The organism is Thioclava sp. F1Mire-8 (assembly GCF_002213165.1).
Taxonomy (GTDB): Bacteria; Pseudomonadota; Alphaproteobacteria; order Rhodobacterales; family Rhodobacteraceae; genus Thioclava; species Thioclava nitratireducens.
Genome location: NZ_NBNY01000004.1, coordinates 110,294 through 221,214, shown reverse-complemented (window position 1 = coordinate 221,214; position 110,921 = coordinate 110,294). Strand labels below are relative to the sequence as shown.

Genomic DNA, 110,921 nt, shown 5'->3' with positions numbered 1-110,921 from the left:
AATCAAGACCTGCCACTAGATGTAGTCAGGGCCGGAATCGGCAATTTGGAGGGATGGTCGGGGCGGCGAGATTCGAACTCACGACCTTCTGTACCCAAAACAGACGCGCTACCAGGCTGCGCTACGCCCCGACGCCCTCTCCTTACAAAGAGGTTCGGCACAAGGAAAGGGTCATTCGCAGGGAAATGCGGCTTGTGCCGGATCGACGCTGGGATGCGCAAGCTCCGCACCCGGCGCGATCCCGTAGCGCGCGGCCATCCCGGCATTGATCTCGAGCACGTAGCGTACCGGCGCGCCGGAGGGAATCGGCGTGTCGTCATTGGGAGTGGTGTTCGCCGCGACCTTCACCACGCGCCCTGCCGGATCGATGAAAACCATATCGAGCGGCAGCGGCGTGTCGTGCATCCAGAAGGCGACCTCGCGCGGGCGCTCATAGATGAAGAGCATCCCTGCCCCCGCGTCCATCTCGCGCCGACCCATCAGGCCCTGCGCACGCTCTGCACTGTCATCGGCAATCTCGATGGTGAAATTCACCAACTGGCCATCCGTGCGCAGAATCGCGACATCGTCCCGGCATTGCGCTCCGTCCGCCGCGGCGATGCCCGGCGCCAAACTCAGAAGAAGGGCGGCGCTCAGCGCCCGGATTTCAAACCAGCATCCCATGCGAGCACCTGTGCCGCCATCCGCCCCCTCTTGCCTTCGATCACCCGAAGGCACACCGCTTCGCCGGGGCTGAGATCGGCGAAGCCCGACCGACGCAGAACTTCCATGTGAATGAAAATATCCTCTTCGTTTTCGAAGATGTTGGCAAAGCCGAATCCCTTGGCCTTTTCAAACCACTTCACCCTAGCCGGCTCCAGCGGCAGGGCCGCGATATCGTCGAAACTGTTGTCACCCAAATCTTCGATCGGCGCGACGGGCTCGCCTTCCGGGGGTAAAATCTCCAAGACCTCGACCGCCTGCGCGCCGCGCGGGGTCAGCTGCATCTGGACACGAATCCGTGCGCGGTCAGCAATCGAGCCCTGGCCGAAATTGCGAAGCACATTCGCGTGTAGAAGGATATCCGGCCCCCCTTCGCCATCGACGATGAAGCCGAACCCTTTGACTGGGTCAAACCATTTAACGGTGCCGGTGACTTCGCGAGGCTCGGCCTCCGACTCCCCCAGCATCTTCCATCCCGTTTGCATACTTCGGGCTTTCCTGTTCGCATTTCCGCCCGCACCTCACTCAGGAGATGCGGTATTCACGCGACACTTCAAGAGAATTCTCAAAGTTTCAAGACCCTATGCAATTCACGAAGCGCGAGTTTCAGGGGTTTAGGCGGGTCACTTCCCACGCATCGGCAAGGGTTTGCCGGCTCCAACGGAAACGATCGTGAAGGCGAAATGCGCCGTCCGCCCAAAATTCCAACTCCAAGGGCTTGATTCTGAACCCTCCCCAGAAAGGCGGTCGTTCCGGATTTGTGCCATGACCCGCCGTCACCTTCGCGACCTCCGCCATCAGCGCGCTGCGCGAGCTCAGCGGCTCACTTTGTCGCGAGGCCCAGGCCCCGAGACGCGATTTCAAGGAGCGTGACTTGTAATAGACATCGGCCTGCGGCCCTTCCTCGCGTTCAACCATACCGCGAACCCGAATCTGGCGGCGCAATGACTTCCAATGCATCACGAAAGCAGCTTTTCCGGCGCTCTCGATCTCCTGCGCCTTCACCGATCCGTAGTTGGTGTAGAAGACGAACGCCCCGCCCGAGGGCATGTCGCGCCCCTCTATTTCCTTGAGGAGAACCATGCGCGCATTGGGCATCCCGTCCGGATCGACCGTCGCCAGCGCTATCGCATTGGGATCGTTGATCTCGGTCTCTTCGGCTTCGCTCAGCCAAGCCTGCGCGATCGCGAAAGGATCGTCGCCCGCGAAAATTCCGGTTCTGTCACTCATACTCGCCTCCAGTCTGGCCCGTCGCATGGCACAGCGTGCCCAACGCTCCGATCGGCAACACGATCCACACGATCATGCTTGACCGGAGGTCAGTAGCCTTGATGCGTCTTCACCTTTCGCCTAAAGCATTCGGACTTACCAGAGCGAAGCGGGGGACAACCTGACATGTCGAACAACCTGATGGCGGGCAAACGCGGGCTGATCATGGGCCTTGCGAATGACAAATCCATCGCCTGGGGCATCGCCAAGGCCCTCGCGGATGCGGGAGCGGAACTCGCCTTCTCGTTCCAGGGCGAGGCGCTCAAGAAGCGCGTGGGACCGCTGGCCGAACAGCTCGGCTCCGAGATCCTCGTCGAATGCGACGTCGCCAACGGCGACTCGATCAAGAGCCTTTTCGAGACGCTGCGCACGCATTGGGACAGCATCGATTTCGTCGTCCACGCGATCGGTTTCTCCGACAAGTCGGAGCTGCGCGGGCGCTATGTCGACACATCGCGCGACAACTTCAAAACCACGATGGACATCTCGGTCTATTCCTTCACCGCAGTGTGCAAGGAAGCTGCTGCGATGATGAACGAGGGCGGCTCGCTGCTCACGCTGACCTATTACGGTGCCGAGCAGGTCATGCCGCATTACAACGTGATGGGCGTGGCGAAAGCGGCGCTGGAAGCCAGCGTGATGTATATCGCAGAGGACCTCGGCAAGGACGGAATCCGCTGCAACGCGATCTCCGCCGGTCCGATCAAGACGCTCGCGGCTTCGGGCATCGGCGATTTCCGCTACATCATGAAGTGGAACGAGCTGAACTCGCCGCTGCGCCGCAACGTGACGCAGGAAGAGGTCGGCAAGGCCGCGCTCTACCTGCTCTCCGATCTCGGCTCCGGCACCACCGGCGAGACGTTGCATGTCGACGCGGGCTATCACGTCGTGGGCATGAAAGCGGTCGACGCGCCCGATATCGACGTGGTCACCAAGCGGAAGGAATGAGATGACCCTCGCGGCCCTCACCGCGATCTATTTCGTGCATCTGGCCGCGGCGATGTCGCCGGGGCCAGCTGTGCTGCTGGCCGCGCGCACGGGACTGCGCGACGGGTTCCAGCGCGGCATCTGGCTCGCACTCGGGATCGGCTTGGGCGCGGTTATCTGGGCGGCGGCGGCGCTGTTCGGTCTCGCCCTCGTCTTCAAGATCGCCCCTGCCCTGCTGACCACGCTGAAAATCGCCGGCGCGGCCTATCTGCTGTGGCTCGCATACAAGATGTGGCGCCACGCGGACGATCCGATGGACGATGAGATTCCCGACCTGCCCCGCACCCGCTCGGCTCCGCGTCTGATCTGGCTCGGCATCTCGACCCAGCTCGCCAACCCGAAACCCGCCGTATTCTTCGGCACCGTCTTCCTGACCTTCATCCCGCCCTCGGCGCCCGCATGGGCCTATGCCGCGATCCTCGGCATCGTGATGTTCAATGATGCGGGATGGAACGTCATCGTCGCGCGGATATTCTCGCTCGAGAAGACGCGCGCGGCCTATCTGAACCTGAAAACCGTGATCGAGCGCTGCTTCGGCGGCCTGCTGGCGCTGCTCGGTCTGAAACTCGCTCTGAGCTGAGGAGACCCCGATGTCCGATCGTCTGCCGCATGAAAAAGGCTTCCACGTCAGCTGGGACCAAATCCACCGGGACGCCCGTGCGCTGGCATGGCGTCTCGACGGCAAGGGGCCGGGCGACGGCAGCTGGCGCGCCGTGGTAGGCATCACCCGTGGCGGCCTCGTTCCGGCGGCGATCGTCGCGCGCGAACTGGACATCCGCACGGTCGATACGATCTCGGTCAAAAGCTACAACCATCAGGAACAACGCGAAGCGCAGGTCATCAAGCCCACGCAGGAGAGCCTGATGGAAAACGGCGGCGAAGGCGTGCTGATCGTCGACGACCTCGTCGATACCGGCAACACGCTGAAGCTGGTGCGCGACCTCTTCCCGAAGGCGCAATTCGCGACCGTCTACGCCAAGCCGATGGGCGCACCGCTGGTCGACACCTTCATCACCGAAGTCAGCCAGGACACTTGGATCTTCTTCCCCTGGGACATGGCGCTGCAATATGTGCAACCCTATCGCGGCACGGACTGATCAGTGCGGTTCGGCGCACCCGGAACCCCTCTCGGGCGGTTCCTGCACTGGCTTTTCGAGGTCAGCCTGATCATCAAGGCGATCTTCGAGATTGCGGAAACGCTGTCCGGCCTCGCGCTTCTCGGGCTGCCGAAGAATGCGGTCTTCGACGCCGCGCATTGGCTGACCGCGCGAGAGCTGCGCGAGGATCCCAATGACCGCATCGCCAATGCGTTCCTCAACGCGGCCCATCACTTCTCGATCCAGACTCAGGATTTCTACGGCTTCTACTTCACCAGCCACGGCTTGCTGAAGCTGGTCGTGGTGATCCTGCTGATCCGCGGACTGATCTGGGCCTACCCGATGGCGATCGTGATGATGACCGGCTTCGTGGCCTACCAGATGTATCTCTACAGTCTGAACCATGGCGCAGGCATGCTGGCGCTGACGGTGCTGGATCTCGTGGTCATCGCGCTGACCCTACGCGAGTGGTATGTGCGGCACAGCTTCGCATGGCGCAACCACCATGAGGGACGCAGCTAGGGCGCGCTGCCCCCTTCTCTGCCTCCGTTTGCGCCTCACCCCCGAGATATTCCCGACAAGAGGAAGCGCAGCCCCCTTCTTCTCGATCCAAATATCCCTGCCGGAGGCTCCCGCCTCTTGCCAAGCGCGCGGCGCTCTGCTGATCTCGCGCCGATCAGCCAAGAGGACCTTCATGCCCCATCCGCTCAACCCCGCCCTCGCCGCCACCTTCTCGCCCCCGGTCATGGAGGCGCGGCGCTGGCTCGACGGGGTCGAGTTCACCGCCGATCGCCCGCTGATCAATGTCTCGCAGGCAGCCCCCGTCGATCCGCCGCCCGAGGCGCTGCGCCAAGCCATCGCCGAAGCCGCGCTGAACGATCCGCAGGCGCATCTCTACGGCCCCGTTCTGGGCCTTCCCGATCTGCGCGCGGAACTCGCGCATCAATGGTCGCTGGCCTATGGCGGCGAGGTCGCCGCGCGTCAGGTCGCGATCACCCAAGGCTGCAATCAGGCGTTCTGCGCGACGCTGGCCACGCTCGCAGGCCCGGGCGACGAGGTGATCCTGCCGACGCCTTGGTATTTCAATCACAAGATGTGGCTCGACATGGCGGGCGTGCACACGGTGCCGCTCGCCCCCGGCGCGGGGCTACTGCCCGATCCCGAGGAGGCCGCCGCGAAGATCACCGGCAAGACCCGGGCGATCGTGCTCGTCTCGCCCAACAACCCGGGCGGGGCGGAATATCCGGCCGAGCTGCTGCGCGCCTTCGCCGATCTGGCCAAGCGTCACAAGCTCGCGCTGATCGTGGACGAGACCTATCGCGACTTCGACTCGCGCAATGGAGCTCCGCATGACCTGTTCTCCGATCCCGACTGGCCGGACTATTTCATCCATCTCTATTCCTTCTCGAAAGCCTATCGCCTGACGGGGCATCGCGTCGGCGCCATCGTCGCAGGCGAGGCGCGCCTCGCAGAAGTGGAGAAATTTCTCGACACGGTGGCCATCTGCCCCTCGCAGCTTGGTCAGATGGCAGCGCTGTGGGGGATGGTCCACCTGTCGCAATGGGTCGCGGGCGAGCGCGAGGAAATCCTGCGCCGCCGCACCGCGATGGAGGCGGCCTTCGCCGATCTGGAAGGCTGGAAGATGCTGGGCTGCGGCGCCTATTTCGCCTATGTCACCCATCCCGATCCGCGCCCCTCTCCTGATTTCGCGCAGGCTCTGGTGCGCGAGGCGGGCGTGTTGATGCTGCCCGGCACGATGTTCATGCCGCAGGGCGCAAACGGAGCCGCGCAGCAGATGCGGATCGCCTTCGCCAATGTCGACAGTGACGGGATCGCGGCGCTGCGCGACCGGCTGGCGAGCCTCGCGCGCAGCTAGCCTTGCAGGCCAGTAATCAAAGCCCTAAACAGCGCCAAAAGACAATTCCCGAGGAGGACCCCCGATGAAGATGCGCAGCCACGGCAAGAGTGTCGTCGTCTGGATCTTGCTGGCCATGCTGATCCTTGGTCTCGGCGGTTTCGGGCTACGCAGCTTCTCCGGTTCGGCCAAGTCGGTCGGCGCTGTCGGCGAGACCAAGATCACCGTGGACGATTACGCTCGCGCGCTGCGTCAGGAAATGCAGCAGCGCTCGCAGCAGCTTGGCCAGGCGGTGACGATGGCGCAGATGAAGGCGTCGGGCGCGGACCAGCGGGTGCTGGGCAAGCTGATCGGTCAGGCCGCGATCGGTGAGGGCGCGCGGCGTCTTGGCGTCTCGGTCGGTGACAAGCAGCTGCAACAGAAGATCTACGACATCCCGGCCTTCCAGAACGCCTCGGGCAAGTTCGACCGCGAGACCTACAAGTTCGCGCTGCGCCAGCAAGGCTATTCCGAGCAGCAATTCGAAGCGCAGCTGCGCGACGATCTCGCCCGCTCGATCATTCAGGGCGCAGTCGCGGGCGGCGTGGATGCCCCCAAGCCCGTCGTGGATGCCTATACGCAATATGTCGGCGAGAAGCGCGGCTTCACTTGGGCGGAAGTGACGGAGAGCGATCTGACCAAGGCGATCCCGGATCCGACGGACGAGCAGCTCAAAACCTATTACAACGATCATATCGATCAGTTCACCGCGCCCGAGACGCGTGACATCACCTATGCCTGGCTGACGCCTGAGATGCTGGCCGACAAGGTGAAGATCGACGACGCCACGCTGAAGGCGGAATACGAGCGTCGGATCGACGAGTTCAAGCAGCCCGAGAAGCGCCTCGTCGAGCGTCTCGTCTATTCCGACATGGATGCCGCGAAAGCCGCTAAAGCGAAGCTGGACGGCGGCGCGACCTTTGCCGATCTTGCGAAGGATCGCGGCCTGACGCTGGACGATGCCGATCTGGGCGACGTGACTCGCGACGATCTGGGCAAGGCCGCCGACGCGGTCTTCTCGGCCGAAAACAACACCGTGGTCGGCCCCGTCGAGACCGATCTGGGCCCGGCGCTGTTCAAGGTGAACGGCATCATCGATGCACAGGAGACCTCGTTCGCCGACGCGCGCGACGAACTGGCGGGCGATGCCGAGGCCGAGAAGGCGCGTAACGAGATCGGCAAGATGAGTGAAAACCTGCAGGACCGTCTGGCCGGAGGCGCGACTCTGGAGGAGATGGCCAAGGAAACCGACATGGAGCTTGGCCAGATCGGTTTCACCGCCGACAGCACCGACGGCATCGCGGGCTATGACGAATTCCGCAAGGCGGCGAACGAGGCGACGACCGATGCCTATCCCGAGCTGCAGACCCTGTCGGATGGCGGCGTCTTCGCGTTGCGCCTGAACAAGATCGTGCCGCCCCAGCCCAAGCCCTTCGACGAGGTGAAGAGCGACGTGGCCGATGCGTGGCGCGCCGATCAGGTCGTGCAGGCGGAAGAGGCCCGCGCCAAGGAGATCGTCTCTGCGGTCGAGGGCGGCAAGTCGCTGGGCGAGACCGGCGTGCTGACCACCAAGGTGGCGAGCATCGGGCGCGGCGGCTATTCCGACGAACTGCCGCCGCCCGTGGTCTCGAAGGTCTTCAAGACCGAACCGGGCAAGCCGGCGCAGATCACCGCCAGCGGCAAGGTCTATGTCTTCGTCACCGACAAGGTCATCCCGGCGGATATGGAAGATGCTGACACCAAGCTGATCTCGGGTCAGATCGGCAAACAGCTGTCGAACTCGCTGGCCAATGACCTGCTCAATTTCTACGCGACCGCCGTGGAGTCGGAGGCCGGGCTCGATCTCGACAGCCAGACCGTGACCGCGGTGCAGTCGCAGATGCAGTAAGGAGGCCCGTCGTGGTCGCTCTCTCCCCCTCTTTCGAGGCGTTCGAGGAACGCTGGGCCAAGGGTGAAAATCAGTTGGTCTACGCCCGGCTCGCGGCCGATCTGGACACGCCCGTCTCGCTGATGCTCAAGCTCGCCGAGGCGCAGCCGAATTCCTTCATGCTGGAATCGGTGACCGGTGGCGAGGTGCGCGGACGCTACTCGATCGTCGGCATGAAGCCTGACGTGATCTGGGAGTGCCGGGGCGAACAGGCGCGGATCAATCGCTCGGCGCGCTTCGACGAGGCATGGGAAGATCTTCCGGGCCACCCGTTCGATAGCCTGCGGGCGCTGATCGCGGAGAGTCGCATCGACATGCCCGACGATCTGCCTGCTGCGGCGGCGGGTCTGTTCGGCTATCTCGGCTATGACACGATCCGGCTGGTGGAGAAGCTGCCGAACGTGAACCCCGATCCGTTGGGCGTACCCGACGCGATGCTGCTGCGCCCGTCGGTCGTGGCCGTACTCGACGGGGTGAAGGGCGACGTGATCATCTGCGCGCCGGCCTTCCAGTCGGCCGGTCTGTCGGCGCGCGCCGCGTATGCGCAGGCCGCCGAGCGCGTCTCGGATGCGCTGCGCGATCTCGACCGCACGCCGGTCGAGAGCCGGGATCTGGGCGAGAGCCTGCAGGTCGGCGAGATGCGCTCGAACTTCACCAAGGAGGGCTACATGTCCGCCGTGGAGACCGCGAAGGATTACATCCGCGCGGGAGACATCTTCCAGGTGGTTCCGGCGCAGCGCTGGTCGGCGCATTTTCCGCTGCCGCCCTTCGCGCTTTACCGCAGCTTGCGACGCACGAACCCCTCCCCCTTCATGTTCTTCCTGAACTTCGGAGGCTTCCAGATCGTGGGCGCGTCGCCTGAAATCCTCGTGCGGGTCCGCGAGGGCGAGGTGACGATCCGCCCGATCGCGGGCACCCGCCCGCGCGGGGCCACCCCTGCCGAGGACAAGGCGCTGGAAGAGGATCTGCTGGCCGACAAGAAGGAGCTGGCCGAGCACCTGATGCTGCTCGATCTCGGTCGCAACGATGTCGGCCGCGTCTCGAAGATCGGCTCCGTGCACCCGACCGAGAAGTTCATCATCGAGCGATACAGCCACGTCATGCATATCGTCTCGAACGTGGTGGGCGAGCTCAGCGACGATCAGGACGCGCTCTCGGCGCTGCTGGCCGGTCTGCCCGCGGGCACTGTCTCGGGCGCGCCCAAGGTTCGCGCAATGGAAATCATCGACGAGCTGGAGCCCGAGAAGCGCGGCATTTATGGCGGTGGCGTGGGCTATTTCGCGGCCAATGGCGAGATGGACATGTGCATCGCGCTGCGCACGGCGGTGGTGAAGGACAAGACGCTCTACATTCAGGCGGGCGGCGGCGTGGTCTATGACAGCGACCCCGAGGCGGAATGGCAGGAGACGGTCAATAAGTCCAAAGCGCTGCGCAAGGCCGCCGAGGATGCGGGGCTGTTCGTGGCGACACGCGGCAACGGCTGAGCACCGTCACCACAGGCGAAAAGAGAGAAACGCGGGCTTACTGGCCCGCGTTTTCCATTTTCGGCTCGGTCTCCGGGGCGGGCGCAGCTTGCGTCACGGTATCAAGTGCGAGCGCCGAGACCGGGGTGAGCGTCACCTTGTCCTGCGCGTCAACATACCAATCCTCGATCCCCTGGAACGACTCCGGCCAAGCGGACAGCATTACCACTACCGAGCCATTGCGCTCTGCTTCGAAATCGGCGCGCGCCAGCATCCGCGAGATCACGGCAGCCTTCTCGCGCCCGTCATCGATCACGCGCCAGACCTGCGCGCGCGGCAGATCGGCGGAGATCGCGATCTGATTGGCGCTGTCGAACCCCTTCTTCTGCGTGACCACGCCCAGCCCGCTGCGCCCGAGCGCCGAGATCATCTGGCGCGCGAGCGGACGGTTGTTCTGGAACTGCGGCTCCGGCGGCTCCACGACGGCGACGGCCTCGGGGATCACGTGACGCCACGCCTCGAGCGCCACCTCGACATCCTCGGGGGCGGCATTGGCGGGCAGACCGGACGCAAGGATCGCGACCTCGAACCCCGCCGCGCGGAAGGCTTTGGCATCTTCGGCAGCGCCGTCCCGGGTTGGATCGATTGCGATGGTCATCGGCAGATCGCTCGCCGTGATCGTCGCCGGATCGAGCCCGCCCTTCGCCACGCCCGGATCGATCAGAACCAGCGAAATCTCCGGCTTGTCGCCGGCTGGCGCGGGGGCTGCGAATTTCTCGATCGGGCTCAGGTCAGCCGCATCGACCTGCGCGGTCCCCGGCGCATCCTGCGCGCCGCCGCCGTCAGGTCCGTCCCCGAGGGAGGGCGGCGCCGAAGGCGTCACCTGCGGCAAGCGATCCACCACGACGCCGGGCGCTGACTTGAACCCGCTCGCGGGCCTGCCCGGCATCGAGGGCGCATCCTGCAACGAGAAGATGCGCGGCTTGGTCGGCACCGCATCCCCGCCTTGCGGGAGGGCGCGCCCGGCGGGCAGGTCCGGGCTTGCCGATGGGTCGGTCGAAATCTCGGGTTTATCCGCCTGCGCGGTGTCGATCCCCTCCCCTTCGGACGGCAACCGATCAGGTGCGGGCATGTCCGCCAAGGACGGAGCCGTTTGGGGCTCCGCTTTGGGGGGCGTCAGTTTGGCCCCGGGCAGTGCGGGCATATCGGTCGCGACGACAGCCGTATTACCCTCATCGACGGGCGGCGCTGCTTTCTCGGGCGCTTCCGGCGGCTGCAAGCTCACCTCCGGCAAGGCGGGCATCTCGGCTGCGGGCGCATTTTCTGCAGTCATATCCGGCTGCGCCTCGCGGGCGGCGGGCGTCGTCGCAGGTGTGTCCACTGTCGGCGCGCTCATCGCCGACGCGACATTCGGGGCTTCCGGCGATGTCTCGCGCGCAGGCGCGGGCTCGATCACCGGCGCAACCTCGGGTGCGGTGTCGGGCGCAGGCGCACCTTGCAGAGCGGAAGGCGGGGCGCTGTCCGGTTGCCTGCCCGCCTCCTGCGCGACCGGCGCGGCGAGCGCGACCGTCTCGCCTTGCGCTTCGGGACGCGGCTCGGCCATGTCGGTCGACATCTCGGGGCGCGCGGCGCTTTGGATTTCGTCGGCACTGGGCGGCGCGAGGCTTGGCTGCGGCTCTGACACGCGGGGCGCCCGGGTCGGCGCCGACAGCGGCGCCCCGTCCGGGGTCGGCATCGCGGGCGTTCGATCGGTCGCCGGGCGCGAGAAATCGGAGCCCGCGGGCAAGTCCACATTCGCGGGTTCTTCGGGCGTCGGGCTTCCGGCGAGCTTGATCTCCGCGCCGGGCTCTTTCGGGGCCGGGAAGATCAACGACATCACCGCCGTGCCGAAAACCGCGACCAGCAGACCGGCCAGCCCGCCCTTCATCACAGATCGCATCATTGCCTGCCTCCATCTTCACCGCTCTTGATACGCGGCTTTTCCCGGGGACTGCCCTTGACCCCGGCCCTTCGCTGATAGCATCTATAGCCCGACCCGATCCCCGGTTCACCCCCCTTGATAGGCGCATCCGCGCCTGACCGCATCGGGGACGCCGGGGGCCAACAAACGAAAGGGCCCGGCCATGCTGCTGCTCATCGATAATTATGACAGCTTCACCTACAATTTGGTGCACTATTTTGGCGAGCTGGGCGCCGATGTGAAGGTCTGGCGTAACGACGCGCTGAACGTTCAGGACGCGATGGGCATGGGTGCCGAGGCGATCGTACTCTCGCCCGGCCCTTGCGATCCCGATCAAGCCGGCATCTGCCTGCCGCTGGTGATGGCCGCGGCCGAGGCCAAGCTACCGCTGTTCGGCGTCTGTCTGGGGCATCAGACCATCGGTCAGGCCTTCGGCGGGAAAGTCGTGCGCGCCTCCGAGATCGTGCATGGCAAGATGGGCGAGATCCGCCACGAGGGCAAAGGCTGCTTCAAGGGCCTGCCCTCTCCGCTGAAAGCCACGCGCTACCACTCGCTGATCGTGGAGCGCGAGAGCCTGCCCGACTGCCTCGAGATCACCGCCGAGCTGGATGACGGCACGATCATGGGGCTGCGCCATCGCGAGTTGCCGATCGAGGGCGTGCAGTTCCACCCGGAATCTATCGCCTCCGAGCATGGCCACGCGATGCTGAAGAATTTCCTGACAGAGGCAGGCGTCAGCCTGAAGGTGCCCGCATGAGCCAGCCCATGAGCGAAGCGATGAAGCCGCTGATCTACTCGGCCTCCGAAGGTCCGCTGAGCCGCGCACAGGCAGAGATGGCCTTCGAAATCCTGTTCAACGGCGAAGCCTCTCCCGCGCAGGTCGGCGGCTTGTTGATGGCGCTGAGGGCGCGCGGGGAATCCGTGTCGGAATATGCCGCTGCCGCCGCCGCGATGCGCGCGAAATGCGTGCCGGTCAAAGCCCCCGAAGGCGCAATCGACATCGTCGGGACCGGCGGCGACGGGATGCACACGCTCAACATCTCGACGGCTGCGGCCTTCGTCGTGGCGGGCGCGGGCGTTCCGGTCGCAAAGCATGGCAATCGCGCGGCCTCGTCGAAATCGGGCACGGCGGATGTGCAGTCCGAGCTCGGCATTGACGTGATGGCGGGGCCGGAGGCGACAGAGCGCGGTCTGGCCGAGGCGAATATCGGCTTCATGATGGCGCAGATCCACCACCCCGCGATGCGTCATGTCGGGTCGGTGCGTCAGGAGTTGGGCTGCAAGACGATCTTCAACATCCTCGGCCCGCTGACCAACCCCGCAGGCGTGAAGCGACAGCTGACCGGGGCCTTCGCGCCCGACCTGATCTTCCCGATGGCCGAGACGTTGCAGATGCTCGGCTCCGAGAAGGCATGGCTTGTCCATGGCTCGGACGGCACCGACGAGATCACCATCTGCGGCACGACCGAAGTCGCCGCGCTGGAAAACGGCCGGATCGAGTCGATCCAGATCCACCCCGAGGATGCAGGGTTGCCCGTCCATCGCTTCCGCGATCTGATCGGCGGCACCGCAGCCGAGAACGCCGCCGCCCTGCGCGCACTGCTCGAGGGTGAGCCCTCGGCCTATCGCGACGCGGTGATCTTCAACGCCGCCGCCGCGCTCGTCGTGGCCGACAAGGTCTCGGACCTGAAATCCGGGGCGGAAATGGCGGCCGAGAGCATCGACAGCGGAAAGGCCAAGACCGCTCTGGAAACGCTGGCCCGCATCACGCAGGAGGTCGCCGGATGAGCACGATCCTCGACAAGATCAAGGCCTACAAGCTTGAAGAGATCAAAGCGGCCAAAGCCGCCCGCCCGCTGAGCGAGGTTGAAGCTCAGGCCATGGCGCAGGCGCCCACGCGCGGTTTTGCCAACGCCCTGACCGCGAAGGCGGAAACGGGGTACGGGCTGATCGCCGAGATCAAGAAGGCCTCGCCGTCCAAAGGACTGATCCGCCCCGATTTCGACCCGCCCGCGCTGGCCAAAGCCTATGAGGCAGGCGGCGCGGCCTGCCTGTCGGTGCTGACCGACACGCCGTCTTTTCAGGGCGCGCCGGAATTCCTGTCGGCGGCGCGTGCGGCCTGCTCGCTGCCCGCGCTGCGCAAGGATTTCCTCTATGACACCTATCAGGTCGCGGAGGCCCGCGCCTGGGGCGCCGATTGCATCCTGATCATCATGGCTTCGGTCGAGGATGATCTGGCGGCTGAGCTGGAAGACGCAGCCTTTGTTTGGGGCATGGATGTGCTGGTCGAAGTGCATGACATGGAAGAGACCGAACGCGCGCTCAAACACCTGAAGTCGCCGCTTCTGGGCGTGAACAACCGCAACCTGAAGACCTTCGAGGTCACGCTCGACGTGACCCGCGAACTTGCACCGAGCATCCTCGCCGAGGGCCGCGATCTGGTCTGCGAAAGCGGCATCTTCACCCGCGACGACATGGCCGCGATGGCCGAGGTCGGCGCGCGCCGCTTCCTGATCGGTGAAAGCCTGATGCGGCAGGACGATGTCGCGGGCGCCACCCGGACGCTTCTGGAGGTCGCATGAGCCTGTCGCATTTCGACAAGGACGGTCAGGCCCATATGGTCGACGTCTCGGATAAGGACGTGACCGACCGCATCGCCGTGGCCGAGGGGCGCGTGGTAATGCTGCCCGAGACGCTGGATTATGTCCTGAAGGGCACCGCGAAGAAGGGCGACGTTCTGGGCATCGCGCGGATCGCGGGCATCATGGCCGCGAAGAAGACCTCCGATCTGATCCCGCTCTGTCACCCGCTGCCGATCACCAAGGTCACGCTCGATCTGGAACCCGACGAGGCGCTGCCTGGTGTACGCATTCGCGCCACCGTGAAAACCTCGGGGCAGACCGGCGTCGAGATGGAGGCGCTGACCGCCGTGTCGGCGGCTGCGCTGACGGTCTATGACATGCTCAAGGCAGTCGAGAAATCCATGCAGATCGAGGGTATCCGCGTCGTGCTGAAAGACGGCGGGAAATCCGGCAAATACGAGGCTGAAGGGAGCGCAACATGAGCCTGTTGCCCGTCGAAGAAGCGCTTGAAAAGGTTCTGACGCTGGTCGAACCGCTGGGTACCGAACGCGTGAGCCTGCGTCATGCGCTCGGTCGTGTGATGGCGGAGCCCGCGACCGCGCAATTGACCCAGCCGCCCTTCTCGGGCTCGGCGATGGATGGCTATTGGCTCGACAAGGCCGACCACCTGCCCGGCGCGACGCTGACCGTCGAGGGCGAAGCCGCCGCGGGTCGCGGCTATGAGGGTCAGCCCAAGCCCGGCCAGGCGGTACGCATTTTCACCGGCGCGCCAGTGCCGGGGCCGAATGGCGTGGTCGTGCTGCAGGAGAACGTGACGCGCGAAGGCGAAACGATCACGCTGCCGCAAGAGATTGATAGCAATACCAATATCCGGCCGAAGGGCCAGGATTTCGCGCAAGGCGAGAGCTTCTGCCCCGACCGCCCGCTGACCGCGCGCGACCTCGGGCTGCTGGCGGCGATGAACGTGCCCGCCCTCACCGTGCGCCGCCGCCCCATCGTCGCGATCATCGCGACTGGCGACGAGTTGGTGATGCCGGGCGAAGAGCCGGGGCCGGACCAGATCATCTGCTCCAACAGCTTCATCGTCGCGGCATTGGCCGAGCGCATGGGCGCAGAAGCGCGCATGCTGCCGATCGCTCGCGACGACCGCGACAGTCTGCGCACCGTGTTCGACCTCGCGAAAGGCGCCGATATGGTGGTGACCTCCGGTGGCGCCTCGGTCGGCGCGCATGATCTTGTGGGCGACGTGGCCGAGGAACTGGGGCTCGAACGCAGCTTCTGGAAGATCGCGATGCGCCCGGGCAAGCCCTTGATGGCGGGCCGGATGGGCGAGGCCGCGATGCTGGGCCTTCCGGGCAACCCGGTCTCGGCAACGGTCTGTGCCGAACTGTTCCTGCGCCCGATGCTGCGCAAGCTTTCGGGCCTGCCGCCCGAAACGCGCGTGAAACAGGCAATCCTCGCGACCGATACCGGCCCCACCGGTCCGCGCACGCATTACATGCGCGCCACGCTCGTGCCCGGCGATCCCCTGCCCCGCGTCACGCCCTTCGACAACCAGGACTCCGCGATGCTGAGCCTCCTGTCGCAGGCCGATTGCCTGCTGATCCGCCCCATCGGCGACGGGCCGCGCAAGGCGGGCGAGACGGTCGAGATCCTGCCGCTCGACTGAGCCGCGCCCGCCTCGGCCGTTGACAGCCCCCGTGAACAAGGGTAGAACAATCCTTGAACATGTGCCTTGACCGGGGAACGGAGGGTCGCGGATGCTGACGCGCAAGCAACTGGAATTGCTGGAATTCATTCAGAAACGGATGATGAAGGACGGTGTTCCGCCCTCTTTCGACGAGATGAAGGACGCGCTGGACCTGCGCTCCAAGTCCGGTATCCACCGGCTGATCACCGCATTGGAAGAACGCGGCTTCATCCGCCGCCTCGCCCACCGGGCCCGCGCGATCGAGATCGTGAAACTGCCCGAGGCTCTCGAGAAGAAATTCGGCGCGCCAGCGACCGAGGATACAGGAAGCTTCGCGCCCAAAGTGATCGAGGGGGACAAGGCCGATCCGCCGCGCGGCGCGATGCCGGTTGACGTGATCCACGCGCTGGAACTGCCGGTGATGGGCCGGATCGCCGCCGGTGTCCCGATAGAGGCGATTTCGGAAGTTTCGCATCACGTCGCCGTTCCGGGCTCGATGCTGAGCGGACGCGGGGAGCATTACGCGCTCGAGGTCAAAGGCGACTCGATGATCGAGGCCGGGATCAACGATGGCGACGTCGTGGTGATCCGCGAACAGGGCACGGCGGATAACGGCGATATCGTGGTTGCCTTGGTCGAAGGCCATGAGGCCACGCTGAAGCGTTTCTACCGTCGCAGCGGAATGATCGCGCTGGAGGCCGCCAACCCGGCCTATGAGACGCGGCTGCTGCGCGACGATCAGGTGAAGGTGCAGGGTCGGCTCGTCGGGCTGATCCGCAGCTACTGACATCCATTGAGTTTCTGGAAAAGGGCGTCCTGCGGGGCGCTCTTTTTCATTTGCTGCGCCGGTGGCAGAGGGCGAAGCCTCCGGCGGGCATATTTGCGAAGAGCGAAGGTCAGGGGCGCGTCCAGAGACGGCGCCCCTTGACTTGCGCGGTCGTCGTGATTTCCCCGGCGGCACTGATCGCGACCGCGCCGGTTCCGCGCTGGCGCTGCGCGTCCCACAGATCGCAAGGGCCTGTGGCGCTGTCGAATTTGGCTGAGGTTACGACAATTCCGCCTTTGGCGCAGACCGCAGGCAGGGCGTCTTGCACGGCTTTTCCCGTGAAATGGGCAAGCTGCGCCCCGCGAAACTGCGCAATCCGCGCGCCGCGCGGCCCGGAGAATGCAGGCCGCGCGGCCGCCACCTCCAGCGTCGCCGCGTCGCCATCCGCCGCAAGCCAGCGGTCCGAGATGAACCCCGCGCCGGGTTTCGACAGAGCCCGGCCTAGCGGCGTCATCACCCCGACCTGCCGGCCCTCGGGTGCGATCAGAAGTGCAGGTCGCTCGTCGTCGGCGCGCAGCCAAAACACGCAAGCCGTCGCAATGAGGCCGATGCTCGCTGTCCGTCCCGCGCCGCGGGTCAGGATCAGCCCCAAGGCTCCAAGCGCGATCAGCGGCAGCACATAAGGCCCCGGTTGAACGATGGCGAGAACGGAGCCATCGAGGTCGCTGACCCATCGCGCGACGCGCAAGATCCACGCCGTACCCTGCCCCACCGCCCAAAGCGCGGGGCCGCTCAGACCGAAGGGGGCCAGCAGCGCCGCGAGGACCCCCATCGGCATGATCACCAGCCCCATTGCGGGCACCGCGAACAGGTTCGCCAGAACCCCGTATTCCGACAGCCGGTGGAACTGCGCGGCCACGATCGGCGCCGTAGCAGCGCCAGCGATGAGCGAGGTCGCGACCAGCATCAGCGCGGGCCGCAGAAGCCGCGGCAGGTAGCGCGCGGCGCGGGTCCACGGCCCGAGCATCACGATCAGCGCGGTCGTCGCCGCGAAGGACATCTGGAAGCCGGGCGCGGTCAGGCTCTCTGGTTGCCAGATCAGCAAGAGCGTGGCGGCGAGTGCAACGGTGCGCAGGCTCAGCGCACGACGGTCGAAAAGAACGGCGAGGAGCATGATCGACACCATGATCCAGGCCCGCTGGGTCGAGACCGCAGGCCCCGCGAGCCACAGATAGGCGCTGGCCGCGATCAGCGCCGCAATGGCGGCCAATTTCTTCGTGGGCCAGATCAGCGCAGGTCGGCCTGCCAGCGCCAGCCCGTAGCGCACGAGTCCAAAGACGAAACCCGCGAGGATTCCCATATGCAGCCCCGAGATCGCGATCAGATGCGCGAGGCCGGAGCGGCGCATAGCCTCGCGCGTGGCCTCGCTCAGACCCGAGCGGTCGCCGGTCATCAGCGCCGCGGCGACCGCGCCGGGCTGGCCCGCGATCCGCGCCTGAATCGCCGTCGAGAGCCGCATCCGCGCGCGATGCGCCGCCATCGCCCAATCACCGGGATCGGGCGGCGCGACCCGCATCACCGGCGCGCGGGTATAGCCGATCGCGCCGAGGCGATCGAACCAGGCGGTGCGGCGGAAATCGTAGTCCCGGGGCGCGGCTGGCGGCGGCGGGGGCGAGAGATTCGCCGTGAGCATGACCTGCGCGCCGGGTTCCGGGGTGAACTCGCTCTGATCGCCATGCAGCGTGACCCGGACCAGCGCGGGCGTATTTCCGGGGGCGCCCCGGTCGATCCGCACGTGATCCAGCGTCAGCCGGATCAGGTCCGAGCGCGCGCGGTCGATCTTCACGATCCGCCCGGCGACGGGGCCGTAATAGCGGTATTGCAGCACCGGCGCTGCGACGAGATGGGCGCGTAGCCCCGCCAGCAACAGGCCCAGAGCCGCGAGGGCAATGAGTGCCGCCGGCAGCCGAAACCATACCGCGCCACGCAGCCAAAGCGTCAGAGAGATCGCGCAGATCGCGAGCGCGGTCAGGTAGATAAGCCAGCCCGGCTCCACCTTGAGCGTGAAATACGCACCGACCCCGCCCCCGAGCGCCACCGGCATCCACAGGAAAAGCTGCGCCCGCGCCCGCACCAAGGCACCAAGCGGATCGGAGAGACCAGCGAAAAGCGCCGCGATCAGACGAGAGCTGCGGCCCGCGCCCTTTGCGCCCTCCGGCAGCGCCCAGTCGCCCGGTTCCGCATTGATCGCCATGCTTGTCCTCGGCCCCGTCCCTGCTTATGCATCGAGCCGAGAAAGCCTATGCGCTTGATGGTTTCCGAAAGGTAAAGGCGGGCCGGTGAGAGCCCGCGAAGAAAGGCTCCGACATGTCCGACCAGATTGTCACCCGTTTCGCCCCCTCGCCCACCGGCTATCTGCATATCGGCGGTGCGCGCACGGCGCTGTTCAACTGGCTCTATGCACGCGGGCGCGGCGGTAAATTCCTGCTGCGTATCGAGGATACCGACCGTGAACGCTCGACCCCGGAGGCGACGGCAGCGATCCTGCAGGGGCTCGAATGGCTGGGGCTCGACTATGACGGCGAGGTGGTGAGCCAAGCCGCGGGCGCGGCCCGCCATGCCGAGGTCGCCCATCAGATGCTGGAGAAAGGCCACGCCTACAAATGTTTCTCCACGCAGGAAGAGATCGCGGCCTTCCGCGAGGACCCGGCGAACAAGGGTCAGATGTTCCCCTCGCCGTGGCGCGATGCCGATCCCGCGACCCATCCGGACGCGCCCTACGTGATCCGGCTGAAAGCCCCTCGCGAGGGCACGACCGTGATCCAGGACGCGGTGCAGGGCGAAGTGACGATCCGCAACGATCAGCTCGATGACATGATTTGTTTACGTTCGGATGGCACACCGACCTACATGCTGGCCGTTGTCGTCGATGACCATGATATGGGCGTGACCCATGTGATCCGCGGGGACGACCATCTCGTCAATGCCGCGCGGCAGATGCTGGTCTATCGCGCGATGGGCTGGGACGTGCCGACCTTCGCGCATATCCCGCTGATTCACGGCCCCGACGGCAAGAAGCTGTCGAAGCGCCACGGCGCGGTGGGCCTCGAGCAGTATCAGGCGATGGGCTACCCGGCGACAGGCATGCGCAACTACCTCGCGCGGCTCGGCTGGAGCCATGGCGACGACGAATTCTTCACCGACGAACAGGCGAAGGAATGGTTCGACATCACCGGCATCAACAAGGCGCCGGCGCGGCTCGATTTCAAGAAGCTCGAGAATATCTGCGGCCAGCATATCGCGGTCACCGACGAGGCCAAATTGCTGCGCGAAATCGAAGGTTATCTCGCAGCTGCAGAAAAACCGTCGCTGGATGACGCACAGAAATCTGCGCTTATGCGCACGCTTCCCGTGGTAAAGGGATCAGCGAAACTTCTGCCGCAACTCATTGAAAAGGCACACTTCTCTCTGACGCAGCGCCCGATCGAGATCGAAGAGAAAGCGGCCAAGGCACTGGATGATGTATCCCGTGGTATACTGAGTGAATTGACCTTTGCGCTGCAACGCGCTAATTGGTCGCGGGAAGACCTGGAAGCCGCTGTCGGACAGGTTGCCGAAGCGCATGGGCTTGGCCTTGGGAAGGTCGCAGCTCCGATGCGGGCGGCCTTGGCGGGACGTGCGGCAACCCCCAGCGTATTCGATATGATGCTCGTTTTGGGCCGGGAGGAGACTCTGGCTCGACTCGACGATCAGGCGGCCTGAGGCCTGGCCGCCCTCTCCGGACGACTGTCCGGACGCGATAGACCGGCGCGGCCCAGCCGGAGGATGAAAGGGAATTTACATGGCAGACAACTCGAAGACCGCCACGCTCTCGCTTGACGGACAAACCTATGAGCTTCCCGTGCTCTCGCCCTCGGCTGGTCCCGACGTGCTCGATATCCGCAAGCTCTATGGCCAAGCCGACGTCTTCACCTACGATCCGGGCTTCACCTCGACCGCAGCCTGCGAATCCAAGATCACCTTCATCGACGGTGCCAAGGGTGAGCTGCTGTATCGTGGCTATCCGATCGACCAACTCGCGTCGAAGTCGCATTACCTCGAAGTGTGCTACCTGCTGCTCTACGGGGAACTGCCGACCAAGGCGCAGATGGAAGATTTCGAGTTCCGCGTGACGCGTCACACGATGATCCACGAGCAGATGAAGCAGTTCTTCCAGGGCTTCCGCCGTGACAGCCACCCGATGGCGACCATGGTCGGCGTCGTGGGCGCGCTGTCGGCCTTCTATCACGACAGCCTCGACATCTCGGACCCGTGGCAACGCGAAGTCGCCTCGATCCGCCTGATCGCGAAACTGCCGACGATCGCCGCGATGGCCTACAAGTATTCGATCGGTCAGCCCTTCGTCTATCCGAAGAACGAGCTGAGCTACGCCGAGAACTTCCTGCACATGTGCTTCTCGGTCCCGGCCGAAGACTACAAGATCGAGCCTGCGCTGGCCCGTGCGATGGACCGGATTTTCACGCTCCATGCCGATCACGAGCAGAACGCCTCGACCTCGACCGTGCGTCTGGCGGGCTCCTCGGGCGCGAACCCGTTCGCCTGTATCGCAGCCGGCATCGCCTGCCTCTGGGGCCCCGCCCACGGCGGCGCCAACCAAGCCTGCCTCGAGATGCTGCGCGAAATCGGCACCGTCGACCAGATCCCGGAATACATCAAGCGCGCCAAGGACAAGGACGATCCCTTCCGCCTGATGGGCTTCGGTCACCGCGTCTACAAGAACTTCGACCCGCGCGCGAAGGTCATGAAGGAATCGGCAGACGAGGTGCTCGACCTGCTCGGCATCCACGACAACGAGACGCTTCAGGTCGCCAAGGAACTGGAGAAGATCGCTCTGGAGGACGAATATTTCGTCTCCAAGAAGCTCTATCCGAACGTCGACTTCTACTCGGGCATCATCCTCGAGGCGATGGGCTTCCCGACCTCGATGTTCACCCCGATCTTCGCGCTGTCGCGCACCGTCGGCTGGATCTCGCAGTGGAAAGAGATGATCGAAGATCCGACCGGCAAGATCGGTCGCCCGCGTCAGCTCTATACCGGCGCGACCTACCGCGATTACGTCGATCTCGAGAAGCGCTGAGCATAGACCAGATCATTGCGGGCCGGAGGGGAAACCTTCCGGCCCGTTTTCCATTCTGCTACCCCGGTGACAGGGGACGGCGCCCCGCTTGGCTGCGCCGGCCTCCCCCCGGGATAATCACGAAAGAGCGAAGACATAGCTGACCGTCTGACATACCGCCCGCATCATTTTCTCTGCTCGCTCGGGTTCATGGGGAAGGGATATTCGGATGCCTTCACTGCGAACATGACCGAAATCGTCGAGGGGCGACTGCGGCGTGCGGAAGGGGCGGCGGTGGAGATCGAAGTGGTGGGCGCGGCCGATGACATCTGCGGTCCCTGCCCGTCGCGGCGCGGGTCCGGTTGCACCGGGCAGGCGAAGATCGACCGGCTGGATGCAGCCCATGCGAAGGCATTGGGAATTGCGCCGGGCGATGTGCTCAGCTGGGGCGAGGCGCTGGAGCGGATGGCCGCCCTGCCCGCCGATGTCCACCAGACGATCTGCGCCGAGTGCCAATGGCTGAGCGAGGGCATGTGCGAAGCCGCTCTCGCTCGGCTTCAGGGCAAAGCGTAACGCCATTCCCAGCCGGGGGCAGCGCTTCGATTTCGAGGCAGGGTTCCGCCGCGTCTGCGCGGCGCCGACCAGCTACCCGCGACGGCGAGTGGCGCAACCGCCATTGCGCAACATTGCTAAGCGGGCCGACTCGCCCGCGCGCAAATTCGCAAATCATCGGGAGAGGCTCGGATCGTGCATCTGACGCTTGCGCGAAGGCGGGCGTGGTGGCAAGAAACGCGCCATGAGCACGGATCAGACCCAAGACCCTTCGCAGGGCAAGAAACTGGCGCTAGTCACCGGCGCTTCGCGTGGCCTCGGCGGGGCGATTGCAGAGGCCTTGGCCGAAGACGGCTGGCATATCATGGCCGTCGCGCGGACCACCGGCGCGCTGGAAGAACTCGACGACCGGATTCAGGCGAAGGGCGGCACCGCTTCGCTCGGCCCGCTGGACGTGACCGACCCCGATCAGATGGCGCATCTCGCGCAGTCGATCGGCGCGCGCTGGGGCGGGCTCGATCTCTGGGTGCATACCGCGATCCATGCCGCGCCGCTCTCGCCGACGGGGCATATCGACGCCAAGGAACTGGCCAATTCGGTCAAGGTGAACGTGACCGCGACCGCGCAGCTGATCGGGCTGATCGAGCCGCTGCTGCTCGCCCGCCAAGGCACCGCGCTGGCCTTCGACGATCCGCGTGCGGGCCAGAAATTCTTCGGCATCTACGGGGCGACGAAAGCGGCACAGATGGCGATGCTGCGCTCGTGGCAGGCGGAGACCGTGAAGATCGGGCCGCGCGTGGTCATCGCCGAGCCTGCGCCGATGGCGACCGCCTTGCGCGGGCGGTTCTTCCCCGGCGAGGATCGCGACGCTCTCGCCGATCGCCATGCCGAAGCACGGCGTATCCTCGACACGCTCTGACGCCCCGGCCAAACGCCGCGGACCGCTTGGCCTGCGGCGCTTTGGCGACACATCCAGGCTGTTGCCTGCCCCCGCTTTACCCTTCATCCACTGCAAGGTAAGCATCGGGTGACGCGACGGGGAACTGGGGGCAACATGCGTATTCTCATCACCAATGACGACGGCATCGACGCGCCGGGTCTGGCCGTTCTTCTCGAGATCGCCGAAGAACTCGCAGGTCCCGATGGCGAGGTCTGGACGGTCGCGCCCGCCTTCGAGCAATCGGGCGTGGGCCATTGCATCTCCTACACCCGGCCGATGATGATCTCGAAGCTGGCCGAGCGCCGTTTCGCAGCCGAAGGCAGCCCCGCCGACTGCGTGATGGCCGGGCTTTACGACGTGCTGGAAGGGCAGCGGCCCGATCTGGTACTCTCGGGCGTGAACCGGGGCAACAACTCCGCCGACAACGCGCTCTATTCCGGCACGTTGGGCGGCGCGATGGAGGCGGCGCTGCAAGGCGTACCCGCGATTGCCCTGTCTCAATTCATCGGCCCCGAGGTCTTCAATGCCCCCGACATGTTCGAGGCGGCGCGGGTGCATGGCGCGGGGCTCGTGCGCAAGCTCCTCGATCAGGGCATCTGGGACGATGGCGATTACCGGGTGTTCTACAATGTCAATTTCCCGCCGGTGCTGGCAGCCGACGTCAAGGGCCACAAGGTCGCCGCCCAAGGCTTCCGCAAGGATTGCTTCTTCTCGACCGAGGCGCACCACGCGCCCTCGGGGCGGCGCTTCCTGTGGATCAAGGGTGGCCCGCAGCATACGCCGACGCAGCCGGGCACCGATGCCGCCGTCAACCTCGACGGCTATATCTCCGTCACGCCGATGCGCGCCGATCTGACGGCGCATGACGTGATCGCCGATCTGGAGGCCCGTCTGGGATGAGCGAGGATGCGGAAGAGGATCTGGCCGAGCGCAAGATGCGGTTCCTCTTCGCACTGCGCTCCAAGGGCGTGACCGACGCGCGCACGCTGCACGCGATGGAGGGGATCGACCGCGGCCAGTTTGTGCGCGGTATCTTCGCCGATCGTGCCTATGAGGACATGCCCCTGCCGATCGCCTGCGGACAGACCATCTCGCAACCTTCGATCGTGGGGCTGATGACCCAGGCTGCGGATGTCGGCTCGCGCGATACCGTGCTCGAGATCGGCACCGGATCGGGCTATCAGGCAGCCATCCTGAGTCAGCTCGCCCGACGGGTCTACACGGTGGATCGCCACAAGCGCCTCGTGCGCGAGGCCGAGGGCGTCTTCACGGCGCTGCGGCTCACCAATATCGTTGCGATTTCCGGCGACGGCTCGCATGGGCTGCCCGATCAGGCGCCCTTTGATCGAATCATCGTGACTGCCGCCGCGGAAGACCCTCCCGGGCCGCTCTTGGCCCAGCTGAAGATCGGGGGTATCATGGTTCTGCCCGTGGGCCAGTCGGACACGGTGCAAAGCCTGATCCGGGTGCGCCGGCTCGAGACGGGCTTCGATTACGAAGAATTGCGTCCGGTGCGCTTCGTCCCCCTTGTAGAGGGCGTGGCAAACGACTGAGTGGCAGGCAAGAACGGACCCCGTAGAGGTCTGAGAGACAGTGAGGACGAGCGGATGGCAACGAAGAATTCCCGGCTGCGGCTGATCCTGGCAGGTGGAGTCGCGCTGACGGCGCTGGCCGCCTGTAACCCGAACGGGTTCGATCTGGACATGCGCGGCTACGGCAATGGCGGGCTCGACACGAGCGCGGCTGCCCGGCAGGCCGTACAGGATCGCCCGCGCCCGAATGCGCAGGGCATTATCACCTACCCGAATTATCAGGTCGTCGTGGCGCGCCGCGGCGATACGGTCAACTCCGTCGCACAACGCATCGGCACCGATCCCGGCGCGCTGGCCCGCTATAACGCGGTCGCGCCCGACGCGGTGCTGAACGCGGGCGAAGTGCTGGCCCTGCCCAACAAGGTCGCGACGACAGCCGGCACCGCGGCGCCGGGCAATTCCAGTGCACTGACCTCGGAGACGATCGACATCACCTCGCTCGCGTCGAACGCGATCGACAAGGCGCAGGCGAACCAGCCCGCGACGGCGACCCCGGCTTCGGCCCCGGTCTCCACAACCAGCCCCGAGCCGATCCGCCACAAGGTCGCGCGTGGCGAGACCGCCTACTCCATCGCGCGCTACTATTCGGTGCCGGTGAAGGCACTGGCCGAATGGAACGGGCTACCCAACGATCTGCGCGTGCGTGAAGGTCAGATGCTGATCATCCCGGTCGCCTCCGGCCGCCAACCTCCGAAGGTCGAGACCGCTACGGCTACGACGGCGCCCGGCACCGGCTCGCCGACCCCCGTGCCGCCCTCCGCGGCAGAGCCCCTGCCCGACAAGACGCCGCCGAAAGCCTCCGAGCCGGTCAAGACGCAGACCCCGGACATGAGCACCGATCGCACCAAGGCGTCGGACACGTCGAAGATGATGATGCCGGTTCCCGGCTCGATCATCCGCCCCTACAAGAAGGGCAAGAACGACGGTGTCGATATCTCCGCGTCGGCCGGAACTGCGGTCAAAGCCGCCGAGAGCGGCACCGTGCTGCTGATCAGCCAGGACACCGACGATGTCGCCTTCCTCGCGATCAAGCATCCCGACAATCTGGTGACGGTCTATTACAACGTGACCGGCATCACGGTGAAGAAAGGCGCGAGCGTCAAGCGCGGCCAGACCATCGCGAAGGTCGCGTCCGGCGATCAGGGCTATCTACATTTCGAGGTCCGCAAGGGCATCGATTCCGTCGATCCGATGCCGTACCTCAATTGATCTTGCGCGGCGGGCCGGAGATATTCCGGTCCGCCCGCGCCCCTGCCCGCCTAGCCCGCAACAGGCGCGAGCAGCAGACAGCTCTCGCTGTTGAGCACCCCCGGAATTTCCCGAATATCGCGCAAGGCCCGGTCGAACTCGCCCAGAGTCTCGGCCCGGATTTCCGCCACCAGATCCCAGTTTCCATTGGTCGCGAAAACAGTCGTGACCTCCGGGATCCGGTGCAGCGCCCGGATCACAGCGCGCGACATCTTGCCCTGTAACTCGACCAGCGTGATCGCACGCACCTGCCCCTCGACATCGGTCTCGGTCTCGATGGTAAAGCGCCGGATCTGCCCTGACGCCACCAGCGCCTCCAGCCGGGCGCGTGCTGTGGTGCGCGACACCCCCACCTGCAGCGCAAGATCAGTCACCGAGAGCCGCGCGTCCGCCCGCAATGCGGTCAGGATCGCGCGGTCCGTATCGTCGAGCTGCATCGCCCCTCCGTTTTGATCAATCAATTAGCCAAACTGATCAAATTTAGTTCCGATTTGCGCAAATTGACAAGCGAAACCTCTGCGCCATTTCGTCAGACTGAGTCCAACAAGGGAGATCACGATGACACGCACAGTATCGATTCTGGGCGCGCCTATTCAAACTGGCGCTTCGCAACCCGGCTGCATCATGGGACCGGCCAGCCTGCGCATCGCGGGTCTGGGCGATATCCTGACCGAGCTGGGCTGGGAGGTTAACGATCTGGGCGACCTGTCGATCCCGGCGCAAGACCCTGTGCCGCACAAGAACCCCGCGATCCACGATCTGGCCGAGACCCGCGCCTGGATCGAGGCGTTGTCGGACGCAGCCTTCGACGCCGCGCAGAAGCACGACCGCCCGATCTTCATCGGTGGCGACCACGCGCTGGCTGCCGGCACGCTGAGCGGGCTGGCACGTCATGCGAAAACCCAGGATCGCCCGCTTTTCGTTCTGTGGCTCGATGCCCACCCGGACCTGCACACGCTGGAAACCACGACCAGCGGCAACCTGCATGGCACGCCCGTGGCCTACGTCACGGGACAGCCGGATTTCGAGGCCTTCCCGCCGCTGGAAGCCAGCATCGATCCCAAGAACTTCTGCATGATGGGCATCCGCTCTGTCGATCCGGCAGAGCGCGAGCGCATCAAGCAGATCGGCTTGGAAGTCCATGACATGCGCGCCATCGACGAGACCGGCGTGCTGGCTCCGCTGCGCGCCTTCCTTGACCGCGTGCGCGAAGCCAACGGCCTTCTGCATGTCAGCTTCGACGTCGATTTCCTAGACCCCGGGATCGCGCCCGCCGTGGGCACGACCGTGCCGGGCGGCGCCACGTTCCGCGAGGCGCATCTGATCATGGAAGAGGTCGGCGACAGCGACCTCGTCACTTCGCTCGACATTGTCGAGCTTAACCCCTTCCTCGACGAACGCGGCCGCACGGCGAAACTGCTGTGCGACCTCGCGGCCAGCCTCTTCGGCCGCCGCGTTCTTGACCGCATGACACGGAGTTTTTGATGGACAAGTCCCCGCTCGCCCCCTCCGAACTGGCCTTCGTGCCCTTCGTTTCCGTCGCCAACATGATGAAGCTGGTGAACGAGATCGGCCCCGAACAGGTGATGCGCGACCTCGCCGCCTATATCGAAGAGGATTTCCGCCGCTGGCCGGATTTCGACAAGACGCCGCGCGTCGCGAGCCATTCTGCGGAGGGCGTGATCGAGTTGATGCCGACCGCGGATAGCGAAAATTACGGTTTCAAATACGTCAACGGGCACCCCAAGAACGGCCGCACCGGGCACCAGACCGTGACGGCGTTCGGTGTGCTGTCCTCGGTCGCGACGGGCTATCCGCTGCTGATGACCGAGATGACGATACTGACCGCACTGCGCACCGCCGCCACCTCGGCGCTGGTGGGCAAATACCTCGCCCCGAAGGGCGCGACGGTGATGGGCATGATCGGCAATGGCGCGCAATGCGAGTTTCAGGCGCTGGCCTTCCGCGCGATCTGCGGCATCGACACATTACGGCTTTACGACATCGACCCGAGCGCGACCGAAAAAGCCGCGAAGAACCTGATCGCCCAAGGCTTCAACGTCACCAAATGCCGCTCCGGCGAGGAAGCGGTCGAAGGCGCGCAGGTCATCACCACCTGCACCGCCGACAAGCAATATGCGACGATCCTGACCGACAACATGGTCGGCTCGGGCATCCACATCAACGCGATCGGCGGCGACTGCCCCGGCAAGACCGAACTGCATCGCGACATCCTCACCCGCTCGGAGATTTTCGTCGAATACCCGCCGCAGACCCGCATCGAGGGCGAGATTCAGGCGCTCGACGAGGATCACTCGGTGACCGAGTTGTGGAAGGTCATGCGCGGTGAGGCCGAGGGCCGCCGCGACGCGAAACAGATCACGCTGTTCGATAGCGTGGGCTTCGCGATCGAGGATTTCAGCGCGCTGCGCTACATCCATGACCGCGTGAAGGGTGGCGATTATGCGCAGATGCTCGATCTTATGGCAGACCCCGACGATCCGCGCGATTTGTTCGGGATGCTGACGCGGGCGGGCTGAGCCCGCTTGCGCTTGACGCGCGCGCGTGGCACCGAAAGCGAAACGCCCCTTTCAGACGAGAGCGCGACATGACCGACAAGACCCACCCCTATGCGGGCGACGGCAGACACACCGACAGCTACTACGCGGCTTCGGCCAACCCGGCCCCGCTCCGTCCGGAACTGGAAGGCGCGGTGGAGGCCGATATCTGCGTCGTGGGCGCGGGCTTTTCGGGCCTCTCGACCGCGCTGCATCTGGCCGAAAAGGGCTATAGCGTCACCGTCGTGGAAGGCGCACGCATCGGCTGGGGCGCTTCGGGCCGCAATGGCGGTCAGGTCGTCAACGGGCTGAACGCGAGCCTCGACGTGATCGAGAGCCGCTACGGACAGGACACCGCGAATTTCGTCGCCGGTCTGGTGATGGAAGGCGGCGACATCATCCGCGAGCGCGTCGCGACCTACGACATCCGATGCGACCTGAAGCCCGGCAACGTCTTCGCGGGGCTCACCGGCAAGCATATGCAGGAGCTGGAAGCGCGCTGGAAACTCTGGCGCAGCTACGGCATCGAAAGCCAGGAGATGCTGAGCCGCGAGCAGATGCGCGAGCACGCGGCTTCCGACCTCTATGCGGGCGGCATGATCGACCACAAGGGCGGCCATCTGCATCCGCTGAACCTCGCGCTTGGCGAGGCGGCGGCGGTGGAGAAACTGGGCGGCACGATCTACGAGATGTCCCCCGTCAATTTCGTCGACACCGAAGCCACGCGCCCGGTGATCAGGACCGCGAAGGGGCAGATCACCGCGAAGACGCTGGTTCTGTGCGGCAACGCCTATCTCGGCCATGTCGTGCCCACGCTGGAGCGCCGTGTGATGCCCGTCTCGACGCAGGTGATGGCGACCGAGCCGCTGGGCGAGGCCAAGGCACGCGAATTGATGCCGTCAGATGTCTGCATCGAGGACGTTCGCTACATCCTCGACTATTACCGCATGTCCGCCGACAACCGCCTGCTGTTTGGCGGCGGCACGGTCTATGGCGGGGCAGACCCGAAAGATATCAAGGCGAAGCTCTGGAAGAACCTCGAGAAAGTCTTCCCGCAGCTCAAAGGCACCAAGATCGACTACGCGTGGTCGGGCAATTTCGCGCTCTCGTTCAGCCGCGTGCCGCAGATGGGCCGGATCGGGCAGAACACCTATTTCGCGCATGGCTATTCCGGCCACGGCGTCACCGGGTCGCATACTTTCGGGCGCATCCTGTCGGAGGCGATCAACGGCGACCTGACCCGGTTCGATACGTTCGCGAAACTGCCGTGGATTCCGTTTCCCGGCGGGCGCACTTTCCGCGTGCCCTACTCCGTCGCGGGGTCGTGGTGGTATGCTCTGCGCGATCGGCTGGGGGTGTAAGCCCCCTACCCGCGCCTTGGACGATGCGGAGGGACGCGCTTACAGCGCGATCCCGCGCCGTCCGGCCAGATCGGTGAAATACTGCCATGCCACGCGGCCCGAACGCGCCCCGCGCGTGGCCTGCCATTCGATGGCTTCGGCGCGCAACTCCTCGTCGGAGATCTCTACACCATAGCTGTCGCAATAGCCGCGGATCATCGTGAGATACTCGTCTTGGCTGCAGGGATGGAAGCCCAGCCACAGCCCGAACCGATCGGACAGCGAGACTTTCTCCTCCACCGCTTCGGAGGGGCTGATCGCAGTCGAACGCTCGTTCTCGATCATGTCGCGCGGCATCAGGTGACGCCGGTTCGACGTGGCATAGAGGATCACGTTCGCGGGCCGCCCCTCAATCCCGCCATCCAGCACCGCCTTGAGCGATTTGTAATGCTGGTCGTCATGACTGAACGACAGGTCGTCGCAGAACAGGATGAAGCGCATCTCCGGCGCGTCGCGCAGATGCGCGAGCAGACGCCCGACAGACGGCAGATCCTCGCGCGCAAGCTCCACCAGTTTGAGCGGCAGCCCCTCGGCCACCGCCGCCGCATGGGCCGCCTTCACGAGCGAGGATTTCCCCATCCCGCGCGCGCCCCAGAGAAGCGCATTATTCGCCGCCGCACCGCGCGCAAACTGCAGCGTGTTGGCCAGCAGCGTATCGCGCGAGCGGTCGATGCCGTGCAGCAGGCTCAGGTCGACGCGGTTCACCTGAGGCACGGGCTCCAGCCGATCCGGCGCGGTGTGCCAGATGAAGGCGCTGGCCGAGGCGAAATCCGGCGCGGGCTGTGGCGCGGGCGAGAGCCGCTCCAGTGCCGTGGCGATCCGGGTCAGCGTCGCGTCATTCATCCCTTGGTATCCTCGTCGTCTTCGTCTTCATCCCATTCGTCGGGATCGATCCAGGTGCCTTCGGCGCGCATTCGAGCTTCACGGGTCTTCTCGATCCGCTTCACGAGTTGGATGGATATCTCGTAGAGACCGTAGACCACCGAGAACAGGATGACCTGGGAAATTACGTCCGGAGGCGTCGCGATCGCGGCCACGACAAGGATCGCGACCACGGCGTATTTGCGCATATTCGCGAGGCCTTGCGAGGAGACCAGACCCGCCTTGCCCATCAGCGACAGCAGGACGGGCAGCTGGAAGCAGATCCCGAAGGCCATGACGAACTTGATCGTCAGGTTGAGATATTCCTGCACCGAGCCCTGGAAGCCGATGGCGGCCATCTCGTTCGCGCCGGACGTCGCGCCGATCTCGCCCTGCTGGAAGCCGAGGAAGAAGTTAAAGGCCAGCGGCAGGATGATGTAATAAGCGAACGCCGCGCCAAGGAAGAACATCACCGGCGAGGCGATCAGAAACGGCAGAAACGCGTTCTTCTCGTTGCGGTAAAGGCCCGGCGCCACGAAACGCCACATCTGGTAGGCGATGATCGGGAATGCCAGGGCGAAACCGCCGAGGAAGGAAATATTGATCGCGACGAAGAAACCTTCCTGCAGCTTGATCAGATAGAGGCCGCATTGCTCGCCGCGCGATTCCAGCGCCGAACAGACCGGCCGGGTCAGGAAGTTGAAGATCGGGTTCCAGACCGTGTAGCAGACCACCATCGCCGCGATGAAGGCCCCCAGCGAATAGAGGATGCGCGTGCGCAGTTCCGCGAGGTGTTCGATCAGCGGGGCGGCGCTGTCCTCGATTTCGTCATGGTCGCTCATGCGTCACCCTTCTTCGCGGCGGGTTTCTTCGCCGCCGTCTTCTTGGCCGCCGGTTTGGCACCGGTTTTCGCGGCAGGTTTACTGCTCGACTTGGTCGCCGGCTTGGGGCTGGATTTCGCTGCGGTCGAAGCGCCCGTCTTCGCGCCAGTCTTGGCCGCGGTCTTCGACGCGGCTTTCTTCGCAGCGGGCTTGGCCGCCGGCTTGCTTGCCGTCTTGGAAGTCTCGGGTTTGGCCGTCTCGGCCGGGGTCGCCTCGGGTTGGGCAGCCTCGGGCTTGGGCGGCTCCGCCTCGGGATCGGGCTTGAGCGAGGTCCGCTCGGACCGGCCCGGCTCCCATTTCTCGAAAGCGTCGGTCGCCTTTTCCAGCGCGTCGAGCCCGAGCGACTTCTTCGAGGCCAGCGATTTCAGGTCGCGCACGGAGCCCGCGGCCTCGTCGAGCCCGGTATCCTTCGCCGCATCTTCCATCGCCCGCGAGAATTCGCGCGCCATCGACTTGGCCTTCGCGGTGATGCGGCCAAGCTGGTGGAACATCTTGGGCAGATCCTTCGGCCCCACTACGATCAGCGCCACGACGCCGATCAGCAGAAGCTCGCTCCAACCGATGTCTAACATGAGTGCTCAGGCCTCCGGCCAAATGAGGACGCAAAGGCAAACGGGCATCAGCCCGCAACCCCTAAAAGCGATCAGGCTCAGGCCTTGTCTTTTTCTTTCTGAACTTCGTCAGCCGGGGTCACGTCGCGTGCCTCGTCGACGGAGCCGTCTTCGATTTCCTTCGTGCCGTCGCTCACGCCTTTCTTGAAGGCGGTGATGCCTTTGCCGACTTCACCCATGAGCGAGGAAATCTTGCCGCGGCCGAAAAGAACCAGAACCACGACGGCGATCAGAAGCAGACCGGGAAGGCCGATATTGTTGAGCATTGTTGTCTCTCCTCTGGTCACGGGCCCGCCGCCCGCGCCTTATGTCGGTCCCGAGTTTTAGGATCATGCGGGCCTCAATCCTAGACCGATTCCGCCCAAACGGCGCTGTGAGGCGCAGATTACTGACAGTTCATTGTCAGTTGCCCCGCCCCGCGCTACCCTTAGTTTGACCTCACGGGAGAGACCCATGACCCGCGACGAGCGGCTGCAACAGATCATCGCCATCCTGCGCGACGGCAAGATGCACCGTGCCAGCGATCTGGCAGAGCGGCTGGGAGTCTCGGTCCGCACGATCTGGCGCGACATGGCGGAAATCTCGGCCTATGGCGTGCCGGTCGAGGGCGAACGCGGCGTCGGCTATATCCTGCGCCGGGCGGTTGGCTTGCCGCCTCTTGTGCTGACCCGCGAGGAGTTGGCCGCGCTCGATCATCTGCTCGATCTCGCCGAGGCGATGGAGGATCCGCGCCTTGCCGGAGGCGCCGCGAGCCTGGCCGCGAAAATCCGTGCCGCCCTGCCCTCCGCGCCGCCCGAGCCGTCTGCCGAAGACGCCGGGGAAAGGCTGGCGGGCGGTCGGGGATGAGGCTAGGCTCGACTGCGAAACTTGGAAGGGATGCCCCTGCGTGATCGGTGCCGAATACATCACTGCTTTCGTGACACTTTTCGTCATCATCGATCCGATCGGGCTGGCCCCGGTCTTCATCGCACTGACCTTGGGTGAAAGCCATCGCGCGCGACTGCGCATCGCCCTGCGCGCCCTCATCATAGCCGCCGTGCTGCTGACCTTGTTCGGCATTTTCGGTGACAAGATTCTCGCCGGGATCGGCATCTCCATGCCCGCATTCCGCATCGCGGGCGGGGTGCTGCTGTTCCTCACCGCGCTCGACATGCTGTTCGAACGCCGCACCAAACGCCGCGAGGCGCAGGGCGAGGAGCATGAGGCCGACCCCGAAACAGACCCTTCTGTATTCCCTCTGGCGACGCCCCTTCTCGCCGGGCCCGGCGCGATGGCGACGATGATCCTGCTGGCCGGCCGCGAGGGCGGCGACTGGCTGCATGTCGTGGTCATCATCGCGATGATGCTGCTGGTGCTTTGCTGCGTCTTCGTGATGTTCCTGCTCGCCACGCCGATTGAGCGCGCGCTGGGTCGCACCGGCACGATGGTCGTCACCCGGCTTCTGGGGATGCTGTTGGCGGCGCTGGCGATCCAGTTCATCCTCGACGGGCTGCATGGCGCGGGGCTGATGGGCGGGAGTCCGGTAAGCTGAGGCAATCCGCCCTCTGGGAAAGCCGCGCAAGCGATCCTATCTGAATTAGGTTGGTAGGGGTAACGAGGATCATGGTCGAGACGATCATCAGCGAGAATTGGGGACGGCTGGTCTATCTGGGCCTCCTGCTCGTCGCCGTGGGCGGGTATTTCCTGCTGGAAATCCGCCGCCGTCCAGGTCGCACGCTGCAACAGGCCGCGATCTGGGGGCTGATCTTTCTGGGCACGCTCGCCGCCGTGGGGCTTTGGACCGACATCCAGCGACAGGTCTCGATCCCCGATGAGGCCGTGATGCGTGATGGGCGGATCGAAGTGCCGCAAGCGCCCGACGGGCATTACTACCTCACCGCCGAGGTCAACGGCACGCCGATCCGCTTCGTCGTCGATACCGGCGCGAGCCAGATCGTCCTGACCCAGCGCGCCGCCGAGCGCGCGGGCATCAAGACCGCCGATCTCGCCTATATCGGGCAGGCGCGCACAGCCAACGGCATCGTCGCGACCGCGCCGGTGCGGCTAGAGCGCTTCGATTTGGGCCCGATCCACGACAGCAACCTGCGCGCCGTGGTCAATCGCGGATCGATGGACACGTCATTGCTGGGGATGACCTACCTCACCCGCTTCGCGAAAGTGGAATTCGCGCGGGGCACGCTGATCCTCGAACGCTAAGCGGACCCGGCCCTCAATCGCCGTGATCGTGCCTTTTTTGCGCCTCAATCTTTGTCGAGGGTCCCAAGGTGGCCGCCGTTCAGGCTCGGCCCTCCAGGCTTCGTTACGAGGAAAACGCCCATGGTTGCCTTCGACACCCTCGCGCTTGCGATCATCACCGTCGCCGTCATCCGCGAAGCCTATCTCCGTCTGCGCCCGATGATGCGCTCTGCCGAAGCAGAGCGCGGCTAAGCTAGCCTTTCACCAGAACCGCGAGATCGGCCACATTCGTGCCGGTCGCCCCCGTCATCAGCAGCGCATCCGCCGCCTGCAGGACGTGATAGCTGTCATTGCGGGCGAGCGCCGCGTCGCAGTCGACGCCAGCCGCCCGCGCCGCCGCGCAGGTCCCCGGCCCCACCAGACCGCCCGCCGCATCCGTCGGCCCATCGCGGCCATCGGTACCGCCCGACAGGAAGCGCCAATCACCCTCGAGACCCGCCGCCTCCGCCGCACAAGCCACCCGCAGCGCGAGTTCCTGATTGCGACCGCCCAGCCCGTCACCCTTGATCGTCACGGTGGTCTCCCCGCCCATGACCAAAGCGCCTGAGGGCATATCGCGCAGCAGAGCCACGATCTGCGGCGCAAGGTCGGCCACGTCCCCGTCGAGCGCGAAGGGCGCGGCCTCGGCTCCGGCCGACACCATCGCCGCGACCGACAGCCCGTTCGCCCCGATCAGACGGTTGCGCGCCGCAGGCAGAGCTGGCTCCGGGCCGGAGGCTTCCAGATGCGCCCGCACAGGCGCGGGCAAAGCGTCCCAGATCCCGAGATCACGGCACAGCCGCGCTGCCTCGGCCCGCGTGCCGATCGGCTGGACAGTGGGCCCCGAGGCGATGACGCGCAGATCATCGCCCGGCACATCTGAAAGGATCAGCCCCGTCACGGGGGCCGCGCAGGCCAACAGCCAGCCGCCGCCCTTGAGCTGCGACAGCTGCTGGCGGATCAGGTTCATCTGCGTGATATCGGCCCCGCAACCGAGGAGAAGTCGGCTGACCTCGGCTTTGTCCGACAGGCTCAGCCCCTCTGCTGGTGCGACCGCGAGCGCGGAGCCGCCACCGGAAATCAGCGCCAGAACACGATCCTCCGGGCCACAGGCTTGCAGGCACTCCAGGATCGCGCGCCCGGCCCGTTCACTGCCCTCCCCCGGCACAGGGTGATCGCCCGCGATCAGCGTGACACCCGCACGAGGCGCCGCCGCTTCGGCATTCTCGGGATTGGTCACGACGAGCGCTTGCGCATCTTCGGGCAAAGCCTCCAGCGCCGCAGCACTCATAGCCAGCGCCGCCTTGCCGAGCGCGATCACCTGCCAGCGCCCGCCCGGCCCCGGCGGGGTCTCCATCGCCCATCCCATCGCGCGGGACACACCCGCCGCTGGATCGGCCGCCTTCACTCCGATATCGAACAGCTCGCGTGCGCGTGCATCCAGATCCATGCCCTCTCCCTTCGCTTTTTCCCAACTATGCCCGGGGGGCGCCGGGGTGCAAGTGCGCCAGGCGAAGGCAGTCCTCGCGGTGGCGCAGAAACGAAAAGACGCCCGCGGGGAGCGCGGGCGTCGAAACACGATCAGGCGGAAGGGCCCTGTCGGTTTAAGTGAGCGGGAGCCGAGGCCCCCGCCCGGGGAGGGTCTTAGCCACCTTGGCTTTCGATATAGGCGAGCACCGCCTTGACGTCTTCGGGGTCCTTCAGGCCGGCGAAGGACATCCGGTTCTTCGGAATGTAGCCCTTCGGGTCGGCGAGATATTCCTCGACTGTCTGTTCGGTCCAGATCAGACCGTCTTCACCGTGCTGCTTCATCGCGCTCGAGTATTTGAACCCATCAGCCGTCCCGGCCTGACGACCGATCAGGTTGTTGAGCACCGGGCCGACGCGGTTCTTCGCATCTTCGCCGACTTGGTGGCAGGCCTTGCACTTCTTGAAGACCTTCTCGCCAGCCTCGACAAGCGCCGGATCGGCAGAGAGCGTCTCCTTCGGCTCGGAGGTGGTTTTCTCCACCTGCGCCGCCGCCGGAGCGTCCTGCGCCATCGCCTCGGCCGCGTCGCTCTGGGTAGCGTCGCCTGCGACGACGACGTCGGCCGGAGCGCTATCGTCCGCAGCCGCCGTATCTTCGCCGCCGCCTTGGTTGGGCGTCACGTCGAGCACGGTGGCTTTCTTGGTGATGTGCACGTCGGTCTTACAGTCGCTCATGCAAGCGGCTTCCGAAAACTTCGGCACTTCGACCTCGTCGCGGTTATCCACGATGAACCCGTCCGCGTTCGGCATCTCCACGTCGAGGAAGTTATCCTTCGTGAGGACGAAATCGTCTTCCACGAGGTAGTTCGAGTAGAGAATGTAGGCGACGATGGCATAGGTCTCGTCGACGGTCAGCGTTTGCGCGTTGCCGAACGGCATCGAGCGGTGCGCATAGTCCCAGACGGTGGACAGGTAGGGCCAGTAGGAACCGACGGTTTTCACCGGATCCTTATTGGCCAGCGTCCCTTCGCCCCCGGCCAGTTTCGGCCAGTTGTCGACGCCCTCGGCGAAGTCGCCATGGCAGACCGCGCAGTTGTCGGCGAAGATCTTTTCACCGTCGGCGACCGAACCCGAGCCTTCGGGAAGGTTCTTGCCATCGGGGAAGACCTCGACGGTCCAGGCGTTGATTTCCTCGGGCAGCGCTTCGCGTCCCAGACCGAATTTCTCGGCCAGGGCGGGCGTCGCGACGAGCGGAGCGGCCAGAAGCGTGGCCAGCAGCAGATTACGACGACACTTCGACATTCTCGGACTCCCCGTTTTCCTTGACCCACCAGGTCTGGATACCGTTGTTGTGATAGACCGAATTCTCCCCGCGGATCGCGCGCAGCGCGTCCTTGGTCGGCTGAACGTAGCCGGTGGAATCGGTAGCGCGGGACTGCAGGAGCATTTCCGAACCGTCCCAGTCGATCTCGAGATAGAAGCGCGAGACCGCCTTGTCGGCGCCCGGCTCGGCCAGACGGGCCTCTTGCCAGTTCGCGCCGCCGTCGAGCGAAACGTCGACCTTGGTGATGTGACCGCGACCCGACCAGGCCATGCCGGTGATGACCAGCGGACCCTTGCCGTGCTTGATCGGCATCTGCGGGCTGGGCGAGGTGACGACCGATTTGGCGTCCATGACCCAGGTCCACTTGCGCGACGTGCCGTCGGCGAGCGTGTCGGTGTATTTCGAGGTTTCTTCGCGCGACTGCACGGCCTCGTCGGTGACTTCGAGACGACGCAGCCACTTCACCCACATGTTGCCTTCGAAACCCGGAACCACGAGGCGCACCGGATAACCGTGCTCCTTGCGCAGCGCCTCGCCATTGGCCTTGATGGCTACGAGACAGTCGTCGAGCGCTTTCTCCAGCGGGATCGAGCGGCCGTTCGAGGACGCGTCGGCGCCTTCGGCATAGACCCACTTGTCCTTGATCTGGTCGCCGAGATTGGTGATCCCCGCTTCTTCGAGCAGCGTCCGCAGCGGGATGCCCGAATATTGCATGTTGTGGATCATGCCCTGGGTGAACTGCGCGCCATTGAGCTGCGCACCGGCCCATTCCATGCCCGAGTTCGCGGCGCATTCGAGGAAGTAAGTGCGGTTCACACGCGGGAAACGCTCCAGATCCTCGTAGGTGAAGACCAGCGGCTTGTCGACGAGGCCGTTGATCATCAGGCGGTAGTCTTCCTTCTTCAGTTCGATCGCGCCCGAATGGTGACGCTCGAAGGCGCAGCCGGTGGGAGTGATCGTGCCGTCGAGGGCGTGGATCGGCGTAAAGTTGATCGACGAGATCACGTCCGCGGTCAGCCAGCCGACATTGCGGCGGATGACGTCATCTTCGAATTCGATCGGCAGGCCGTAGGGGGTGGCATCGACGCCGTCGCCCCAGCCCGAAGCCCAAGGCTGAACTTCGGTGATCAACGGATCGGGTTGCTGTTCTGCGCGCGCGGCACCAGCCCCTGCGGCCATCGCACCGACCGCAGCCCCTGCGCGGAGGAATCCGCGGCGGCTGAGGGCGGCATTGGTGGCCGGGTTGCCCTGGCGTTCCTTGTCGTCCATGTGTTTTCCTCCAGTCTCTAACCCCTGCGGGGCGTAATCATCGACGGGCGGGACCGGCTCAGATGCCGGTCACGACCACCGAGTCATTCGGTTTCAAGTCAACGGTTTTGATCTTGCGCAGGTGATCGGCGATCACGTCCCAGATCTGCGGCCCTTCGGTACCTTCGTTGACCGAGGCCCAGCCCGTCACGACATAGTTGCGTGCCGGGTCGATATCGGAGCCGTCCTTCAGCAGCGTCATGTTGGAAATCCGCTCGCCGATCGGCTTCGAAACGTCGATGTGGTAGCCCATGCCACCCACTCGAACCATGTCTCCACCCTGCTGGTAGTAGGGGTCGGAGTTGAAGATGTTGTCGGCCACGTCCTCGAGGATGGTCTTGATCATCTCGCCCGACATTTCGGAGCGATAGTTCTCGCCATAGGTCATCGAAGTGGCGTTGAGCACGTCTTCCATGGTGATTTTCTGACCGGGGATCAGCGACGGTCCCCAGCGCACGCCCGGGCTCATCGCGATCTCGGCGTCACGTTCTTCGAGCATCGCCTCGCAGATCAGGTCGTCCCAGGTGCCGTTGAAGTTGCCGCGGCGATAGAGCAGCGAGTTGGTCTCGCCCACGACTTCCTCGAGTTCGGCCTTGTAGGGCTCGCGATGGCCCATGATGACGTCGGTCATCTCCTTGTCGGGCTCGATCACGTCGGAGAAGATCGGGATCAGCTTGTGGCGGAAGCCCATCATCTTGCCGTCGCGCACGTCGAGATCGACGCGGGAGACGAATTTGCCGTTCGAACCCGAGGCGATCAGGATCGTCTCGCCTACGAGGATCGGCTCCGGAACGGCGTCGTGGGTGTGACCGGTGAGGATCACGTCGATGCCCTTCACGCGGCTCGCCATCTTGTGGTCCACGTCGAAGCCGTTATGCGACAGGCAGACGACCAGATCGACGCCCTTCGCACGAACCTCATCGACCATCGCCTGCATACGCTCTTCGCGGATGCCGAAAGAGTAGTCGGGGAACATCCAGCCGGGGTTCGCGATCGGCATGTAGGGGAAGGCCTGACCGATGACCGCGATCTGCGTGCCGTTGCGCTCGAAGATCTTGTAGGGCTCGTAAGCGGGTTCGTCCCATTCGGCGTCGAAGATATTCGCACCGAGGAAGGGGAAGGGAAGGCCGTCGACGATCTCGTTCACCCGGTCCTGGCCATAGGTCCATTCCCAGTGCGAGGTCATCGCTTCGACGCCGAGCTTGTTCATGATGTCGACCATGTTCTGGCCCTTGGTCTTCAGCGCGACCATCGAACCGTGCCAGGTGTCGCCGCCATCGAGGATCAGCGCGTCGGGGCGTTCGGCCTTGATTGCCTTCACGACGGTCGCCACACGGTCCATCCCACCCATCTTGCCGTAGCTCTTGGCGAGATCGGTGAAGTTCTCGTAGGTCAGCGCATATGCGTCGGGGGTATTCGGCTCGATGTTGAACATCTTGAGGAAATCCGCGCCGGTGACGTGCGGCGGACGTCCCTTCGCCTCACCCACGCCGAGGTTGATTTCCGGCTCGCGGAAATAGATCGGCATCGCTTGCGCGTGGATGTCGGTGATGTGGATCAGCGTGACATTGCCCAGCGGCTCGAACTGCAGGAGCTGGTCTTGGGTAATCGACTGCTGCGCCATGGCGCGCGACCAGCGCGACAGGCCCGAAGCACCGAGGATGGTCGAGGCGGCCAAGCTCGCCTGAAGAAATTCCCGCCGGGATATCATGCGATGTGTCTCCTTCTTCTCACCGGGCCAGTGCGCCCGGCGGTCGTTTCATTCGGGTAAATAGACAAACGAATTCAGACAGATATGAAATTTTGAATATGTTGAAACGAAACGCGCGGGACAGGGAGGCCCTGCCCCGCGCATCAATTCACAGGTCAGGGACGGACGCCGCCACCCTCGATGTCGAGACCCAGGCCGCGCGAAGCGACGTAGAGTTCGAGATTGCGGAACTCGTCCGAACCGGGGCTGTAGGTTTCCGCGCGCGTGTCGCGGATGCAGCCCTTGAAGCGGTTGTGGATCGACACGACGCCCGCGTTCTTCAGACGGTAGGTCGGGAAGCCCTGGATCTGGCCTTGGCTAAGATGGTCAGCGCGGATGTAGTTGCCGTAGTTCTCTTCGTGGCACGACGCGCAGGACAGCTCGAGCTGGCCATAGCGGGTGTAGTACATCTCCTTGCCCTTCTCCCAGAAAGGCTTGGCCTCGCCGTCGATCTTGACCGCGACCGGCATGCCACGCGACTCGACCGCGATCGCGGTGGTCATGTTGTGCATCGGAGCGCTGTCCCAACCCCAGGCTTCGGCGCCCATGCGGTTGGTGCGGCAATCGTTGATGTAATCCTCGACCGACCACAGCTTGCCGGCTTCGTTCACCTTAGGCATCGAGGCTCGCACGCCCTTCATGCCTTCGCTGATGTCGCCGTGGCAATCCGCGCAGGATTTGCCCTCGGAGCCGTCGGCGGTCGACCAGGTTTCCTGGCCCTGCTCGGCAAAGATCATGATCGGGTTATCGAAGTCGTCCTGTTCCATCGCGCGGGTCTCGTCCGTGCGGAAGAGCCAGCCGGAATAGACCTCGTCGAGATGCCCTTTGAGGTGATCGGCGGCGGGCGCCTTCACCGTGATCGGGGTGTCGCCGTTGATGACGAGCTCGTCATCCGCCATTTCGGCGTGCAGCGCCGCGGTGCTGAGCGCGAAGGCTGCAGTGGCGGCAAGGATGGTGCGGCTGGTGCGCAACGTCATATTCTGTGTCCTCCCTGGGTGTGCCCCGCGCCCATCGATCTCCCCAAACAGGCGCGGTTCTCTGTTCTTGGTGAGGCGGCGCGCTCCCTCACGCGCCGCTGGCCGTTCGGCCGATCAGCTCACTTCGATCTTCTGGCTGTCTTCGTAGGTCGAACCGTCATCATCGTACCAGGTGAACTTGAACTCACCCGATTCCGGGACTTTCGCCTCGAATTCGATGTAGGGATTCGTCGAGATCGCCGGCTCGAGGGTGACGTCGATGACGTTCTCGCCGTTGAAGTCGCAGGTGAAGCGATTGATGATCTCGCGCGGGATGACGTTGCCGTCCTTGTCCTTGCGCTGACCCGATTCCATCGGGTGCGAGATCAGGGTCTTGATGGTGATCGTGTCACCGGCCGAAGCTTTTTTCGGCACTTTTACGCGGGGTCTCACGCCTTTCATGGTCTTGTCTCCTCAGATACCGAAAAAATTAGCCGCCGCAGCCGCCGATGGTGACCTTCACGGTCGATTTCGCCTGGACGTAGCTGCCGTCGGCCATCTTGGCGACAGCGATGACGTCCTGGGTCTTCGAGAGGCGAATCCGGGTCGAGGCCATCTGCGAGCCGGCCAGCGGACCGAACTTGAAGGTCACGACGTCGGGCGTCGGGTTGCCGGGCGCGAAGACCGCGATCTCGGTTGCGCCGGGCGCATCGACGGAGATCGGAACGGTATTCCCGTTCTCGGCGATTTCCGGCGCGGTCAGGGTGACGCCGTCACCCATTGCGGCATCTGCGCCGCCGGTGAACTTGGCGATGGCGTCAGCACCGGCATCGGCCAGCGCGGGCAGCGGCAGCATGGAAGCGGCAACGCCGCCCATCGCCAGCGCCAGCGCGTCACGTCTGGTCATGGTCATGTTGTATCTTCTCCTCTCGGGTTTGTCGTTCAGAGGGTCACTCGTCCTTGAGGGTCATCAAGAAAGCGACCACATCCTCAACCTGTTGTGCATTCAAGATCGGCGGCAGATCGGCAGGCGCAGCCTTGCCGGTGTACCCGTCGCCGGGGCGAATGAAGGGACCGGTTTTGTACATCGCCGGCATTACCGTGCCTTCGAAGGTGTGCTTGGCGTCGACGACGATGCCGCGCAGCTGCGACTCGTCCCAACGGTCGCCCGCGCCGTTCAGCTCCGGGCCGACATTACCTTGGAACGACGCGTCGAGCGCCGAGACCTTATGGCAGGCCACGCAGTTGCCCAGCGACTTGGTCGCCGCGACTTCTGCGCCCTTTGCGGGATCGCCCGGCTGACCGGTCAGCGACTCGGTCACCGCGCCCACATCGGTGAATTTGACATCCATCGGCGCGGTTTCTGCGATCGCGGCGCTGGCTGCGAAGGTGGCGGCCATTGCGGCCCACGCAACGTGGCGTTTCATAGAAGTCCTCCCAAATTCTCTCCCTGACTCACTTTTAAGCGAGCGCATCACAGCGGCGCAATGGATAAATTCAAAAATCCGCATATTTTCCAATATATTCTCCGGAACATATCGGCGCATACCGCAGCATACCCAAGATTTCTTAAGCGAAATCAGAAACATTCGCGGGCGCAGCACGAATGCTGCGCCCGCGAGCACGAGATCACGACTCTGTCAGATTCGCGAAACTCGCGATCACTTCGCCATAACTCTGTCGGCAACGTACTTCTGAAAATTCACGCCACTCTCGTAGCCGTGAGTCTTTACCCACTCGAGCAAAGCCATCGTCGTACCCTTGCCGAAAGCGCCCGGCATCTGTGCAACGGCCTGCTTGTTGGCGGGTTGATCGGAGGCCTCTTCGGGGAAGAACATCATGGTCGGCGTGAACATCACGCCCCACTTCATCGCCATCTCTTTTTCGGGCAGAGCCTCGCCGTCGAAATCGGTCACTTCGACATCGCCGAACAGGTTCATCTGCACGACATAGTAGTTGTCGGTGATGTATTGCGCGATTTCGGGATCGGAGAAGACCTCCTCGTGCATCTTCTTGCAGTAGAGGCAGCCGCGCTGCTCCCAGATGACCATGAAGCGCTTGCCCTCGTCATTGGCCGTCGCGAGATCGTCCGACATGTCCTTGAACGTGTCGTGGAACCACGGCTCCTTGTGCAGCCCGTCATCGCCCATCTCGGCGGCGTGACCCGGCAGGGCCAGCATCGCCGCGGTGAAAGCGGCAGTCAGAAAATGACGCATGATCGTCCTCCCTTGAAACAGATCCTCAGCCGAGACTCCCGCTCGGCATGACGTCGATCAGAAACTCACCAATGTAGCGCAGCCCCCCGGTCACGATGAGAACCGCAAACAGGATCAGCATAACCCCCATCGCCTTCTCGACATAGCCGAGCTTGGCGCGGTGCTTTGCCATCAGGGCGAGGAAAGGCCGCGTGAAGAAGGCCGCGATGATGAAGGGCAAAGTCATCCCGATCCCGTAGGCAAAAAGCAGCAGCCCGCCCTTGGAGATCTCTCCCATGCCCGACGCCACCATAAGGATGGCGGCGAGCGCCGGGCCCACGCAGGGCGTCCAGCCGAAGCCGAAGGCGAGCCCCATCACATAGGCGCCAAGGAAGGTCGTGGGATCGGTTTTCGCCTCCATTCGCGCCTCGCGATAGAGGAATGGGATCCGGATCACGCCGAGGAAATGCAGACCGAAGACGAGAAGGATCGCGGCTGCCACCCAGCTCAGCGGTCCCATCCATTCGCGGAACGCGGCCCCGAGCGCAGTGGCTCCCATCCCCATCAGCACGAAGATCGTGGTCACGCCCAACGCGAAAGCGACCGAAGAGGCGACCATCCGCGCCTGCGCACCGGGGGCGATCTTGCCGTCACCGCGCAGCTCCGACATCGACAGCCCGGCCATGTAGGACAGGTAGAACGGCACCATCGGCAAGATGCACGGCGTCAGAAAAGACAGCAGGCCGGCAAAAAACGCCCCGCCATAGGTAATATCGATCGGCACTGTTTCCTCCCTCGTGACGCGCCCTAGCCTATATGGCCTCGGTCTCCCAACCGTCCTTGAAGGGGCCCGTCAAACACATTACGATCTTTATATGTAAAAAGGGGTCCGTCAATGTTCCGCATTGTTTGGCATACGATTTCCATGGCCGCGGCGCTGGCGATTTCGCTGAGCGCGACGGGCCACGCCTCATGGGCCGACGCCGCGGGGGCCGACGCCACGTCGCAATCCGCCGAGACGACGACCGATGTCGGCTCCGCGACCGAAGAAGCCAAGGCCGAGAGCGAGTTTCGCCTCCTGATGGTCGAACAGGTCGGCTGCGTCTATTGCCGCATGTGGAACAACGACCTCGCGCCGATCTACCCCAAGACCCCCGAGGGCAAGACCGCGCCCCTGCAGCGGGTCGATCTGCACAAGCCCTTCCCTGACGACATCACGATCACCGGGGGCAAACCGCTCTTCACACCGACCTTCATCCTGCTGCAGGACGGGGTCGAAGTCGCCCGCATCGAAGGCTATGCGAGCGAGGACTTCTTCTGGGGGCTGCTGGATCAGGCCCTGAAAAAGAATGGCGCGGACTATCAGCCCCCCTCAAACTGAGGTTTGATGTGCGTGCTTTTGGCCCGCCCCGTGCGGGTTTTTGTTCTCTCGGGCTTTGTTCCGGCGAATCGTCATGCTAAAGCCTGAAACATTCGATTAATACGGTCGCGCTGCGCGCGGCTCCAAGGAAGGACGATGCGGTGCGGCATCTGGTGCCTGACGGTCATGCCGAAAAGCTTGCCTCTGCCACGGCCGAGTCGAGATGTGCCCGCATGGATGCAGAAGAGCTACTCGATCGCGCACAAGACGCCTCCAACCTCATGAAGGCGCTCGCCCATGAGGGACGGCTGATGATCCTGTGCCATCTCAGTTCGGGCGAGAAATCGGTGACCGAGCTGGAAAACCTGCTGGAATCGCGCCAGGCCGCAGTCAGCCAGCAATTGGCGCGGCTGCGTCTCGAGGGACTCGTCAGCGCGCGCCGCGAAGGCAAGGCGATCTACTACACGCTCTCGGACCCGCGCGCGCGCCGCCTTGTCGAAACGATTTACGATATGTTCTGCGCCACCGACGGAACGCGGTGAGCCATGAGACCGGACGCTGAGTGATCCGGGGGGAGAAGGGCAATGGAACAGATTCCGATGGGCGCCATGGCGGCCTTGGTCGGGGCGCTCGGCGGTGTGATTCTCGGCCTCGCCGCGCGCCTGGGCGATTTCTGCACCCTCGGCGCACTGGAAAGCGCCGCCTATGGCGATGACCAGAGGCGCCTGCGCCTTTGGGGCGTGGTGCTGGGTGTCGCGATCTCCGGCGCCTTCCTAGCCGAGGCTCTGGGTTATGCCGACATCACCCACAGCTTCTATCAAACGATCAAGTGGTCGCCCTTGGCCTCGATCGTGGGCGGGCTGGTCTTCGGCTACGGCATGGCGCTCGCCGGAAATTGCGGCTTCGGGGCGCTGGTGCGTTTCGGCGGCGGCGACCTGCGCGCGATGGTGATCGTCGTCGTGATGGGGATTTTCGCCTTCGTGACGCTGTCCGGCCCCCTCGCGCATCTGCGCCTGCTGATCTTCGACCAGCAGGCCGCCACCTCCCCTCAAGGCATCGCGCATTGGCTCTCGGCGCGGACCGGGCTGCCGCCGCTGACCTTCGCCCTGCCCGTCGCCGCAGGCTTCCTCGCATGGGCGCTGAGCTATCAACCGCTGCGCGCAGACAAACGCCGGCTCGCCTGGGGCGTGGCTGCGGGCCTTGCCGTGGTCTGGTGCTTCGTCGGCACCTCCTACCTCTTCAGAGAGAGCATGGGCGCGACCGGCGTCGAGGCCCCCTCCTTCACCGCCCCGCTTGGGCGCACGATCCTGTATTTCATGACCTCCACCGCGGGAGGGCTCACCTTCTCCGTCGGGCTCGTCGCGGGCGTTCTCGGCGGGGCCTTCCTCGGCTCGGCCATTCGCGGCCTCTTCAAATGGGAAGCCTGCGAAGATCCCCGCGAACTGGGCCGTCAGGTCAGCGGCGCCGCCCTGATGGGCATCGGCGGCACGATCGCCGTCGGCTGCTCCATCGGCCAGGGGGTTAGCGCGATGGCCGTGCTCGCCTTCTCCGCGCCCGTCACGCTGGCCTCCATCGTGATCGGCGGGTTGATCGGCCTGCGCCAGTTGATCCACGGCTTCCAGCCCGAATAGGCCGGAGCCGCACGTCCCCTCCCCTTTTCGGCTTGGCCGAAATATCCCGGGGGTGAGGCGCGGACGCGTCGAGGGGGCAGCGCCCCCAGTTTGACCGCTATTTGTCGTTTGTCACGGAATACTTCGGCGAGCACGTTCGGCTGGGCTGCGGCAGAAAGCAAATCGCCGAGATCGATCACGATCTCGGCGTTCATATGGCCTTCGCTATCCGGGTCGCTCACCCAAATCTCACGAAGGTCGACGCGCGACAGTCGACCAAGTCCGTTGCTCGACGCCACCATCAATAATACTCCCGAATGTAGCCGTAGGCCCGCTCGAAAAGCTCTGCGTCCTGGTGGAGCTTGTACTTGAAGAGCGTCTGACGAAGTGCCTTCTTCACCTCACGTTCACCGGCGTGAGTGGCTTGCCAGCCATCGAAGCGCACGGCGCGGACAATCTCGTCGATGTCGTCCACGACGCGTTTGACCATGATCGGAGTCTCTCCGTTCTTCGCTTCCTCGAAGAGTTCCGTGAGGGCGGCCTTGCCGCGATCGATGTCTTCCTCGACCGGCGTCTCGCGTTCCATCTTCACGACGTCCTTGGCGAGCGCGAGCAGCTCTTTCAGGAAGTCGATGCTGAGCAGGAGCCCCTGCTGGTGGCGGTTCTTGAGGTCTTCCAGGCGCTCGGCCAGCGCCTTGTATTTCGGGTTCCCGGCGTGTTTGCGTAGCCGGCCCGTCAGCTTGACCGAGATCTCTTTGGCCTTCTCCTCGGGGTCCGGGTTGCCGAGAACGGCCTCGAGCAACTCCGCGTCCATCACCAAGGTGTCGAGGTCATCTCGTACAGCGTCGACGTGGACGTTCTCGTGGATCAGCTCGATCGTCTTGGCCCCGAGCCGGTGCCAGAGCAGCCGCCCGGTTCCCGTCGATGGCTTGAGCGACTCGTAGACCTGCGCCAGCCAGCGATAGTCCTTCTCGTGGGGTGTCAGGACCGGGTCCGGCGATAGCGCTTCCCAGATGCGGCTCAGCACACTGAAATCCGACGCGAAGGCGTCTCGGCGCTCATCGTTCGGCAGGCAGTCCTGCGCGGCGATCAAGCCCTCGTAGCCGGTGAGGGTCCGGTCGACACCGGCGAAGTACTCCAAGCACTTCTGGATCGCGGAAGGCAGCATCGCGGCCAGTTCGGCGATGTTGGACACGGCCTTCTGAACGCCCTTCTCGTCGAACTTCAGCGCCTGGGCGACGTCGTCGAAGATCCCGAGGTAATCGACGATCAGCCCGTGGGTCTTCTGCTCGCCATAGGGACGGTTCGTCCGGCAGATCGCTTGCAGCAGCGTGTGGTCGCGCAGCGGCTTGTCCAGGTACATGGTCTGCAGGATCGGGGCGTCGAAGCCGGTCAGCAGCTTCGACGTGACGATGATGATCTTCAGCGGGTCCTTCGGGTCACGGAACCGGTCGAGAAGCTTCTCTTCGGCATCCCTGTCGCGCCGGTAGGCGGCATACTCATCTTCGCCGCTGTTGACCGACATGACGATGTCAGATGTTTCAGGCGGTAGGTGTTTGTCGAGTCCCTGCTTGTAGAGAAGGCAGCTCTCGCGGTCGAAGGTCACCACCTGAGCCCCGAACCCGTTCGGCTGCACCTTCGTCTGGAAATGCTGCGCGATGTCGGCGCAGATCGCACTGATGCGTTCCGGCGCCTTCACTAGGATCGACATCTTCGCGGCGGCGCGGCCGAGCTTGTCTCTGTCCTCGTCCGTCAGACCCTCGGTCAGCTCGGCATAGGCTTCCTCGATCGCCTGCTGGTCGATGTGCAAGTCCACCAAGCGCGGCTCAAAATGAAGCTCCTTGGTCGCGCCGTCGCGGATCGAGTCGTTGAGCCCGTAGCGGCTCATGTAGCCGTTCTCGTCGATCTCCGAGCCAAAGGCATAGAACGTATTACGATTGGCGCGGTTAATGGGCGTCCCCGTCAAGCCGAACAGGAACGCGTTTGGCAGCGCCTCGCGCATCTTGCGCCCCAGGTCGCCCTCCTGCGTGCGGTGCGCTTCGTCGACCATGACGATGATGTTGTCGCGGTCGTTCAGCACGCCGTCCGCCTCGGCGAACTTGTGGATCGTGGTGATAACGACTTTGCGCACGTCCTTGGCCAGCAGATCGGACAGCTCCTTGCGGCTGTCGGTGCGCACCAGGTTGGCCATGTCGGCGGCATAGAAGGTGCCGGCGATCTGGCTGTCGAGGTCGATGCGGTCGACCACCACCAGCACAGTCGGGTTCTTCAGCGCCGGGTGCAGACGCAGCTTCTTTGAAGCGAAGAGCATCAGCAGCGACTTGCCGGAGCCCTGGAAGTGCCAGATCAGACCCTTGCGCACCTGGCCGGCGACGACGCGCTCGACGATCTTGTTGACGCCTTCGACCTGCTGATAACGGGCGATGATCTTGATGCGCTGCTTGCCCTTCTGCGTCGCGAAGGCGGTGAAGTTTGCGAGCAGGTCCAGCACCATCGCCGGACGCAGCATGTCGGTGACGGCCTTTTCAACCTCGCCCATCGACTGCAACACATCTTCATCCGTCCGCCACGGGCCCCAGAGATCGACGGGCATCCGGACGGAGCCGTAGCGGTATTCCTTCCCCTCGGTGGCGACCGAGAAGACGTTCGGCACGAACAGCTCCGGCACGTTCTGCTCGTAATCGTCATGCACCTGGAGCGCGGCGTCCAGCCAGCTCTGGCTGGAGCGGACCGGCGTCTTGGCTTCGATCAGGACGAGCGGCAGGCCGTTGACCAGCAGCACCAGATCGGCGCGCTTCTCAGACTTGCCCGCGCGGAAGGTGAACTGCTGGGTGACGACGAAGCTGTTCTGCTCGATGTTGTCGAAGTCGATCAGGCGGATGGTGACATGCTGGCCGTCCTCGCCGAAGGGCATGGAGCGTTCGCCGAGCATCCAGGCGGCGAATTCCTCGTTGGCCTTCACCAGCCCGTCCGAGCGGGCGCTCATAACGATGGCGCGCAGGCGGTAGAGCACGTCGTCGACCCGTGACGGATTGGCGGCGATGTCGGGGTTCAGGCGGATCAGGGCGTCACGCAGATAGGGCTCGACCAGCGCCTCCTGCGCCTGCCGCGGCAGGTCGGCGGGGCCGACGAAATGCCAGCCGAGGCCGGAGATCGCGCCACCCTGCCGGGCGAGGCCGGGCGTGACGGCGGGTGAGCTGGTGCTGCCCGCGAGGCGGTCACGGATGAAGGCTTCGACGGTGTTGGCTTCGTTGAAGGTCATACCAACTCACCAGAACGTTGCAGATGGTCACCCAGAAAGCCCGACATCAATGTCCGATTTGATTGATGGCGCTGCCAAGTCTCATCGATCATCGTCTGCACCGAGCTGATTTTTTTGACAATTTCTGCCTGTTCTTCGCGTGAAGGAAGGGCAATTGGGATTGAAGCAATCCGATCAGTGTTCAGATTGGGTTGGTCTCCACCAGCTGCGATAACCTGGCGGAGAAATGTGGTCAGTCCAAAGAGGCGATAGTACAGGAACTGTGGATCTACTCGCTCATCCAAGTCGAGGAAGGCTGCGACACCGTCGTTTGCACATGCAGTAATCTGAAGGATCTTTGGAACGCCGAGCGTCCATCCGCTGTTTGATAGCACCACGGTTCCAGAGGGAATGGTGCGGCTTTTTTGGCTACCGAGCTCAGTCAGAGACTCCTCGGTAGAATTGATGTGCATTCGGTCGTTTTTAGTGATTTCTCCGACCGTTACCCACGGAATAAAATCTCCTCGGAAAAAACGAGAATCTCCTGCCGGACGAGGTGTTGATCCCCTAACGACGTTGGAGAGTTCTCCGAGGCGATAAAACTCTCGATCTGGGTACTCCTCTGATTTCGGTTCTGCCGGACCTATCAAAGCCTTCAGGAGAGACGAACGCATTGTGCGAAGCGACGAAAGCAGAGTGTCGAGGGATTCGACGGCAGCTTTGTTGGCGTGCAGGAGTTCCACCAATCGCGCTTGCTCTTGGACCGGCGGCAGCAGGAACTCCTCTTTCGCCAAAGCCTTCCAGTTGATGGTGGGCGACAGCGAGCCGACCGAGATGCTCAGCGCCCGCTCCATGAACAGATCGCTCTGCATGAAAAACGGCAGAAACTCCGGCAGCACGGTCTCGGGCTTGGCCCGCAGCACCATGGCGTGCGCCGAGCAGATCCCCTCGAAATCCGCCACTGCCACCTTGCGCTGATAGACCCGGCGCTTGCCAAAGATAATGTCGCCCGGCTTGAACAGCAGCTTGGTGGACTCGACCTCGCTGGTGTCGCCCCAACGCCGGATGCGCAGGCTGTCGGGATCAAGGTGCTCCAGCCCGACATAGCGGTCCACGTCGGCCTCATCCGGCATGACGCGCTTGTTGATCTGGTCTGCCAGTTGATCGAAGCGGTAGGAGACGAGTTTTGACGGGCGCTCAAGCATCGGCGTCCTCCGCCGGTGCGAGTCCGTCGAGCATGTCGACCAGCCCATCCATGCCGGTCCAGAACTCCCGCCCCTCGGCATCGAAGGCGCCCCAGGCCAGAGCCAGCGAAACGGCGTCCTCTGCGGCGACTTCTGCTTTCGGCTTTTTCACATAGCGGGCGATGGACAGGTTCCCCTCCGCCGCCAGCACATCGGCATTGCTGACCACGGCGGCAAAGCCAGGCTCCTCCGCGAACGCCTGATAGGCCGCGAAGATGCGGTCCTGATGCGCGTCGCGCAGGAAGCTCTGCGCCCGCTCGCGCGCGATCTCGGCCACCGCGTCGATAAACTGGATGCGTCGCTGCCGCTCGGCCGGCTTGCGGCTGCGGCAGATGATGACGCAGGCCTCCATCGGCGAGTTGTAAAACAGCCCCGGCCCGAGCCCGAGCACGCATTCCACCAGATCGGCCTCGATCAGCTTGCGCCGCATCTCGGCCTCTTCGTTGCGGAAGAGCACGCCATGCGGGAACAGGATCGCGCAGCGCCCGGTCTCGGGGTCCATGCTGTGCAGGATGTGCTGGAAGAAGGCATAGTCCGCGCGCCCCTGCGGCGGGGTGCCGAGGAAGTTGCGCCCCCAGACATCCTTCTCCCACGCGCCGCGGTTCCATTTCTTGATCGAGTACGGCGGATTGGCGAGGACCACGTCGAAGGTGCGCAGTTCGTCGCCTTGCGCAAAGGCGGGGGCGGCCAGCGTGTTGCCGCTGGAGATCTGAAAGTCCGACACGCCGTGGATGACGAGGTTCATCCGGGCGATGGCGGCGGTGATGGTGATGAGCTCCTGCCCGTAAAGGCCCATGGTGCGCGTCTCGCCGCCGCGCCGCTTCACCTCGGCAAGGCAGGAGATCAGCATGCCGCCGGTGCCGCAGGTCGGGTCGTAGATGCTCTCGCCCGATTTCGGCTCCAGCATCTGCGCCATCAGGTGGACCAGCGTGCGGTTCGTGTAGAATTCCTGCGCGGTATGGCCGCTGTCGTCCGCGAACTTCTTGATGAGGTACTCGTAGCCGTTGCCAAGCTCGTCCTCCGGCACGGCGGCAAGCGTCAGGTCGTGCTTCGAGAAGTGCTCGATCAGGTTCTTCAGCGTGGCGTCGGGCATCTGGCCCTTGTCGGTCCACGGCGCATTGCCGAAGACGCCTTGCAGCCGCTCGGGGTTGGCCGCCTCGATGGCCAGGAAGGCCGAGAGCAGCGCCCGCCCGACATCCTTCGGCGCGCTGCGCACGTCGTTCCAATGCGCGCCCTCGGGAATGACGAAGCGGTCGTTGGCCGTGGCGGTCGCGTAGCCCTCGTCGCCGGTGTCGTCGAGCGCCTCCTGGTAATCCTCGTCCCAGACGTCGGAGAGGCGTTTGAAGAACATCAGCGGGAAGATGTACTGCTTGTAGTCGCTCGCATCGACGAGACCGCGGAGCAGCGTCGCCGCGCCCCAGAGATAGCTTTCGAGTTCGCGTTGGGAGAGGTGTTCGGTCATTGCAGCCAACCTCCCTCGGTCAGCACGTTGCGCAGGTGATCCTCGGCCGCGCGTGCGTCGGCGAGTGCCGTCTTGAAGGTATCGACAGCCTCGGGCAGCGGGGGAATGTCCTCGCCGATGGGCGGCAGCACGTAGCGGGAGATGTTGAGCGTCCAGCCTTCCTTTTTTATCTCGTCGATCGTGGCAACCTTGGCGCGATCCTCGACATCCTCGAAGGCGCGATACCAGGCGACGATCTGGTCGCTGTGCTCGTGGTCGAGGAAGTTCTGTGCGCGGCCTTTACGGAAAAGGCTGGACGCGTCGATGATCAGGACCTTGTTCTTGCGCTCTGCGGGCTTCTTGCGCCGGAGCACGACCACGCAGCCAGCCAGCTGTGTGCCGTAGAACAGGTTCGGGGCCAGGCCGATGACGGCCTCGATCATGTCGTTCTCGAGCAGCGCCTGACGGATGGTCCCCTCGGCCGACTTCCGGAACAGGGCGCCCTGCGGCAGGACGACGGCCATTCGGCTGTTTCCGGTTGGCGCCATCGACGAGATCATGTGCTGGACGAAGGCGTAATCGCCGTAGCTTTCGGGCGGTATGCCGTATTGGGCCCGCCCCCACGGATCAGCCTCCCACAGCTCGCGCCCCCACTCCTTCAGCGAGAACGGCGGATTTGCGATGACGCAGTCGAAGGTGGCGATGCCGCTGGTGCTCGAATCCGTGAAGGCAGGACTGCGCAGCGTGTCCTCCCGGGCGATCTGGAAGTCCTCGATCCCGTGCAGAACCAGGTTCATCCGCGCGATGGCGGAGGTGGTGAGGTTCTTCTCCTGGCCGTAGATCTTCCCGTAGAATGTCCGCGGATCGCCGCCCCTGCGCATGACGTGCTCGATCGCGCCAAGCAGCATGCCGCCGGTGCCGCAGGCGGGGTCATAAATGCTCTCGCCTTCCTGGGGATCAAGGATCTCCACCATCATCCGTACGACGCTGCGCGGGGTGTAGAACTCGCCGGCCTTGTTGCGGCGTGTCACGTCCGCGAACTTGCCGATCAGGTACTCGTAGGCGTCGCCGAGGACATCCGTACTAACCGTCTGGTTGCCGAGCCCGATGTCGGAGAAACCCTCGATCAGGTCCTTTAGCAGTTCGTCCGAGAACTTCTCCTTGTTGCCCCAGTCGGCGGTGCCGAAAACGCGGAAGAGCGTGTCTGGATTGGCCCGCTCGATCTCTTGCATCGCGCGGTGAAGGGCGGCCCCGACATCTGTCGCGGTCTCGCGCACGTCATTCCAGCGGCAGCCTTCCGGAACGACGAAGCGGTGGATTTCGGGGAACAGCGAAGGATCGGCCTCGCCATAGATCTCCTGAGCCTCGGCAGTCTCTTCATCCCAGACATCGGAGATGCGTTTGAAGAACAGGAGTGGGAGGATGTAGCCCTTCCAGTCGGTCCGATCGACGGCCGATCCGCGTAGCGTATTCGCTGCGTCCCAGAGGGCGGATCGAAGCTCGTTAAAAGTCCTGGACCGCTTCGAATTAACCGGTGAAGCGAGTTTATTCATGATTAAGTCTCGTCTGGTGGAAAGTTATCAAGAATGGCGTGCGCTTCAGATGCGATATAATCGATTTCTTGCTCTCCTATTCTTGGACGGCACTCCCCTTTATACCAGTCCTCGATTTCACCCGTCGTCCTGCTGCGTCTTCTGGACTTCTCAAAAATTGCCGAGAACCTTGAAGGAGAAATGCCAGAAAAATGTGCAAATTCAACCTTTCCTTCCTCGCGTTCCCCAATAGAAACGAGGTCGCCATACAGAAGTTCAGTACGGCTCTTTGGGTATGGCTCGACGAAGACTACCTTTGAAACGCCGCATGCAATGATATGCTTTGCGCAATTATGACACGGGAATGTGGTCACATAGACGGTGGCACCTCGAACCGAACGGCCTAAGCGTGCTGCGTCACTGATCGCATTCATTTCAGCATGAACCATGCGGCCATATTCTGTAATTTCGCCGATCATGGAGTCGCTGATTGCCTTGCTTAGTATTTTGTCCTTGAGTATATCACTGGGCTTTTGTTCGTTCACAAGAAGTTTGTGGTCTGATAACGTCTTAAGAAAGTCGTGTATAATGCGGCTTGTTTCTTCTTTATTGGCTTCACCGCCTTTATCAATGTCCCGCTTTTTACTCGAATCTTCGTCCCAATAGTTGCCGCCACCAGGCTTAGGTACCTCGTTGCAACCAATAGTGATCAAATCGCCATCCTGGCTCAGAATGGCGGCGCCAACTTGGCGAGATAGGTCAACCGAGCGCAGGGAGGCGGATTTAGCCATGAAGCTACCAAATTCGTCTTTGGTTGGCGCAATATTGTTGCGGCCAAAAAGCGCGTTAACAAACCGCACGCAGGTTGATGATGTAAAGTCTTCATCTTTAGCTTCTATAAAGACGTCTGCCAGGTGAAAAATTTTTGTTAACCTCTGCCCATAGTCGTCGTGGTCCTCGTTCTCGTCTTGGCGGATAAGCTTCTTTGCTTCCGCTTCGCGTTCATCTGGCTTAAGGCCAGGGTCCTCTCTGCCGAGCCTTGCAGTAAGGTTGGATATCCTATCCTGCCGATCTTGCGTCACCGATATTTGAATGAATGCCGGTCCATATATTTTCCGCATTAGCTGAATCTCTTCAGGTCTCTTAAATTGCCTGACGATGTATGCCACATCAGCTACACGCACCTCTTCCAAAGCGGCATTCTCTGGTGGTTCAACTCCTAGCTCGGAAGCAATTTCTGCTCGCTGTTCCCGTATTTTTGTGATGGCATATGCCGCGAGGATGCCTTTTTTTGAGTAGAGACGTCGCACCTCGTTGCCCGACGCGATCTTCTGGGCCAATGAATTCAGAGAGGGGCGCGCTCCCTTCTTTTCCTCAAGCAGGTCTGCGATGCCCTCGGATAGGCTAATGTGTTTTGCCTTATAATCGACTTGTTTCAGTGCAGCAGCAATTGCCTTCTCGACAATCGCAATATCGCAACCGATGGGGCCAACAAGGCCGATCACTAATTCTGGTCTCATGTTTTCAGCCTCGGCTCCGCCTGACCCAACCTGTTTGCGTCGGATCTGAGGTTGTGAGAAGTGCAGAACGAACTTGCGGTGAATCATCAAATGATTCAAGGTGTGGTAAAAATCAGGCGGAGGAAGACAAGATGCAGGGCAAGCAAGCTCAGAGTGGTACAACTGTTCTCTCGAAGGCGCCACAGAGCCAGAGTAACCAAGTCAAGTCCATGCAGCAGCGTCTTGCAAGCGTCAAGGTTGCAGTCAGCAAGCAGTCTTCAGCGACACGTGCGAACCTGTCAGGGCGCTTCAAAGTCAGCTGAGTTAAGCACCAGATTTGGTGGCATTGACGTTGGAACGCTGGTGCCCCCACTCCGCAGGGGACGGCTCCATCGCACGCGCCAGTGTCACCTCCCCCCCTGCCTGCCTTCCAAAAATGGCTTCAACGATGGCCGATGCAAGCAGCGTGAGCCAAAGGACACAGGGCATATAGGACGGCGCGATCCCTTCACGTTCCGCCAGTTTGGCGATGGTGGCCAAGTCGACCGTTTCCAGCATGCGCTTCCACCGAAATGCGCGCGGTAGAACTCACCTCGAGTCACCAAGGGAGCAGCCCACTGCTGCGCGACCCGCTGGAGCAATTTCTTGGGGACAAAAATGATCGCCACCGTTACTGCGGATGGCGCCTATGACGCGCTACGGTACCAAGTCGCGGGCAACGACGGAGGTGCCCAAGCCGTCACACCGATCCGCTGCAACGGGCGCGCTTGGAAAGAGGTCTGCCAAACAACGGTCAAACTAGGCCCCCTCTCCCCGCGAAGTCTTGCCGCACAACGCTTGCGAATCTGATCCGGGTTTCCTATATCGTCCATCGAGAGGTTGGCGCGGGCGAGCGCCTCGCCAACCCGGTCAGGTCCGGAAGGAAGCAGCCGCAACGAGCCCCGCTTGGGTCGCTGTCCAGCCTCTCACCCCCCTCCTCCTCCACGAAACGCACCAAACTTGTCGGCGCGTCACCATGCCCGATTGTGGGCTGATGTCGCTGCGTTAAGCTTCCCGTCAAAGGGGAGGTTTCACCATGTTTCGTTTTGCTCTGGCCGCTCTGGCCATTCTGCCTGTGCCGCTCTTTGCGGGCAGGCTTACCGCCGTCGAAGTCGCACCGGACACCTATGCGATCGAGGGCCCCTTCGGGCAGCGCGATGCCGAGAACCTCGGCAATAACGCGACCTTCGGGCTGATCGTCACGGATGAGGGCGCGGTGCTGGTGGATGCGGGCGGCACCTACAAGGGGGCGGCGGCGCTCGACGAGGTGATCGGCACGCTGACCGATCAGCCGGTGAAATTCGTGATCGACACCGGTGGGCAGGATCACCGCTGGCTCGGCAATGGTTACTGGAAAGAGCATGGCGCCGAGATCATCACCTCGGCGGATGCGCTCGCCGACCAGAAGGCCCGCGCCTCGCTGGAACTGACGATGCTCGACGCGCTGGTCGGCAAGGACGCGCTCGCCGGCACGGAGCCGGTCTACGCGGACACCACCTTCGACGAACGCTACACGCTCACCCTCGGCGGGCGCGAGATCGAGATTACCCATCCCGGCCCGGCCCACACCCCCGGCGACAGCTTCGTCTGGCTGCCTGCGGAAAAAGTGATGTTCACCGGCGATATCGTCTTCGTGGGCCGCATCCTCGGCGTGCTCGACATGTCGTCCTCGAAAGGCTGGGTCGAAGCCTTCGAGGCGATGGCCGCCTATGAGCCCACCCATGTCGTTCCCGGCCACGGCCCCGCCACCGATCTCGCGACGGCGACTCGCGACACCTATGATTACCTGACCAATCTGCGCAGCCGGATGGCCGATTATATCGATGACGGCGGCGACATCATCGGCTCGGTCGACGTGGACCAGTCGCAATTCGAATATCTCGAGGACTTCGACACGCTCGCCAAACGCAACGCGCAGGCGGTATTCAGCCAGATGGAGTGGGAATGAGCCGGGTGGACGTCGACGCCCGGGGGGCCTAGTCTGGCGGCTGCTTATGATACCGGAGCTTCGATGACCGACACCCAATATCAGGTTCTCGCCCGCAAGTACCGCCCCGAGACCTTTGCCGATCTGATCGGACAGGCACCGATGGTGCGCACGCTCAAGAACGCCTTCGCGGCCGACCGGATCGCGCAGGCCTTCATCATGACCGGGATTCGCGGCACCGGGAAAACCACCACGGCGCGGATCATCGCCAAAGGGCTGAACTGCATCGGCCCCGACGGCAACGGCACCCCCACGACCGATCCCTGCGGCGTGTGCGAACATTGCCGCGCGATCATGGAGGGCCGCCATGTCGACGTGATGGAGATGGACGCCGCCTCGCGCACCGGTGTGGGCGACATCCGCGAGATCATCGAGAGCGTGCATTACCGGGCGGCCTCGGCGCGCTACAAAGTCTATATCATCGATGAGGTTCACATGCTGTCGACGAGCGCGTTCAACGCGCTCCTGAAGACGCTCGAGGAACCGCCCGCCCATGTGAAGTTCATCTTTGCCACCACCGAGATCCGCAAGGTGCCTGTCACCGTACTCTCGCGCTGCCAGCGCTTCGACCTGCGCCGGATCGAGCCCGAGGAGATGATCGCGCTGCTGCGCCGGATCGCCGATGCGGAAGGTGCCGAGATCGCCGATGACGCGCTCGCGCTGATCACCCGCGCCGCCGAAGGCTCCGCGCGGGATGCGACCTCGCTGCTCGATCAGGCGATCGCGCATGGCGCAGGTGAGACTACGGCGGAACAGGTCCGCGCGATGCTGGGTCTGGCCGACCGTGCCCGCGTCCTCGATCTCTTCGACATGATCCTGCACGGTCAGGCCGCCGAGGCGCTGACCGAGCTTGCCGCGCAATATGCCGACGGCGCCGATCCGATGGCGATCATGCGCGATCTGGCCGAGATCACCCATTGGGTCTCCGTCATCAAGGTCACGCCCGAAGCCGCCGAAGACCCGACCGTTCCGCCCGAGGAACGCAATCGCGGTCAGGAGATGGCGGCCGCGCTTCCGATGCGTGTGCTGTCGCGGCTCTGGCAGATGCTGCTCAAGGCGCTCGAAGAAGTCGCAGGCGCGCCCAATGCGATGATGGCCACCGAAATGGCCGTGATCCGCATGACCCATGTGGCTGACCTGCCCGACCCGGAAACGCTGATCAAGAAGATCCAGCAAAGCAACACCCAGACCCAAGCGGCAGGCCGGGGCCCCGCGCCTTCGACCGGGCCGGTGCATGGCGCGACGCTGCGCGCCCGGCGTGCCGGTGGCGGCGCTGTTGCCGCCGCCGCCCCCGCCCAACAGCACGATCCGATGGCCGACGCGCTTGCCCGTTTCGCCAGTTTCGACGACGTGGTCGACCTGATCGCCCGGATGCGCGACATGACCCTGCTGCTGGAGGTCGAGAGCAACCTGCGCCTCGTGAATTACCGCCCCGGCCGGATCGAGTTCGAACCGACCCCACAGGCCTCGCGCGACCTCGCCGCGACGCTTTCGGCAAGGCTGCAGGGCTGGACCGGCGCGCGCTGGGGCGTCTCGGTCGTCTCCGAAGGCGGCGCGCCGACCATAGCCGAGGTGAAGGCGGAAGAGCTCGCGAAGGCCGAGGCCGAGGCGATGAAGAACCCGCTGGTCGCAGAGATTTTCGCCCGCTTCCCCGGCGCGAAGATCGAAATCCTGCCCGAGGAAGACACCACCGCGATCGAGGCCGAGGCCCTGGCCGAGGTCGAAGACGAATGGGATCCCTTCGAGGAAGGCTGAGCCGCGCCGGGGGCGGTCCCGCGCGATCGCACGCGCCGTCCCTGCCGCGCCGTTTTCCCAGCTTGTCCCTTGTTCCTCCGCGCAGCGATGCGTATCTCTCACTCAAGCCAAACGTGACGGAGAAAGCGATGTTCAAGGGATTGGGCGCCATGGGCGACATGGCCAAGATGATGAAGGCCGCCAAGGAAATGCAGGAGAAGATGGGTCAGCTCCAGGAAGAGCTCAAATCCATCGTCGTCACCGGCGAGGCCGGGGCCGGTCTCGTACAGGCCCGCGCCACCGCGAAGGGCGAATTGACCGGGCTCTCCATCGATCCCTCGATCCTGCAGGCGTCCGAGAAGGAAATCGTCGAAGACCTGATCCTCGCTGCGATCAAGGACACGCAGGAAAAGGCAAAGTTCCGCGAGCAGGAAGAGCAGAAACGCCTTCTGCGCGAATTGGGCCTGCCCGAGAACATGGACCTGCCGGTCTGATCCTATGAGCGGCGCGCGCGACGATATAGAGGCGCTGATCGCCCTTATGGCGCGGCTGCCGGGGCTTGGCCCCCGCTCCGCCCGGCGTGCGGTGCTGCATCTGATCTCGAAACGCGCGCAGCTGATGGGCCCCTTGGCCGAGGCGATGGCCGGGGTCGCCCGCAGCGCGCGCGAATGCCAGCGCTGCGGCAATATCTCCACCGCGCCGATCTGCGACATCTGCGAAGACCCGAAACGCGCCACCGGCGAGATCTGCGTGATCGAGGATGTGGCCGATCTCTGGGCGATGGAGCGCGGCCACGCCTTCAAGGGCCGCTATCACGTCCTTGGCGGCACGCTCTCCGCGCTCGATGCGATCGGCCCGGAAGACCTTCGCATCCCCGACCTGCTCGAACGCGCCACAGAGGAAGGCATCACCGAGGTGATCCTCGCCCTCAACGCCACCGTCGAGGGTCAGACGACCGCCCATTACATCGCCGAGGCGCTCGAAGGGCGCGGCATCGCAGTGACCAGCCTCGCCCAGGGCGTGCCGATCGGGGGCGAGCTGGACTATCTCGACGACGGCACGATCCAGGCGGCGCTGCGCGCGCGTAAAAGTTTCTGACGGCCTCCCTACCCGCCCCGAAACCGAAGTCCAAACCGATACCCCAGCGCTGAGCGCTCCTTTCGGCTTGGGAAAAATATCCCCGCCGGAGGCATCCGCCCCATGCGGCCCGCGCGCCCTCCCGGCAAGGGAGCGCCCATCGGCGGGCTCGTCGCCATTGAACCCGCCCGCGCCCGCCGTTATCACTTCCCCAAATCCCCAACGAGAATTGCGAGCGTCGCCCCGATGATCCGCCTCTACCATGTCGCCCTCTCCCCGTTCTGCCGCAAGGTCCGCCTCACGCTCGCCGAGAAGAAGCTGGAGGTGGAACTGGTCGAGGAACGATACTGGGAGCAGCAGGCCGATTTCCTCCGTCGCAACCCGGCGGGCAAGGTGCCGGTGCTGAAGATGGACGGCATGATGATGGCCGAGAGTCAGGCGATCTGCGAATATATCGACGAGACGCATGCTGACGCGCCACTGATGCCGCGCGATCCCGCCGCACGCTACGAGGTGCGCCGCCTGTGCTCGTGGTTCGACGACAAGTTCAACACCGAAGTCACGCAGCGGATCATGGGCGAGCGGGTCTGGAAGAAGGTCCGCAAGGAAGGATATCCGGATAGCAAGACGGTCAAGGCGGGCTTGTCCGCGATCAAGTATCACCTCGATTACATGGGCTGGCTGCTGGAGCAGCGGCGCTGGCTTGCTGGCGACGTGATGACGCTTGCGGATTTCTCTGCGGCCGCGCATCTGAGCTGCCTCGATTATATCTCCGACGTGGACTGGAACCGACAAGAGGCCGTGAAGGACTGGTATGCGAAGATCAAGTCGCGCCCGGCCTTCCGCTCGCTTCTCGCCGATCAGCTGCCCGGCATGCCGCCCGCTCCGCAATATGCGGAGTTGGATTTCTGAGGACTTCGCGCGCGCCGAGGGGGCTCTGCCCCCGCCGGCCTGCGGCGCGGCCCCCCGGGATATTTGCACCAAGGCGAAGCCATGAATGCGGAGTTGAAAGCGCGGTTGATCGAGACGGCCCTTGCCGAGGGTTTCTCGAAGGCGCGCATCACCACGCCGGACGCGATCCCGCAGGCGGCCGAGCGGCTCGCCGCCTTCGTGGGTGCGGGCATGCATGGCCAGATGGGCTGGATGGAAGAGCGGATGGGCTGGCGCGGCGATCCGGCGGCGCTGTGGTCCGAGGCGCGCTCGGTCGTGATGCTGGCCGAGACCTACACGCCCGATTACGACCCGCTGGACCTGCTGGAGGCGCGCGATCGCGGGGTGATCTCTGCCTATGCGCAGGGCAAGGATTACCATGATCTGGTGAAGAAGCGGCTCAAGCGCGTCGGGCGCTGGTTGCTCGATCAGGCACCAGAGGGCGCGGAGATCAAGGTCTTCGTCGACACCGCCCCGGTGATGGAAAAGCCCTTGGGCGAGGCGTCGGGTCTCGGCTGGCAGGGCAAGCACACCAATCTTCTCGCGCGCGATCTGGGCAGCTGGTTCTTCCTCGGCGCGATCTTCACCACGGTGGAGCTGCCGCCCGACGCGCCGGAGATCAGCCATTGCGGGTCCTGCACGGCCTGTCTCGACATCTGCCCGACCGAGGCTTTTCCCGCGCCCTACCAGCTCGACGCACGGCGCTGCATCTCCTATCTGACAATCGAGCATAAGGGCCCGATCGACGAAGAGCTGCGCGCCAAGATGGGCAATCGCATCTATGGCTGCGACGATTGTCTGGCCGTCTGCCCATGGAACAAGTTCGCCGCAGAGGCGCGGGAGGCGCGCTATCACGGCGGCGTCGGCGCGCCGCCCCTGGCAGAACTTGCCGCACTCGACGATGCCGGGTTCCGGGCGCGGTTCTCGGGCTCGCCGATCAAGCGGATCGGGCGCGACCGTTTCCTGCGCAACGTGCTTTACGCGATCGGAAATTCCGGCGATCCGGCGCTGGCCGAGGCCGCGCGCCCGCACCTGAGCGATCCCGATCCGGTGGTGGCCGAGGCCGCGCGATGGGCTCTTGATCGGCTCGAGCGCGTCGCATGACGAAACCGATTGCCCCGGTCCCGTCGCGGCCTATCTCATCGCGGTCATGATGCCCGTCACCACCCAGACCCCTCGCCCGCTCCTTGGAATCGCGCTGAAGCTCGGCACGGTTACGGGTTTCGTCATCATGCAGGCACTGATCAAATCGGTCTCCGACCGGGTGCCACCGGGCGAGGCAGTGTTCTTCCGCTCTTTCTTCGGCATTGTGCCGATCCTGCTCTGGCTGCTGTGGCACGGTGAGTTGCAGGGCGGATTGCGGGTGGAGAAACCGATCAACCACGTCATGCGCGGGGTGGTGGGAACCACCGCGATGGCGCTGAGTTTCGCAGCGCTCGCCTTCCTGCCGCTGCCCGAGGCGACCGCTCTGGGCTATGCGGCACCGCTGCTGACGGTCGTCTTCGCGGCGCTCTTGCTGGGCGAGACGGTGCGAATCTTCCGCTTCTCGGCGGTCGGGCTGGGGATGGTCGGTGTTCTGATCGTGCTGTGGCCCCGGCTGGGCGGCAGCGGACCCGAAGGCGGGGCGGAAGCGCTTGGCGCGGGGCTGGCGCTTGCGGGGGCCACATGCGCGGCGCTGGCGCAGATCCAGATCCGCCGCATGGTCGGCTCCGAGCGCACCTCGGCGATCGTGTTCTGGTTCTCCTGCACCGCCTCGGTGCTCTCACTGGCCTCGCTGCCCTTCGGCTGGGTGATGCCGACAGCGTGGGAAGCGACACTCCTGATCCTCGCGGGGCTGATCGGCGGCACCGGGCAGATCATGCTGACCTCGGCCTATCGCTTCGCCGATGCCTCGCTGGTGGCACCTTTCGATTATGCCTCGATGCTGCTGGCGCTGGTGATCGGCTATACGGTCTTCTCGGAAGTGCCGAGCCATGCCACCTTGGCGGGGGCTGCGCTGATCATCGTCGCTGGTATCGCGATCATTCTGCGCGAGCACTGGCTTGGGCTGGAGCGCAAGCGCGCGCGCAAGGCCGCGACGCCGCAGGGCTGAGCGCCGATCCGCCCGCGAAAAAAATCTCCTGTCATTGAAACACGACTCGGTCGAACCGTGTTATACTTAAAGGATCAGAGGCGATGACGAGAGGAGGAAGACATGTCCCGTCACATCATCGACCGCGCCGAACTCAAGGCCGAAGGGCCGCGCGTGAAGCGGTTTCTCGAACTGCAGCGGCGCGAAGGTATCCACCCGGCAATCAAGGAGCTCAGCAAGCGTGGGCGGCCGGATAACGGCGCGCGCATGAAACAGTTCCTGCGCATCGAACGGAACGAAGTCACCTGACCGTCCTGTCAGCGCTCGAGAGCATCGAAAACGCCAAAGGGCGTGCCGTCAAGCACGCCCTTCTGTTTTCTCAAAGCGTTACGTGGATCAGGTGCGCACGAGCTTTTCGTAGGTTTCTGCGATGTCGCGGGTCAGCGCGCCGACCTCGAAGTTGAACTCGCGGATCTGGCTGACCGGGGTCACCTCGGCGGCGGTTCCGGTGAGCCAGCACTGCTCGAACTCGGCCAGTTCAGTCGGCTCGATCAGGCGCTCGTGCACCTTGATACCCTTCTCTTCCAGCAGCCCGATCACCGTACGCCGCGTGATCCCGTTGAGGAAGACGTCAGCCTTGGGCGTGTGCACCTCGCCGTCCTTCACGAAGAAGATGTTCGCGCCGGTCGCCTCGGCGACGTAGCCACGCCAATCCATGAACAGCGCATCCGAGAAGCCGCGATCTTCGGCGGCGTGTTTCGACATGGTGCAGATCATGTAGAGACCGGCGGCCTTGGCCTCGGCCGGGATCGTGCGCGGGTCGGGGCGACGCCATTTCGCGATGTCGAGCTTGGCGCCCTTCATCTTCGCGTCGCCGTAATAGTTGCCCCATTCCCAGCCGGCGATCGCCAGACGCACGGGGTTCTTGCGCGCCGAGACGCCCATATCCTCGCCCGCGCCACGCCATGCGACCGCGCGCACATAGGCGTCGGTCCAGCCATTGGCCTTCAGCATGTCGTATTTCGCCTTCTCGATCTCTTCGACCGAATAGGGGATTTCCATATCGAGCAGCTGCGCCGACTTCCTCAGGCGGGCGGAATGCTCTTCGCCTTTGAAAATCTTGCCGTTGTAGCAACGTTCGCCTTCAAAGACGGAGGACGCGTAATGCAGCGCGTGGGTCAGGATGTGGACATTGGCGTCGCGCCAATCCACAAGCTGTCCATCCATCCAGATCTTGCCGTCACGATCCTCATACGAGCCCGACATCTTACTCTCCTTGCAGCCACGCCAATTTACGATTATTGCGCAATCTACGTCCGAAGTGGACATTTTCTTGCGCGAAAACTGCTTTGCGGTAACAGTTGAGTCTTGGAAAGTCAACAAGGCTGACATAAAGTCACGCAAAAGAGAGGGACGATATGGCAGATAGCGGCAGCCCCGGGGGCGAGACACTTCTTTTCCTGACGGACGAGCAATTGCGCAAGGGCATCGAAGCGATGTTCTTCGCCTATCGCGCCTTTACCGCCGACCCTGACCGACTGCTCGAAGAATACGGCTACGGACGCGCGCATCACCGCGCGCTGCATTTCATCAACCGCCAGCCGGGGCTGACGGTGACGACGCTGCTCGCAGTTCTGGGCGTAACCAAGCAATCACTCAACCGGGTGCTGCGCACGCTGATCGAGGACGGGCTGGTGGAAAGCCGCGTCGGCACCCGCGACAAGCGCGAGCGGCGATTGCATCTGACGGCCGAGGGCGAGACGCTGGAACGCGCACTGTCCGAGGCGCAGCGGGGGCGAATGCGCTCTGCCTATCGCGCCGCGGGGCCGCAGGCGGTGGCGGGTTTCCGGCAGGTGCTCGAGGCGATGATGGGCCCCGATCTGCACAAGCTCTATCAAATGATGAAAGACGACTGATGCCCTACTCGGCCGAACCTCATCTGCTTATCGTCGACGATGACGAACGCATCCGGACGCTGCTGAAAAGCTTTTTGCAGCGACACGGCTTTCTCGTCACCGCGGCGCGCGACGCGGGCCATGCGCGCTCGTTGCTGGCGGGGCTGGAGTTCAATCTGATCGTGATGGACGTGATGATGCCGGGCGAAGACGGGCTCAGCCTGACCCGTGACCTGCGCGGCAGATCGGTAAGCACGCCGATCCTGCTGCTGACCGCACGGGGCGAGACGCGCGAGCGGATCGAGGGGCTCGAAGCCGGCGCCGACGACTATCTCGCAAAGCCGTTCGAGCCGAAGGAACTGCTGCTGCGGATCAACGCGATCCTGCGCCGGGTTCCGCAGGAAACCGAGAGCGGCCCGAAATACCTCTCGCTGGGGCCGCTGAAATACGATCAGGACCGGGGCGAGCTGTGGGATGGCGACACGCCGGTGAAGCTGACCGCGACAGAGGTGCAGTTGATGCGCATCTTCGCGACTCACGCGGGCGACGTGGTCAGCCGCACGGAATTGATCGAGGAACTGGGCCGCGAGCGGGGCAATGGCGAAGAAGGCGGCGGCGACCGGGCGGTCGACGTGCAGATCACACGCCTGCGCCGCAAGATAGAGCGCGACCCGCGCGAACCCCGCTACCTGCAGACGGTGCGCGGTCTGGGCTACATGCTCGCGCCCGACTGAGCGGAGGCGGACACTACATCTTGATTGCGCCTCGCAGTGGCATGGCAGGCGGCGGTTCTGGTCAGTTCACGCTAAAGCATGTGAAACTTTTCCATGTTCAAAACGCCACGAATCGCTTTTCCTCAATCGGGAGCGGCATTTGTGCATTGAACTTGCCGGGCGGCCCCTTCCCCGGCACGCACGGCCATTGACCCGGGGTGATCTGTTGCAAGAGCGACATTTAACTGCCCCTCAGCACAAATTCAGTTGATTGTGTTCTGGACTGACAAATTCGTGATTGGTATGAGAGCGGCCATGTTTGGCGGCACCGCGCGACGTGCCCCGGCACGTCACTATCGGCCCCCTCGCGGGCCCGGGAAGGAGAGACAACGTGTCCCACGCAGATAATAACGCAGGCACCCGGAGGGATTTCCTCTACTACGCCACCGCCGGCACCGGCGCGGTGGTGACCGGCGCGGCCGTCTGGCCGCTGGTGAACCAGATGAATGCATCGGCCGACGTCAAGGCGCTCTCGTCGATCTTCGTCGACGTTTCCGGCGTCGAGCTCGGCACGCAGCTCACGGTGAAATGGCGCGGCAAGCCGGTCTTCATCCGCCGCCGCACCGAAGAGGAAATTCAATACGCCCGTGAGGTTCCGCTGTCCGAACTGGTCGACACCTCGGCCGAGAACGCGAACAAGCCGGGCGCCGAGGCGACCGACCAGAACCGCACCCTCGACGAGGCAGGCGAATGGCTGGTGATGATCGGCGTGTGCACCCACCTGGGCTGCGTGCCGATCGGCAACGAGTCGGGCGATTACCACGGCTGGTTCTGCCCCTGCCACGGGTCGCATTACGACTCCGCCGGCCGGATCCGCAAAGGTCCTGCCCCGCGCAACCTGAACATCCCGGTGGCCCAGTTCACCGATGACACCACGATCAAACTGGGCTGAGGAGGCAGTTAGATGTCGGGCATTCCCCACGACCATTACGAGCCCAAGACGGGCTTCGAAAAGTGGACGCACAAGCGTCTTCCCATCATCGGGCTGATCTACGACACGATCATGATCCCCACCCCCAAGAACCTGAACTGGTGGTGGATCTGGGGCATCGTGCTGGCGTTCTGCCTCGTGCTGCAGATCGTCACCGGCATCGTTCTGGTGATGCATTACACCCCGCATGTCGACCTGGCCTTCGCCTCGGTCGAGCACATCATGCGCGACGTGAATGGCGGCTACATGCTGCGCTACATCCACGCGAACGGCGCCTCGCTGTTCTTCCTCGCCGTCTATATCCACATTTTCCGCGGCCTTTATTACGGCTCCTACAAGGCGCCCCGCGAGATCACCTGGATCATCGGCATGATCATCTATCTGTGCATGATGGGCACGGCGTTCATGGGTTACGTTCTGCCCTGGGGCCAGATGTCCTTCTGGGGCGCGACGGTGATCACCGGCCTGTTCGGCGCGATCCCGGGCATCGGCGAGTCGATCCAGGCCTGGCTGCTCGGCGGCCCGGCGGTGGACAACGCGACGCTGAACCGCTTCTTCTCGCTGCACTACCTGCTGCCCTTCGTGATCGCAGCCCTGGTGATCGTGCATATCTGGGCCTTCCACACCACGGGCAACAACAACCCGACGGGCGTTCCGGTCCGCACCGGCTCGAAAGCGGAAGCGGAGAAGGACACCCTGCCCTTCTGGCCCTATTTCGTGATCAAGGACCTGTTCGCGCTCGCCGTGATCCTGCTGGTCTTCTCGGCTGTCGTGGGCTTCATGCCGAACTACCTCGGCCACCCCGACAACTACATCGAGGCGAACCCGCTGGCGACGCCCGCACACATCGTGCCCGAATGGTACTTCCTGCCGTTCTACGCGATCCTGCGCGCCTTCACCTCGGACGTCTGGGCCGTGATGTTCGTCAACTGGATCACCTTCGGTATCGTCGACGCCAAGTTCTTCGGCGTGCTCGCGATGTTCGGCGCGATCCTCGTGATGGCGCTGGCCCCGTGGCTCGACACCTCGAAGGTGCGTTCGGGCTCGTACCGCCCGATGTTCAAATGGTGGTTCTGGCTTCTGGCGATCGACTTCATGGTGCTGATGTGGGTGGGCGCGATGCCGACCGACGGGATTTATCCCTACATCTCGCTGATCGGCGCGACCTACTGGTTCGTCTATTTCCTCGTGATCCTGCCGCTCCTGGGCCTGATCGAGAAGCCGCAAGCGATGCCGGCGACGATCGAGGAAGACTTCAACCACCACTACAATATCAAACCGGCTGAATGAGTAAGGAAGAGGGACACAAAATGAAACATCTTCTGATCTCTGCCCTCTCGGCGCTGGTGATCGGGGCGAGCACCCTGGTGAACCCGGCGGTGGCGGCCGAAGGCGGCCACATCGAGGATATCAGCTTCTCCTTCGAGGGCCCCTTCGGGACCTTCGACCAGCAGCAGCTGCGTCGCGGCTTCCAGGTCTACCGGGAGGTCTGCTCGGCCTGCCACGGGCTGCGCTACGTCGCGTTCCGCACGCTTGCGGATCAGGGCGGCCCGATGATGGACCCGGCTTGGGTGCGTGCCTACGCGGCCGAGTTCACCGTGATGGACAAGGAAACCGGCGAAGAGCGCCCCGGCAAGGAGACGGACCACTTCCCGTTCATCTCCGGCATGGGCATGGGTCCGGACCTGTCGCTGATGGCGAAAGCGCGCGCGGGCTTCCACGGCCCCTACGGCCTCGGCATCAACCAGTTCTTCCGCGGCATCGGTGGCCCCGAATACATCCACGCGGTGCTCACCGGCTTCACCGGCGAGGAAAAGGAAGAAGCGGGCTCGATCTTCTACGAGAACCACGCCTTCCCGGGTGGCTGGATCGCGATGCCCCCTCCGCTCTCGGAAGACCTCATCGAGTATGAGGACGGCACGCCCGCAACCGTCGACCAGATGGCCCGGGACGTCTCCGCATTCCTGATGTGGACGGCCGAACCGAAGCTGGAATCGCGCAAGCGCTGGGGCTTCGTGGCGGTGATGATGCTGATCGTGCTGAGCACGCTGCTCTACCTGACCAACAAGAAGCTCTGGGCGCCCCACAAGGGTAAGCAGTTCGATCTGTAAGCCTGGGTCCGACCTGCTAGACTGATGAACGCCCCCTCGCCCGCGAGGGGGCGTTTTCCATTTCCCGGAGTTGCCCGATGTCTATCCCGCCGCCAGGCTTTGCGCCGCTGCCCGACCCGCCCTATTACGCGGTGATCTTCGCCTCTCTCCGCAGTGCACCCGACTACGGATATGGCGCGATGGCCGCGGAGATGGCCGCGCTTGCCGCCCAGCAGCCCGGCTATCTCGGGGTCGAGAGCGCACGCGACGGGACAGGCTTCGGCCTCACCGTCAGCTACTGGGCCGACGAGACCGCTCTGATTGCGTGGAAGGCGGTGGCGAAGCACCAGCTCGCCCAACGCCTCGGCAAGGATCGCTGGTATCTCCACTACGCACTGCGCGTCGCCAAGGTCGAACGCCAGTATGAAGGTCCGGAGGGGCGCTGAACCGCGCCTGCCGCTGACGCCGCGCAATGCGGTTGCGCTCTTGGATGTCGGGGGCAAGCGGGCTATCTGGAAGGGGACACGAGGAGTAACAATGCCCGACATTTCCGACCTGCCGCATATCAGCCCCGCCTCCCGCGCCCCGCGTCTGTGCGTGCTGATCGACGCCGATAACGTGCCCGCCGGATATGCCGAAGCGATCTTCGAAGAGATCGCCTCGCTCGGCGAAGCCTCGGTGCGCCGGATCTACGGCGACTGGTCGGCGCAGCGCCTCGCGGGCTGGGCCAAGCGCGTCGCCGAACTCGGCCTCGTCGCGGATCAGCAATTTGCCAATACCAAGGGGAAGAACGCCTCCGATATCGGCCTCGTCATCGCGGCGATGGATTTCCTGCATTCCGACCTGTTCGATGGTTTCGTGCTGGTCTCCTCGGACAGCGACTTCACCCGCCTCGCCGCTCGCATCCGCGAACAGGGGCTCGATGTCTACGGCATCGGCGAGCAGAAGACCCCCGAAGCCTTCCGCAAGGCCTGTAAACGCTTCATCTATGTCGAGAACCTCGGCAATGGCGAGAGCACCGCGGAGACCGCGACTAAGCCCGCCTCGGACAAGACCAGCGCCGCCGCCCCGAAATCCTCGAGTGGCAAGCAGGAGCCGAAGGCCGCGATCCCGATCATCGTCAACGCGATGAAGGCGATCGGTCTGGAAGAGGAATGGTATTCGCTGGGCCAGCTCGGTCAGTTCATCACGCAGGCAAACCCGGATTTCGACACCCGCACCTATGGCAGCGCGAAACTTTCCGATCTGCTGATCAAGACCGGCCGCTTCCAGCTGCAGCGCGGCGAAGGCAATCAGTGGATGGTGCGCGATCTGGCCTGATCGGGCCAGATCGGTCCGCGCTCAGGTGGGGACGCCGTAGCGCGCAAGGAACATCGCGACCGCGCCGCGGATCACGCGCTCTTTCTCTTCACGGCTGAAGCTGTCGCAAATCCCGAACAGCAGCTTCGGATGCAGTTCCGACTTGCACAGCTCGATGAACAGATAAGCGGCGAGGTCGATATCGTCGATCACCAGCTCGCCCCGCTCCACCGCGCAGCGCAGGTAATCCATCAGCAATTCGTGCACCAGCGCCGGCCCCGCCGCGTAGAAGGCGCGGCCAAGCTCGGGGAACCGCTCGGATTCGGAAACGCAGAGCCGATAGAGCCCTTCGTTCATCTTGCAGCTCATCGACTCGACGATCTGGGACGCGGCAAGCGAAAGCACCACTTCGGGGGCTGCGCCGAAATCGATCGTGGCGACGGCGCTGTCCGTCTGCTCTTTCAGTTGCGAGCGCACGACCTCGACGAACATCAGCCGTTTGTCCGGGAAATAGCTGTAGAGCGTGGCTTTCGACACACCCGCTTCCTTGGCGATATCGTCGACCGAGGCCCCATCGAACCCGTCGCGCAGAAAGATCGTGCGCGCGCCTTCGAGCACCTGGTCGAATTTGCGTCCGCGATTGATCTGATCTGCCTGCGACATCTGTCCTCCGGTTCCGGGAAACGACCCCCCGGGGTCCGCAGAATAAACCGCGCGGTTTATATCCCGCAAGGTCGCACAACGTCACGTCATGGCGGCACGCGCGCGGCAATCCGCTAAAGCATCCGCACTGCTTCGGCTTGGCACCAAATATCCCGGGGGGCTCCGCAGGAGCGGGGGCAGAGCCCCCTCTTTCCTCGGTCATCTCGCCTTCCATCGACGGGGGCGGCGCCGCTCAGCCGATCGTGCCGCGAATACCGCCGGTCTGCGCCCGGTCCATCAGGAAATGGTCAAGGATCACGCAAGCCATCATCGCCTCGGCCACCGGCACCGCGCGGATGCCGACGCAGGGATCGTGGCGGCCCTTGGTGATCACCTCCACCTCTTCGCCCGCGACATTGACCGAGCGACGCGGCGTCAGGATCGACGAGGTCGGCTTGACCGCGAAGCGCACCGTGATCGGCTGGCCGGTGGTGATCCCGCCCAAGATACCGCCCGCGCGGTTCGAAAGATATTCGACACCATCGGCGCCCATTACCATCTCGTCGGCATTCTCCACGCCGGTCAGCGCCGCCGCGGCCATGCCCTCCCCGATCTCGACGCCCTTGACCGCGTTGATCGACATCATCGCGGCGGCCAGCTCGGTATCCATCTTGGCGTAGATCGGCGCGCCCAGACCTGCCGGGCAGCCCTCGGCCACCACCTCGATCGCAGCGCCCACCGAATTCTGGCCCTTGCGGATCGCCGCGAGGTAATCGGCCCATTCGTCCACTGCTTCGGCGTCTGGCAGGAAGAACGGGTTCTGCAGGATCGCGTTGCGGTCGAACTTCGCGCGATCGAGATGTTTCGCGCCCATCTGCACCATGTAGCCGTAGATCTGCAGATCGGGGACCAACTGGCGAAGCGCGGCCTGCGCCACACCGCCAGCCGCCACCCGCGCCGCCGTCTCGCGCGCGCTCGAGCGCCCGCCGCCGCGATAGTCGCGGATACCGTATTTCTGGTGATAGGTGATATCGGCATGGCCGGGGCGGAACTGCCGCGCGATCTCGCCGTAATCCTTCGAGCGCTGATCGGTATTCTCGATCATCAGCTGGATCGTCGTGCCGGTCGTCTTGCCCTCGAACACGCCCGAGAGGATACGCACCGCGTCAGGCTCCTTGCGCTGGGTCGTCTCCTTCGACTGGCCCGGACGGCGACGGTCGAGGAATTGCTGGATGAACGCCTCGTCGATCTCGATGCCGGGCGGGCAGCCATCCACCGTCGCGCCAAGCGCAGGCCCGTGGCTTTCGCCCCAGGTGGTGACGCGGAACTGATGACCGAAAGTGTTGAACGACATGGGACGCGCGCCTCGCAGGTTTCCTTCGGCGCTGGCTTAGCAAGTCGGGGGCTGCGAGGCAACGTGCATGGCAGCGGGGCGACACTCTCTCAAAGCGCGTAGCGCCCCTACTCCACCGCGCGGATCAGCTTGCGCTCGAGCACGCGCAGCACCTGGCGCAGATCATGGCCGCGCCGCAGCACCTGCCCCTGCTGACCGATCACCGCATATTGCCCCTGTTTCGCACGCAGCGCGGGCCGCTTCTCGATCCGGTAGATCGGCACTTCGGCGGCGCGGCGAAAGATCGAGAACACCGCGACATCGCGCAAGAAGCTCATCCCGTAATCGCGCCACTCCCCGGCCGCGACCGCGCGCCCGTAAAGCGACAGGATCACGCCAAGCTCGGAGCGGTCGAAAGCGATCTGCTCCGGTGCGCCGGAAGGGTTCGGATAGGGGGAAGGCGTTTGAACCGTCATTTACAAAGGGTACATCGCGCGCGGCGCAAATCAAGCCCACCCGCGCTAAGGTTGAACGCGCCTTCGCCGCGCCGGATTATGACCTAGAAAAAGCCTGATTTCCTGCGCCTTCCTGCCGGGTTTCATCGACATCCTGTAGTCAGCGGAAAACGCTAAAGCCCGACGGTGCGGTTAACAGCCCCCACCCAGTACGTATCGTCGGGCGCTTTTCCCTCATGCAGAAAAAGCCCCGCGTCCTGGTCAGACACGGGGCTCTTTCATGTGAAGAGCATCAGCGGCCCCCTGCCTAGTAGCAGCGCACCGCCTCGATCGTGCCGTTCTCGTCGATCTCGAAATTCACCCGGCCGGGGGCGTAATCCATCGTCACCGCGTCGCCCGGATGAATGATGCGATGCGGCCGCGCGATATCGAGCGCCGCCAGCACGGTTTCAGGCCGCCCTTGGAGCGCCGCGAGCCCGGGCGGCGGACAGGTTCCCGCGCCGGGCGGCCCCGACCGAGGCGGCGAAACGCGGGGTTGGCAGGCCGCCAACCCGAACGCTGCGACCCCTAACGTGACAATGAGCCCGATCCGCGCCCTGCCGCGCTCCATCAGGCTCACCCGCAATCGATGTTGTAGACGTTCCCGCGCGAGTCGAGACGAAACACGACGCGCTGCGGGTTGTAGACTTGATCCTCGACGCCGCGCCATTCGACGATGCGATAGGGTTTGGTAATCCCGAGCGTCCGGATCTGCGCCGCCGGCTGACCCAGAACCGAGGTATATTTCACCGCCCCGCAAGTGTCGGGCTCACGCTCCTGCAAACCGCCCTTCGTGACGCTCACCGGGGGGGTGACATAGGGAGCGGGCGCATAGGGCTGGGGCGCGGGGTATGCCCCATCGGTGGGTGTCTCGCTCATCGGACCGGCGGGGTCGCAGGCCGCAAGCGCCAGCATCGACCCCATGACGAAAAATCGTTTCAACATGTCGCACCCTTCATTGCATTGGCCGCGCCGATAACGCAGGCTCTCTCCGAATTTATACAAGGAGTATGCGCTTATGAGAACCCGTGCCGCAGTCGCGCTCGAAGCGGGAAAACCGCTCGAAATCATGGAAGTGGAACTGGACGGCCCGAAAGCGGGCGAAGTGCTCGTCGAAATCAAGGCAACCGGTATCTGCCACACGGACGAATTCACCCGCTCTGGCGCCGATCCCGAAGGCATCTTCCCGACCATCCTCGGCCATGAGGGCGCGGGCGTCGTGCTCGAAGTCGGCGAAGGTGTCACCACGCTGAAGCCGGGCGACCACGTGATCCCGCTCTACACGCCGGAATGTCGCGAATGCCCGTCCTGCCTGTCGGGCAAGACGAACCTCTGCACCGCGATCCGCAACACGCAAGGTCAGGGCCTGATGCCGGACGGCACGACGCGCTTCAAGATGCTCGATGGCACGCCGATCTATCACTACATGGGCTGCTCGACCTTCGCGAACCACACCGTGATGCCCGAGATCGCGCTCGCCAAGGTCCGCGACGACGCGCCGTTCGACAAGATTTGCTATATCGGCTGCGGCGTCACCACCGGCATCGGCGCGGTAATCAACACTGCAGGCGTCGAGATCGGCTCGACCGCCGCCGTCTTCGGCCTCGGCGGGATCGGTCTGAACGTGATCCAGGGCCTGCGCATGGCGGGCGCCGATATGATCATCGGCGTCGATCTGAACGACGCGAAAGAGGACATGGCGCGCAAATTCGGCATGACCCATTTCGTGAATCCCTCCAAGCTCGACCACTCGGTCACGCAGGAAATCATCAACCTGACCAAGACCGAGCGCGACCAGATCGGCGGCGTGGATTACTCCTTCGACGCAACCGGCAACGTGAACGTCATGCGCGACGCGCTCGAGTGCTCGCATCGCGGCTGGGGCGTTTCGGTCATCATCGGCGTCGCACCCGCGGGCGCGGAAATCTCCACCCGCCCGTTCCAGCTCGTCACGGGCCGGACATGGAAAGGCACCGCTTTCGGCGGCGCCAAGGGCCGCACCGATGTGCCGAAATTCGTCGAATGGTACATGAACGACAAGATCGAGATCGACTCGATGATCACCCATACGATGCCGCTCGAAGACATCAACAAGGCCTTCGATCTGATGCATGCGGGCGAGTCGATCCGCTCGGTCGTGATCTACTGACCCCAAGGCCGGGGGCGTTGCCCCCGGCCCCCCGGGATATTTGAACAAGCCCGAAGCGCAGACCGTTTCGGGCTTGTTCAAATATCCCCGGGTGAATTCGCGCCAGCGAAGAGGGGCAGAGCCCCTACTCTCCTAGATAGTCCCGTAGCGCGGGCGGCGGATCGTCGAGAAGCGGCCCGGTCGCTTGCGGCGCATGGGCGCGGCCCTCGGCCACCAGAACCGTCTGCGGGCAAAGCGCACGCGCATCCTCGGGATCGTGGCTGACCATCAGCACCGTCGTGCCCTGTTCGCGGGCGATCTCGGCCACCAGCGCCAGCATCTCGGATTTCAGCGCGGGCCCCAGCGCCGCAAAGGGCTCGTCGAGCAGCAGGATCGGGCGGCCACGGAGCAACGTCCGCGCCAGGCCTGCGCGGCTTTGCTGCCCGCCCGACAGTGCGCCGGGTTTGCGCCTCTCCATCCCCTCAAGGCCCACACGCGCCAGCGCGGTCTCGATCCGGGCGCGGTCGGTTGCGTCGATCTTGCCTTTCGGGTTCAGGCCAAGCGCGAGGTTGGTCTCCAGCCGCAGATGCGGGAAGAGGTTCTGATCCTGAAACAGGATCGAGAGCGGACGCTCGCCGGGCGGCGCCTCGGTGATGTCCTCGCCGCACCAGAGCACCCGCCCCCGGGTCGGCCCAAGAAACCCCGCAAGTACCGAGAGCAGCGTCGACTTGCCCGCCCCCGAGGGGCCAATCAGCGCGACCCGCGCGCCGGCCGGGATTGTGAAATCGGCTTCGAGGCGGAAATCGCCCTGTTCGATCAGAAGCTTATCGAGGGTCAGCATAATGCCCCGCGCGGTCGAGCGCCCAGAAGAGCGCGAAAGTGAGGATCAGCAGCAGGCTCGCAGCGCCCGCCGCCTGATCCATGCGATAAGAGCCCATGAGCTGGAAAAGCGCCAGCGGAAGGGTGCGGGTCTGGCCATCCGAGAACAGCGTGATGACGCCCAGATCGCCCATCGAGAAGGCCGCGGCCAGCCCCGCCGAGAACCCCAGCGGCCGGGCAAGGCGCGGAACCGTCAGCAGACGAAGCCGGGCAATGCCGCGCAGCCCGAGCGAGGCGGCGAGCCGGTCGTAATCGGCCTGCAGCGTGCGGATCTCGGGCATCAGGATGCGGGTCGCGAAAGGCACCGAAAGCGCGGCGTTGGTGAGCAGCACCATTGGCAGCGCGAGGCTCGTCGGGTTCACGAAGGGCCGCGCGATCAGGAAGGCGCCGGTGCCCATCACGAGGCTCGACGCTGTCATCGGCAGCATCGCCGCGATCTCCGCCCAGCGCTGCCGGGTCGCCACCAGTGCGAGCGGCAGGGCGATGGCGAGCGTCACAACCGTGGAGAGCAGCGCGATCACCAAAGAGGTCAGCGTCGCGGGCCAGACCATCTCGGGCAGGTTGGCCACCGCCGGAATGCCCCGGGCGAAAACGGTGCCGATGGGAAGCAGAAGGAAGGCGCTTGCGAGCCCGATCGCGAGCGCGTCGAAGAGCGCACGCCCCATCCCGCCGGACAGCTGCGGGATCGGCGCGGCGCGGCGATCATGCCCCGCGCCGAAACTCGACGGCAGGGTGGCGCGCGCCGCGATCAGCAGCGCCGCGACCGAGATCGCGACCTGCACCAGCGCAAGGCTCGCCGCGCGGCCCATGTCGAAATCGAAGCGGAAGGCCTGATAGATCGCCAGCTCCACCGTGGTCGCGCGCGGCCCGCCGCCAAGGGTCAGGGCCACCGCGAAGGACGTCAGGCAGACGAGGAAGATCGCAAGGAACGCCCCGGGCAGCACGCTGCGCAGCATCGGACGTTCGAGGTGACGCGTGACCTCCGCAGGGCCGAAGCCGAGGGTCGCGGCAAGGCGAAACCGCTCGGCCGGGATCGCCTCCCAGCCGTGCAGGATCATCCGGGTCGCAAGCGGCAGGTTGAAGAAAACATGGGCCACGATGACGCCCTCCGCGCCGTAGATCGAAATCGGATCGATGCCGAGCGGGGCGAGGGCCGCATTGACCAGCCCGCGCCGCCCGAAGACCGCGATCAGCCCGAAGACCGCGACGATCACCGGCAGGATGAAGGGAGCCCCCAGGAGCGAAATCAGCAGTCCGCGCCCGGCGAAGCGGCGGCTATGCAGCGCACGGGCGACCGGCAACGCCAGCGCGCAGGAGATCAGCGCCGAGGCCGCCGCCTGCCAGAGCGTGAAGCGGATCGCGGCGAGATCGGTTTCGCGCAAGCCGGTCAGCCCGCCTGCCCGGAGCGCCACTGCCGCCAAAGTGCCAAGGACAAGCGCGGCCAAAGCCGCACCCGCCAGCACCGCCCAGATGGGCGTGCCTCTTATCTGGAGAAGGCGCGTTGCCATTCGTCCAGCGCCGGACCGCGCAGTTTCTCGGCCTCGGCCTCACCCAGATAGAGCGTCTTGTCGGGCATCGGGAGTTTCTGGAACACTTCCGGCAGCTGATCGTGGGGCAGTTTCGCCGGGAAGGACCAGTTCGCCGTCGCGATCATGCCTTGGAAATCGGGGCTGAGCACGTAATCCATGAATTTCTGCGCCAGTTCGGGATGTTTCGAGGTCTTGAGCTGCGCGACCAGTTCGGGGGTGAAGTAATGCCCCTCGGGGAAGATCGCGGCGGCCTTGGAGTCGTCGTCCTCGGCCATGATGTGATAGGCGGGCGAGGTGACATAGCTCAGTACCATATCCGCCTCGCCATCGGTGAACATGCCGTAGGCTTCCGACCAGCCCGGGGTCACGGTCAGTACCTTGGGCGCGATCTTCGTCCACGCCTCTTCGGCCTTGTCGCCATAGATGTCCTTCACCCAGAGCAGCAACGACAGACCCGCGACCGAACTGCGCGGATCCTCGATGACGATCTTGTAGGCGTCGTCGGGCGCATCCAGCAGGTCCTGGAAGCTCGTGGGCGGGTTCTTCAGCTTGGTCTTGTCATAGACGAAGGCCAGTTCAGACCAGTCGAAGGGCAGAAAGATCGGATCGTTCCACTTGACCGGCATGGTCAGGTCGGAGGTGTCTTCGTTATGCGGGGCGAACAGGCCGGTGGCGCGCGCCTTCGCGGTCACGTCGGTGTTCAGACCGATCGCGACATCGGCGGAGGTCTTGTCGCCTTCGAGCAGGATGCGCGGCAGCACATCGCCCGACACGAATTTCAGATCGCAATCGCAGGTCGCCTCGAACCCCTTCTCGATCGCGGGGCCGGGGCCCCATTCGCTCGTGAAATAATCAGGCGCATAGACGGTGAGCACGGGCTTGTCCTCGGCCGCCGCCATCGTGGCGATCAGGCTCAGGGCTCCCGCAAGCATCAGGTGGGTTTTCATGCCTCACTCCTTGGGCTTGCCGGGCGGAGTGGGGCCGGACTATCCGGCTACCTTCCCTCCGCCGGTCTTAACCGGTTCAGGTTCAACGGGTTCGCGCGGATCGCATCTCAGCCAGCCTTGCGCTGGCACCCCGAGGTAGGGCGCAACCTAAGCGCGCGGGGCTTCGGACGCAAGGGCAAGTAGGCACCGCGCCCCTGATCCGCGCCCGGACGCTCTGGCGAGTTCCCGCCAGTGACGACCCGCGCCGGATTTCAATGGCTTGCAACTGCGCGCGGGGCGACGCAGGCTCGATCCGGAACGGATTTGGGAGGAACCGATGCGCATTACCCTCACGGCGGCCCTTATGACCGCGACCGCCCTGCCCGCCTTGGCCGACACGATCGAGGTGCCGGGCAAGATCACGGCCGTGACGCTCTTTCCGCAGGGCGCGCAGGTGGTGCGGCAGGTGGAGGTGAAGGCGCCCGAGGGCAGCCATGACCTGCTGGTTCCGGGGTTTCCCGAAGGCACCGACATCTCGACGCTGCGGGTGTCGGGTGACGGTGTGCAGATCGGCGCGGTGAGCCTGATCTCAGGGCGCGCGCCGGCGACCAGCGGAACCGAAAGCGCGGCGGTGAAGGCTGCGCGTGACCGGCTGGCCTCTGCAAAGGAAGCCCTTGCGGAAAAGGAAGACGCGGTGGCCGTGATCCGCGCCAAGGCGCAGGCCGCGCGCGACCAGATCACATATCTCAAGAACACCGACTCGCAGGTCACCGCGCCCGAACAGCTGCGCGCGCTGGCGCAGATGGTGGAGGATCAGATTCTCTCGGCCACCGAACGCGCAATCGCCGCCGAAGCGGAAGCGCGCCGCGCGGAAGCCGCGCTCGACCCCGCGAAAGAGGCGGTGAAGCAGGCGCGAGCGGCGCTCGATGCGCTGCTGAACCCGGCGAAAGATCGAGAGATGCTCAGCGCGAAGGTGCAGGGCTCGGGCAGGCTGACGATCACCTCTTACGTTAACAATGCCGGGTGGGAGCCCTCCTATGATCTGCGGCTCGACCGAGACAAGGGCGCGGTGGATATGGAGCGCTTCGTCTCGGTCCATCAGGCCACCGGCGAGGACTGGCGTAACGTCGACCTGACGCTCTCGACCGCTCGCCCCGGCGGGCGCGCAGAGCCGGGCGAAGTCTATCCGCGCCTCGCGCACATCGGCGACCCGGATGCGCCGCCCGCACCGGTGCCGATGAAGCGCTCCCTCGCGGCATCGGATGGCGCCGCCGCGCCGATGGCGGAAGCAGCGATCAGCGACCGCGCCGATCTTCAGATGCAGGGCGAAACGGTGACCTACCATTACCCGAGCGCGGTCGATCTGCGCGACGGGGTCGACGATCTCCGCCTGAGCCTCGATTCCAAGACCCTCCCGATGGAGGTCTTCGCCGAAGCCGCCCCGCTGACCGATCCGCAGGCCTATCGCGTGGCCGAGGGCAAGAACGAGACCGGCGAGATCCTGTTGCCCGGCCCCGCGAACCTCTATGCCGATGGCGCGCTGGTCGGCCAGTCGCATCTGCCGATGGTGGCGGCAGGGGATGACCTGACGCTGGGCTTCGGGCCGATCGAGGGCATTCGCGTGGACCGCCGCATGCCCGACACGATGGAGGGCGATAGCGGCTTCATTTCCAAGTCGAACGAGCGCCGCGAAGTCGTCGAGATCGAGGTGAAGAACCTGACGGACAAAGGCTGGCCGATGCGGGTGATCGACCGGGTACCCTATTCCGAACAGGAAGACCTGAAAATCACTACCAAGGCGACCCCGCCCGCGAGCGAGACCGATTACGACCATCGCCGCGGCGTGCTCGCATGGCGCTTCGATCTGGGCGCGGACGAGACCAAGACGATCCGCACCGAGACCACGCTGAGTTGGCCCACCGACAAGGTGCTGCGCTAGGTCAGCGTAACGCAAAGGCCTCCGCGCGCGATCAGGCTGCGTTTCGCGGGTTCGCCGCAGCCCGCAGTTTCGCGAGCAACGCTGGCGACAGGCGCAGGAACCCGCGCGCGGGCGGTTCGGCCTTCGCCGCCTCTGGGGGCTGTGTCTCTGCACCGCCGGTCTTTTCGGTCGCCTTGGCCGCCTTCTCCTCCGGCACGGCTTGCGCCCCCGCCGCCTGCGCCGCGGCATACTCGGCGGCGGCAGCCTGTGCCGTCATCGTTTCCGCCGCGCCCTGCCCAGACCTCGCGCCGACGATCTTGGTGCGGCCGCCATCGTCCCCCGGAAACGGCGCGGCGAAGCGCAGCACCAACTCCGTCAGGCTCGGCCCGATCTCGTCGAGCAGCAACAGGAAGCGGTTCGTCGGCCAGGCATGCAGACCCAGCGCGCCCCCGCCCGCAAGCCGCAGCACGAAGCCCGCATCCCGCAGCCGATGTTGCAGATCGAACCAATCGCGCGCCTGATCCAGCGCCGCTTGCACCGCCGCCATTTCCGGCAGCGGCTCTTTCGTGGTGGGGAGGGCGGAGGTTGGCTCCTCCGCCAGCCCCTCCTGCAGGACGCGCCGGATCAGCTCTGCCGGAGGCAGGCCGAACGCGCGCGCCTCCGCCGCAATGCGATCGATCATATCGAGCGGCAGCCGCAGGGAGACGAGACGATGCTGGGAATGCGGTCGGGATGCAGGTGACATGTCGGGTCAAAGCTCGTTGGCGTGGGCGGGGTACCCGCAGCCTCGCGCATCAAGCTTAACAGCCCGTGAATGGCAATTGGTTTTCTCCAAGGCGGAGCAATCGACCTCGCGAAGGGGGTCAACGAATTTGCAAAGCCTCAGAGCTTCTCGAACCGATCCGAGCCGGAGACGTATTGCTCGAGCGTACCCTCGCCGATGTCGTGGCGCAGCCCGTGCAGCGTCATCCGATCGGCGTCGAGCGCTTCGCGCACGAAGGGGAAAGTCATCAGGTTCTCGAGGCTGACTTTCACGGCCTCACGCTCGAGCGCCAGCACCTGCTGATCCTCGGGCAGGTCGGTGACGCGCTCGTAGCCCGGACGCAGAAGGTTCAGCCAGGTGCCGACGAAAGAGCTTTTCTCCTCCAGTTCCGGCGCATGCCCCGAACACATCGCGTGGCAGCCCGCGATGCCGCCGCAATTGCTGTGGCCCAACACGATCAGATGCGCGACCTTCAGGCTGGTCACGGCATATTCGACCGCCGCCGACGTGCCATGGTGATCACCATCGGGCGTGAATTCCGGCACGAGGTTCGCGATATTGCGGTGGATGAAGAACTCACCCTGATCGGCACCGAACATCGAGGTGACATGCACGCGACTGTCGCAGCAGGCGATGATCATCGAGCGCGGACGCTGCCCTTCGGAGGCGAGACGGCGATACCAGGCGCGGTTCTCGTCATACGCAGTCGCGTGCCATCCCTGATAACGGTTCACAAGGTAGCTCGGCAGCGGCTTCACATGCTCTCTCATCGGTCCCCCGGTGTTTTTGGGTCTGGTGTCTCGCGTCTTATCGCAGCGTCAAATACCGCGATGCAGGCCGGGTTACGAGAGGTTTCTCCGCGTCGCTCAATGAAATCTTGAGACCTGTCGGCCATATTGCCGCCCGGGTGATGGCGAAATCAAAGGGGGGTGTCGTGGTGACACAGGTGTCTCGTTTGCGTTGCAAGGAACGGATGTCGCTGGATATGACGCGGCTATCGGTGCTCTACGTGGAGCTGGGACAGGTCGATGCGGAGCGGGTCATCTGCGCCACGGTCGAGGATCTCGCCGTGCAACTCGCCGCCTTGGAAGAAGCCGCGAAATGGCGCCAACGCGCCAAGATGCGGTGCGCAATCGTCAAGGTGATCGACCTCTCGAAACATGTGGGTCTGGTGTCGATGGTGCGCACCGCGCGCGACCTGTCCGAGTGTATCGCGACCGGCGATGCGGTGGCGCAGGCGGCGGTAATGGCGCGGCTGAGCCGGATCGCGGAACGATCTCTTACCGAGGTCTGGGACATCGGCGACCTGTCCTCCTGAAGTGCGCGCAATCGGGCCTTGCGGGCAGGCGCCGCGGCGCTAGGCTCTGGGGCGAAGAAACCACCAGAGCCAAGGAGCCGCCCCCATGAGCGCAGACGCACCCGCAGATTTTTCCTTTCTCGCCCCGCGCCCGGCAATGCGCTTCGCCGAAGCCGACGCGCCTGCCCGCGCCCTGATCGCCGTCGCGCCCGAGGATATGGAGCAGGCTCTGGCCGATCTGCCGCCCGCGCAGCGCGCCTTCGTCGAGGCAACGGGGTTCAAGGCGAAGGCCGGCCAGGTCGCACTTCTGCCGGGGGCGGACGGCGCGGAGGCGGCGCTGCTGGGCCTCGGGACCGCGGCGGCACGGGCAAGAGAGCGGTTCTCGCTGGCGCGCGCGGCGTCGACCCTTCCCGAAGGCGCGTGGCGGATCGAGGGCGATTTGCCGGAATCTTTGAGGGCAGAGACGGCGCTCGGCTGGCTGCTCGCAGGTTATCGGTTCGACCGCTACGCCGAAGCCGCAGCGCCGAAAGCGCGGCTAGTTTGCCCGGACGGGATGGATGCTGCGCAGATCGAGGCCGTCGCCGAGGGCGAGGCTTTTACTCGTGACCTGATCAACACCCCCGCCTCCGACATGGGACCGGAGGAACTGGAGGGCGCGGCGCGCCTGCTGGCCGACCGCCACGGCGCTGAGGTCAAGGTCGTGAAGGGCGACGACCTTCTGACGCAGAACTTCCCTATGATCCACGCCGTCGGCCGCGCCTCGCCGCGCACGCCGCGGCTGATCGAGTTGAGTTGGGGCAGCGAAGGGCCTGCGTTGACGCTGGTCGGCAAAGGCGTCTGTTTCGACACCGGGGGGCTGAACCTGAAGCCCGGCGCCTCGATGGGGCTGATGAAGAAGGATATGGGCGGCTCGGCCACCGTACTGGGGCTCGCGCATATGATCATGGCGACCGGCGCGAAGATGCGCCTGCGGGTGCTGGTCCCGGCGGTCGAGAACTCGGTCGGCGGCGACAGTTTCCGCCCCGGCGACATCCTGACCAGCCGCAAGGGGCTGACCGTCGAGATCAACAATACCGATGCCGAGGGACGGCTGGTGCTGGCCGATGCGCTGGCCTATGCCGATGAAACCCCACCCGACCTGATGCTCTGCATGGCAACGTTGACGGGGGCTGCGCGGGTCGCACTTGGGCCGGACATTCACCCGTTCTACACCGATGACGAGGGCGTCGCGCAGGCTTTGGCGAAGGCCTCGGGGGCGGTGGCCGATCCGCTCTGGCGGATGCCGTTCTGGGCGCCCTACGAGGCGAAGATCGAACCCGGCATCGCCGATCTGGATAACGCGCCCTCGGGCGGCATGGCGGGCTCGATCACCGCGGCACTCTTCCTGCGCCGCTTCGTGACCGAGACCAAGCGCTTCGCCCATTTCGACATCTACGGCTGGCAGCCCGCGGCCGCCCCCGCCCGGCCGAAAGGCGGCGTCGGTCAGGGCGCGCGGGCGATCTTCGCGGCTCTGCCCGAGGTGCTGAAATGACCGACCGTCGCTGCCTGCCCTTTTCGGGTGCTTTCGCGCTGGAGGCGCTGCGAGGACAGGTCGAGGCCGAGGGTTTCACCCACGGGATGCCCGCGCGGATCATCGTACCCGTGACCGATCTCTGCCCCGAGCCCGGCAGCCTGCGCGACCGACAGCTTCTTTTCGGAGCCGAGGTGACGGTGATCGATCAGCGCGACGGCTTCGCCTTCGTGCAGGCGGCATGGGACGGCTATTGCGGTTGGATCGCCTCTGACGCCTTCGCCACGCCCGAGCCCGCCACGCATGTCGTCACCGCGCCCGCCACGCATGTCGTCACCGCGCCCGCCACGCATGTCTATCGCGAGGCGGCGATCAAGCGCGGCGAAGTGATGCAGCTCTCGATGGGCGCGCGGCTGTCCGTGACGGGGGAAACCGGCATGTTCGCGGTGACCGCCGAGGGCTTCGTTCCGCGGCAGCATCTGCGCGCGCTCGATCAGCCCGGGGACAATCCGGTCGCAGTGGCCGAGCGACTGCTGGGCACGCCCTATCTCTGGGGCGGCAACAGCCGTGCGGGGATCGACTGTTCGGGGCTGGTGCAGATCGGCTTCGCGCTGTGCGGGCAATCCGTGCCGGGCGACAGCGATCTTCAATGGGCGGAGATGGGCGAGACCGTGCCCGAAGGTGCGCCCCTGCGACGTGGTGACCTGCTGTTCTGGAAAGGCCATGTCGCGCTCGCCTGCGATGGCGAGACGATGATCCATGCCAACGGCAAAACGATGAGCGTGGCCTATGAGAGCATCGAGGCCGCCAAAGCACGTATCGCGGCAGCGGGCGAAGGGCCGTATCTCGGGGTTAAGCGGCTCGCGCGGTAAGGCTTTGTAGCGCGGGGCGACCAGCCCCGGGCCGCGCCGCCCCTCCCCCCGGGAGGGCGCATTGGCGATGGCCTCGCGGGCACAAGCGACATTCGGGCTTGCGAGATAAAGCGCCCAGCCACAGACGGAGCAAAGCGCCCGCCCGAGGCTCGGGCGCGTCCCTCATCGCTTTGCCCGAAAAGAAAAACGCCCGATCTTCCGACCGGGCGTTTCCCAATTCAAATAAGGCCGAACGCTCAGCCCTTCTTGAGCACGCGCTTGCCCAGCGTCTCGGCGATCTGCACCGCGTTAAGCGCCGCGCCCTTGCGCAGGTTGTCCGACACGCACCAGATGTTCAGGCCGTTCTCGATGGTCGAGTCCTGACGGATGCGCGAGATGAAGGTGGCGAAATCGCCGACGCATTCGACGGGGGTGATGTAGCCGCCATCTTCGCGCTTGTCGACGACCATGATGCCGGGCGCCTCACGCAGGATGTCACGCGCTTCGTCCTCGTCGAGGAACTCTTCGAACTCGATGTTGATCGCCTCCGAGTGGCCCACGAAGACCGGCACGCGCACGCAGGTCGCGGTCAGCTTGATCGCAGGATCGACGATCTTCTTCGTCTCGGCGACCATCTTCCACTCTTCCTTGGTGGACCCGTCATCGAGGAACACGTCGATATGCGGGATCACGTTGAACGCGATCTGCTTGGGGTAGACCTTCGGCTCCACTTCCTGCCCCGGCACATACATGCCTTTGGTCTGGTCCCAAAGCTCGTCGATCGCCTCTTTGCCCGAGCCCGACACCGACTGGTAGGTCGAGACCACGACGCGCTTGATCTTGGCGCGGTCATGCAGCGGCTTGAGCGCCACGACCATCTGCGCGGTCGAGCAGTTCGGGTTCGCGATGATGTTCTTCTTCGCGTAACCGTCCACGGCTTCCGGGTTCACCTCCGGCACGACCAGCGGCACGTCCGGGTCGTAGCGGTAGAGCGACGAGTTATCGATCACGATACAGCCCTGCTTGGCGGCGATCGGCGCGTATTTCTTCGTGGCGTCCGAGCCGATCGCGAAGAGCGCGATGTCATAGCCGGTGAAGTCGAACCCTTCGATGTCTTTGGTCTTCAGGGTCTGATCGCCAAAGCTGACCTCTGTGCCGAGGCTCCGGCGCGACGCGAGCGGCACCAGTTCATCGACCGGGAACTGACGCTCGGCCAGGATGTTCAGCATTTCGCGGCCCACGTTTCCCGTGGCGCCCGCAACGACGACTTTATAGCCCATGAGGACCTCCTTGCTCCAATAGAACGCGGCTTACTACCGCTTTACGTCAGGAAATGAAAGGGGCTCGACGCGCAGTCAGTTCCGAATGATGCGCGGATCGGAGGCAAGAAGCCCGCCGACCATCTCCGCTTCCGCGACGAAATCATGGGGCACCTTGTCGGCCGAGCGCCGCCCCGACAGAGATAGCGAGGCGAAGAAATCGAACCCGTATAGATCGAGCCGCGCCAGATCAGAGCGCGCGAGCATGTCGATCAGCATCGCTCCGGTCGTGGGCTGCGCGCCAAGCTTGGCCTTCAGCCCCTCGTAATCGTTGAGCGGATGCAGGTAGAAACCGGGGCCGGTCGCCGTTTTCCAGTCCAGCCGCTTGCGCTTGTGGCTCATCCAAAGGATGCGTGACGGCGCGATGCGGGCGCGCTCGGCTTCGGGCAGCGAGGTCGCGAGCGCCAGCCAGTCGGTGCGCTTGCCGTGGCTCGTGGCCGAGGGCATCGGGGCGCGGTTGATCCGGATCACCACGTCATGCGCGTCGATCTCCGCCCCCGCCTGTCCCTCGGCCAGCGCGCGGGCATTGCCGACAAGCGCGACGGTTTTGCCGGCAAGGTCGTCCAGCAACGCCTTTTGCGAGACGGAGAGCGCGGCAAGCGGGGCCTCGCGCCGCAACGTTCGACTAATCAGAAATCCGAGCCGGGTCATGCGATGGGTTTAGCTCAAGCCATCGCCGCTGTCGCGGGCGAAAACGTAGAACGCCAGCCCGATCACCAGCGGTGCAAGGAAGAACGCGAACAGCAGCCCATAGGCCACGGCGGGCGTGTGCCCCACCGATACCGCATCGAAAACGGGCCGCGAGGCGAATTGCATCCCAGCCACGCCCATGATCGAGAACATGTTGTGCAGCGTCACCCCCCGCCCCGTCAGATGCGGCGGATAGAAGGTGCGGCCATGCGCCATGATCACCGGGAAGGACGCGCCGAAGAAGCCGATCGCGGCCAGTAGAACCGTCGCCAGCCACAGCGACTGTCCCGGCAACACGAAGAGCATCGCCAAGGCCACGGCCAGCACCGCATTGCCGTAAAGCGCGACGCGCTTGTGGCTGCCGAAAATCTTGTCCGCCGGCCCGTAGGCGAAGTTACCCGCGATCATCGCGAGGCCCATCACCAGCGTCACCCGGCCGATCAGATTCGCATCCGCGCCGAAGACATCGGCCAAATAGGAGCCCGCCCAGACGCCACGAATCCCGGCAGCGGCGGTGTAATTCGCGACCGTCAGCGGCAGCAGAACCCAGAAGCCCGGCAGACGCAGCACATCGAGCGCGGTACCCCGGCGGCCTGCAGGCTGCTCCACCCGCTCGGGATCGCGCGCGAGCCACAGGATCAGCGCCGCCACCAGCAGCGTCAGCGCCGAGAGCGCCCAAAGCGTCGGACGCCAGCCGAAAGCCTCGATGGAGGCTGCAAGCGGGGCCGCGCCCGCGAGATTGCCAAGGCTCCCCGCCCCGATCATCGAGGCCGCGAGCGTGCCGAACAGCGCCGGCTTGAAACTGCGTGCGAAGATGAAATAGCTGCCCACCAGCACAGGCGCGCAGCCCGCCCCGATCAGGATCATCGCGAGGTGAATGCCCATCGGCCCCTGCGCCATCGCGAAGACGGCGGCGCCCCCGCCCCCGCCAAGCGCCATCAGCACGCCGACGGTGCGGCGCGGCCCGATCCGGTCCAGCGCCTCGCCGATGGGGATCTGGATCAGCGCGAAGGCCCCGTACCAAAGCCCCAGCGACACGGCGAGATCGCCCGGCGTCACGCCGATCTCCTTGCCCAGAACGGGCGTCAGAACGGCCAAGCAGGTGCGGTAGAACTGGCTTAGAAGATAGGCGCCCACAAGCGAGGCGATCGAGATATACATGCGGGGGCTCCTTCGCGCGCACGCTCGCCCAAGGCGCGGGCAATGGCAAGAGCACATGCCCCTGTGCATTCGCGCCTCCGCCCCTTGTCTTGGCCCGGGCACAGGCTCAGGATAAACGCCGCACGACGTGACGAGCCCGAGAGATGCCAGAATGGAACTGACCCGCTTGATGATGCGCCTCTATTTCGACAAGGCGATGCTGGGCCCCGGCAAGGTCCGGCTGCTCGAAGAGATCGCCGAACACGGCTCGATCTCGGCGGCGGGCCGCGCGATGAAGATGAGCTACAAACGCGCTTGGTCGCTCGTAGAAGAGATGAACGCCGGATTCAAGGAACCGCTGGTGGATCGCTCGCGCGGCGGCGCGAAGGGGGGTGGCGCCTCGCTCACCCCCGAGGGCGAAGCGGTCCTCGCAGCCTACCGCCGGTTGGAACAGAAAGCCCGCGACGCTGGCGCCGAGGAGATCGCGCTGATCGGCGCAATGGTCGCTGATTGAGGCCGCGGCGGGCCTTGCGCCGGATCAATGCGGATGGGTCCTCAGTCCGCGCATCCTGCTGAGAGCTGCCGGAAACGGCCCAGTCACGGACCAGAACCATGAGCGATTTTTCGACGAAGACCGCCGCGCGCGTTACCGCCCTTGGTCTCGCAGCCGCGCTCGCGGCCTGTATGCCGGGCGGTGTCTCGGACGCCCAGACGCTTGCCGCCAATGTGGAGACCCGGCGCGCCTATGACCTCGCGACGGTGGACGGCAAGGCACCCACCCGCGCGATCCGCTTCTATATCGGGGAGAATTCGCGCTTCGCCGTCTGCGGTCATTGTCTTTGCGTGACCGGAGTGATGTTCGCCCCCTACCCCGCATTGGGCATCCGACCGACCTCGGCCTCGCCCACGTTCGCCTGCGAGCAGGAGACGCCGGAGTTCAAGGCCGATGCGGGCCTCGCGCAGCTGTTCTTCGACATGAAGCAGGCGCAGGTTGATGGTTCGGCCGTTACTTTCACCGGCAGCGGCGACCATGTGATGGTGTTCAGGCGCGGTGGCGAGGACCTCACTCCACCCTGACGATCCCAGACAGCAAAAAGCGCGGGAGTTTCCCCCCGCGCCCGTCATTTTTCAACGATGGCAGATGCCTCAGGCGTCGACCGTCTCGACCTGCTTGGCCTCGGACTTAGTCGGGCCCGCAATCTCGATCCGGCGCGGTTTCAGCGCCTCGGGCACTTCACGGACGAGATCGAGGTGGAGCATCCCATCCTCATGGGTGGCTCCGGTGACCTTGACATGATCGGCCAGCGCGAAGCGGCGCTCAAAGGCACGGGTCGCGATGCCACGATGCAGATAGGTGCGACCGGAATCGTCCTCGGCCTTGCGACCGGTCACGATCAGCGCGCCCTCTCTGAGTTCGACACTCAGCTCATCCGAACCGAAGCCCGCGACGGCGATCGAGATGCGATAGGCATTCTCGTCGGTCTTCTCGATATTGTAGGGCGGATAGGTCGGCTGCGCGAGATCGCTGGTCAGCGCACGGTCCATCAGATCAGCCACGCGGTCGAAGCCCACGGTGGCGCGGTAAAGGGGCGAAAGATCAAAGCTTCGCATATCATCATCCTCTCTTGAGCGATGGTTATGAAACCCGCCCCTTGCGGGGCCGGGCAGTTAGGCGCCGGAACCCTCATCAGGCATTCCGGCACTCATAAATTTGGGAAATCTCTCGCGACGTTTCAAGAGGGGCGCCGCTTCGGGCCAAGCCCTTAGGGACGCAGGAATTTCGCGCCGGTTGTGCGCCCGCCAGACAGTATACGCGGCTGGCCCTGCCCGGGCTCCGTGCGACGGATCTGCGGCGCGGCGGAGACGCTGGGGGAGGCGGCGCGGATCACGCCGCGCCCGCTGCGCAGCGCGGATTTCAACTGCGCGACGATCGCGGGCAATTCCATCCCATAGGCGCGCGAGACGCCATTCCTGCGCGAGCCCGAGGAAACCAGCGACACGATCTGCGCCCGCCCGCCAGCAGCAAGCCCCGAGCGGTCGAAGACCGGCGCACCCGAGGAGCCGTGATCGACATCGCAATCGAAGCCGATCAGCCCCTTGGCCCGCCCGAACACGCGGCAGGCCTTTTGCCACGACAGCGCATCGGCCCGGCCCTGCGCATAAGACACCACCGATACTTCCGCCCCTGCGGCGGGCACGTCGCCGACGCGAAAAGGCGCGGCAATCGACGTCGGGATCGGCGCGGAGAGCTGTAAAAGCGCGACGTCGTGGCGCACGGTGTCGATCGAGAGCGGCACGAACGGGTTATAGTCCGGATCGGCGACCATGGCGACGACCGGGCGCGCGGCCACCTCCGCCCCGTCGGTTTGCGCGGCTGCAAAACCCAGCGTCGCGGGATCGCGCGGCCCCTGCGCGCGTCGGTCGAAGATGCAATGGCCAGCGGTCAGCACCAGATCGGGTGCGATCAGCACGCCGGTGCAATAGCCCTCGGCCCCGATGGTGACCTTGCCCACCGCCTCCCAGCCGAAGAGATCCGCGCGTTGCGACAAGCGGTCGAGCGCAGAGTTGCGCGCCTCCTGCGCCTCGCCCATGCCGCCAAGCAGTGCCAGAGCGATCACGCCGAAGATGACCCGCTTCACGCCCATCGCGCTCAGTTCGCCTTGATGAACTTGGCCCCGCCCGCGCGAATTTCGCGGGTAGTGGCGACGTTGTCGCGGCTCTCGATGGCCTGCCGCAGATCGGCGACCCCATTGGCCAGCGCCCCGATCGAGACCGGGCGCGTGCCCATCTCGGCCTTGGCTGAGACCACCGAGACGATCTCGGGGCGGCCGTTGGCGAAGCTGAAGACCGGCGAGCCCGAGGCCCCGAAATCGGCCGAGCAACTCATCACGACCGTCGCGCCTGCGCGCTCCAGCACCGAGCAGTTTCGTTGCAGCGACGGTGCCTCCGAGCGGCCCTGCGCATAGGAGAGCACGCCGACCTCCTCGCCACGATAAGGCGCGCTGCGCGACACTTCGAAGGGCTGAAGCTGTGGCAGGCGGATCGGCTGGGCGAGCTTGATCAGCGCCAGATCGAATTCCGAACGCTTCACGCCGACCGGCCCGCCGTAGTGATAGGAGGGATGCAGCACTGCGCGCGACACCTTGCGATAGGCTTCGGCGCGGCCATTGCGCCAACCCGCGAGGAACTCGATCTCCCGCGCGTCTATCAGCGCACCGCTGCGCTTGTCATAGAGGCAATGCCCCGCCGTCAGCACCAGATCAGGCGCGATCAGCGTGCCGGTGCAAAAGCTGCCATGACCCAGATCGAGCCGCCCGACCGCCTGCCAGCCGCGCGTATCGTCGCCGGTTTCCAGCGCGCGCAAGGGCGTCGCATGGGTGATCGTCTCGGCCCGCGCAAGCACAGGAACGGCGGTCAGACAGGCAAGAGCGAGAGCAAGAAGGCGCATCGGGGCTCCGAAGATTGCGGGGCGTTTCGTCCTGCTTAGCGCCCCGATGCGGCCAGATTGTGGCGTGGATCACGCTTGCGCAAGCGCGGGTGGCTTCGGCCCGCCCGTGGCCCAATCCAAAAGTTCGACAGTGTGGACAACGGGCACCTCCGTGCCGCCGCCGATCTGCACCATGCAACCGATATTGCCCGCCGCGATCACCTCCGGCTGCTTCGCCTCGAGCGTCGCCACTTTGCGCTTCTTAAGCTCGTCGGAAATCTCCGGCTGCAGCAGGTTGTAGGTGCCCGCCGAGCCGCAGCACAGATGGCTATCGGCGGGCTCGACCACCTCGAAGCCGGCGCGTTTCAGAAGATCCTTCGGCGCGGATTTGATCTGCTGACCGTGCTGGAGCGAACAGGCCGCGTGATAGGCGACTCGCATCCCGCCCTTGCCCTCGGGGAGACCGATCTTCACGAGGAATTCCGAGATGTCGCAGGCGAGCCCAGCCACCTTCGCCGCATCCTCGGCGATCGGATCGTTGCGGAAGATATGCCCGTAATCCTTCACCGTAGTGCCGCAGCCCGACGTATTGATGATCACCGCATCCAGATCGCCCTCGCTCAGATAGGCACGGATATTGTGCGCGGCCTGCGCATGGCTCTCTTTCTCGCGGCCCATGTGATGCGACAGCGCCCCACAGCAGCCAAGGTTCTTCGGTATCACCACCTCACAGCCCAACCGCCGCAGCAGCCGGATCGTCGCATCGTTGATATCGGTGTTGAGCGCCCGCTGCGCGCAGCCGATCTGCAGCGCCACGCGGTATTTCTTCTCGCCCATAGGCGCGAAAACCTGAGCGTCATCGTTGCGGCTGACCGGCGGGATGGTTTTCGGCGCCATGCCCACCATCGCGCGCAGGCGCTTGTCGGGCAGCAGCCCCGCGAAGGGCTTCGCCAGCTTCGCGCCGCCCATCGCAAGACGGAAGCGGCCCGGATAGGGCACGATCTTCGCCAGCGTCCAGCGCAGCAGCCGGTCCATCATCGGGCGCTTGTAGGTCTTCTCCACATGGGCGCGCGCATGGTCGATCAGATGCATGTAATGCACGCCCGAGGGGCAAGTCGTCATGCAGGCCAGGCAACTCAGGCAACGATCGAGATGCTTGACCGTCTTCTCATCCGCGGGCCGGTCATTCTCCAGCATGTCCTTGATCAGGTAGATGCGCCCGCGCGGACTGTCCAACTCGTCGCCCAACACCTGATAGGAGGGGCAGGTCGCAGTGCAGAACCCGCAATGGACGCAGGCGCGCAGGATCTCGTTGGAGCGCGCGACGCCGGGATCTTTCAGCTGTTCGGGCGAAAAATTCGTCTGCATCAGCCCATCCTTCCGGGGTTCAGAATACCTTTGGGGTCGAATTGCGCCCGCAACGCGGTCGTGAGCGTGGCGATCGGCGCGGGTTCGGGCTCGAAGGTCACGCCCGCCACGCCGCGCATGCAGGTCGCATGGCCGGTATAGGGCGAGGCCAGCGCACGGCCATCGCTGCCTTCCGGCAGAAGCGCCCAGATCAGCCCGCCGCCCCAGTCGAGCAGCACCTCGCCGCCGAGCCTTGCCACGATGTCAGACGCCTCCGAAGGCTTCACCGAGAGCCGCCACAGATCGCCGTCCTTGCCGATAAACGGCTCCAGATCGCGCAGGCTTTGCCAGATCGCGGCCGAGCCCTCTTCCTCGACCCGAACCGGGCCGAACGGCTCCATCAGTCTGCGCAACTGTTCCGCCCGGTAGGCGACGGATTCGGCGAGACCTTCGACCCGGACCACCGCGCCGGTGCCGGGCAACCAGCCCGCACCGGACACGTCGAAGGGCGAACCAAGCGCCGCCGCCAGCGCAACTTGCGCGGCCCCTGCCGGAAGGTCGATCACCACCGTCGCCTGAGACGGCGCGGCGGGCAGCAGCTTGAAAGCCACCTCGCTCATCACGCCGAGCGTGCCCCAGCTTCCCGCCATCAGCTTCACCAGATCGTAGCCGGTGACGTTCTTCATCACCCGGCCACCGTTTTTCACGATCTGCCCGCGCCCGTCGACGAAACGCGTGCCGATCAGACTGTCGCGACAGGCCCCGGCCTGCACCCGGCGCGGCCCCGAGACGTTCGCCGCCACGACACCGCCCACGGTGCTCTGACCGCGCACGCCCAGGACCGGGCCCCAATTCGCTGGTTCGAAGGGCAGACGTTGACCCTCGGCGGCAATCGCGGCCTCCACCTCGGCGAGGGGCGTTCCGGCGCCGACGACCAGCGTCAGCGCGCCCGGCTCATAGAGCGTGATGCCCGAAATCCCGACTTCCAGCGGCTCGCCCAGACAACGTCCAACCGGCCGCGTGCCGCCTCCACGCACCGCCAGCGCGCCACCCGCATCCCGGATGGCCTCGGCCAGCTGCGCCTCGCTTTCAACTCTCATGAAATCTGCCTTCCTCTTGGCAAAAATATCCCGGGGGCTCGCGTCAGCGAGCGGGGCAGCGCCCCTCTCCCTTTTCAGCTCGCACGGCGACTCGCGCTCGCGCCGAGCGGGAACACCTTCGCCGGGTTCAAAAGCCATTTCGGGTCGAACACGTCCTTCACCCGCATCTGCGCTTCCAGATCGGCGGGTTCGAACTGCACATCCATCAGGTCGCGCTTCTCGATGCCCACGCCATGCTCGCCGGTCAGGCAGCCGCCCGCCTCGACGCAAAGCTTCAGGATCTCCGCGCCCAGCTTTTCGCATTGCTCCTGCTGGCCCGGCTCGTTGGCGTTATACAGGATCAGCGGGTGCATATTGCCGTCGCCCGCGTGGAAGACGTTTGCGACGTCGAGCCCGAAATCCTTCGACAACTCGCCGATCCGGCGCAGCACGAAGGGCAGTTCCGAGACCGGGATCGTCCCGTCGAGGCACATGTAATCGTTAATCTGCCCCATCGCGCCGAAGGCCGACTTCCGGCCCAGCCAGATCCGCGCGGCCTCGTCGGCCGATTGCGCCTCGCGGAACTCGACCGGCTCGTGACGGGTCGCGATCTGGCGGATCATGCCGATCTGCTCGTCGATCTCGGCTTCCGAGCCCTCGCATTCGACGATCAGCAGCGCCTCGCAATCGGGATAGCCCGCATGGCAGAAGGCCTCGGTCGCGCGGATGCAGGGGCGGTCCATGAACTCGATCGCGACGGGCAGGATGCCCGCCTTGATGATATCGGCGACGCAGGCGCCCGCGACCTCGTTCGAGTTGAATCCGATCAGCACGGGGCGTGCGCCTTCGGGTTTCGGCAGGATCTTAAGCGTGGCTTCGGTCACGACGCCCAATTGCCCCTCCGAGCCGCAGATCAGCCCCAGCAGATCGAGCCCGCCCGCATCCAGATACGGTCCGCCGATCTCGACCACCTCGCCTTCCATCGTGACCAGCGTCACACCGAGGAGGTTATTCGTCGTCACCCCGTATTTCAGGCAATGCGCGCCGCCGGAATTCATCGCGATATTGCCCGAGATCGCGCAGGCGAGCTGCGAGGACGGATCGGGCGCGTAGAACCAGCCATCGCTTTCCACCGCCCCGGTCACCGAGAGGTTCGTCCGTCCCGCCTCGACCCGGATGAAGCGGTTGGTGTAATCGGTCTCCAGCACGGCATTCATCCGCGCGAGCCCCAGCACCACCGAATCCGCCTGCGGCATCGACCCGCCCGCAAGCGAGGTGCCCGCGCCGCGCGGCACCACCGGCACGCCCAGTTCGTGACAGGCCTTCAGCGCCGCCGCGACCTCCGCCGTCGAGCGCGGCAGCACCACACCCAGCGGCTGGCAGCGATAGGCCGAAAGCGCATCGCATTCATAGGCGCGCGTCTCGCTGGGGTCGTCGATCACCGCATCCGCGGGCAGAACCTCGCGCAGGCGGGCGATGATCTGCGGCTTGCGCGCCAGCAGATCCTCCTTCGGCTTGGGCATTTCCATGGCAAACTCCTCCCGGTTGGTCAGAAAATATAACCAATAAGCCCCGGTGACAAGGGAAGCCGCATCGCGCTAACTGTCGATATGACGACGATGTTTCATATCGGCCCGCTCGGGCCTCTCGATCTCGCGGCGCTTGCGCTTCTCGTCACCTGCTGGCTCGTGATCGGCTGGACGACCGAACATCCGAGCACCGCCCGCCCTTCGATGGGCAAGCTGATGGAAAATTACCGTCGCGAATGGATGCGCCAGCTGGTGACACGCCAGCCGCGGATCTTCGATTCGGCCATGGTGGACGGGCTGCGGCAATCGACAACCTTCTTCGCCTCTTCTTCGCTGATCGCTATCGGTGCCGGGCTGGCGCTGATCGCGAACCCGCAGCCCCTGACGAATCTCGCCGATGATTTCGACATCGCGCGCGGCCCGGACCTGCTGTGGGAGGCGCGCATCCTGACGGCCGTGCTCTTCGGTGCGAATGCGTTTCTGAAATTCGTCTGGTCGCATCGGCTGTTTTCCTATGCCGCGATCGCAATGGCGGCGGTGCCCAACGAACCCGAGGACCCGCTGGCCTATCCGCGCGCCGAACAGGCGGCGCAGGTGAACATCAACGCGGCGAAGAGCTTCAATCGCGGGCTGCGTTCCGTCTATTTCGCGCTGGCGACGCTGGCATGGCTGCTCGGGCCCTATGCGCTCATTGCGGCGACGCTGTTCACCACGGCGATGCTCTGGCGGCGTGAATTCGCCTCGGACTCGCGCCAGGCGCTGCTGGAGAACATCCCCGACTAGGCGCGGCGCGCTCGCCTCTGGCAGCCTCCGCATGATTTGGCTAAACCCGACGCCATGAGCAGTTTCCTTTCCGTCGAGCAATCCCTGACAGGCCGCCGCTGGATCGGCCCCACACCCGAGGCCGACCGGCTGGCCGAGGCGATGGCGCAGCAGACGCGCTTGCCCCTGCCCCTCGCCCGCATCCTCGTCGCGCGCGGTGTGACGCCGGAGGAGAGCGAGGGCTTCCTCGAACCCACGATCCGCGAGCTTCTCCCCGACCCCCGATCCTTGCGCGACATGGAGCAGGCGGCGGCGCGGTTCCTGAAAGCGGTGAAGTCGGGTGAGAAGATCGCCGTTTTCGCGGATTATGACGTCGATGGCGGCGCCTCGGCGGCGCTGCTGATCAACTGGCTGCGCGCGATGGGGCGCGAGGCGACGCTCTATATTCCCGACCGGATCGACGAGGGCTACGGGCCGAACGTGCCCGCGATGGAAAGCCTCGGGACCGAGCATCCGCTGATCGTTTGCGTCGATTGCGGCACGCTGAGCCACGAGCCCGTGGCCGCCGCGAAGCCCGCCGATGTCGTCATCCTCGATCACCACCTTGGCGGCGAGACCCTGCCCCCCGCGCTGGCCGTGGTGAACCCGAACCGGCAGGACGAGACCGGCGAGCTGGGTCATCTCTGCGCGGCTTCAGTCGTCTTCCTGATGTTGGTGGAGGCGAACCGGCAGCTGCGCGACGAAGGTGTGCAGGGCCCGCCCTTGATGACGCTTCTCGATCTGGTGGCACTTGCGACGGTGGCCGATGTCGCGCCGCTGACGGGCTGCAACCGGGCGCTGGTGCGGCAGGGGCTCAAGATCATGGCGCGGCGCGAGCGGCCCGGCCTCGTGGCGCTGTCGGACGTGGCGCGGCTCGACCGTGCGCCCGCCGCCTATCACTTGGGCTTCGTGCTGGGACCGAGGATCAATGCAGGCGGGCGGATCGGCGCGGCCGATCTGGGCGCGCGTCTGCTGTCGACAACCGACCCGCACGAGGCGCAATCCATCGCGGAACGGCTCGATCAGCTCAACACCGAGCGCCGAGAGGTCGAGAACGCTGTGCGGGAGGCGGCGCTGACGCAGGCCGAGGAACGCGGGCTCAACGCACCGCTGGTCTGGGCGGCGGGCGCTGGCTGGCACCCGGGCGTCGTCGGCATCGTGGCCGCGCGGCTGAAAGAGGCGACGAACCGCCCCTCGGTCGTGATCGGGGTGGAGAACGGGATCGGCAAAGGCTCGGCCCGCTCCGTCGCCGGCGTCGATATCGGTGCCGCGATCCAGCGCGTCGCCGCCGAGGGGCTGCTGCTGAAAGGCGGCGGGCACAAGATGGCGGCGGGCCTCACGGTGGAGGAAAACAAGCTGGAGCCTGCGATGGCGCGCCTGTCGGAGCTTCTGGCCAAACAGGGTGCGGGAGAGATCGGCCCGCGCGACCTGCGTCTCGACGGGATGCTGATGCCGGGCGCGGCGACCGCGCAACTGATTGAAGACCTCGACCGCGCCGGCCCCTTCGGCCAAGGCGCTCCTGCCCCGCGTTTCGCCTTTGCGGATATGGAAGTCGTGGGCGCGCGCCGGATCGGCGAGAGCCATCTGCGCTTCATGTTCGGCGACGGTATGGGCGCGCGGATCGAGACGGTCTGCTTCGGCGCGTTCGACTGCCCGCTCGGCCCCGCGCTGAGCCAGCCGGGCGCGAAGCGTTTCCACCTCGCCGGACGGTTGGAGATCAACACATGGGGCGGGCGCAACAAGGTGCAGCTGCGGCTCGAGGACGCGTCCGAAGCGTAAGCGACTCCCCACGATTGCACACAGAAAAGGGCTGTAATTCCAAGGCTTCGAGGCTGCCGTAACGGAGGGACAAAAACTTTCCAAAAATCCGCAAATACCCTCTTGCGAGTCACGGTTCTCTGGCCTAAACACCGCTCCACCTTAGGCAGGTATGCCCGGAAGGTTCAGAGTGGTCCGTTCGTCTATCGGTTAGGACGCCAGGTTTTCAACCTGGAAAGAGGGGTTCGATTCCCCTACGGACTGCCACTACTCCCCCCATTTCAAAGCGATTTCACCACGCGCGCCGCTTGGTCGCGTGTGTTTTCATTCGTGGTACAGCGCGGCTCTGCGCGCGCCGATCCCTCATCAAAAAAAGCGGCCCTTCCGGGGCCGCTTTCTCGTTTCCCTGTCAGGGGCCTGAGGCCTCACGCGCCGTAGGGCACCCAGATGTTCTTCACCTGCGTCGCGCGGTCGAGGAACAGACGCCCCTGCCCCGCACGGGCTCCCCAGTCGCGTGCGTCGTCGGCTTCGACCCAGGTCTGTTTGAGGTTCCCGGCGCTTTGCGCCTCGACCACCCGGCAGCCCTCGGCATTGCCGAAATACCACATCGCATCGACGCCATCATGCGCCGCCAGCGTCTTCGCCAGCTCGTCGCGCGGGCCGGTGACGATGTTGACCACGCCGTCCGGCACGTCCGAGGTATCGAGCACCTGATAGAGGTCGGTCGCGGCCAGCGGGTGTGTCTGGCTCGGGACCAGCACGACCCGGTTGCCCATCGCGATCGCAGGCAGCACCAGTGAGATCGCCCCCAGAAGCGGCTGCGCGGTCGGGGCCACAAGTCCCATCACCCCGATCGGCTCATTCATCGCGAGGGTCACGAATTCGGACTTCGTCGCGTGCACCGCGCCGTCGAACTTGTCGGCTTGGGCTGCGTACCAGAAGCAACGCTCCACCGCCGTCTCGACTTCGGCCTCGGCGGCTTTGCGCGAGGCGCCGAAGCTTTCCAGACGGGCGGCGAATTCCGCGCCGCGCGCCGAGAGGTTCTCGCCGATGTAATAGAGCACCTGCGCCCGGTTATGGCCCGTGGCCTTGCCCCAGCCCTTCGCCTTATGCGCCGCCTCGACCGCGTTGCGGATGTCCTTGCGGTTGCCGAGCCCTGCGAGCCCCACGACCGCCTTGCCGCCCTTCACCTGATAGCTGTAGCCGCTATCGGGCCGCGCCTGCTTGCCGCCGACATAGAGCTTCGCGGTGCGGTCGATCTCGCCGCCCTTGATCGTGTCGGCGGGGCCGGTCTCCAGCTCGGCGGGCGTCGTGCCCTTGCCCTTGCCGGTGGCCGCCGCCGGGTTGCGCAGATAGGCACGCATGCCTTCGCGACCGCCCTCGCGACCGAAGCCGCTCTCGCGATAGCCGCCGAAGCCCGCGCCTGCGTCGAAAATGTTGGTCGAGTTGATCCAGACGATCCCGGCCTTCACCTGCCCCGCGATGTCGAGGCACAGGTTCACGTTCTCCGACCAGATGCTGGCCGCGAGCCCATAGCGCGTATTGTTGGCGAGCGCCACGGCGTCGGACGGCGTGCGGAAGGTGGTGAGCGTGACCACGGGGCCGAAGATTTCCTCGGTCGCGAGAACGCTCGCAGGCTCCACATCCGTCACCAGCGTCGGCGGGAAGAAGCAGCCCTGCGGCGCGGAGCCTTGGGTCAGCGTCGCCCCCTCGCTTGCGCCCTTCTCGACCAGATCGCGGATGCGCGCGAGCTGCGAGGGATGCACGATCGCGCCGATATCGGTGCTCTTGTCCATCGGATCGCCGGTGCGCAGCGTCTTCATCCGGGCGCGCAGCAGCGTCTCGAACCGTTCGGCCACCGCCTCGGCCACGAGGATGCGCGAGCCAGCGCAGCAGACCTGACCCTGGTTGAACCAGATTGCGTCCACCACGCCCTCGACGGCGGCGTCCAGATCGGCATCTTCGAAGACGATGAAAGGGGATTTGCCGCCCAGCTCCAGCGTCAGCGCCTTGCCCGAACCAGCCGTGCGCTCGCGCAGGATGCGGCCCACATCGGTCGAGCCGGTGAAGGCCAGCTTGTCGATGCCCTCATGGCCGACGATCGCAGCCCCAGTTTCGCCGTCGCCGGTGACAATGTTGATCACGCCCTTCGGGATGCCGCATTCCTGCGCGATCTCGGCGAAGGCCAGCGCGGTCAGCGGCGTGTATTCGGCGGGCTTCAGCACCACCGTGTTACCCGCGGCCAGTGCCGGTGCGACCTTCCACGCCAGCATCAGAAGCGGGAAGTTCCACGGGATGATCTGGCCGCAGACGCCCTGCGCCGTATGGCCCGGCAGCTCGTCCTCGAGGATCTCCGCCCAGCCCGCATGGTGATAGAAATGGCGCGCGACCAGCGGGATGTCGATGTCGCGGCTCTCGCGGATCGGCTTGCCGCTGTCGAGTGTCTCGAGCACGGCGAGCAGGCGCGAATGCTGCTGGATGTGACGGGCGAGCGCGTAGAGGTGCTTCGCGCGCTGATGGCCCGACAGCTTCGCCCAACCGCTTTGCGCCCTGCGCGCGGCTGAGACGGCGGCATCCACGTCCGACGCCGAACCTTGGGTGACGCGCGCCAGCACCGTGTCGCTTGCCGGATCGCGGACTTCGAACAGATCGCCCGGCTTGGTCATCGCGCCGTCGATGAAATGGCCGAAGCCGCCCTCATGCTTGGCGAGCCACTTGCGCGCCTGGCTGTCGTCTTCGGGGGCCACGCCGTACTCCATGGTTTCGAGGATGCTCTGAATGCTCATTTTTGTCTCTCCTCAGGCCAGCGCGTGACGGCTGCTATCGGCGTAACGGCCAGTGACGTAATGCTCCAGCTGACGCTCGATATCACCCAGCATCGAGCTTGCGCCGAAGCGGAACAGGTCGGGGTTGAGCCAGTCGCGGCCCAGCTCTTCTTTCATCAGGATCTGCCAGGCCAGCGCCTCTTTCGCCTGCTTCATCCCGCCTGCGGGTTTGAAGCCGATGCGGTGGCCGGTCGCCATCCCGTAATCGCGCAGCGCACGCAGCATGGTCAGGCTGACAGGCAGCGTCGCGTTGACGCTTTCCTTGCCGGTGGAGGTCTTGATGAAATCGGCGCCCGCCTGCATCGCCACCATCGAGGCGGAATAGACGTTGTTGAGCGTCTCCAGCTCGCCGGTGGCCAGGATCGCCTTCATATGGGCGTCACCGCAGGCCTGGCGCATCGCCGCAATCTCGTCATGCAGGCCCTGCCAGTTCCGGGTCAGCGCCAGTTCGCGGTTGATCACGATGTCGATCTCGGCCGCGCCCTGCGCCACCGCCCAGCGGATTTCCTCGAGCCGCAGATGCAGCGGCATCAGACCTGCCGGAAAGCCCGTCGCGACCGAGGCCACGGGAATCCCCGTGCCCTCCAGTGCCTTGACCGCATGCGGCACCATCGTCGGGTAGACGCAGACCGCGCCCACAGTCAGCTCGCCCGGGCTGAGTCCGAGACCCGCTTCGATATGCGAGGCCAAGGGCTTGCGCGCCTTCGCACAGAGCCGCTTCACCCGGCCTTCGGTATCGTCGCCCGCAAGCGTCGTCAGGTCGATGCAACGCACCGCGTTGACCAGCCATGCCGCCTGATGCGCCTTCTTCACGCTGCGCCGGGCAGTGAGCGTCGCACAGCGGCGTTCGGCAGCGGCGCGGTTCACCCGGTGCCCCTCGAACATCCCCACATCGAGCGCCATGCCGGGGTTGCGCACATGCTCCCCCGCCGCGTTGGCGGTGGGCACCAAAGCCCCTTCCGCCTGCGTCTCGGTTTTCATTTCGGTCTTCATTGCGTGTCTCCTAAATCGGGACTCGTCACAGCCTCGCCATCACGTCCGGGGACATCTCCGGGGCGCGCGATCGGGACAAGATCAGCATACTTCAGCCGAGCCCATGCTCGGAAAGAAAGTCGTCGAATTCGGCGGGCGTCGCGTAGCTGGTTTGCGTACCGCGACGGGTGATCGAGAGGGCTGCATAACGCGCGGCCCGGGTCAGCGCCGCGGTGGGCTCCATCCCTTGTCCGAGGAAATGCGCGAAACTGCCGATGAAGGCGTCGCCTGCGCCGGTCGTGTCCACGGGGGTCACGGAGACGGGCGCGATCTCTTCGACGGTGTCCGCCGTGATCCGACGCGCACCGCGACCGCCGAGCGTCACGACGACGTTGTGGATGCCGCGCTCGATCAGGCTGCGCGCGGCGGCGATCACTTCATCCTCGGTGCCTGTCGGCAGCCCCGAGAGCATTGCCAGCTCGCTCTCGTTCGGACAGAACCAATCGAGCCCGTCGAGCCGCTCGATATCCAGGTCGGGATGCGCGGGCGCCGGATTGAGGATCGTCGTCACGCCTTCGCGCGCCCCGAAGGCCACGGTGTGATAGACCGTCTCCAGATCGACCTCGAGCTGCATCAGGATCGCGGAGGCGGCGCGCAGCGTCTCGGATGCCGCATCGACGTCAGCCGGGGCGAGCGCCGCGTTGGCACCTTTCACGATGAGGATCGCGTTCTCGCCATCGCGCTCGACGAAGATCGGCGCCACTCCCGAGGCTGCCCCTTCCACCGTCCGTACATGGGTCGTGTCGATCCCGTTCGCTTCCAAATTGGCACGGACCTGCGGGCCGAAGCCGTCATCGCCAACGCAAGTGACCATCGCCACATCCGAGCCAAGCCGCGCGGCGGCCACCGCCTGGTTCGCGCCCTTGCCCCCGAAGCCCATCACGAAATCGGGTGCCTCCAAGGTTTCGCCGCGACCCGGCATCCGGTCGATATAGGTCACCAAATCCATCATGTTCGAGCCGACGACGGCAATCTTCTCAGGCATTCTTTTTCTCCGTCAGTTCGAAAATTCTCGCGGCTCCGCCCGATAATGTTACGATCGCAACATAACTAGGACCTTCTCGCGCGACGCAGCGAGTGTCAACTACAACGTGAAGCTGATCCTGGCGAGAAGCCCGGCCTCGGTCACGACGCCCGAAATCTCGTCGAGCGTCGCAAAAACGACCGGCTTGCGCTGGCCGATCTTGCTGGCGTCCACCACCACAAAACACTGTTTCGAAAGCTCGATCGCCGCGCGTTTCAACGGGACTTCGTACTCGTGCGAACAGCTGAGCGCACCGTCAGAACCGACGCCACCAGCCGAGAGAAACGCCACGTCGATTCCGAGCGGCGCCAATCTCTCCTGCGGATTTCCGGCATGACAGGAGCGTGTGCTCGACTTGATCTCCCCGCCGAGAAACTCGACCGGGACACTGCTGCGCCCCTGAAGGATCTCCGCCGTGGTCAGACAATGGGTGATGATTCGCCGCGCTTTGCCCTGCGCCAGGAGCCGCGCGAGATGGGGCAACGTGGTGCCGGTATCGAGGAACACGACCGCGTCTTCGGGCACCAGGTCGAGCGCATGGCCCGCCGCCGCGCGCTTGGCGTCGATGGCGCGGTTCATCTGCGCGTCGAAGTCGTAATGCTCGGTCGTGCGGGTGGTGACGATATAGCCACCCCGGCAGGCAAACCCCGCCTCGGGCTGGGCCGCGTCGCGTCGCAGCGTCATCTCTGTCACGCCCATCTGCTCGGACAAATCCCGCAAACGCAGGGCGGGCGAGACATCTAGCAAGGCGGTTATCTGGTCGATCCGCTCTTGCTGGCGGCTGGGTCTGGTCACGATTTGGCTTTCAAGATCAGGATTTCGAAACGCGTTCCATAATCTGCAGAGTGTCCGTATCCGGCCCTACGAAAGCAAGACCTGCGTTCCAGACCGCACTGCGCCGCTGCGTCACGCCGCTGCGTCACGCCTCGTCAGCCAGTCGCGTCACCCGACCGCATTGGCCATGCTCTCGCGCACCGATCGGGCGGTTGATTGCAGCGTCAGGAAGGCGTCGAACCGCGCCGCGTGCAGACGTTCTATCACACCGCCTGCGGGCACGAACCGGGTCGCAACCTGCGACATCTCCCCCATCGCGGCTTGCAGGTCATCGAACCCGTTCGCCGCGACCGCGCCAAGCATCGCGGCGCCCAGCAGCACCGGTTCTTCGCAGCGCGTGACCACGACATCGCGCCCCGTTGCATCGGCGATGATCTGACGGGTGACCGGATGCGCACCCGCCCCGCCCGAGATCGAAATCTCCGAGATCGGCGCGCCGTGTTCGGCCTGCACCTCGATGATCTGGCGCAGCCCATAGGCCAGCCCGCAGACCCCCGCGACATAGAGCGCCACGAGCGAGTCCAGCCCGGTCTCCATCCCCTGCCCCACGATAACCGCCCGTGCGTCCGGATCGGCGAAGGGCGCACGGTTGCCAAGGAATTCCGGCACCACATGCAGCGCCTCGGCAAGCGTCGTAACCTCCGAGGGTGAACCCACCTTCTCGAGCGCGAGATCAGCGAGGAATTCGGGCACGGATTTGCCCGCGGCCTGCGCCCGGTCTCGTGCCTCCTGTGCGGCCGGATGCAGTTGCACCAGTTGCGCAATCGCAGCGCCCGCGCCGGATTGGCCGCCCTCGTTGAGCCACATCCCCGGGATCATCGCCGAGAAATACGGCCCCCAGACGCCGGGCACGAAGGCAGGCTCGCGCGTTGAGGTCATGGTGCAGGAGGACGTGCCGAACACATAGCCCAGACATTGCGCCGGATCGCCCGACCCGCCCTGCGCCGCGACTGTGCCAATCCCACCGGCATGGGCGTCGATCAGCCCGGCGGCGACCGGCGTTCCGGGCGTCAGGCCCATCTGCGCGGCGGCTTCCTCGGTCAGCCCCGCCCCAAGCGGCGTGCCCGGGTCGACAATCCGCGCGCCGATCCGTTCGAAGCCGTCCTCGGCCAGATCGCCAAGGCCGATCGCATGGAAATACTCCGGGTCCCAGCGGTTCTCATGGGCGAGATAAGTCCATTTGCAGGTGACCGTGCAGGCGGAGCGCTCCAGCGCGCCGCTCGCCTTCCATGTCAGGAAATCGGCGAGATCGAAGAAATGAAGCGCCTGCGCATAGATCTCGGGGCGCTCCTCGCGCAGCCACATCAGTTTCGGCGTCTGCATCTCCGGCGAAATGCGGCCGCCCACATAGCGCAGCACCGCGTGATCGCCCGCATTGATCCGCGCCGCCTGATCGCGGGCTCGGTGATCCATCCAGACGATGACATCGCGCTCGGGCGCATCAGGATCGCCCACGGGCAACCCGCCCTCCGGGCCGATCACGGCGAGCGAACAGGTCGCGTCGAATCCGATCCCCGCGACATCGCGCGGGTCCGCCCCCGACGCGGCGAGGGCTCCCGTCACGGCATCGCAGACCGCCTGCCAGATCTGGGCGCTCGATTGTTCGACATGGCCATGATCGTCCTGCCAAATCTCCAACGGATGTTTGCCGACACCGAGAAGCGTGCCCTCCGGGTCGAAAATCCCGGCGCGCGCCGAACCGGTTCCAACATCGACACCGACGAAAAGCTTGCTCACGTTGATCCTCCCCAGACGCGCATCTTGCCCAATCCTTAACGGTATCGGGCGGGGACTGCCAACCCGAGCCGGGGCAGACGATTCTCGCAGCACAGAGCTGTCACGCCGCCGAACCCCCGATATCGAGGCCGAAAGGCGTTCCGCTGCGAATAAAAACGCGGTCGCGCGGTTCAGCGTCGCGATGGACCGCGCGTCCACCCCACCACGAGGAAAGGGACGCATATCTCACGAACGATAACGTATTTGGAACATTGTCCCCACGCGCAATAGAACCAGCGGACCGCGAAAGCTTGCCATCACAAAAATCCTGAACAATTTGGGACAAAATCCCTAACCAGCGAGGTTACCCATGACCCGTCTCGCACGAATTTCCGCAGCCGTCGCCACCGGCGCTGCCCTGTTCGCCGCCAGCGCCGCGATGGCCAGCGATCTCGGCCCGCTCGTCACCCCGAGCGAGCTGAACGCCGAGATCGACACGCTCGATCCGGTGCTGCTCGACATCCGCACCGGCAGCTATGAGAAAGGCCATATCGACGGCGCCGTCTATGCGCCCTATTCGCTCTTCCGTGGCCCGGACAACAACCCCGGCCAGGTGCCGCCGATCGCGAAGCTGCAGGCGTCCTTCGAGCAGATCGGCCTCGAGCCCGATCGTCCGATCGTGATTATCGCACAGGGCGACACGGACACCGATTTCGGCGCCGCCGCGCGCGTCTACTGGACGCTGAAGAGCACCGGCTTCACCGAGCTGTCGATCCTGAATGGCGGCACGACCGCCTGGGCCAATGCCGGGCTGCCGATGTCGGACGTTACCGAGAACCTGATGCCGACCGATCTCGATCTGACGTGGAATGACCGCTGGACGGCGGAAACCCCGGCCGTGAGCGATGTCGTCAATGGCAAGGGCAAGGCGGTGCTCGTCGATGCGCGCCCGCCGGCCTTCTTCGAAGGCAAGAAAGCGCACTCCGCCGCCGCGCGTCCCGGCACCCTGCCCGGCGCCGAAAACCTGCCCTATACCAAGTTCTTCCGCTCCGGCGCGACGGTGATCGACGCGAAAGCCGATGCGGCCGCACTGAAGGAGAAGCTGGGCATCAAGGACGGCGAAGAGGTCGTGTCCTTCTGCAATACCGGGCACTGGGCGGCGACCGACTGGTTCGCCATGTCCGAGCTGGCGGGCATCGACAACGTCAAGCTCTATCCCGGTTCGATGGTGGAATATTCCCAGACCGACGGTAAGATGGCGAACACGCCCGGCCTGTTGCAGAACCTGCTGAACCAACTCACCGGAGGCTAAGAGTGTCCACGGCCATTCTTGAGAAACAGGCAGCGTCGGGCGGGATCGCCCGGCGCAGTGCTTTGATCCTCGCCGCTCTCGTGGCCATCGGCGCGCTCGCGCTGTTCGGCGGCGCGCGCTACGGCTTCATGCTGGCGATCGGCCTCGGCTTCGGCATCGCGCTGGAGGGGCTGCGCTTCGGCTTCGCGGGCCCTTGGCGGGCGATGATCGTGCGCCGTGAACCGGCGGGCATCCTCGCGCAGCTTCTGGCGATCGGTCTCGTCTCCATCGTCGCGATCCCCGCGATCACCAGCCATCCGGGCGAGCTGACCGGCGCGCAGGCCCCGATCGGCTTCGCGATGGTCGGCGGCGCGTTTGTCTTCGGCGCGGCGATGCAGGTTGTGATGGGTTGCGGCTCGGGCACGTTGGTCAATGCGGGTTCTGGCAACCCGATCGGGCTGCTCGCGCTCCCGTTCTTCGCGATCGGCAGCTTCTTCGGCGCTTACGGCCTGATCTGGTGGACCAATCTCGGAGCGCTGCCGATCCTGACCCTGCGCGGCACGAGCGGGCTCGCGGTGACGCTGATCCTGCTGGCTCTGGTGGCCGCCACGGTCTTCTTCCTCGGCAAGCGCGGCTCGCGGAGCCTGCCGCGGCGCTACGTCATCGCAGCGCTCGTCCTCGCAGCGCTCGCCATCGCGAACCTGCTGGTCGCCGGGCAGCCTTGGGGCGTCGTCTACGGGCTGGGTCTCTGGGTCGCGAAAGGCGTGAACGGGATGGGCTTCGATCTGACGCAATCGGCCTTCTATGCAGCCCCCGGCTCGATCACCCGCGTGAATGAGAGCCTGCTGACGGATTACACCTCGCTCACCGATATCGGCCTGATCGCCGGCGCATTCGGTGTGGCGGCATGGCGTCAGGGCGGCTTGTCGCAGAAACTGCCGAGCTATCCGGCGCGCGCCTGGGTCGCGACCGTCGTGGCGGGTTTCCTGCTTGGCTATTCCTCGCGTCTGGCCTTCGGGTGCAACGTCGGCGCCTTCTTCTCGGGCATCTCGACAGGCAGCCTGCACGGCTGGGTCTGGTTCGCGGCCGCCTTCGCGGGCGCCTATCTCGGCATCTGGCTGCGGCCTCGCCTTGGACTGGAGGCGCGCGCATGACCCGGAAAGCGACAGCCTTCACCGCGATGGCGGCACTGCTCCTACTGATCTGCGCGGATCTATTGGGCGCACCGCTCAATCCCTACCAAGCCCCTCCGGCCTTCGCCTTCGGATCCGGTCAGGTCGCAAGCGGCGGGTTCTGCGGAGCGCTGCCGAACTGATCTCCCAAATCCTTGCGATCTGGAACACCGGCCCGCTTCCCTCGGGCCGGTGTTTTCCTGCCCGACCTTGGAACCCCGTGCGCGGCCAGCTAGAGATCACCTGACGCGCCATCCGCGCGAAGGGAGCCCATCATGACCAGACATCCGATGTTCGGCATCTTGCTCGCGCTGTTCGGCGCGCTGGCGATTTCGCCCGACACGCTGCTGATGCGCTGGTCGGAGATGAGCGGCGCGCAGATGGTGATGTGGCGCGGCCTGCTGATGGGCGGCGCGATGTGGCTAATCTCCATCGTCGTGCGCAGGCGTCACCTGAGACACGACCTGAAGGCGCTTGCCAGCGGCGCAGGGCTGGCGCTGGTCGCATGCCATTTCTCGAACATGACGCTGTTCGCGGTGGGGATCGCCGCCGCGCCTGTGTCTATCGTGCTGTTCAGCGTCTCGACGGTGCCGGTCTTCGCGGCGCTGCTGTCGCGGCTGATCCTGCGCGAGACGACGCATTGGTCGACATGGCTCGCCATCGCGGCCGTGCTCAGCGGGATCGGGCTTGCGGTCTTCGGCCCCGCCCCGCCGAGCGTTGGCGGCAATCCGATCCTGGGCGCGCTTGCCGGTCTCGGCGTGGCGTTGAGCCTGTCGACGACCTTCGTCACTATCCGGCGCAATCCGCATCTGCCGATCCTGCTCGCCGTGGGCTCCGGGGCCGGGCTGGCAGGGCTCGCGGCGCTGATCTGGACGGGGGGCGCTGCCGTGACCGGCGGTCAGCTCTGGGCGATCGCGCTGGCAGGCGGCGTCGTGCTGCCGGTCTCCTTCATGTCGCTGTCGTTCGCCTCGCGCTACACCTCGGCCTCGAATGTGAGCCTGCTGATGCTTCTCGAGACGATCCTCGGACCGATCTGGGTCTGGTGGGGCACTGGCGAGGCCCCGAGCCGCGCGATGCTGATCGGCGGGGCGATCGTGATCGGGAGCCTTGCGCTCTATCTCTGGCACGCGGGCCATCGTCGACAAAGCGTCCTCCGGCGCAGCCAGTCAGCCGCGCCGGAGCATCTCTGAACCGCTTACTTCCGGGCTGCCGGCTTGGCAGCCGGTTTCGCGGGCTTCGCGGATTTGGCGGCTTTTTCCGCATCCGACGGCATCTCGATATTGATCTCGAGGCTCGAGATATCGTCGTTGCGCTCCATCCGGATATCGACGCCGTCCTCCTCGATCTCCATGTACTTGCGGATCACGGCGAGGATGTCGCGTTGCAGATCGGGCAGATAGTCGGCCTGCGCCGACCCGCTGCCGCGTTCATGCGCGAGAAGGATCTGCAAACGGTCCTTGGCCGTCTGCGCCGATTTCGCGCGGCGGGGTTTGAGCGAGAAACCGAACAGGCTCATGCGGACCGCCCGAAGAGCCGTCCGATGAAGCCCGGACGCTTCTCGCCCGGAATGCGCATCGGAATGTCCTCGCCGAGAAGCCGGCCGACCGCGTCGTCATAGGCGGCAGAGGCGCTCGACGGCTCGTCGAGCACGACCGGCATGCCGGTGTTCGACGCGCGCAGGACGGCGGTGCTTTCGGGCACGATGCCCAGCAGCGGGACGGCCAGAAGCTCCAGCACGTCTTCGACCGTCATCATCTCGCCCTTGTCAATGCGCGACTGATCGTGACGGGTCAGCAGCACCTGCGCCTTGACCGGCTCGCCGTCGGTTTCGGCACGACGGGTCTTCGACGACAGAAGGCCAAGCACCCGGTCACTGTCGCGCACCGAGGAGACTTCGGGGTTGGTCACGACGACCGCCTCATCGGCGAAGAACATCGCCAGCTGCGCACCACGCTCGATCCCGGCGGGGCTGTCGCAGATGATGTAGTCGAATTCCTGCCGCAGCTCGTCGAGCACCTTCTCGACGCCCTCTTGCGTCAGCGCGTCCTTGTCGCGGGTCTGCGAGGTCGGCAGGATCGAGAGCGTCTCGACCCGCTTGTCCTTGATCAACGCCTGCTTCAGCCGTGCATCGCCCTGAATGACGTTGATGAAGTCGAACACGACGCGGCGCTCGCAGCCCATGATCATGTCGAGGTTGCGCAGGCCCACGTCGAAATCGATCACGACGGTCTTGTGGCCGCGCTTGGCGAGACCGGCAGAGATTGCGGCGGCCGAGGTAGTCTTGCCCACGCCCCCCTTGCCCGAGGTGATCACGATCACCTTGCCGAGCGGCTTATCATCCTTGAGTTGCGTCATTCGAACGCCTCCACACAAAGTTTGTCATCGTCGAGGTAAACCTGCACGGACTTGTGACGAAGCTCCGCGGGAATGGTTTCGCTCGTTTTGTAAAGGCCCGCGATCGCGAGCAGTTCGGCGTCGAGCTGGCGGCAGAAGATGCGCGCGCTCTCGTCGCCATGTGCGCCTGCCATCGCCCGTCCCCGCAGCGCGCCGTAGACATGGATATTGCCCGCAGCCACCAGTTCCGCGCCCGAGGCGACAGAGCCGACCACCGTCAGATCGCCATGTTCGGCCACGATCATCTGGCCAGACCGCACAGGCGAGCGCACGATCTTGTTACGCGCGACCGGCGGCGCCGTCCGCTTCGCCGCGGGCTGCGGCTTTTGCGGCTTCGGCTCGGGCATCGCGGTCTCGCGGCCCACTTTGATCGGGATAATTCCGTAACCTTTCACGGCGCTTAGCTGCGCGTCGGTGGCGTTTTGCGCCCCGAAGATCTGCAGATCGCGCGCGAAGAGGTTGTCGATCATGTCGCGCACGTCGGCCGGTTTCGAAAACTCCGGCACCTGCGCGAAATCGAGCACCATAGGCGCACCGGCCAACAGATGCGGCGTTTTCGCAAGCTGTGCGTCGAGCGCGGCATAGAACGCACCATCGGGCGCGTCGGTCTCGAGCCGAAGCGCGATAGCGGTCAGGAAAAGACCGCGGAACTGAAAAGGCTGAACCGAGACCGGCGCAGGCTTCTGCCCGGTCTGAGATAGGGAATCGGACACGAGGGTAACTCGCTTCTGCTCAGGTGTGGGGATGCAGGGTGCACCCGCCTTGTTTTTCTTTGTTGTGTCGGATCGCGCACTGCAATTGCCAGCACAAAATCGCGATGGCCTCTCTACTCGGCTAAATCCTGCCGTCAACCGGAAGTGGACGAAGTTTTCGTGTAAAGACGTACGCTCTGACCGAGATCCTCGGTTGACCCAACGTCGAAAGGCCGGAGTGCAGCCCCGATCAGTTCCGGTCAAAGCCTCCGCGCCCGTCCAAAGCTGATCTGCCCCTGACTCGGCGGGAGGGTCTCCCGCGCGGGCTTGACCTTGCCTATATTCGACTGAAATGAACGGGGCGCGGCGCATGCCGCCCATTCGCCTGCCCCAGCTTGGCCCGAGAGAGGACCCACCTGATGAAATTCCGCTTCCCGATTGTCATCATCGACGAGGATTTTCGCTCCGAAAACACCTCTGGCCTTGGCATCCGGGCACTCGCACAGGCCATCGAGGCC

General features: G+C 64.8%; 112 protein-coding genes, 2 tRNA genes, 1 other RNA gene and 1 riboswitch (1 of these 116 cut by a window edge). Of the genes, 60 read left to right on the top strand and 55 right to left on the bottom strand.

The genetic code is table 11. The annotated features are described in order from the left end of the window. Positions 1-54 precede the first annotated feature (54 nt). The 4 genes from B6V75_RS14715 to pdxH all read right to left on the bottom strand — a co-directional run bounded on the left by B6V75_RS14715 (position 55) and on the right by pdxH (position 1,932). Positions 55-131: transfer RNA gene (locus B6V75_RS14715), tRNA-Pro, on the bottom strand. A 40-nt stretch (positions 132-171) separates the two neighbouring features. Next, the gene (locus tag B6V75_RS14710; protein WP_088720184.1) at positions 172-663 is read right to left on the bottom strand and encodes a DUF192 domain-containing protein; all 492 of its coding nucleotides are present in this window, start codon (positions 661-663) and stop codon (positions 172-174) included. After that, entirely contained in the window at positions 633-1,187 is a 555-nt protein-coding gene (locus tag B6V75_RS14705; RefSeq protein WP_240496975.1) for a cold shock domain-containing protein, read from the bottom strand. The genes B6V75_RS14710 and B6V75_RS14705 overlap by 31 nt, the downstream gene beginning before the upstream one ends. A 121-nt stretch (positions 1,188-1,308) precedes the next feature. Next, positions 1,309-1,932 (bottom strand): pyridoxamine 5'-phosphate oxidase, encoded by a 624-nt coding sequence (pdxH, locus tag B6V75_RS14700; protein ID WP_088720183.1) that lies wholly within the window; start codon positions 1,930-1,932, stop codon positions 1,309-1,311. Between the two features lie 165 nt (positions 1,933-2,097). On the opposite strand from pdxH, the gene fabI reads away from it, so the two are divergent. From fabI to trpE, 7 genes are all read left to right on the top strand, one after another. Then, entirely contained in the window at positions 2,098-2,919 is an 822-nt protein-coding gene (gene fabI, locus B6V75_RS14695; RefSeq protein WP_075775648.1) for an enoyl-ACP reductase FabI, read from the top strand. Between the two features lies 1 nt (position 2,920). Further along, positions 2,921-3,538, top strand: coding sequence for a LysE family translocator (locus B6V75_RS14690; RefSeq protein ID WP_075775649.1), 618 nt, complete (start codon positions 2,921-2,923; stop codon positions 3,536-3,538). 10 nt (positions 3,539-3,548) lie between these two features. Beyond that, positions 3,549-4,055 carry a xanthine phosphoribosyltransferase gene (gene gpt / locus B6V75_RS14685; protein WP_075775650.1) on the top strand — a complete coding sequence of 169 codons (507 nt, stop codon included), beginning with the start codon at positions 3,549-3,551 and terminating at the stop codon, positions 4,053-4,055. A 3-nt stretch (positions 4,056-4,058) separates the two neighbouring features. Then, a complete protein-coding gene (locus B6V75_RS14680) occupies positions 4,059-4,577 on the top strand; it encodes a DUF2127 domain-containing protein (RefSeq protein WP_075775651.1) in 519 nt (172 codons plus the stop codon). A 172-nt stretch (positions 4,578-4,749) separates the two neighbouring features. Continuing rightward, positions 4,750-5,931: an aminotransferase gene (locus tag B6V75_RS14675; RefSeq protein ID WP_088720182.1), complete on the top strand. Its 1,182-nt coding sequence runs from the start codon at positions 4,750-4,752 to the stop codon at positions 5,929-5,931. 64 nt (positions 5,932-5,995) lie between these two features. Further along, entirely contained in the window at positions 5,996-7,837 is a 1,842-nt protein-coding gene (locus tag B6V75_RS14670) for a SurA N-terminal domain-containing protein (RefSeq protein WP_088720181.1), read from the top strand. 11 nt (positions 7,838-7,848) lie between these two features. Next, entirely contained in the window at positions 7,849-9,360 is a 1,512-nt protein-coding gene (trpE, locus tag B6V75_RS14665; RefSeq protein WP_075775653.1) for an anthranilate synthase component I, read from the top strand. 37 nt (positions 9,361-9,397) lie between these two features. On the opposite strand, the gene B6V75_RS14660 is transcribed toward trpE, so the two are convergent. After that, the gene (locus B6V75_RS14660) at positions 9,398-11,281 is read right to left on the bottom strand and encodes a divergent polysaccharide deacetylase family protein (RefSeq protein WP_088720180.1); all 1,884 of its coding nucleotides are present in this window, start codon (positions 11,279-11,281) and stop codon (positions 9,398-9,400) included. A gap of 181 nt (positions 11,282-11,462) precedes the next feature. On the opposite strand from B6V75_RS14660, the gene B6V75_RS14655 reads away from it, so the two are divergent. The 6 genes from B6V75_RS14655 (at position 11,463) to lexA (ending at position 16,358) form a co-directional block, all read left to right on the top strand. Beyond that, positions 11,463-12,056, top strand: coding sequence for an aminodeoxychorismate/anthranilate synthase component II (locus B6V75_RS14655; RefSeq protein WP_075775655.1), 594 nt, complete (start codon positions 11,463-11,465; stop codon positions 12,054-12,056). Positions 12,057-12,064: 8 nt separating this feature from the next. Then, positions 12,065-13,087, top strand: coding sequence for an anthranilate phosphoribosyltransferase (gene trpD, locus B6V75_RS14650; protein ID WP_075775656.1), 1,023 nt, complete (start codon positions 12,065-12,067; stop codon positions 13,085-13,087). Next, on the top strand, positions 13,084-13,881 hold the full coding sequence (gene trpC / locus B6V75_RS14645; RefSeq protein WP_088720179.1) for an indole-3-glycerol phosphate synthase TrpC: 798 nt from the start codon (positions 13,084-13,086) through the stop codon (positions 13,879-13,881). The genes trpD and trpC overlap by 4 nt, the downstream gene beginning before the upstream one ends. Next, on the top strand, positions 13,878-14,363 hold the full coding sequence (gene moaC, locus B6V75_RS14640) for a cyclic pyranopterin monophosphate synthase MoaC (RefSeq protein WP_075775658.1): 486 nt from the start codon (positions 13,878-13,880) through the stop codon (positions 14,361-14,363). Before trpC ends, moaC begins: the two co-directional genes overlap by 4 nt. Before the next feature lie 2 nt (positions 14,364-14,365). Further along, positions 14,366-15,550, top strand: a complete 1,185-nt coding sequence (gene glp / locus B6V75_RS14635; protein ID WP_088720305.1) for a gephyrin-like molybdotransferase Glp — start codon at positions 14,366-14,368, stop codon at positions 15,548-15,550. Positions 15,551-15,641: 91 nt separating this feature from the next. Then, positions 15,642-16,358: a transcriptional repressor LexA gene (lexA, locus tag B6V75_RS14630; protein ID WP_075775659.1), complete on the top strand. Its 717-nt coding sequence runs from the start codon at positions 15,642-15,644 to the stop codon at positions 16,356-16,358. A gap of 109 nt (positions 16,359-16,467) precedes the next feature. On the opposite strand, the gene B6V75_RS14625 is transcribed toward lexA, so the two are convergent. Continuing rightward, complete coding sequence (locus B6V75_RS14625; protein WP_088720178.1) at positions 16,468-18,591, bottom strand: ComEC/Rec2 family competence protein; 2,124 nt, start codon at positions 18,589-18,591, stop codon at positions 16,468-16,470. Positions 18,592-18,704: 113 nt separating this feature from the next. Here B6V75_RS14625 and gltX point away from each other — a divergent pair, with 113 nt between their 5' ends. The 7 genes from gltX to B6V75_RS14590 all read left to right on the top strand — a co-directional run bounded on the left by gltX (position 18,705) and on the right by B6V75_RS14590 (position 25,746). Next, positions 18,705-20,099: a glutamate--tRNA ligase gene (gene gltX / locus B6V75_RS14620; RefSeq protein ID WP_088720177.1), complete on the top strand. Its 1,395-nt coding sequence runs from the start codon at positions 18,705-18,707 to the stop codon at positions 20,097-20,099. A gap of 79 nt (positions 20,100-20,178) precedes the next feature. Continuing rightward, complete coding sequence (gene gltA / locus B6V75_RS14615; protein WP_075775661.1) at positions 20,179-21,474, top strand: citrate synthase; 1,296 nt, start codon at positions 20,179-20,181, stop codon at positions 21,472-21,474. Between the two features lie 189 nt (positions 21,475-21,663). Next, the gene (locus tag B6V75_RS14610; protein WP_088720176.1) at positions 21,664-22,026 is read left to right on the top strand and encodes a DUF1284 domain-containing protein; all 363 of its coding nucleotides are present in this window, start codon (positions 21,664-21,666) and stop codon (positions 22,024-22,026) included. Between the two features lie 223 nt (positions 22,027-22,249). Beyond that, the gene (locus B6V75_RS14605; RefSeq protein WP_088720175.1) at positions 22,250-22,924 is read left to right on the top strand and encodes an SDR family oxidoreductase; all 675 of its coding nucleotides are present in this window, start codon (positions 22,250-22,252) and stop codon (positions 22,922-22,924) included. A 135-nt stretch (positions 22,925-23,059) separates the two neighbouring features. Beyond that, a complete protein-coding gene (gene surE / locus B6V75_RS14600) occupies positions 23,060-23,845 on the top strand; it encodes a 5'/3'-nucleotidase SurE (protein ID WP_088720174.1) in 786 nt (261 codons plus the stop codon). Then, positions 23,842-24,498, top strand: a complete 657-nt coding sequence (locus B6V75_RS14595; protein ID WP_075775665.1) for a protein-L-isoaspartate(D-aspartate) O-methyltransferase — start codon at positions 23,842-23,844, stop codon at positions 24,496-24,498. The genes surE and B6V75_RS14595 overlap by 4 nt, the downstream gene beginning before the upstream one ends. A gap of 54 nt (positions 24,499-24,552) precedes the next feature. Beyond that, positions 24,553-25,746, top strand: coding sequence for a LysM peptidoglycan-binding domain-containing protein (locus B6V75_RS14590; protein ID WP_088720173.1), 1,194 nt, complete (start codon positions 24,553-24,555; stop codon positions 25,744-25,746). A 50-nt stretch (positions 25,747-25,796) separates the two neighbouring features. Here B6V75_RS14590 and B6V75_RS14585 read toward each other — a convergent pair whose 3' ends face one another. Continuing rightward, positions 25,797-26,222, bottom strand: a complete 426-nt coding sequence (locus B6V75_RS14585) for an Lrp/AsnC family transcriptional regulator (protein WP_075775667.1) — start codon at positions 26,220-26,222, stop codon at positions 25,797-25,799. Between the two features lie 121 nt (positions 26,223-26,343). On the opposite strand from B6V75_RS14585, the gene rocF reads away from it, so the two are divergent. The 3 genes from rocF to B6V75_RS14570 all read left to right on the top strand — a co-directional run bounded on the left by rocF (position 26,344) and on the right by B6V75_RS14570 (position 29,704). Beyond that, on the top strand, positions 26,344-27,270 hold the full coding sequence (gene rocF / locus B6V75_RS14580) for an arginase (protein WP_088720172.1): 927 nt from the start codon (positions 26,344-26,346) through the stop codon (positions 27,268-27,270). Beyond that, positions 27,270-28,325 carry an ornithine cyclodeaminase gene (locus B6V75_RS14575; RefSeq protein ID WP_088720171.1) on the top strand — a complete coding sequence of 352 codons (1,056 nt, stop codon included), beginning with the start codon at positions 27,270-27,272 and terminating at the stop codon, positions 28,323-28,325. Before rocF ends, B6V75_RS14575 begins: the two co-directional genes overlap by 1 nt. A gap of 68 nt (positions 28,326-28,393) precedes the next feature. Beyond that, positions 28,394-29,704, top strand: a complete 1,311-nt coding sequence (locus tag B6V75_RS14570) for an FAD-binding oxidoreductase (protein WP_088720170.1) — start codon at positions 28,394-28,396, stop codon at positions 29,702-29,704. A gap of 39 nt (positions 29,705-29,743) precedes the next feature. On the opposite strand, the gene B6V75_RS14565 is transcribed toward B6V75_RS14570, so the two are convergent. From B6V75_RS14565 to B6V75_RS14550, 4 genes are all read right to left on the bottom strand, one after another. Beyond that, entirely contained in the window at positions 29,744-30,586 is an 843-nt protein-coding gene (locus tag B6V75_RS14565) for an ATP-binding protein (RefSeq protein WP_075775671.1), read from the bottom strand. Continuing rightward, complete coding sequence (tatC, locus tag B6V75_RS14560; protein WP_075775672.1) at positions 30,583-31,446, bottom strand: twin-arginine translocase subunit TatC; 864 nt, start codon at positions 31,444-31,446, stop codon at positions 30,583-30,585. Before tatC ends, B6V75_RS14565 begins: the two co-directional genes overlap by 4 nt. After that, on the bottom strand, positions 31,443-32,057 hold the full coding sequence (gene tatB / locus B6V75_RS14555; protein ID WP_088720169.1) for a Sec-independent protein translocase protein TatB: 615 nt from the start codon (positions 32,055-32,057) through the stop codon (positions 31,443-31,445). The genes tatC and tatB overlap by 4 nt, the downstream gene beginning before the upstream one ends. 77 nt (positions 32,058-32,134) lie before the next feature. Continuing rightward, positions 32,135-32,362 carry a twin-arginine translocase TatA/TatE family subunit gene (locus B6V75_RS14550; protein WP_075775674.1) on the bottom strand — a complete coding sequence of 76 codons (228 nt, stop codon included), beginning with the start codon at positions 32,360-32,362 and terminating at the stop codon, positions 32,135-32,137. Positions 32,363-32,549: 187 nt separating this feature from the next. Here B6V75_RS14550 and B6V75_RS14545 point away from each other — a divergent pair, with 187 nt between their 5' ends. The 3 genes from B6V75_RS14545 (at position 32,550) to B6V75_RS14535 (ending at position 34,292) form a co-directional block, all read left to right on the top strand. Then, positions 32,550-32,942: an HTH domain-containing protein gene (locus tag B6V75_RS14545; protein ID WP_088720168.1), complete on the top strand. Its 393-nt coding sequence runs from the start codon at positions 32,550-32,552 to the stop codon at positions 32,940-32,942. 40 nt (positions 32,943-32,982) lie between these two features. Continuing rightward, positions 32,983-33,627: a MarC family protein gene (locus tag B6V75_RS14540; protein WP_075775676.1), complete on the top strand. Its 645-nt coding sequence runs from the start codon at positions 32,983-32,985 to the stop codon at positions 33,625-33,627. A gap of 71 nt (positions 33,628-33,698) precedes the next feature. Then, on the top strand, positions 33,699-34,292 hold the full coding sequence (locus B6V75_RS14535; RefSeq protein WP_088720167.1) for a TIGR02281 family clan AA aspartic protease: 594 nt from the start codon (positions 33,699-33,701) through the stop codon (positions 34,290-34,292). 232 nt (positions 34,293-34,524) lie between these two features. Here B6V75_RS14535 and B6V75_RS14530 read toward each other — a convergent pair whose 3' ends face one another. The 10 genes from B6V75_RS14530 to B6V75_RS14485 all read right to left on the bottom strand — a co-directional run bounded on the left by B6V75_RS14530 (position 34,525) and on the right by B6V75_RS14485 (position 44,094). Then, positions 34,525-35,760 carry a DUF4147 domain-containing protein gene (locus B6V75_RS14530; protein ID WP_088720166.1) on the bottom strand — a complete coding sequence of 412 codons (1,236 nt, stop codon included), beginning with the start codon at positions 35,758-35,760 and terminating at the stop codon, positions 34,525-34,527. A 194-nt stretch (positions 35,761-35,954) separates the two neighbouring features. Beyond that, positions 35,955-37,079, bottom strand: a complete 1,125-nt coding sequence (locus B6V75_RS14525) for a c-type cytochrome (protein WP_075775679.1) — start codon at positions 37,077-37,079, stop codon at positions 35,955-35,957. Continuing rightward, entirely contained in the window at positions 37,060-38,370 is a 1,311-nt protein-coding gene (soxC, locus tag B6V75_RS14520; RefSeq protein ID WP_075775680.1) for a sulfite dehydrogenase, read from the bottom strand. Before soxC ends, B6V75_RS14525 begins: the two co-directional genes overlap by 20 nt. Before the next feature lie 58 nt (positions 38,371-38,428). Then, positions 38,429-40,120: a thiosulfohydrolase SoxB gene (gene soxB / locus B6V75_RS14515; protein ID WP_088720165.1), complete on the bottom strand. Its 1,692-nt coding sequence runs from the start codon at positions 40,118-40,120 to the stop codon at positions 38,429-38,431. 155 nt (positions 40,121-40,275) lie between these two features. After that, positions 40,276-41,136, bottom strand: a complete 861-nt coding sequence (gene soxA / locus B6V75_RS14510; protein ID WP_088720164.1) for a sulfur oxidation c-type cytochrome SoxA — start codon at positions 41,134-41,136, stop codon at positions 40,276-40,278. Between the two features lie 114 nt (positions 41,137-41,250). Beyond that, positions 41,251-41,577, bottom strand: coding sequence for a thiosulfate oxidation carrier complex protein SoxZ (gene soxZ, locus B6V75_RS14505; RefSeq protein WP_075775683.1), 327 nt, complete (start codon positions 41,575-41,577; stop codon positions 41,251-41,253). A 28-nt stretch (positions 41,578-41,605) separates the two neighbouring features. Next, positions 41,606-42,028, bottom strand: coding sequence for a thiosulfate oxidation carrier protein SoxY (gene soxY, locus B6V75_RS14500; protein WP_075775684.1), 423 nt, complete (start codon positions 42,026-42,028; stop codon positions 41,606-41,608). 37 nt (positions 42,029-42,065) lie between these two features. After that, the gene (gene soxX / locus B6V75_RS14495; RefSeq protein ID WP_075775685.1) at positions 42,066-42,542 is read right to left on the bottom strand and encodes a sulfur oxidation c-type cytochrome SoxX; all 477 of its coding nucleotides are present in this window, start codon (positions 42,540-42,542) and stop codon (positions 42,066-42,068) included. Between the two features lie 234 nt (positions 42,543-42,776). Continuing rightward, the gene (locus B6V75_RS14490) at positions 42,777-43,331 is read right to left on the bottom strand and encodes a thioredoxin family protein (protein ID WP_088720163.1); all 555 of its coding nucleotides are present in this window, start codon (positions 43,329-43,331) and stop codon (positions 42,777-42,779) included. Between the two features lie 25 nt (positions 43,332-43,356). Then, positions 43,357-44,094 (bottom strand): cytochrome c biogenesis protein CcdA, encoded by a 738-nt coding sequence (locus tag B6V75_RS14485; protein ID WP_240496974.1) that lies wholly within the window; start codon positions 44,092-44,094, stop codon positions 43,357-43,359. A 111-nt stretch (positions 44,095-44,205) separates the two neighbouring features. On the opposite strand from B6V75_RS14485, the gene B6V75_RS18870 reads away from it, so the two are divergent. The 3 genes from B6V75_RS18870 to B6V75_RS14470 all read left to right on the top strand — a co-directional run bounded on the left by B6V75_RS18870 (position 44,206) and on the right by B6V75_RS14470 (position 46,301). Further along, positions 44,206-44,691 (top strand): hypothetical protein, encoded by a 486-nt coding sequence (locus tag B6V75_RS18870; protein WP_233243116.1) that lies wholly within the window; start codon positions 44,206-44,208, stop codon positions 44,689-44,691. Between the two features lie 212 nt (positions 44,692-44,903). Then, positions 44,904-45,212 carry a metalloregulator ArsR/SmtB family transcription factor gene (locus B6V75_RS14475; RefSeq protein ID WP_075775687.1) on the top strand — a complete coding sequence of 103 codons (309 nt, stop codon included), beginning with the start codon at positions 44,904-44,906 and terminating at the stop codon, positions 45,210-45,212. Positions 45,213-45,254: 42 nt separating this feature from the next. Then, positions 45,255-46,301, top strand: a complete 1,047-nt coding sequence (locus tag B6V75_RS14470) for a YeeE/YedE family protein (RefSeq protein WP_088720162.1) — start codon at positions 45,255-45,257, stop codon at positions 46,299-46,301. Between the two features lie 280 nt (positions 46,302-46,581). Here B6V75_RS14470 and B6V75_RS14465 read toward each other — a convergent pair whose 3' ends face one another. The 6 genes from B6V75_RS14465 to B6V75_RS14440 form a co-directional block, all read right to left on the bottom strand. Beyond that, entirely contained in the window at positions 46,582-49,542 is a 2,961-nt protein-coding gene (locus B6V75_RS14465) for an HsdR family type I site-specific deoxyribonuclease (protein WP_088720161.1), read from the bottom strand. Continuing rightward, positions 49,539-50,726: a restriction endonuclease subunit S gene (locus B6V75_RS14460; RefSeq protein WP_088720160.1), complete on the bottom strand. Its 1,188-nt coding sequence runs from the start codon at positions 50,724-50,726 to the stop codon at positions 49,539-49,541. Before B6V75_RS14460 ends, B6V75_RS14465 begins: the two co-directional genes overlap by 4 nt. Beyond that, positions 50,719-52,227, bottom strand: a complete 1,509-nt coding sequence (locus B6V75_RS14455) for a class I SAM-dependent DNA methyltransferase (RefSeq protein ID WP_088720159.1) — start codon at positions 52,225-52,227, stop codon at positions 50,719-50,721. Before B6V75_RS14455 ends, B6V75_RS14460 begins: the two co-directional genes overlap by 8 nt. Beyond that, complete coding sequence (locus tag B6V75_RS14450; RefSeq protein WP_088720158.1) at positions 52,224-53,759, bottom strand: class I SAM-dependent DNA methyltransferase; 1,536 nt, start codon at positions 53,757-53,759, stop codon at positions 52,224-52,226. The genes B6V75_RS14455 and B6V75_RS14450 overlap by 4 nt, the downstream gene beginning before the upstream one ends. A 2-nt stretch (positions 53,760-53,761) precedes the next feature. Continuing rightward, entirely contained in the window at positions 53,762-55,258 is a 1,497-nt protein-coding gene (locus tag B6V75_RS14445; protein ID WP_168174487.1) for an anti-phage dCTP deaminase, read from the bottom strand. Between the two features lie 303 nt (positions 55,259-55,561). Further along, positions 55,562-55,795 carry a hypothetical protein gene (locus tag B6V75_RS14440; protein WP_206198499.1) on the bottom strand — a complete coding sequence of 78 codons (234 nt, stop codon included), beginning with the start codon at positions 55,793-55,795 and terminating at the stop codon, positions 55,562-55,564. Positions 55,796-56,110: 315 nt separating this feature from the next. Here B6V75_RS14440 and ffs point away from each other — a divergent pair. The 9 genes from ffs to B6V75_RS14395 all read left to right on the top strand — a co-directional run bounded on the left by ffs (position 56,111) and on the right by B6V75_RS14395 (position 63,384). After that, an RNA gene (gene ffs / locus B6V75_RS14435) (signal recognition particle sRNA small type) lies at positions 56,111-56,207 on the top strand. A gap of 105 nt (positions 56,208-56,312) precedes the next feature. Further along, complete coding sequence (locus B6V75_RS14430; RefSeq protein ID WP_088720156.1) at positions 56,313-57,224, top strand: MBL fold metallo-hydrolase; 912 nt, start codon at positions 56,313-56,315, stop codon at positions 57,222-57,224. 63 nt (positions 57,225-57,287) lie between these two features. Beyond that, the gene (locus B6V75_RS14425; protein ID WP_088720155.1) at positions 57,288-59,018 is read left to right on the top strand and encodes a DNA polymerase III subunit gamma/tau; all 1,731 of its coding nucleotides are present in this window, start codon (positions 57,288-57,290) and stop codon (positions 59,016-59,018) included. A 128-nt stretch (positions 59,019-59,146) separates the two neighbouring features. After that, a complete protein-coding gene (locus tag B6V75_RS14420) occupies positions 59,147-59,491 on the top strand; it encodes a YbaB/EbfC family nucleoid-associated protein (RefSeq protein WP_088720154.1) in 345 nt (114 codons plus the stop codon). Positions 59,492-59,495: 4 nt separating this feature from the next. Beyond that, a complete protein-coding gene (gene recR, locus B6V75_RS14415) occupies positions 59,496-60,095 on the top strand; it encodes a recombination mediator RecR (RefSeq protein WP_088720153.1) in 600 nt (199 codons plus the stop codon). A 225-nt stretch (positions 60,096-60,320) separates the two neighbouring features. Beyond that, entirely contained in the window at positions 60,321-60,986 is a 666-nt protein-coding gene (locus tag B6V75_RS14410; RefSeq protein WP_075775693.1) for a glutathione S-transferase family protein, read from the top strand. An 81-nt stretch (positions 60,987-61,067) separates the two neighbouring features. Continuing rightward, the gene (queG, locus tag B6V75_RS14405) at positions 61,068-62,108 is read left to right on the top strand and encodes a tRNA epoxyqueuosine(34) reductase QueG (RefSeq protein WP_088720152.1); all 1,041 of its coding nucleotides are present in this window, start codon (positions 61,068-61,070) and stop codon (positions 62,106-62,108) included. A gap of 46 nt (positions 62,109-62,154) precedes the next feature. Next, entirely contained in the window at positions 62,155-63,096 is a 942-nt protein-coding gene (locus B6V75_RS14400; RefSeq protein ID WP_088720303.1) for a DMT family transporter, read from the top strand. A 102-nt stretch (positions 63,097-63,198) separates the two neighbouring features. Beyond that, the gene (locus B6V75_RS14395) at positions 63,199-63,384 is read left to right on the top strand and encodes a hypothetical protein (protein ID WP_075775695.1); all 186 of its coding nucleotides are present in this window, start codon (positions 63,199-63,201) and stop codon (positions 63,382-63,384) included. A gap of 87 nt (positions 63,385-63,471) precedes the next feature. On the opposite strand, the gene B6V75_RS14390 is transcribed toward B6V75_RS14395, so the two are convergent. Next, on the bottom strand, positions 63,472-64,341 hold the full coding sequence (locus B6V75_RS14390) for a branched-chain amino acid aminotransferase (protein ID WP_075775696.1): 870 nt from the start codon (positions 64,339-64,341) through the stop codon (positions 63,472-63,474). Positions 64,342-64,493: 152 nt separating this feature from the next. Between B6V75_RS14390 and B6V75_RS14385 the strand changes: the two genes are divergently transcribed. The 7 genes from B6V75_RS14385 (at position 64,494) to B6V75_RS14355 (ending at position 70,084) form a co-directional block, all read left to right on the top strand. Next, positions 64,494-64,991, top strand: coding sequence for a MarR family transcriptional regulator (locus B6V75_RS14385; protein ID WP_075775697.1), 498 nt, complete (start codon positions 64,494-64,496; stop codon positions 64,989-64,991). Continuing rightward, entirely contained in the window at positions 64,991-65,704 is a 714-nt protein-coding gene (locus B6V75_RS14380) for a response regulator transcription factor (RefSeq protein WP_088720151.1), read from the top strand. The genes B6V75_RS14385 and B6V75_RS14380 overlap by 1 nt, the downstream gene beginning before the upstream one ends. Positions 65,705-66,074: 370 nt before the next feature. Further along, positions 66,075-66,635 carry a ubiquinol-cytochrome c reductase iron-sulfur subunit gene (gene petA / locus B6V75_RS14375; protein WP_075775699.1) on the top strand — a complete coding sequence of 187 codons (561 nt, stop codon included), beginning with the start codon at positions 66,075-66,077 and terminating at the stop codon, positions 66,633-66,635. Between the two features lie 12 nt (positions 66,636-66,647). Next, a complete protein-coding gene (gene petB, locus B6V75_RS14370; RefSeq protein WP_075775700.1) occupies positions 66,648-67,964 on the top strand; it encodes a cytochrome b in 1,317 nt (438 codons plus the stop codon). Between the two features lie 20 nt (positions 67,965-67,984). After that, complete coding sequence (locus B6V75_RS14365) at positions 67,985-68,785, top strand: cytochrome c1 (protein ID WP_075775701.1); 801 nt, start codon at positions 67,985-67,987, stop codon at positions 68,783-68,785. Positions 68,786-68,862: 77 nt separating this feature from the next. Next, positions 68,863-69,210, top strand: a complete 348-nt coding sequence (locus B6V75_RS14360) for an antibiotic biosynthesis monooxygenase (protein WP_088720150.1) — start codon at positions 68,863-68,865, stop codon at positions 69,208-69,210. A gap of 91 nt (positions 69,211-69,301) precedes the next feature. Next, on the top strand, positions 69,302-70,084 hold the full coding sequence (locus B6V75_RS14355) for an NYN domain-containing protein (RefSeq protein WP_075775703.1): 783 nt from the start codon (positions 69,302-69,304) through the stop codon (positions 70,082-70,084). A 21-nt stretch (positions 70,085-70,105) separates the two neighbouring features. Here the strand turns inward: B6V75_RS14355 and B6V75_RS14350 are convergent, their stop codons facing one another. The 5 genes from B6V75_RS14350 to B6V75_RS14330 form a co-directional block, all read right to left on the bottom strand. Continuing rightward, complete coding sequence (locus tag B6V75_RS14350) at positions 70,106-70,726, bottom strand: TetR/AcrR family transcriptional regulator (protein WP_075775704.1); 621 nt, start codon at positions 70,724-70,726, stop codon at positions 70,106-70,108. Positions 70,727-70,958: 232 nt separating this feature from the next. After that, positions 70,959-72,059 (bottom strand): chorismate synthase, encoded by a 1,101-nt coding sequence (gene aroC, locus B6V75_RS14345; RefSeq protein WP_088720149.1) that lies wholly within the window; start codon positions 72,057-72,059, stop codon positions 70,959-70,961. Positions 72,060-72,166: 107 nt separating this feature from the next. Then, positions 72,167-72,514, bottom strand: coding sequence for a DUF2794 domain-containing protein (locus B6V75_RS14340; RefSeq protein WP_075775706.1), 348 nt, complete (start codon positions 72,512-72,514; stop codon positions 72,167-72,169). 286 nt (positions 72,515-72,800) lie between these two features. Continuing rightward, positions 72,801-73,103 carry an I78 family peptidase inhibitor gene (locus B6V75_RS18920; RefSeq protein ID WP_075775707.1) on the bottom strand — a complete coding sequence of 101 codons (303 nt, stop codon included), beginning with the start codon at positions 73,101-73,103 and terminating at the stop codon, positions 72,801-72,803. Between the two features lie 5 nt (positions 73,104-73,108). Continuing rightward, a complete protein-coding gene (locus B6V75_RS14330) occupies positions 73,109-73,477 on the bottom strand; it encodes an I78 family peptidase inhibitor (protein ID WP_088720148.1) in 369 nt (122 codons plus the stop codon). Positions 73,478-73,550: 73 nt separating this feature from the next. Between B6V75_RS14330 and B6V75_RS14325 the strand changes: the two genes are divergently transcribed. Continuing rightward, the gene (locus tag B6V75_RS14325; RefSeq protein WP_088720147.1) at positions 73,551-74,681 is read left to right on the top strand and encodes an S-(hydroxymethyl)glutathione dehydrogenase/class III alcohol dehydrogenase; all 1,131 of its coding nucleotides are present in this window, start codon (positions 73,551-73,553) and stop codon (positions 74,679-74,681) included. Between the two features lie 124 nt (positions 74,682-74,805). On the opposite strand, the gene B6V75_RS14320 is transcribed toward B6V75_RS14325, so the two are convergent. From B6V75_RS14320 to thiB, 3 genes are read right to left on the bottom strand one after another with little or no spacing between them, the layout of a single operon-like run. Continuing rightward, positions 74,806-75,501: an ATP-binding cassette domain-containing protein gene (locus B6V75_RS14320; RefSeq protein WP_088720146.1), complete on the bottom strand. Its 696-nt coding sequence runs from the start codon at positions 75,499-75,501 to the stop codon at positions 74,806-74,808. Continuing rightward, entirely contained in the window at positions 75,485-77,047 is a 1,563-nt protein-coding gene (locus tag B6V75_RS14315; protein ID WP_088720145.1) for a thiamine/thiamine pyrophosphate ABC transporter permease ThiP, read from the bottom strand. Before B6V75_RS14315 ends, B6V75_RS14320 begins: the two co-directional genes overlap by 17 nt. Further along, positions 77,023-78,015 carry a thiamine ABC transporter substrate binding subunit gene (gene thiB / locus B6V75_RS14310; protein WP_088720144.1) on the bottom strand — a complete coding sequence of 331 codons (993 nt, stop codon included), beginning with the start codon at positions 78,013-78,015 and terminating at the stop codon, positions 77,023-77,025. Before thiB ends, B6V75_RS14315 begins: the two co-directional genes overlap by 25 nt. Positions 78,016-78,051: 36 nt before the next feature. Next, positions 78,052-78,158, bottom strand: a riboswitch (TPP riboswitch). A gap of 173 nt (positions 78,159-78,331) precedes the next feature. Here thiB and B6V75_RS14305 point away from each other — a divergent pair. After that, entirely contained in the window at positions 78,332-79,933 is a 1,602-nt protein-coding gene (locus B6V75_RS14305; protein WP_088720143.1) for a DUF4139 domain-containing protein, read from the top strand. Positions 79,934-79,964: 31 nt separating this feature from the next. Here B6V75_RS14305 and B6V75_RS14300 read toward each other — a convergent pair whose 3' ends face one another. After that, positions 79,965-80,594 (bottom strand): hypothetical protein, encoded by a 630-nt coding sequence (locus tag B6V75_RS14300; RefSeq protein ID WP_168174485.1) that lies wholly within the window; start codon positions 80,592-80,594, stop codon positions 79,965-79,967. 200 nt (positions 80,595-80,794) lie between these two features. Next, positions 80,795-81,445, bottom strand: coding sequence for a carbonic anhydrase (locus B6V75_RS14295; protein WP_075775714.1), 651 nt, complete (start codon positions 81,443-81,445; stop codon positions 80,795-80,797). 203 nt (positions 81,446-81,648) lie between these two features. On the opposite strand from B6V75_RS14295, the gene B6V75_RS14290 reads away from it, so the two are divergent. The 3 genes from B6V75_RS14290 to B6V75_RS14280 all read left to right on the top strand — a co-directional run bounded on the left by B6V75_RS14290 (position 81,649) and on the right by B6V75_RS14280 (position 84,354). Further along, entirely contained in the window at positions 81,649-81,993 is a 345-nt protein-coding gene (locus tag B6V75_RS14290; RefSeq protein WP_088720141.1) for a hypothetical protein, read from the top strand. Positions 81,994-82,078: 85 nt separating this feature from the next. Next, positions 82,079-83,503: a leucyl aminopeptidase family protein gene (locus B6V75_RS14285; protein ID WP_240496973.1), complete on the top strand. Its 1,425-nt coding sequence runs from the start codon at positions 82,079-82,081 to the stop codon at positions 83,501-83,503. Beyond that, complete coding sequence (locus B6V75_RS14280; RefSeq protein WP_088720140.1) at positions 83,500-84,354, top strand: NlpC/P60 family protein; 855 nt, start codon at positions 83,500-83,502, stop codon at positions 84,352-84,354. Before B6V75_RS14285 ends, B6V75_RS14280 begins: the two co-directional genes overlap by 4 nt. A 236-nt stretch (positions 84,355-84,590) precedes the next feature. Here B6V75_RS14280 and B6V75_RS14275 read toward each other — a convergent pair whose 3' ends face one another. From B6V75_RS14275 to B6V75_RS14265, 3 genes are all read right to left on the bottom strand, one after another. Beyond that, entirely contained in the window at positions 84,591-85,613 is a 1,023-nt protein-coding gene (locus B6V75_RS14275) for an aspartate-semialdehyde dehydrogenase (protein ID WP_075775716.1), read from the bottom strand. Between the two features lie 75 nt (positions 85,614-85,688). Next, a complete protein-coding gene (locus tag B6V75_RS14270; RefSeq protein ID WP_088720139.1) occupies positions 85,689-86,303 on the bottom strand; it encodes a glycosyltransferase family 29 protein in 615 nt (204 codons plus the stop codon). 9 nt (positions 86,304-86,312) lie between these two features. Next, the gene (locus B6V75_RS14265; RefSeq protein WP_088720138.1) at positions 86,313-87,503 is read right to left on the bottom strand and encodes an MFS transporter; all 1,191 of its coding nucleotides are present in this window, start codon (positions 87,501-87,503) and stop codon (positions 86,313-86,315) included. A gap of 151 nt (positions 87,504-87,654) precedes the next feature. Between B6V75_RS14265 and B6V75_RS14260 the strand changes: the two genes are divergently transcribed. After that, positions 87,655-87,996, top strand: coding sequence for a LysR family transcriptional regulator (locus tag B6V75_RS14260; RefSeq protein WP_233243161.1), 342 nt, complete (start codon positions 87,655-87,657; stop codon positions 87,994-87,996). 98 nt (positions 87,997-88,094) lie between these two features. After that, complete coding sequence (locus tag B6V75_RS14255) at positions 88,095-88,559, top strand: hypothetical protein (protein WP_088720137.1); 465 nt, start codon at positions 88,095-88,097, stop codon at positions 88,557-88,559. Positions 88,560-88,628: 69 nt separating this feature from the next. Here the strand turns inward: B6V75_RS14255 and B6V75_RS14250 are convergent, their stop codons facing one another. From B6V75_RS14250 to B6V75_RS14225, 6 genes are all read right to left on the bottom strand, one after another. Beyond that, positions 88,629-89,093: an Hsp20 family protein gene (locus tag B6V75_RS14250; protein ID WP_075775721.1), complete on the bottom strand. Its 465-nt coding sequence runs from the start codon at positions 89,091-89,093 to the stop codon at positions 88,629-88,631. A gap of 152 nt (positions 89,094-89,245) precedes the next feature. Continuing rightward, positions 89,246-90,127, bottom strand: coding sequence for a serine protease (locus tag B6V75_RS14245; protein ID WP_075775722.1), 882 nt, complete (start codon positions 90,125-90,127; stop codon positions 89,246-89,248). 5 nt (positions 90,128-90,132) lie between these two features. Then, complete coding sequence (locus B6V75_RS14240) at positions 90,133-90,930, bottom strand: S1 family peptidase (protein ID WP_088720136.1); 798 nt, start codon at positions 90,928-90,930, stop codon at positions 90,133-90,135. A 69-nt stretch (positions 90,931-90,999) separates the two neighbouring features. After that, positions 91,000-92,277 (bottom strand): glycolate oxidase subunit GlcF, encoded by a 1,278-nt coding sequence (gene glcF, locus B6V75_RS14235; protein ID WP_088720135.1) that lies wholly within the window; start codon positions 92,275-92,277, stop codon positions 91,000-91,002. Continuing rightward, positions 92,277-93,356: an FAD-binding protein gene (locus B6V75_RS14230; RefSeq protein WP_088720134.1), complete on the bottom strand. Its 1,080-nt coding sequence runs from the start codon at positions 93,354-93,356 to the stop codon at positions 92,277-92,279. Before B6V75_RS14230 ends, glcF begins: the two co-directional genes overlap by 1 nt. A 74-nt stretch (positions 93,357-93,430) precedes the next feature. Continuing rightward, a complete protein-coding gene (locus tag B6V75_RS14225) occupies positions 93,431-94,864 on the bottom strand; it encodes an FAD-linked oxidase C-terminal domain-containing protein (protein ID WP_075775726.1) in 1,434 nt (477 codons plus the stop codon). 81 nt (positions 94,865-94,945) lie between these two features. Here B6V75_RS14225 and B6V75_RS14220 point away from each other — a divergent pair, with 81 nt between their 5' ends. The 3 genes from B6V75_RS14220 to B6V75_RS14210 all read left to right on the top strand — a co-directional run bounded on the left by B6V75_RS14220 (position 94,946) and on the right by B6V75_RS14210 (position 97,690). Then, positions 94,946-95,647, top strand: coding sequence for a DUF599 domain-containing protein (locus B6V75_RS14220; protein WP_088720133.1), 702 nt, complete (start codon positions 94,946-94,948; stop codon positions 95,645-95,647). A 54-nt stretch (positions 95,648-95,701) separates the two neighbouring features. Continuing rightward, positions 95,702-97,444, top strand: a complete 1,743-nt coding sequence (gene recJ, locus B6V75_RS14215; protein WP_088720132.1) for a single-stranded-DNA-specific exonuclease RecJ — start codon at positions 95,702-95,704, stop codon at positions 97,442-97,444. 171 nt (positions 97,445-97,615) lie between these two features. Next, positions 97,616-97,690, top strand: a tRNA-Glu gene (locus B6V75_RS14210). A 158-nt stretch (positions 97,691-97,848) separates the two neighbouring features. On the opposite strand, the gene B6V75_RS14205 is transcribed toward B6V75_RS14210, so the two are convergent. From B6V75_RS14205 to B6V75_RS14185, 5 genes are all read right to left on the bottom strand, one after another. Continuing rightward, entirely contained in the window at positions 97,849-100,209 is a 2,361-nt protein-coding gene (locus tag B6V75_RS14205; protein WP_206198498.1) for an aldehyde dehydrogenase family protein, read from the bottom strand. 12 nt (positions 100,210-100,221) lie between these two features. After that, positions 100,222-101,151, bottom strand: a complete 930-nt coding sequence (gene deoC / locus B6V75_RS14200) for a deoxyribose-phosphate aldolase (RefSeq protein ID WP_088720298.1) — start codon at positions 101,149-101,151, stop codon at positions 100,222-100,224. Positions 101,152-101,332: 181 nt separating this feature from the next. Beyond that, on the bottom strand, positions 101,333-102,265 hold the full coding sequence (gene rbsK, locus B6V75_RS14195; RefSeq protein WP_088720131.1) for a ribokinase: 933 nt from the start codon (positions 102,263-102,265) through the stop codon (positions 101,333-101,335). A 99-nt stretch (positions 102,266-102,364) separates the two neighbouring features. Continuing rightward, positions 102,365-103,099 carry a DeoR/GlpR family DNA-binding transcription regulator gene (locus B6V75_RS14190; RefSeq protein WP_088720130.1) on the bottom strand — a complete coding sequence of 245 codons (735 nt, stop codon included), beginning with the start codon at positions 103,097-103,099 and terminating at the stop codon, positions 102,365-102,367. 147 nt (positions 103,100-103,246) lie between these two features. After that, the gene (locus B6V75_RS14185; protein WP_088720129.1) at positions 103,247-104,875 is read right to left on the bottom strand and encodes an FGGY-family carbohydrate kinase; all 1,629 of its coding nucleotides are present in this window, start codon (positions 104,873-104,875) and stop codon (positions 103,247-103,249) included. A gap of 349 nt (positions 104,876-105,224) precedes the next feature. On the opposite strand from B6V75_RS14185, the gene B6V75_RS14180 reads away from it, so the two are divergent. From B6V75_RS14180 to B6V75_RS14170, 4 genes are all read left to right on the top strand, one after another. Continuing rightward, the gene (locus tag B6V75_RS14180; protein ID WP_088720128.1) at positions 105,225-106,166 is read left to right on the top strand and encodes a rhodanese-like domain-containing protein; all 942 of its coding nucleotides are present in this window, start codon (positions 105,225-105,227) and stop codon (positions 106,164-106,166) included. Positions 106,167-106,168: 2 nt separating this feature from the next. Further along, a complete protein-coding gene (locus tag B6V75_RS14175) occupies positions 106,169-107,299 on the top strand; it encodes a YeeE/YedE family protein (RefSeq protein ID WP_233243159.1) in 1,131 nt (376 codons plus the stop codon). Then, positions 107,296-107,460 carry a hypothetical protein gene (locus tag B6V75_RS18715; RefSeq protein ID WP_157771600.1) on the top strand — a complete coding sequence of 55 codons (165 nt, stop codon included), beginning with the start codon at positions 107,296-107,298 and terminating at the stop codon, positions 107,458-107,460. The genes B6V75_RS14175 and B6V75_RS18715 overlap by 4 nt, the downstream gene beginning before the upstream one ends. Before the next feature lie 132 nt (positions 107,461-107,592). Continuing rightward, positions 107,593-108,507: a DMT family transporter gene (locus tag B6V75_RS14170; RefSeq protein WP_088720127.1), complete on the top strand. Its 915-nt coding sequence runs from the start codon at positions 107,593-107,595 to the stop codon at positions 108,505-108,507. Positions 108,508-108,512: 5 nt separating this feature from the next. On the opposite strand, the gene minE is transcribed toward B6V75_RS14170, so the two are convergent. Genes minE through minC form a run of 3 tightly spaced genes read right to left on the bottom strand, consistent with a single transcriptional unit; the run spans position 108,513 to position 110,424 of the window. Then, positions 108,513-108,833 carry a cell division topological specificity factor MinE gene (minE, locus tag B6V75_RS14165; protein WP_075776902.1) on the bottom strand — a complete coding sequence of 107 codons (321 nt, stop codon included), beginning with the start codon at positions 108,831-108,833 and terminating at the stop codon, positions 108,513-108,515. Continuing rightward, positions 108,830-109,672: a septum site-determining protein MinD gene (gene minD / locus B6V75_RS14160; RefSeq protein WP_075776903.1), complete on the bottom strand. Its 843-nt coding sequence runs from the start codon at positions 109,670-109,672 to the stop codon at positions 108,830-108,832. Before minD ends, minE begins: the two co-directional genes overlap by 4 nt. Beyond that, complete coding sequence (gene minC / locus B6V75_RS14155; protein WP_075776904.1) at positions 109,669-110,424, bottom strand: septum site-determining protein MinC; 756 nt, start codon at positions 110,422-110,424, stop codon at positions 109,669-109,671. The genes minD and minC overlap by 4 nt, the downstream gene beginning before the upstream one ends. Positions 110,425-110,822: 398 nt before the next feature. Between minC and B6V75_RS14150 the strand changes: the two genes are divergently transcribed. Beyond that, positions 110,823-110,921 carry the 5' portion of an arginine/lysine/ornithine decarboxylase gene (locus B6V75_RS14150; protein WP_075776905.1) on the top strand. 2,196 nt of this gene lie beyond the right edge of the window, so 99 of the gene's 2,295 nt are visible here — the first part of the coding sequence; it begins with the start codon at positions 110,823-110,825; its stop codon lies off the right edge, out of view.

Bases quoted from the DNA above. Each gene is read 5' to 3' on its own strand.
- B6V75_RS14525 (WP_075775679.1), bottom strand. From the start codon at position 37,079: ATGTCGAAGTGTCGTCGTAATCTGCTGCTGGCCACGCTTCTGGCCGCT.
- moaC (WP_075775658.1), top strand. From the start codon at position 13,878: ATGAGCCTGTCGCATTTCGACAAGGACGGTCAGGCCCATATGGTCGAC.
- B6V75_RS14360 (WP_088720150.1), top strand. From the start codon at position 68,863: ATGTCTATCCCGCCGCCAGGCTTTGCGCCGCTGCCCGACCCGCCCTAT.
- minE (WP_075776902.1), bottom strand. From the start codon at position 108,833: ATGAGCCTGTTCGGTTTCTCGCTCAAACCCCGCCGCGCGAAATCGGCG.
- B6V75_RS14350 (WP_075775704.1), bottom strand. From the start codon at position 70,726: ATGTCGCAGGCAGATCAGATCAATCGCGGACGCAAATTCGACCAGGTG.
- B6V75_RS14385 (WP_075775697.1), top strand. From the start codon at position 64,494: ATGGCAGATAGCGGCAGCCCCGGGGGCGAGACACTTCTTTTCCTGACG.
- B6V75_RS14275 (WP_075775716.1), bottom strand. From the start codon at position 85,613: ATGGGCTATAAAGTCGTCGTTGCGGGCGCCACGGGAAACGTGGGCCGC.
- B6V75_RS14430 (WP_088720156.1), top strand. From the start codon at position 56,313: ATGTTTCGTTTTGCTCTGGCCGCTCTGGCCATTCTGCCTGTGCCGCTC.
- B6V75_RS14705 (WP_240496975.1), bottom strand. From the start codon at position 1,187: ATGCAAACGGGATGGAAGATGCTGGGGGAGTCGGAGGCCGAGCCTCGC.
- soxB (WP_088720165.1), bottom strand. From the start codon at position 40,120: ATGATATCCCGGCGGGAATTTCTTCAGGCGAGCTTGGCCGCCTCGACC.
- tatB (WP_088720169.1), bottom strand. From the start codon at position 32,057: ATGTTAGACATCGGTTGGAGCGAGCTTCTGCTGATCGGCGTCGTGGCG.
- B6V75_RS14355 (WP_075775703.1), top strand. From the start codon at position 69,302: ATGCCCGACATTTCCGACCTGCCGCATATCAGCCCCGCCTCCCGCGCC.
- thiB (WP_088720144.1), bottom strand. From the start codon at position 78,015: ATGAAAACCCACCTGATGCTTGCGGGAGCCCTGAGCCTGATCGCCACG.
- B6V75_RS14605 (WP_088720175.1), top strand. From the start codon at position 22,250: ATGAGCACGGATCAGACCCAAGACCCTTCGCAGGGCAAGAAACTGGCG.
- tatC (WP_075775672.1), bottom strand. From the start codon at position 31,446: ATGAGCGACCATGACGAAATCGAGGACAGCGCCGCCCCGCTGATCGAA.
- B6V75_RS14325 (WP_088720147.1), top strand. From the start codon at position 73,551: ATGAGAACCCGTGCCGCAGTCGCGCTCGAAGCGGGAAAACCGCTCGAA.
- B6V75_RS14180 (WP_088720128.1), top strand. From the start codon at position 105,225: ATGACCCGTCTCGCACGAATTTCCGCAGCCGTCGCCACCGGCGCTGCC.
- B6V75_RS14220 (WP_088720133.1), top strand. From the start codon at position 94,946: ATGACGACGATGTTTCATATCGGCCCGCTCGGGCCTCTCGATCTCGCG.
- B6V75_RS14390 (WP_075775696.1), bottom strand. From the start codon at position 64,341: ATGTCGGGCTCGTATGAGGATCGTGACGGCAAGATCTGGATGGATGGA.
- B6V75_RS14170 (WP_088720127.1), top strand. From the start codon at position 107,593: ATGACCAGACATCCGATGTTCGGCATCTTGCTCGCGCTGTTCGGCGCG.
- B6V75_RS14230 (WP_088720134.1), bottom strand. From the start codon at position 93,356: ATGAGAGTTGAAAGCGAGGCGCAGCTGGCCGAGGCCATCCGGGATGCG.
- B6V75_RS14440 (WP_206198499.1), bottom strand. From the start codon at position 55,795: ATGCTGGAAACGGTCGACTTGGCCACCATCGCCAAACTGGCGGAACGT.
- B6V75_RS14490 (WP_088720163.1), bottom strand. From the start codon at position 43,331: ATGCGTCATTTTCTGACTGCCGCTTTCACCGCGGCGATGCTGGCCCTG.
- B6V75_RS14530 (WP_088720166.1), bottom strand. From the start codon at position 35,760: ATGGATCTGGATGCACGCGCACGCGAGCTGTTCGATATCGGAGTGAAG.
- B6V75_RS14570 (WP_088720170.1), top strand. From the start codon at position 28,394: ATGACCGACAAGACCCACCCCTATGCGGGCGACGGCAGACACACCGAC.
- minD (WP_075776903.1), bottom strand. From the start codon at position 109,672: ATGACGCAACTCAAGGATGATAAGCCGCTCGGCAAGGTGATCGTGATC.
- deoC (WP_088720298.1), bottom strand. From the start codon at position 101,151: ATGGCGCTCGATGTGGGGATGTTCGAGGGGCACCGGGTGAACCGCGCC.
- B6V75_RS14565 (WP_075775671.1), bottom strand. From the start codon at position 30,586: ATGAATGACGCGACGCTGACCCGGATCGCCACGGCACTGGAGCGGCTC.
- B6V75_RS14300 (WP_168174485.1), bottom strand. From the start codon at position 80,594: ATGATCGATCGCATTGCGGCGGAGGCGCGCGCGTTCGGCCTGCCTCCG.
- B6V75_RS14550 (WP_075775674.1), bottom strand. From the start codon at position 32,362: ATGCTCAACAATATCGGCCTTCCCGGTCTGCTTCTGATCGCCGTCGTG.
- B6V75_RS14465 (WP_088720161.1), bottom strand. From the start codon at position 49,542: ATGACCTTCAACGAAGCCAACACCGTCGAAGCCTTCATCCGTGACCGC.
- B6V75_RS14380 (WP_088720151.1), top strand. From the start codon at position 64,991: ATGCCCTACTCGGCCGAACCTCATCTGCTTATCGTCGACGATGACGAA.
- glcF (WP_088720135.1), bottom strand. From the start codon at position 92,277: ATGCAGACGAATTTTTCGCCCGAACAGCTGAAAGATCCCGGCGTCGCG.
- B6V75_RS14250 (WP_075775721.1), bottom strand. From the start codon at position 89,093: ATGCGAAGCTTTGATCTTTCGCCCCTTTACCGCGCCACCGTGGGCTTC.
- B6V75_RS14280 (WP_088720140.1), top strand. From the start codon at position 83,500: ATGACCGACCGTCGCTGCCTGCCCTTTTCGGGTGCTTTCGCGCTGGAG.
- B6V75_RS14400 (WP_088720303.1), top strand. From the start codon at position 62,155: ATGATGCCCGTCACCACCCAGACCCCTCGCCCGCTCCTTGGAATCGCG.
- B6V75_RS14475 (WP_075775687.1), top strand. From the start codon at position 44,904: ATGGATGCAGAAGAGCTACTCGATCGCGCACAAGACGCCTCCAACCTC.
- B6V75_RS14225 (WP_075775726.1), bottom strand. From the start codon at position 94,864: ATGGAAATGCCCAAGCCGAAGGAGGATCTGCTGGCGCGCAAGCCGCAG.
- B6V75_RS14330 (WP_088720148.1), bottom strand. From the start codon at position 73,477: ATGTTGAAACGATTTTTCGTCATGGGGTCGATGCTGGCGCTTGCGGCC.
- soxY (WP_075775684.1), bottom strand. From the start codon at position 42,028: ATGACCATGACCAGACGTGACGCGCTGGCGCTGGCGATGGGCGGCGTT.
- trpC (WP_088720179.1), top strand. From the start codon at position 13,084: ATGAGCACGATCCTCGACAAGATCAAGGCCTACAAGCTTGAAGAGATC.
- pdxH (WP_088720183.1), bottom strand. From the start codon at position 1,932: ATGAGTGACAGAACCGGAATTTTCGCGGGCGACGATCCTTTCGCGATC.
- surE (WP_088720174.1), top strand. From the start codon at position 23,060: ATGCGTATTCTCATCACCAATGACGACGGCATCGACGCGCCGGGTCTG.
- B6V75_RS14240 (WP_088720136.1), bottom strand. From the start codon at position 90,930: ATGCGCCTTCTTGCTCTCGCTCTTGCCTGTCTGACCGCCGTTCCTGTG.
- soxC (WP_075775680.1), bottom strand. From the start codon at position 38,370: ATGGACGACAAGGAACGCCAGGGCAACCCGGCCACCAATGCCGCCCTC.
- rbsK (WP_088720131.1), bottom strand. From the start codon at position 102,265: ATGCCTGAGAAGATTGCCGTCGTCGGCTCGAACATGATGGATTTGGTG.
- B6V75_RS14395 (WP_075775695.1), top strand. From the start codon at position 63,199: ATGTCCCGTCACATCATCGACCGCGCCGAACTCAAGGCCGAAGGGCCG.
- B6V75_RS14470 (WP_088720162.1), top strand. From the start codon at position 45,255: ATGGAACAGATTCCGATGGGCGCCATGGCGGCCTTGGTCGGGGCGCTC.
- B6V75_RS14265 (WP_088720138.1), bottom strand. From the start codon at position 87,503: ATGTATATCTCGATCGCCTCGCTTGTGGGCGCCTATCTTCTAAGCCAG.
- gpt (WP_075775650.1), top strand. From the start codon at position 3,549: ATGTCCGATCGTCTGCCGCATGAAAAAGGCTTCCACGTCAGCTGGGAC.
- recJ (WP_088720132.1), top strand. From the start codon at position 95,702: ATGAGCAGTTTCCTTTCCGTCGAGCAATCCCTGACAGGCCGCCGCTGG.
- queG (WP_088720152.1), top strand. From the start codon at position 61,068: ATGAATGCGGAGTTGAAAGCGCGGTTGATCGAGACGGCCCTTGCCGAG.
- B6V75_RS14595 (WP_075775665.1), top strand. From the start codon at position 23,842: ATGAGCGAGGATGCGGAAGAGGATCTGGCCGAGCGCAAGATGCGGTTC.
- gltA (WP_075775661.1), top strand. From the start codon at position 20,179: ATGGCAGACAACTCGAAGACCGCCACGCTCTCGCTTGACGGACAAACC.
- B6V75_RS14545 (WP_088720168.1), top strand. From the start codon at position 32,550: ATGACCCGCGACGAGCGGCTGCAACAGATCATCGCCATCCTGCGCGAC.
- B6V75_RS14290 (WP_088720141.1), top strand. From the start codon at position 81,649: ATGTCGCTGGATATGACGCGGCTATCGGTGCTCTACGTGGAGCTGGGA.
- B6V75_RS14675 (WP_088720182.1), top strand. From the start codon at position 4,750: ATGCCCCATCCGCTCAACCCCGCCCTCGCCGCCACCTTCTCGCCCCCG.
- B6V75_RS14315 (WP_088720145.1), bottom strand. From the start codon at position 77,047: ATGGCAACGCGCCTTCTCCAGATAAGAGGCACGCCCATCTGGGCGGTG.
- B6V75_RS14410 (WP_075775693.1), top strand. From the start codon at position 60,321: ATGATCCGCCTCTACCATGTCGCCCTCTCCCCGTTCTGCCGCAAGGTC.
- B6V75_RS14690 (WP_075775649.1), top strand. From the start codon at position 2,921: ATGACCCTCGCGGCCCTCACCGCGATCTATTTCGTGCATCTGGCCGCG.
- B6V75_RS14260 (WP_233243161.1), top strand. From the start codon at position 87,655: ATGGAACTGACCCGCTTGATGATGCGCCTCTATTTCGACAAGGCGATG.
- B6V75_RS14270 (WP_088720139.1), bottom strand. From the start codon at position 86,303: ATGACCCGGCTCGGATTTCTGATTAGTCGAACGTTGCGGCGCGAGGCC.
- B6V75_RS18870 (WP_233243116.1), top strand. From the start codon at position 44,206: ATGTTCCGCATTGTTTGGCATACGATTTCCATGGCCGCGGCGCTGGCG.
- gltX (WP_088720177.1), top strand. From the start codon at position 18,705: ATGTCCGACCAGATTGTCACCCGTTTCGCCCCCTCGCCCACCGGCTAT.
- lexA (WP_075775659.1), top strand. From the start codon at position 15,642: ATGCTGACGCGCAAGCAACTGGAATTGCTGGAATTCATTCAGAAACGG.
- B6V75_RS14575 (WP_088720171.1), top strand. From the start codon at position 27,270: ATGGACAAGTCCCCGCTCGCCCCCTCCGAACTGGCCTTCGTGCCCTTC.
- rocF (WP_088720172.1), top strand. From the start codon at position 26,344: ATGACACGCACAGTATCGATTCTGGGCGCGCCTATTCAAACTGGCGCT.
- trpD (WP_075775656.1), top strand. From the start codon at position 12,065: ATGAGCGAAGCGATGAAGCCGCTGATCTACTCGGCCTCCGAAGGTCCG.
- soxZ (WP_075775683.1), bottom strand. From the start codon at position 41,577: ATGAAAGGCGTGAGACCCCGCGTAAAAGTGCCGAAAAAAGCTTCGGCC.
- B6V75_RS14340 (WP_075775706.1), bottom strand. From the start codon at position 72,514: ATGACGGTTCAAACGCCTTCCCCCTATCCGAACCCTTCCGGCGCACCG.
- B6V75_RS14460 (WP_088720160.1), bottom strand. From the start codon at position 50,726: ATGCTTGAGCGCCCGTCAAAACTCGTCTCCTACCGCTTCGATCAACTG.
- B6V75_RS14445 (WP_168174487.1), bottom strand. From the start codon at position 55,258: ATGAGACCAGAATTAGTGATCGGCCTTGTTGGCCCCATCGGTTGCGAT.
- B6V75_RS14205 (WP_206198498.1), bottom strand. From the start codon at position 100,209: ATGAGCATTCAGAGCATCCTCGAAACCATGGAGTACGGCGTGGCCCCC.
- B6V75_RS14425 (WP_088720155.1), top strand. From the start codon at position 57,288: ATGACCGACACCCAATATCAGGTTCTCGCCCGCAAGTACCGCCCCGAG.
- B6V75_RS14660 (WP_088720180.1), bottom strand. From the start codon at position 11,281: ATGATGCGATCTGTGATGAAGGGCGGGCTGGCCGGTCTGCTGGTCGCG.
- B6V75_RS14655 (WP_075775655.1), top strand. From the start codon at position 11,463: ATGCTGCTGCTCATCGATAATTATGACAGCTTCACCTACAATTTGGTG.
- B6V75_RS14420 (WP_088720154.1), top strand. From the start codon at position 59,147: ATGTTCAAGGGATTGGGCGCCATGGGCGACATGGCCAAGATGATGAAG.
- B6V75_RS14365 (WP_075775701.1), top strand. From the start codon at position 67,985: ATGAAACATCTTCTGATCTCTGCCCTCTCGGCGCTGGTGATCGGGGCG.
- petB (WP_075775700.1), top strand. From the start codon at position 66,648: ATGTCGGGCATTCCCCACGACCATTACGAGCCCAAGACGGGCTTCGAA.
- B6V75_RS14295 (WP_075775714.1), bottom strand. From the start codon at position 81,445: ATGAGAGAGCATGTGAAGCCGCTGCCGAGCTACCTTGTGAACCGTTAT.
- B6V75_RS14625 (WP_088720178.1), bottom strand. From the start codon at position 18,591: ATGGCGATCAATGCGGAACCGGGCGACTGGGCGCTGCCGGAGGGCGCA.
- B6V75_RS14670 (WP_088720181.1), top strand. From the start codon at position 5,996: ATGAAGATGCGCAGCCACGGCAAGAGTGTCGTCGTCTGGATCTTGCTG.
- B6V75_RS14255 (WP_088720137.1), top strand. From the start codon at position 88,095: ATGAGCGATTTTTCGACGAAGACCGCCGCGCGCGTTACCGCCCTTGGT.
- B6V75_RS14585 (WP_075775667.1), bottom strand. From the start codon at position 26,222: ATGCAGCTCGACGATACGGACCGCGCGATCCTGACCGCATTGCGGGCG.
- B6V75_RS14285 (WP_240496973.1), top strand. From the start codon at position 82,079: ATGAGCGCAGACGCACCCGCAGATTTTTCCTTTCTCGCCCCGCGCCCG.
- B6V75_RS14320 (WP_088720146.1), bottom strand. From the start codon at position 75,501: ATGCTGACCCTCGATAAGCTTCTGATCGAACAGGGCGATTTCCGCCTC.
- B6V75_RS18920 (WP_075775707.1), bottom strand. From the start codon at position 73,103: ATGGAGCGCGGCAGGGCGCGGATCGGGCTCATTGTCACGTTAGGGGTC.
- fabI (WP_075775648.1), top strand. From the start codon at position 2,098: ATGTCGAACAACCTGATGGCGGGCAAACGCGGGCTGATCATGGGCCTT.
- B6V75_RS14710 (WP_088720184.1), bottom strand. From the start codon at position 663: ATGGGATGCTGGTTTGAAATCCGGGCGCTGAGCGCCGCCCTTCTTCTG.
- aroC (WP_088720149.1), bottom strand. From the start codon at position 72,059: ATGTCGTTCAACACTTTCGGTCATCAGTTCCGCGTCACCACCTGGGGC.
- B6V75_RS14610 (WP_088720176.1), top strand. From the start codon at position 21,664: ATGGGGAAGGGATATTCGGATGCCTTCACTGCGAACATGACCGAAATC.
- recR (WP_088720153.1), top strand. From the start codon at position 59,496: ATGAGCGGCGCGCGCGACGATATAGAGGCGCTGATCGCCCTTATGGCG.
- B6V75_RS14535 (WP_088720167.1), top strand. From the start codon at position 33,699: ATGGTCGAGACGATCATCAGCGAGAATTGGGGACGGCTGGTCTATCTG.
- B6V75_RS18715 (WP_157771600.1), top strand. From the start codon at position 107,296: ATGACCCGGAAAGCGACAGCCTTCACCGCGATGGCGGCACTGCTCCTA.
- soxX (WP_075775685.1), bottom strand. From the start codon at position 42,542: ATGAAACGCCACGTTGCGTGGGCCGCAATGGCCGCCACCTTCGCAGCC.
- B6V75_RS14245 (WP_075775722.1), bottom strand. From the start codon at position 90,127: ATGGGCGTGAAGCGGGTCATCTTCGGCGTGATCGCTCTGGCACTGCTT.
- B6V75_RS14590 (WP_088720173.1), top strand. From the start codon at position 24,553: ATGGCAACGAAGAATTCCCGGCTGCGGCTGATCCTGGCAGGTGGAGTC.
- B6V75_RS14305 (WP_088720143.1), top strand. From the start codon at position 78,332: ATGCGCATTACCCTCACGGCGGCCCTTATGACCGCGACCGCCCTGCCC.
- B6V75_RS14450 (WP_088720158.1), bottom strand. From the start codon at position 53,759: ATGAATAAACTCGCTTCACCGGTTAATTCGAAGCGGTCCAGGACTTTT.
- soxA (WP_088720164.1), bottom strand. From the start codon at position 41,136: ATGACGTTGCGCACCAGCCGCACCATCCTTGCCGCCACTGCAGCCTTC.
- B6V75_RS14455 (WP_088720159.1), bottom strand. From the start codon at position 52,227: ATGACCGAACACCTCTCCCAACGCGAACTCGAAAGCTATCTCTGGGGC.